General features: G+C 45.5%; 109 protein-coding genes and 4 pseudogenes. 40 read left to right on the forward strand and 73 right to left on the reverse strand.

Annotated features, from left to right (window positions below):
- Positions 1-177: 177 nt before the first annotated feature.
- The 11 genes and pseudogenes from Q0307_RS15440 to fabD all read right to left on the reverse strand — a co-directional run bounded on the left by Q0307_RS15440 (position 178) and on the right by fabD (position 8,975).
- Entirely contained in the window at positions 178-423 is a 246-nt protein-coding gene (locus Q0307_RS15440; protein ID WP_298661730.1) for a hypothetical protein, read from the reverse strand.
- Positions 424-1,234: 811 nt separating this feature from the next.
- Positions 1,235-1,809: pseudogene (locus Q0307_RS19095) on the reverse strand (replication endonuclease).
- A gap of 91 nt (positions 1,810-1,900) precedes the next feature.
- Complete coding sequence (locus Q0307_RS15450) at positions 1,901-2,236, reverse strand: hypothetical protein (RefSeq protein ID WP_298661732.1); 336 nt, start codon at positions 2,234-2,236, stop codon at positions 1,901-1,903.
- 184 nt (positions 2,237-2,420) lie between these two features.
- The gene (locus Q0307_RS15455) at positions 2,421-2,756 is read right to left on the reverse strand and encodes a PilZ domain-containing protein (protein ID WP_298661734.1); all 336 of its coding nucleotides are present in this window, start codon (positions 2,754-2,756) and stop codon (positions 2,421-2,423) included.
- Between the two features lie 39 nt (positions 2,757-2,795).
- Positions 2,796-3,758 carry a DNA polymerase III subunit delta' gene (gene holB / locus Q0307_RS15460; protein WP_298661735.1) on the reverse strand — a complete coding sequence of 321 codons (963 nt, stop codon included), beginning with the start codon at positions 3,756-3,758 and terminating at the stop codon, positions 2,796-2,798.
- Positions 3,755-4,411, reverse strand: a complete 657-nt coding sequence (gene tmk, locus Q0307_RS15465) for a dTMP kinase (RefSeq protein WP_298661736.1) — start codon at positions 4,409-4,411, stop codon at positions 3,755-3,757. Before tmk ends, holB begins: the two co-directional genes overlap by 4 nt.
- Positions 4,408-5,472 (reverse strand): endolytic transglycosylase MltG, encoded by a 1,065-nt coding sequence (mltG, locus tag Q0307_RS15470; protein WP_298661737.1) that lies wholly within the window; start codon positions 5,470-5,472, stop codon positions 4,408-4,410. The genes tmk and mltG overlap by 4 nt, the downstream gene beginning before the upstream one ends.
- A gap of 134 nt (positions 5,473-5,606) precedes the next feature.
- Positions 5,607-6,851 (reverse strand): beta-ketoacyl-ACP synthase II, encoded by a 1,245-nt coding sequence (gene fabF, locus Q0307_RS15475; RefSeq protein ID WP_298661739.1) that lies wholly within the window; start codon positions 6,849-6,851, stop codon positions 5,607-5,609.
- Positions 6,852-6,947: 96 nt separating this feature from the next.
- Positions 6,948-7,187 (reverse strand): acyl carrier protein, encoded by a 240-nt coding sequence (gene acpP, locus Q0307_RS15480; protein ID WP_298661740.1) that lies wholly within the window; start codon positions 7,185-7,187, stop codon positions 6,948-6,950.
- Positions 7,188-7,280: 93 nt separating this feature from the next.
- A complete protein-coding gene (gene fabG / locus Q0307_RS15485; protein ID WP_298661741.1) occupies positions 7,281-8,036 on the reverse strand; it encodes a 3-oxoacyl-ACP reductase FabG in 756 nt (251 codons plus the stop codon).
- The gene (fabD, locus tag Q0307_RS15490; protein ID WP_298661742.1) at positions 8,037-8,975 is read right to left on the reverse strand and encodes an ACP S-malonyltransferase; all 939 of its coding nucleotides are present in this window, start codon (positions 8,973-8,975) and stop codon (positions 8,037-8,039) included. It abuts the gene before it with no gap.
- A gap of 179 nt (positions 8,976-9,154) precedes the next feature.
- Between fabD and infA the strand changes: the two genes are divergently transcribed.
- Complete coding sequence (gene infA, locus Q0307_RS15495) at positions 9,155-9,373, forward strand: translation initiation factor IF-1 (protein WP_298661748.1); 219 nt, start codon at positions 9,155-9,157, stop codon at positions 9,371-9,373.
- Positions 9,374-9,406: 33 nt separating this feature from the next.
- Here infA and clpA read toward each other — a convergent pair whose 3' ends face one another.
- The 3 genes from clpA to icd all read right to left on the reverse strand — a co-directional run bounded on the left by clpA (position 9,407) and on the right by icd (position 13,520).
- The gene (gene clpA, locus Q0307_RS15500) at positions 9,407-11,701 is read right to left on the reverse strand and encodes an ATP-dependent Clp protease ATP-binding subunit ClpA (RefSeq protein ID WP_298661751.1); all 2,295 of its coding nucleotides are present in this window, start codon (positions 11,699-11,701) and stop codon (positions 9,407-9,409) included.
- Between the two features lie 12 nt (positions 11,702-11,713).
- Complete coding sequence (gene clpS / locus Q0307_RS15505; protein WP_298661752.1) at positions 11,714-12,043, reverse strand: ATP-dependent Clp protease adapter ClpS; 330 nt, start codon at positions 12,041-12,043, stop codon at positions 11,714-11,716.
- Positions 12,044-12,266: 223 nt separating this feature from the next.
- Positions 12,267-13,520 carry an NADP-dependent isocitrate dehydrogenase gene (icd, locus tag Q0307_RS15510; RefSeq protein ID WP_298661757.1) on the reverse strand — a complete coding sequence of 418 codons (1,254 nt, stop codon included), beginning with the start codon at positions 13,518-13,520 and terminating at the stop codon, positions 12,267-12,269.
- 149 nt (positions 13,521-13,669) lie between these two features.
- Between icd and Q0307_RS15515 the strand changes: the two genes are divergently transcribed.
- The 3 genes from Q0307_RS15515 (at position 13,670) to hflD (ending at position 15,928) form a co-directional block, all read left to right on the forward strand.
- Complete coding sequence (locus tag Q0307_RS15515; RefSeq protein WP_298661760.1) at positions 13,670-14,119, forward strand: NUDIX hydrolase; 450 nt, start codon at positions 13,670-13,672, stop codon at positions 14,117-14,119.
- On the forward strand, positions 14,116-15,213 hold the full coding sequence (mnmA, locus tag Q0307_RS15520) for a tRNA 2-thiouridine(34) synthase MnmA (protein WP_298661764.1): 1,098 nt from the start codon (positions 14,116-14,118) through the stop codon (positions 15,211-15,213). Before Q0307_RS15515 ends, mnmA begins: the two co-directional genes overlap by 4 nt.
- A gap of 67 nt (positions 15,214-15,280) precedes the next feature.
- Entirely contained in the window at positions 15,281-15,928 is a 648-nt protein-coding gene (gene hflD, locus Q0307_RS15525) for a high frequency lysogenization protein HflD (RefSeq protein WP_298661766.1), read from the forward strand.
- A gap of 119 nt (positions 15,929-16,047) precedes the next feature.
- Here the strand turns inward: hflD and pyrF are convergent, their stop codons facing one another.
- The 10 genes from pyrF to Q0307_RS15575 all read right to left on the reverse strand — a co-directional run bounded on the left by pyrF (position 16,048) and on the right by Q0307_RS15575 (position 25,920).
- Positions 16,048-16,737: an orotidine-5'-phosphate decarboxylase gene (gene pyrF / locus Q0307_RS15530; protein WP_298661768.1), complete on the reverse strand. Its 690-nt coding sequence runs from the start codon at positions 16,735-16,737 to the stop codon at positions 16,048-16,050.
- A 21-nt stretch (positions 16,738-16,758) separates the two neighbouring features.
- The gene (locus Q0307_RS15535; RefSeq protein ID WP_298661909.1) at positions 16,759-17,898 is read right to left on the reverse strand and encodes a hypothetical protein; all 1,140 of its coding nucleotides are present in this window, start codon (positions 17,896-17,898) and stop codon (positions 16,759-16,761) included.
- A gap of 68 nt (positions 17,899-17,966) precedes the next feature.
- Positions 17,967-18,272 carry an integration host factor subunit beta gene (locus tag Q0307_RS15540; RefSeq protein WP_298661770.1) on the reverse strand — a complete coding sequence of 102 codons (306 nt, stop codon included), beginning with the start codon at positions 18,270-18,272 and terminating at the stop codon, positions 17,967-17,969.
- Positions 18,273-18,448: 176 nt separating this feature from the next.
- A complete protein-coding gene (gene rpsA / locus Q0307_RS15545; RefSeq protein WP_298661773.1) occupies positions 18,449-20,110 on the reverse strand; it encodes a 30S ribosomal protein S1 in 1,662 nt (553 codons plus the stop codon).
- 115 nt (positions 20,111-20,225) lie between these two features.
- Complete coding sequence (cmk, locus tag Q0307_RS15550) at positions 20,226-20,879, reverse strand: (d)CMP kinase (RefSeq protein ID WP_298661775.1); 654 nt, start codon at positions 20,877-20,879, stop codon at positions 20,226-20,228.
- The gene (gene aroA, locus Q0307_RS15555) at positions 20,869-22,191 is read right to left on the reverse strand and encodes a 3-phosphoshikimate 1-carboxyvinyltransferase (RefSeq protein WP_298661777.1); all 1,323 of its coding nucleotides are present in this window, start codon (positions 22,189-22,191) and stop codon (positions 20,869-20,871) included. Before aroA ends, cmk begins: the two co-directional genes overlap by 11 nt.
- Before the next feature lies 1 nt (position 22,192).
- On the reverse strand, positions 22,193-23,083 hold the full coding sequence (locus tag Q0307_RS15560) for a prephenate dehydrogenase/arogenate dehydrogenase family protein (protein WP_298661779.1): 891 nt from the start codon (positions 23,081-23,083) through the stop codon (positions 22,193-22,195).
- Positions 23,080-24,210 (reverse strand): histidinol-phosphate transaminase, encoded by a 1,131-nt coding sequence (gene hisC, locus Q0307_RS15565; RefSeq protein WP_298661781.1) that lies wholly within the window; start codon positions 24,208-24,210, stop codon positions 23,080-23,082. Before hisC ends, Q0307_RS15560 begins: the two co-directional genes overlap by 4 nt.
- Positions 24,211-24,309: 99 nt before the next feature.
- The gene (gene purU / locus Q0307_RS15570) at positions 24,310-25,194 is read right to left on the reverse strand and encodes a formyltetrahydrofolate deformylase (RefSeq protein ID WP_298661783.1); all 885 of its coding nucleotides are present in this window, start codon (positions 25,192-25,194) and stop codon (positions 24,310-24,312) included.
- A gap of 141 nt (positions 25,195-25,335) precedes the next feature.
- Entirely contained in the window at positions 25,336-25,920 is a 585-nt protein-coding gene (locus Q0307_RS15575; protein WP_298661784.1) for a hypothetical protein, read from the reverse strand.
- 171 nt (positions 25,921-26,091) lie between these two features.
- Between Q0307_RS15575 and Q0307_RS15580 the strand changes: the two genes are divergently transcribed.
- The gene (locus Q0307_RS15580; protein ID WP_298661785.1) at positions 26,092-27,036 is read left to right on the forward strand and encodes a sigma 54-interacting transcriptional regulator; all 945 of its coding nucleotides are present in this window, start codon (positions 26,092-26,094) and stop codon (positions 27,034-27,036) included.
- On the opposite strand, the gene Q0307_RS15585 is transcribed toward Q0307_RS15580, so the two are convergent.
- The 4 genes from Q0307_RS15585 to Q0307_RS15600 all read right to left on the reverse strand — a co-directional run bounded on the left by Q0307_RS15585 (position 27,037) and on the right by Q0307_RS15600 (position 30,677).
- Positions 27,037-27,306: a DUF2282 domain-containing protein gene (locus tag Q0307_RS15585; protein ID WP_298661786.1), complete on the reverse strand. Its 270-nt coding sequence runs from the start codon at positions 27,304-27,306 to the stop codon at positions 27,037-27,039.
- Between the two features lie 80 nt (positions 27,307-27,386).
- A complete protein-coding gene (locus Q0307_RS15590) occupies positions 27,387-28,580 on the reverse strand; it encodes a hypothetical protein (RefSeq protein ID WP_298661787.1) in 1,194 nt (397 codons plus the stop codon).
- Positions 28,581-28,587: 7 nt separating this feature from the next.
- Complete coding sequence (locus Q0307_RS15595; RefSeq protein ID WP_298661788.1) at positions 28,588-29,757, reverse strand: methanobactin export MATE transporter MbnM; 1,170 nt, start codon at positions 29,755-29,757, stop codon at positions 28,588-28,590.
- Between the two features lie 11 nt (positions 29,758-29,768).
- Entirely contained in the window at positions 29,769-30,677 is a 909-nt protein-coding gene (locus Q0307_RS15600) for an MbnP family copper-binding protein (RefSeq protein ID WP_298661791.1), read from the reverse strand.
- A 324-nt stretch (positions 30,678-31,001) separates the two neighbouring features.
- On the opposite strand from Q0307_RS15600, the gene Q0307_RS15605 reads away from it, so the two are divergent.
- From Q0307_RS15605 to Q0307_RS15620, 4 genes are read left to right on the forward strand one after another with little or no spacing between them, the layout of a single operon-like run.
- The gene (locus tag Q0307_RS15605; protein ID WP_298661793.1) at positions 31,002-31,712 is read left to right on the forward strand and encodes a 4-carboxy-4-hydroxy-2-oxoadipate aldolase/oxaloacetate decarboxylase; all 711 of its coding nucleotides are present in this window, start codon (positions 31,002-31,004) and stop codon (positions 31,710-31,712) included.
- Positions 31,709-32,755 carry an amidohydrolase family protein gene (locus Q0307_RS15610; protein WP_298661795.1) on the forward strand — a complete coding sequence of 349 codons (1,047 nt, stop codon included), beginning with the start codon at positions 31,709-31,711 and terminating at the stop codon, positions 32,753-32,755. The genes Q0307_RS15605 and Q0307_RS15610 overlap by 4 nt, the downstream gene beginning before the upstream one ends.
- On the forward strand, positions 32,752-33,150 hold the full coding sequence (gene ligA, locus Q0307_RS15615) for a protocatechuate 4,5-dioxygenase subunit alpha (protein ID WP_298661797.1): 399 nt from the start codon (positions 32,752-32,754) through the stop codon (positions 33,148-33,150). Before Q0307_RS15610 ends, ligA begins: the two co-directional genes overlap by 4 nt.
- Positions 33,143-33,988, forward strand: coding sequence for a class III extradiol dioxygenase subunit beta (locus Q0307_RS15620; RefSeq protein WP_298661798.1), 846 nt, complete (start codon positions 33,143-33,145; stop codon positions 33,986-33,988). Before ligA ends, Q0307_RS15620 begins: the two co-directional genes overlap by 8 nt.
- A 56-nt stretch (positions 33,989-34,044) precedes the next feature.
- Here the strand turns inward: Q0307_RS15620 and Q0307_RS15625 are convergent, their stop codons facing one another.
- On the reverse strand, positions 34,045-34,629 hold the full coding sequence (locus Q0307_RS15625; RefSeq protein WP_298661801.1) for a hypothetical protein: 585 nt from the start codon (positions 34,627-34,629) through the stop codon (positions 34,045-34,047).
- A gap of 218 nt (positions 34,630-34,847) precedes the next feature.
- Here Q0307_RS15625 and Q0307_RS15630 point away from each other — a divergent pair, with 218 nt between their 5' ends.
- Positions 34,848-35,792, forward strand: a complete 945-nt coding sequence (locus Q0307_RS15630) for a Gfo/Idh/MocA family oxidoreductase (RefSeq protein ID WP_298661802.1) — start codon at positions 34,848-34,850, stop codon at positions 35,790-35,792.
- Positions 35,793-35,863: 71 nt separating this feature from the next.
- Here the strand turns inward: Q0307_RS15630 and Q0307_RS15635 are convergent, their stop codons facing one another.
- Positions 35,864-36,979, reverse strand: coding sequence for a DUF1176 domain-containing protein (locus Q0307_RS15635; protein ID WP_298661804.1), 1,116 nt, complete (start codon positions 36,977-36,979; stop codon positions 35,864-35,866).
- A gap of 111 nt (positions 36,980-37,090) precedes the next feature.
- Positions 37,091-37,207, reverse strand: a pseudogene (locus Q0307_RS15640) (IS1 family transposase); the annotation flags it as partial.
- A 639-nt stretch (positions 37,208-37,846) separates the two neighbouring features.
- Between Q0307_RS15640 and Q0307_RS15645 the strand changes: the two are divergent.
- The gene (locus Q0307_RS15645) at positions 37,847-38,935 is read left to right on the forward strand and encodes an ionic transporter y4hA (protein WP_298661806.1); all 1,089 of its coding nucleotides are present in this window, start codon (positions 37,847-37,849) and stop codon (positions 38,933-38,935) included.
- 55 nt (positions 38,936-38,990) lie between these two features.
- Here Q0307_RS15645 and Q0307_RS15650 read toward each other — a convergent pair whose 3' ends face one another.
- Positions 38,991-39,269 carry a hypothetical protein gene (locus tag Q0307_RS15650; protein ID WP_298661808.1) on the reverse strand — a complete coding sequence of 93 codons (279 nt, stop codon included), beginning with the start codon at positions 39,267-39,269 and terminating at the stop codon, positions 38,991-38,993.
- 142 nt (positions 39,270-39,411) lie between these two features.
- Complete coding sequence (locus Q0307_RS15655) at positions 39,412-39,807, reverse strand: hypothetical protein (RefSeq protein ID WP_298661810.1); 396 nt, start codon at positions 39,805-39,807, stop codon at positions 39,412-39,414.
- A 159-nt stretch (positions 39,808-39,966) separates the two neighbouring features.
- Between Q0307_RS15655 and Q0307_RS15660 the strand changes: the two genes are divergently transcribed.
- Entirely contained in the window at positions 39,967-41,025 is a 1,059-nt protein-coding gene (locus tag Q0307_RS15660) for a 4-oxalomesaconate tautomerase (RefSeq protein WP_298661812.1), read from the forward strand.
- Positions 41,026-41,052: 27 nt separating this feature from the next.
- Complete coding sequence (locus tag Q0307_RS15665; protein WP_298661814.1) at positions 41,053-41,925, forward strand: amidohydrolase family protein; 873 nt, start codon at positions 41,053-41,055, stop codon at positions 41,923-41,925.
- Between the two features lie 79 nt (positions 41,926-42,004).
- Here Q0307_RS15665 and Q0307_RS15670 read toward each other — a convergent pair whose 3' ends face one another.
- The 6 genes from Q0307_RS15670 to Q0307_RS15695 form a co-directional block, all read right to left on the reverse strand.
- The gene (locus tag Q0307_RS15670) at positions 42,005-42,448 is read right to left on the reverse strand and encodes a hypothetical protein (RefSeq protein WP_298661911.1); all 444 of its coding nucleotides are present in this window, start codon (positions 42,446-42,448) and stop codon (positions 42,005-42,007) included.
- A gap of 226 nt (positions 42,449-42,674) precedes the next feature.
- A complete protein-coding gene (gene cysM, locus Q0307_RS15675) occupies positions 42,675-43,571 on the reverse strand; it encodes a cysteine synthase CysM (protein ID WP_298661815.1) in 897 nt (298 codons plus the stop codon).
- 5 nt (positions 43,572-43,576) lie between these two features.
- Positions 43,577-43,957, reverse strand: a complete 381-nt coding sequence (gene acpS / locus Q0307_RS15680; RefSeq protein ID WP_298661816.1) for a holo-ACP synthase — start codon at positions 43,955-43,957, stop codon at positions 43,577-43,579.
- Positions 43,957-44,649, reverse strand: coding sequence for a DNA repair protein RecO (gene recO / locus Q0307_RS15685; protein WP_298661817.1), 693 nt, complete (start codon positions 44,647-44,649; stop codon positions 43,957-43,959). Before recO ends, acpS begins: the two co-directional genes overlap by 1 nt.
- Positions 44,646-45,215 (reverse strand): TMEM165/GDT1 family protein, encoded by a 570-nt coding sequence (locus Q0307_RS15690; protein WP_298661818.1) that lies wholly within the window; start codon positions 45,213-45,215, stop codon positions 44,646-44,648. The genes recO and Q0307_RS15690 overlap by 4 nt, the downstream gene beginning before the upstream one ends.
- A gap of 88 nt (positions 45,216-45,303) precedes the next feature.
- Positions 45,304-48,444, reverse strand: coding sequence for an efflux RND transporter permease subunit (locus tag Q0307_RS15695; protein WP_298661820.1), 3,141 nt, complete (start codon positions 48,442-48,444; stop codon positions 45,304-45,306).
- A 215-nt stretch (positions 48,445-48,659) separates the two neighbouring features.
- Here Q0307_RS15695 and Q0307_RS15700 point away from each other — a divergent pair, with 215 nt between their 5' ends.
- Entirely contained in the window at positions 48,660-49,934 is a 1,275-nt protein-coding gene (locus Q0307_RS15700) for an MFS transporter (protein ID WP_298661822.1), read from the forward strand.
- Positions 49,935-49,957: 23 nt separating this feature from the next.
- Here the strand turns inward: Q0307_RS15700 and Q0307_RS15705 are convergent, their stop codons facing one another.
- The 3 genes from Q0307_RS15705 to Q0307_RS15715 are packed head-to-tail and all read right to left on the reverse strand — an operon-like array spanning position 49,958 to position 56,616.
- Entirely contained in the window at positions 49,958-51,256 is a 1,299-nt protein-coding gene (locus tag Q0307_RS15705; RefSeq protein WP_298661823.1) for an NAD(P)/FAD-dependent oxidoreductase, read from the reverse strand.
- Between the two features lie 12 nt (positions 51,257-51,268).
- Positions 51,269-52,534, reverse strand: a complete 1,266-nt coding sequence (locus tag Q0307_RS15710) for a DUF1552 domain-containing protein (protein WP_298661825.1) — start codon at positions 52,532-52,534, stop codon at positions 51,269-51,271.
- Between the two features lie 11 nt (positions 52,535-52,545).
- Complete coding sequence (locus Q0307_RS15715) at positions 52,546-56,616, reverse strand: cellulose binding domain-containing protein (protein WP_298661828.1); 4,071 nt, start codon at positions 56,614-56,616, stop codon at positions 52,546-52,548.
- A 250-nt stretch (positions 56,617-56,866) separates the two neighbouring features.
- On the opposite strand from Q0307_RS15715, the gene nhaA reads away from it, so the two are divergent.
- Positions 56,867-58,036 carry a Na+/H+ antiporter NhaA gene (gene nhaA / locus Q0307_RS15720; RefSeq protein WP_298661831.1) on the forward strand — a complete coding sequence of 390 codons (1,170 nt, stop codon included), beginning with the start codon at positions 56,867-56,869 and terminating at the stop codon, positions 58,034-58,036.
- A gap of 60 nt (positions 58,037-58,096) precedes the next feature.
- On the opposite strand, the gene Q0307_RS15725 is transcribed toward nhaA, so the two are convergent.
- The gene (locus Q0307_RS15725) at positions 58,097-58,765 is read right to left on the reverse strand and encodes a hypothetical protein (protein WP_298661833.1); all 669 of its coding nucleotides are present in this window, start codon (positions 58,763-58,765) and stop codon (positions 58,097-58,099) included.
- A gap of 126 nt (positions 58,766-58,891) precedes the next feature.
- Here Q0307_RS15725 and Q0307_RS15730 point away from each other — a divergent pair, with 126 nt between their 5' ends.
- Entirely contained in the window at positions 58,892-59,416 is a 525-nt protein-coding gene (locus Q0307_RS15730) for a lipocalin family protein (protein WP_298661834.1), read from the forward strand.
- 50 nt (positions 59,417-59,466) lie between these two features.
- Here the strand turns inward: Q0307_RS15730 and Q0307_RS15735 are convergent, their stop codons facing one another.
- Together Q0307_RS15735 and Q0307_RS15740 are read right to left on the reverse strand one after the other, a co-directional pair.
- Positions 59,467-59,808, reverse strand: coding sequence for a TusE/DsrC/DsvC family sulfur relay protein (locus Q0307_RS15735; protein ID WP_298661835.1), 342 nt, complete (start codon positions 59,806-59,808; stop codon positions 59,467-59,469).
- A gap of 79 nt (positions 59,809-59,887) precedes the next feature.
- Positions 59,888-60,784 (reverse strand): hypothetical protein, encoded by an 897-nt coding sequence (locus Q0307_RS15740; RefSeq protein WP_298661836.1) that lies wholly within the window; start codon positions 60,782-60,784, stop codon positions 59,888-59,890.
- A gap of 93 nt (positions 60,785-60,877) precedes the next feature.
- On the opposite strand from Q0307_RS15740, the pseudogene Q0307_RS15745 reads away from it, so the two are divergent.
- Positions 60,878-61,854: pseudogene (locus Q0307_RS15745) on the forward strand (IS3 family transposase); the annotation flags it as partial.
- Positions 61,855-61,940: 86 nt separating this feature from the next.
- Here Q0307_RS15745 and Q0307_RS15750 read toward each other — a convergent pair.
- The gene (locus Q0307_RS15750; RefSeq protein ID WP_298661837.1) at positions 61,941-62,357 is read right to left on the reverse strand and encodes an Lrp/AsnC family transcriptional regulator; all 417 of its coding nucleotides are present in this window, start codon (positions 62,355-62,357) and stop codon (positions 61,941-61,943) included.
- A 136-nt stretch (positions 62,358-62,493) separates the two neighbouring features.
- Here Q0307_RS15750 and yjeH point away from each other — a divergent pair, with 136 nt between their 5' ends.
- The 3 genes from yjeH (at position 62,494) to Q0307_RS15765 (ending at position 65,205) form a co-directional block, all read left to right on the forward strand.
- Positions 62,494-63,747 (forward strand): L-methionine/branched-chain amino acid transporter, encoded by a 1,254-nt coding sequence (gene yjeH, locus Q0307_RS15755; RefSeq protein ID WP_298661838.1) that lies wholly within the window; start codon positions 62,494-62,496, stop codon positions 63,745-63,747.
- 60 nt (positions 63,748-63,807) lie between these two features.
- A complete protein-coding gene (gene gstA, locus Q0307_RS15760) occupies positions 63,808-64,413 on the forward strand; it encodes a glutathione transferase GstA (protein WP_298661839.1) in 606 nt (201 codons plus the stop codon).
- A gap of 153 nt (positions 64,414-64,566) precedes the next feature.
- Complete coding sequence (locus Q0307_RS15765; RefSeq protein WP_298661840.1) at positions 64,567-65,205, forward strand: 7-cyano-7-deazaguanine/7-aminomethyl-7-deazaguanine transporter; 639 nt, start codon at positions 64,567-64,569, stop codon at positions 65,203-65,205.
- A gap of 32 nt (positions 65,206-65,237) precedes the next feature.
- Here the strand turns inward: Q0307_RS15765 and Q0307_RS15770 are convergent, their stop codons facing one another.
- The gene (locus Q0307_RS15770; RefSeq protein WP_298661841.1) at positions 65,238-65,723 is read right to left on the reverse strand and encodes a GNAT family N-acetyltransferase; all 486 of its coding nucleotides are present in this window, start codon (positions 65,721-65,723) and stop codon (positions 65,238-65,240) included.
- Positions 65,724-65,734: 11 nt separating this feature from the next.
- Positions 65,735-66,595, reverse strand: a complete 861-nt coding sequence (locus tag Q0307_RS15775) for a DMT family transporter (RefSeq protein WP_298661842.1) — start codon at positions 66,593-66,595, stop codon at positions 65,735-65,737.
- 226 nt (positions 66,596-66,821) lie between these two features.
- On the opposite strand from Q0307_RS15775, the gene Q0307_RS15780 reads away from it, so the two are divergent.
- The 8 genes from Q0307_RS15780 to Q0307_RS15815 all read left to right on the forward strand — a co-directional run bounded on the left by Q0307_RS15780 (position 66,822) and on the right by Q0307_RS15815 (position 73,674).
- Positions 66,822-67,079 (forward strand): DUF1127 domain-containing protein, encoded by a 258-nt coding sequence (locus tag Q0307_RS15780; RefSeq protein ID WP_298661843.1) that lies wholly within the window; start codon positions 66,822-66,824, stop codon positions 67,077-67,079.
- Between the two features lie 69 nt (positions 67,080-67,148).
- Complete coding sequence (locus tag Q0307_RS15785; protein ID WP_298661845.1) at positions 67,149-67,778, forward strand: trimeric intracellular cation channel family protein; 630 nt, start codon at positions 67,149-67,151, stop codon at positions 67,776-67,778.
- A 2-nt stretch (positions 67,779-67,780) separates the two neighbouring features.
- A complete protein-coding gene (locus Q0307_RS15790) occupies positions 67,781-68,719 on the forward strand; it encodes a D-2-hydroxyacid dehydrogenase (RefSeq protein ID WP_298661848.1) in 939 nt (312 codons plus the stop codon).
- Between the two features lie 12 nt (positions 68,720-68,731).
- On the forward strand, positions 68,732-70,489 hold the full coding sequence (locus Q0307_RS15795) for an NADH-ubiquinone oxidoreductase-F iron-sulfur binding region domain-containing protein (protein ID WP_298661849.1): 1,758 nt from the start codon (positions 68,732-68,734) through the stop codon (positions 70,487-70,489).
- Entirely contained in the window at positions 70,486-71,217 is a 732-nt protein-coding gene (locus tag Q0307_RS15800; RefSeq protein ID WP_298661850.1) for a 2Fe-2S iron-sulfur cluster-binding protein, read from the forward strand. Before Q0307_RS15795 ends, Q0307_RS15800 begins: the two co-directional genes overlap by 4 nt.
- Positions 71,210-71,746: an NADP oxidoreductase gene (locus Q0307_RS15805; protein ID WP_298661851.1), complete on the forward strand. Its 537-nt coding sequence runs from the start codon at positions 71,210-71,212 to the stop codon at positions 71,744-71,746. The genes Q0307_RS15800 and Q0307_RS15805 overlap by 8 nt, the downstream gene beginning before the upstream one ends.
- A 10-nt stretch (positions 71,747-71,756) precedes the next feature.
- On the forward strand, positions 71,757-73,232 hold the full coding sequence (locus tag Q0307_RS15810; protein ID WP_298661852.1) for a Ni/Fe hydrogenase subunit alpha: 1,476 nt from the start codon (positions 71,757-71,759) through the stop codon (positions 73,230-73,232).
- Positions 73,219-73,674, forward strand: a complete 456-nt coding sequence (locus Q0307_RS15815; protein ID WP_298661853.1) for a hydrogenase maturation protease — start codon at positions 73,219-73,221, stop codon at positions 73,672-73,674. The genes Q0307_RS15810 and Q0307_RS15815 overlap by 14 nt, the downstream gene beginning before the upstream one ends.
- Before the next feature lie 102 nt (positions 73,675-73,776).
- Here the strand turns inward: Q0307_RS15815 and Q0307_RS15820 are convergent, their stop codons facing one another.
- On the reverse strand, positions 73,777-74,325 hold the full coding sequence (locus Q0307_RS15820; RefSeq protein WP_298661854.1) for an SH3 domain-containing protein: 549 nt from the start codon (positions 74,323-74,325) through the stop codon (positions 73,777-73,779).
- A 92-nt stretch (positions 74,326-74,417) separates the two neighbouring features.
- On the reverse strand, positions 74,418-75,800 hold the full coding sequence (locus tag Q0307_RS15825; protein WP_298661855.1) for a polysaccharide deacetylase family protein: 1,383 nt from the start codon (positions 75,798-75,800) through the stop codon (positions 74,418-74,420).
- 127 nt (positions 75,801-75,927) lie between these two features.
- Here Q0307_RS15825 and Q0307_RS15830 point away from each other — a divergent pair, with 127 nt between their 5' ends.
- The gene (locus tag Q0307_RS15830; protein ID WP_298661856.1) at positions 75,928-76,587 is read left to right on the forward strand and encodes a toll/interleukin-1 receptor domain-containing protein; all 660 of its coding nucleotides are present in this window, start codon (positions 75,928-75,930) and stop codon (positions 76,585-76,587) included.
- A gap of 2 nt (positions 76,588-76,589) precedes the next feature.
- Here Q0307_RS15830 and Q0307_RS15835 read toward each other — a convergent pair whose 3' ends face one another.
- Genes Q0307_RS15835 through Q0307_RS15850 form a run of 4 tightly spaced genes read right to left on the reverse strand, consistent with a single transcriptional unit; the run spans position 76,590 to position 81,201 of the window.
- On the reverse strand, positions 76,590-77,564 hold the full coding sequence (locus tag Q0307_RS15835) for an ABC transporter permease (protein ID WP_298661857.1): 975 nt from the start codon (positions 77,562-77,564) through the stop codon (positions 76,590-76,592).
- A 2-nt stretch (positions 77,565-77,566) separates the two neighbouring features.
- Positions 77,567-78,667 carry an ABC transporter permease gene (locus tag Q0307_RS15840; protein ID WP_298661859.1) on the reverse strand — a complete coding sequence of 367 codons (1,101 nt, stop codon included), beginning with the start codon at positions 78,665-78,667 and terminating at the stop codon, positions 77,567-77,569.
- Positions 78,664-80,211: an ABC transporter ATP-binding protein gene (locus Q0307_RS15845; protein ID WP_298661860.1), complete on the reverse strand. Its 1,548-nt coding sequence runs from the start codon at positions 80,209-80,211 to the stop codon at positions 78,664-78,666. The genes Q0307_RS15840 and Q0307_RS15845 overlap by 4 nt, the downstream gene beginning before the upstream one ends.
- Before the next feature lie 3 nt (positions 80,212-80,214).
- A complete protein-coding gene (locus Q0307_RS15850; protein WP_298661861.1) occupies positions 80,215-81,201 on the reverse strand; it encodes a BMP family ABC transporter substrate-binding protein in 987 nt (328 codons plus the stop codon).
- 216 nt (positions 81,202-81,417) lie between these two features.
- Here Q0307_RS15850 and Q0307_RS15855 point away from each other — a divergent pair, with 216 nt between their 5' ends.
- On the forward strand, positions 81,418-81,822 hold the full coding sequence (locus Q0307_RS15855; RefSeq protein ID WP_298661863.1) for a DUF2892 domain-containing protein: 405 nt from the start codon (positions 81,418-81,420) through the stop codon (positions 81,820-81,822).
- Positions 81,823-81,883: 61 nt separating this feature from the next.
- Here the strand turns inward: Q0307_RS15855 and Q0307_RS15860 are convergent, their stop codons facing one another.
- The 3 genes from Q0307_RS15860 to xylB are packed head-to-tail and all read right to left on the reverse strand — an operon-like array spanning position 81,884 to position 85,008.
- Entirely contained in the window at positions 81,884-82,240 is a 357-nt protein-coding gene (locus Q0307_RS15860) for a CbiX/SirB N-terminal domain-containing protein (protein WP_298661864.1), read from the reverse strand.
- 3 nt (positions 82,241-82,243) lie between these two features.
- Entirely contained in the window at positions 82,244-83,554 is a 1,311-nt protein-coding gene (gene xylA, locus Q0307_RS15865; RefSeq protein WP_298661865.1) for a xylose isomerase, read from the reverse strand.
- Positions 83,551-85,008 carry a xylulokinase gene (xylB, locus tag Q0307_RS15870; RefSeq protein WP_298661866.1) on the reverse strand — a complete coding sequence of 486 codons (1,458 nt, stop codon included), beginning with the start codon at positions 85,006-85,008 and terminating at the stop codon, positions 83,551-83,553. Before xylB ends, xylA begins: the two co-directional genes overlap by 4 nt.
- A gap of 172 nt (positions 85,009-85,180) precedes the next feature.
- Between xylB and Q0307_RS15875 the strand changes: the two genes are divergently transcribed.
- From Q0307_RS15875 to Q0307_RS15915, 9 genes are all read left to right on the forward strand, one after another.
- A complete protein-coding gene (locus Q0307_RS15875) occupies positions 85,181-85,924 on the forward strand; it encodes an SH3 domain-containing protein (protein WP_298661868.1) in 744 nt (247 codons plus the stop codon).
- 8 nt (positions 85,925-85,932) lie between these two features.
- Positions 85,933-86,685 (forward strand): glycerophosphodiester phosphodiesterase family protein, encoded by a 753-nt coding sequence (locus Q0307_RS15880; RefSeq protein WP_298661869.1) that lies wholly within the window; start codon positions 85,933-85,935, stop codon positions 86,683-86,685.
- A 703-nt stretch (positions 86,686-87,388) separates the two neighbouring features.
- The gene (locus tag Q0307_RS15885; protein ID WP_298661873.1) at positions 87,389-87,922 is read left to right on the forward strand and encodes a hemerythrin domain-containing protein; all 534 of its coding nucleotides are present in this window, start codon (positions 87,389-87,391) and stop codon (positions 87,920-87,922) included.
- Between the two features lie 138 nt (positions 87,923-88,060).
- Positions 88,061-89,587 (forward strand): fumarate hydratase, encoded by a 1,527-nt coding sequence (locus Q0307_RS15890; RefSeq protein WP_298661874.1) that lies wholly within the window; start codon positions 88,061-88,063, stop codon positions 89,585-89,587.
- Between the two features lie 87 nt (positions 89,588-89,674).
- Positions 89,675-90,016, forward strand: a complete 342-nt coding sequence (locus Q0307_RS15895) for a DUF1820 family protein (protein ID WP_298661875.1) — start codon at positions 89,675-89,677, stop codon at positions 90,014-90,016.
- Between the two features lie 219 nt (positions 90,017-90,235).
- Positions 90,236-90,847 (forward strand): hypothetical protein, encoded by a 612-nt coding sequence (locus Q0307_RS15900; RefSeq protein WP_298661876.1) that lies wholly within the window; start codon positions 90,236-90,238, stop codon positions 90,845-90,847.
- A gap of 71 nt (positions 90,848-90,918) precedes the next feature.
- A complete protein-coding gene (gene leuS, locus Q0307_RS15905; protein WP_298661914.1) occupies positions 90,919-93,513 on the forward strand; it encodes a leucine--tRNA ligase in 2,595 nt (864 codons plus the stop codon).
- Between the two features lie 43 nt (positions 93,514-93,556).
- A complete protein-coding gene (gene lptE / locus Q0307_RS15910) occupies positions 93,557-94,027 on the forward strand; it encodes an LPS assembly lipoprotein LptE (RefSeq protein ID WP_298661877.1) in 471 nt (156 codons plus the stop codon).
- An 82-nt stretch (positions 94,028-94,109) separates the two neighbouring features.
- A complete protein-coding gene (locus tag Q0307_RS15915) occupies positions 94,110-95,435 on the forward strand; it encodes an acetyl-CoA hydrolase/transferase C-terminal domain-containing protein (RefSeq protein ID WP_298661879.1) in 1,326 nt (441 codons plus the stop codon).
- Here the strand turns inward: Q0307_RS15915 and recD are convergent.
- Complete coding sequence (gene recD / locus Q0307_RS15920) at positions 95,386-97,083, reverse strand: exodeoxyribonuclease V subunit alpha (RefSeq protein WP_298661880.1); 1,698 nt, start codon at positions 97,081-97,083, stop codon at positions 95,386-95,388. The genes Q0307_RS15915 and recD overlap by 50 nt on opposite strands.
- On the reverse strand, positions 97,084-98,211 hold the full coding sequence (locus tag Q0307_RS15925) for an FAD-dependent oxidoreductase (protein ID WP_298661881.1): 1,128 nt from the start codon (positions 98,209-98,211) through the stop codon (positions 97,084-97,086).
- 136 nt (positions 98,212-98,347) lie between these two features.
- Between Q0307_RS15925 and Q0307_RS15930 the strand changes: the two genes are divergently transcribed.
- On the forward strand, positions 98,348-99,721 hold the full coding sequence (locus Q0307_RS15930; RefSeq protein WP_298661883.1) for an L-serine ammonia-lyase: 1,374 nt from the start codon (positions 98,348-98,350) through the stop codon (positions 99,719-99,721).
- A gap of 109 nt (positions 99,722-99,830) precedes the next feature.
- On the opposite strand, the pseudogene Q0307_RS15935 reads toward Q0307_RS15930, so the two are convergent.
- The 14 genes and pseudogenes from Q0307_RS15935 to Q0307_RS16000 all read right to left on the reverse strand — a co-directional run.
- Positions 99,831-100,274 (reverse strand): annotated as a pseudogene (locus tag Q0307_RS15935) (IS1 family transposase).
- Between the two features lie 654 nt (positions 100,275-100,928).
- Complete coding sequence (locus Q0307_RS15940) at positions 100,929-101,936, reverse strand: head maturation protease, ClpP-related (protein ID WP_298661885.1); 1,008 nt, start codon at positions 101,934-101,936, stop codon at positions 100,929-100,931.
- 2 nt (positions 101,937-101,938) lie between these two features.
- Entirely contained in the window at positions 101,939-102,823 is an 885-nt protein-coding gene (gpM, locus tag Q0307_RS15945; RefSeq protein WP_298661886.1) for a phage terminase small subunit, read from the reverse strand.
- Between the two features lie 3 nt (positions 102,824-102,826).
- Positions 102,827-103,876: a phage major capsid protein, P2 family gene (locus Q0307_RS15950; protein ID WP_298661887.1), complete on the reverse strand. Its 1,050-nt coding sequence runs from the start codon at positions 103,874-103,876 to the stop codon at positions 102,827-102,829.
- Positions 103,877-104,441: 565 nt separating this feature from the next.
- On the reverse strand, positions 104,442-104,699 hold the full coding sequence (locus tag Q0307_RS15955; protein WP_298661889.1) for a BrnA antitoxin family protein: 258 nt from the start codon (positions 104,697-104,699) through the stop codon (positions 104,442-104,444).
- Positions 104,683-105,120, reverse strand: a complete 438-nt coding sequence (locus tag Q0307_RS15960; protein ID WP_298661891.1) for a BrnT family toxin — start codon at positions 105,118-105,120, stop codon at positions 104,683-104,685. Before Q0307_RS15960 ends, Q0307_RS15955 begins: the two co-directional genes overlap by 17 nt.
- Complete coding sequence (locus tag Q0307_RS15965; protein WP_298661893.1) at positions 105,017-105,550, reverse strand: ProQ/FINO family protein; 534 nt, start codon at positions 105,548-105,550, stop codon at positions 105,017-105,019. Before Q0307_RS15965 ends, Q0307_RS15960 begins: the two co-directional genes overlap by 104 nt.
- Before the next feature lie 340 nt (positions 105,551-105,890).
- Positions 105,891-107,174 (reverse strand): integrase arm-type DNA-binding domain-containing protein, encoded by a 1,284-nt coding sequence (locus tag Q0307_RS15970; RefSeq protein ID WP_298661895.1) that lies wholly within the window; start codon positions 107,172-107,174, stop codon positions 105,891-105,893.
- A 595-nt stretch (positions 107,175-107,769) separates the two neighbouring features.
- Positions 107,770-107,916 (reverse strand): hypothetical protein, encoded by a 147-nt coding sequence (locus Q0307_RS15975; protein WP_298661897.1) that lies wholly within the window; start codon positions 107,914-107,916, stop codon positions 107,770-107,772.
- A gap of 4 nt (positions 107,917-107,920) precedes the next feature.
- Positions 107,921-109,495, reverse strand: coding sequence for a YfjI family protein (locus Q0307_RS15980; RefSeq protein WP_298661899.1), 1,575 nt, complete (start codon positions 109,493-109,495; stop codon positions 107,921-107,923).
- On the reverse strand, positions 109,492-110,517 hold the full coding sequence (locus Q0307_RS15985; RefSeq protein ID WP_298661902.1) for a toprim domain-containing protein: 1,026 nt from the start codon (positions 110,515-110,517) through the stop codon (positions 109,492-109,494). Before Q0307_RS15985 ends, Q0307_RS15980 begins: the two co-directional genes overlap by 4 nt.
- On the reverse strand, positions 110,514-110,792 hold the full coding sequence (locus Q0307_RS15990; RefSeq protein ID WP_298661904.1) for a helix-turn-helix domain-containing protein: 279 nt from the start codon (positions 110,790-110,792) through the stop codon (positions 110,514-110,516). The genes Q0307_RS15985 and Q0307_RS15990 overlap by 4 nt, the downstream gene beginning before the upstream one ends.
- 56 nt (positions 110,793-110,848) lie before the next feature.
- The gene (locus Q0307_RS15995) at positions 110,849-111,043 is read right to left on the reverse strand and encodes a hypothetical protein (RefSeq protein ID WP_298661906.1); all 195 of its coding nucleotides are present in this window, start codon (positions 111,041-111,043) and stop codon (positions 110,849-110,851) included.
- The coding region (locus tag Q0307_RS16000) for a hypothetical protein (RefSeq protein WP_298661908.1) at positions 111,031-111,809 on the reverse strand (779 nt) is incomplete at its 5' end. The genes Q0307_RS15995 and Q0307_RS16000, both read right to left, overlap by 13 nt.

Consider the following 111,809-nt stretch of genomic DNA (forward strand, 5'->3'; position numbering starts at 1 on the left):
AGTTTAAATGAATCAGGAACGCGCCAAGGCTTAGCAAAAAAGGCAGACTGACGATAAACCACCAGTGAAAATTTAACAGATAAAGCAATCAAATAAGATGCAGTATCCACTACAAAATCATAAATACCTGTATAGAACCAATCTAATAGCAAATCTAACTGATCAAATATATCCATACTAACGCCTCAAAATAATCAAACCTGTCAATAAAAACCCTAAAGCAAAAAACCTAAAGCGGCAATAAAAACGCCAATTACTGCCAGCAGGAGTATTTGAATTAAAATTTAAAAAGGCTTGCATGTCAGCTCTAATTTCCGAAAATTTAGATTTTATATCAGTTTTTAATTTTGAAATTTCAGCGTCTAATTGAGCTTTTGCCGAATCATAACCTTTAGCTGTGCGGTTTTTAGAATCACCCGTCACAGCGCTTTTAATATCAAGCGTATATTAGCCTTAGCTTGAGTATTCAGCGATATAAGCAGCAGAGGCGTTTATAGCATCCGTATTGGCTTTAATTTGACCTAATTTACCCGCTATCTCAGCATCATAAGCCCCTGTACCATCGTACCATCACCCGTACCTGTCCACTACCGCTAGTAGTAATATAAAACTATTGGTATCAGGGCTATCACCCGTGTTATTGCCATTTGCATCAATTCGCGTTTTTGGGTATCTTCGCCTTTTAATACATCAGTTTTTATTTGTGCTTTCCAAGCCGCCTCGGTTACTTCTCTCGTTTTTTATTTACGTATTTCTGATTAAAATAAACACTATCTACAATGGCAATCATATAAGAACCGGGAATAAATGAATCAATCATGTTTTAAACCTTTCATTTCTAAAGACTGACAAATAGAAGTTAATTCAACACTCAAAAGATCAACAGCAATAGTATTTAATGATAAATTAGGGTAAATCTCTTTAAGTGCCAAAAGCCTTTGGTGATCATTTACTGGAAAAGGGAGTAGATTGTTAGAAATGAAACAAAAAATAAAAAAATAAAAAAATAAAGATAAAAACTTAAAGTGTGTTCAATTGATCTTTAGCACGCTCTTCAGCAGTTCTAAAATCTGGAATTGACATTTTTTCTTGAATGCGCCAAGTGTGAACCCGAGTTTTAATAGCGGGATTATCAAAGAGTTTTAAACCTTCCACTTTGTCGATAATTTAACCATAGCGATTACTGAGCACTTCACCCGTTTCCGCGCGTTAATGCGCTCGACGGTATAGACCCTTAATGGCTGATCTTTACGGGGAGTGGTAACGCCGCCTTGAGCTTGCAGATAGCTGCACCAGTCGCTAGCGTCAGCGGCAAGCCGTGCCTGTTCAACCAGCGGATTATCATTAGCACCGCCGATTTGTTGGAACTGGCGAATGCCCCAAAGGGAAGCCCAAGCACATACCCGTTTAGCAGCTTCAGTAGCCTTGGTATCTGGTGTAGCCTCGTGATCACAAAACCATTGATGTTTTTGCTTACATATTTAGCGATATAGCCCGTCGCACTACCCTTATTAGAGTCAATTTCAACCGTACCCCTTTCCTGTACATCTTCCCTTAAAGCATAAGAGCGAAGAGTTGAAGTCAATTCATTTTTTTGGTCAGGAGAAACGAATAGAAGTAAATGCCAGTGCGGGCAGCCGTCATGGTGAGGTTCAGCAATGCGGAAGCCATAAGGCTGTATTTCGCGACATTTAAGAATGGCACGAATGTGGTGAAACGATGAAACTTAGAGGGATATGTTAGGGTGTAGAACATGCCAACATGTCCGGCCTGTTTAGCAGCCTCTTCAAAACCGCGCATTCTGACCATGAGTTCAGCGCGTCTTGACTTACAGGAGTGTAAGCCACTTAGGGGATTCCACTCTCTCTATAATTTACTTATCAATAAATCAAAAAAAATTTTAATCCATCGGTACAACAATACGACTATCTGAAGTACGCAATTGAAAACTACGGGTACGTGTAATGGTTTTATCATTCTCTGTTAAAGTCGCAACTACTCGATAGTTACCTGCGGGTAAAGTCACATGAGTTGAGTGATATTTAGCTGAGGTCACTTTAGTATCAGTATCTGTACGATAAACAGTCCAAGCGATATCCTTCATGGCTGGTTGGTCATCAAAGGTTGCAACTAAATTTAAGCGCAATTCTTGAGCCCTTACTGGGGAGTAACTAAGTAAAATCACAGGAATCCATGCTACAGCAATGTAACGTAAAAGTTTGCCTCGAATGAACATATGGCCTCCTTGCAATATGAATTTAAACGAATGCTAATATTTAGATTGATAAATGATCATTCAGTTCCCATTCATTTTAGCGCAAACTAAAAAAAGATGCAGTCATTCGAGAAATACTTGAACAAAAAGTAACTAATAATGCTTTATTTTATTTATAGACTAATAGAAAAATTAGTTTTACATATTAATAGCAAGGTTTTGGTGGAGCTTGTAATAAGTTCTCACCTAAAAGACCTTCAAAGTATTGTTGAATACGTGATTGATGCTCACCAATGATTTGAATGCCTACACCTTGTGGTAAACTCCGCACTGCCCCGCCAGGCGTGATCCAAACTACACGCCCTGGTACTAAGGCTTTTTGTTTTTCACTCAGCAATTCGACCTGTACCTGTATCCTATCTCCAAAATTTAGATTTTCTCTAGTGGGTACAAATAAGCCACCTCCTTTGAGCATTGGTAAATAATGGTTATGCAGGGCTATGCGGTCATTTAAACTAAAAGAAATTTTAATGGGTTCCATTTTTATTTTTATTAAAACTCTAATCAAAAGGCTAAATAGCTATAGCCACAAACTTAGCATATGTTCGACGAACAAGCGTCCATTCAATGGATGAGTGGATAAGGCTTTTAACTCCAACAAACGTTCATAAAGCAACCAAAGTCCTTGAGGCTTTACCAAGCAGTCTACCAACTCACTAGCTTCACCTACCAATGCCCCCCCTACTTCCTGATTAATTAAGCTTTGAACCCATATTAATTGCCAATCCAATAGCTCTTGACGATTGTATTTTTCCCATTGACTCGCAACTTCAGTGATACTTAAATGTCCAGTTAAAACTGATTTAAGTTGATTTAAAAATAGTATCTTCTGTTGTAAACGCTCACCAACATCTTCAGCAATAGCGGCTAAGGGGCGCCCGCGTGCTAAGCCTAATAACTCACTAGCTGTCTGTCTAATAGCAATAGTCTGGCCTTCTATCCACGCTAAAGACTCTACTGGTGTGGGTAGTGGCAAACGGAATTGCTGGCAACGGCTTCGAATCGTCGGCATTAGCGCTGCTACTCTATCGGTGAACAGTAAAATATAGGAGTTATCAGCTGGTTCTTCCAAAGACTTTAACAAGCTATTAGCAGCATGAATATTCATCGCATCTGCATTTAGAATCAGTGCGACCCGATTTGGACTGTAGCTACGGCTTAGCTCTAAAAAACGCTCCAAACTACGCACCTGCTCTACGCTAATCGCTTGCTTATCCTCTGCAAGCGACAAAAGCATAAAATCTGGGTGTGAGTGTGCAGTAAATACCTTACAACTTCGACAACTACCACACGCATAGCCATTTTCACTAGGCTCTAAACATAACAAGCTTTGAGCCAAAGCATACACCATTGCCTCATGGCCACAGCCCGTTGAACCGGTAAATAATAAAGCATGCGGTAAATGTTGCTGCTGGCGAGCGCGCTGGAGTTGTTGCCAAATAGTCTGATGCCAAGGATAACTGGCTGCGCTAAGCGGGATCATTCAGTAACTGCCTTAGCTAAGATAGCGGCTAATACGTGCTGTAATTGCTGTTGTACTTCATCAATAGATTGAGAGGCTTCGATAACTCTATATTGCTTAGGGTACAATTTAGCACGCTCTAAATAGCCCTCTCGAACGCGCTCAAAGAATTCCAGCGTCTCCTGCTCAAAACGATCAGTGCTCATCGCTAATTGTTCAGCGCGCGCCCGTACACGCTGCATACCAGTTTGCACATTGATATCGAATAATAAGGTGTAATTAGGGCGCAAATTGCCTTGTACCCAAAATTCTAAAGCAGCAATCCTTGCGTGATCTAAACCGCGCCCATAGCCTTGATAGGCGTAAGTGGCATCCGTAAAGCGATCACAGATCACCCACTGCCCTAATGCTAACGCTGGCAAGATTTTCTTCTGCAAATGCTCATTACGGGCTGCAAACATCAACAGTAGTTCGGTATCAGCATGTATAGCGGGCAGAGCACTATTGAGTAGTACATGGCGAATAGCCTCGCTCACCTCCGTACCACCTGGCTCACGCGTTTCTAAAACTTGAATGCCCTGTTGCTTTAAAAACTCGCTGATATAAGCTCGACTCGTGGTTTTACCAGCACCCTCTCCCCCTTCTAAAGTAATGAATACGCCTCTTTTGCTCATTGGGTAGCTATTCCTTGTTGGCGTTTTTTATCATTCGCTAAGTATTGGCTCACCGCTTTACGATGTGCTTCATAAGTCTCAGAAAAGAAATGACGTCCATCACCCGTGCCAGTCGCCACAAAATACAAATAATTGGTCTTAGCTGGATGCATAACAGCATCAATAGCAGCTTTACTCGGCGTTGCGATAGGTGTAGGTGGCAAACCAGTGCGTGTGTAGGTATTCCAAGGTGTATCGGTTTCTAGATCCTTTTTACGAATATTGCCGTCATAAGTATCACCCATTCCGTAGATAACGGCTGGGTCAGTTTGTAACAACATATTCTTTTCTAAACGTGTCAAGAATACGCGCGCTATCATGGGTCTCTCATCCGGCATACCTGTTTCTTTTTCGACCAAAGACGCTAAAATCAAAGCTTGGTAAGGAGTTTTAATCAAAGGATGGGGTTCACGTTGCTCCCATGCCTTCAGTAAATAGTCATGCATCGCTTGATAACTACGTTTTAAGACTTCCAGATCCGTCGATCCACGTGGGAAGTTATAGGTATCTGGATAAAACCAACCCTCAGCAGATTCACCATTAGCCCCCCCAAGCCTAGGCATTAAATGCTTATAATCTTCAGTACTTAGGGTTTGTTTAATATATGGATGAGTTTGCACGGCTCTAACTAGCTCGTTAAAGGTATGCCCTTCAATAATCCCTAGTTGATATTGTAAGGTTTTACCTGACGCTAAACGTGTTAATAAATCCCCAGTGGTCATGCTTGGCTCTAAAGCATATTCGCCAGCCTTTAATTTTGAGGCTTGCTCGGTAAAACGGGCTTGCGCTAGAAATAGATAGTCTGCGGGAATCACACTAGTTTTAGGCAAGATATCTGCTGCAATTAATTGTTGGGTGACTTGGCGGATAGTCGCCCCTGATTTGACTTCAAAGGTCGCCGGCTGGTCAGGAGCAAGCTGAATGTGCTTTTGAGTAAAGGCTTGATACTGTTGATAAACAAGACTAGCCGCTATTCCAGCCAAAATTACTAAGAATAGAACGAGCTTTAAAACAAACCGCATGAACGACTCTCGAAAGGATTAGGCAGGATTAACATAGAGCAAAGCCTATGAATTGCCAAGAAAAGCTTATGTAAGCTAGTTCTTTTGAAGCAAAGAAGCAAGCCGTACTTTGCTTGCCTCTTAATCGAATACGCTTAAATTTTCTTAAAAATCAAAGTACCGTTAGTACCACCAAAGCCAAAGGAATTGCTCATGGCTATATTAACAGTCGTTTCGCGGGCGACATTGGGTACGTAATCAAGATCACATTCGGGATCTTGTTGATGCAAATTGATCGTTGGCGGTAGGACTTGCTCATAGATAGCCAGCGCACTAAATACTGCTTCAATGCCACCTGCAGCTCCTAATAAATGACCTGTCATTGACTTAGTGGAACTAACTGTCGTTTTATAGGCATGCTCCCCTAAAGCTAATTTAACGGCGAAGGTCTCTGCTTTATCACCTGCAGGCGTAGAAGTTCCATGGGCATTGATATAGTCGATTTGATCTGGATTTAAGCCAGCATCCCGCAGTGCATTACGCATACAACGAGCAGCCCCCTCACCACCTTCTGAGGGCGAAGTCATATGGTAAGCATCACTGCTCATGCCATAGCCGACTAATTCACAATAAATTCTCGCGCCCCTAGCCTTAGCGTGTTCATATTCTTCTAAGACTAACACACCAGCACCATCACCTAGTACAAAGCCGTCCCGCTCCACATCCCAAGGACGACTTGCAGCTTCGGGATCATCATTACGAGTTGATAAAGCCCGTGCAGCAGCAAAGCCACCGATACCTAAGGGGGTGGAACCCATTTCAGCACCACCCGCGACCATCACATCAGCGTCACCGTAAACAATCATCCGTGCTGCATCACCAATACTATGAGTCGCGGTCGCACAAGCAGACACGATCGACATATTGGGGCCTTTCAAGCCATACATAATTGATAGATTGCCAGCTACCATATTAATGATACTCGCGGGAACAAAAAATGGAGAGATTTTCCGCGCGCCCCCATTCAGAAAAGCGTTGTAGTTACGCTCGATCGTTTGTAAGCCACCAATTCCGGAACCCATCAAGACCCCAATACGCTCAGCATTTGCTTCTGTGACCTCTATCCCTGAGTCACGAATAGCATCGACTCCAGCACCAATGCCATAGTGGATAAAGGTATCCATCTTTTTTTGGTCTTTAGGTTTAATGTAATTATCGACATTAAAGCCTTTGACATTTCCCGCAATCCGCACGCTAAACTCGCTAGCATCGAATAACTCAGGACTGATAGTATTGATACCGCTTTTACCCGCCTTAATATTGCCCCATGCACTTGCTAAGGTAGAACCTACCGGAGAGACAATACCTAAACCCGTTACTACTACACGCCTTTTAGACAAACTTATATACCTTCATGAAATAGAGATATTTCTGACTCCAAACCGTAACCCTAACTAAGCAGGGCTACGTGTGTTAGGTAGCTAATCCTTACAAGATTAAGCTGAAGGCAGGCAGGCATTGATATAATCAATGGCTGCTTGCACAGTAGTGATCTTTTCAGCTTCTTCATCAGGGATTTCTGTACCGAACTCTTCTTCCAGTGCCATCACCAGCTCAACGGTATCTAATGAATCAGCTCCTAAATCTTCAATAAAAGAAGATGCATTAGTGACTTCAGACTCGTCTACTCCCAACTGCTCGACCACGATAGCTTTGACGCGAGCTTCAATACTCATGTTTTTAGTTCCTCTAGATTAAAATGCTTGGCATCGAAGGCTTATTGTATTGAAAACATTCGATGCTTGCCAGTTGTGCAAAGGTAGAAATACCTATGCCATATACATTCCACCATTCACATGAATGGTCTCGCCCGTGACATACGCTCCCACAGGAGAGGCTAAATACAGCACTGCACCTGCAATTTCTTCAGGTTGTCCTAAACGTCCTAAGGGAATATTTTGGAAGATTGCTGCACGTTGATCTTCTGATAACTCACGCGTCATATCGGTATCAATGAAGCCGGGTGCAACTACATTCACAGTGATATTTCTTGAGCCTAGTTCACGTGCTAACGACTTAGAAAAACCGACTAGGCCTGCTTTCGCTGCGGCATAATTGGTTTGTCCTGGATTACCACTAGCGCCAACTACCGAAGAGATCGAGATAATCCGGCCTTTTTTAGCCTTCATCATCGACCGAATACAAGCCTTGCTCATGCGAAAGATTGAGCTGAGATTAGTGTTAATAATCGAATCCCACTCCTCATCCTTCATCCGCATCAATAGATTATCACGCGTAATACCCGCATTATTGACCAGTATGCTAATACCACCATACTCTTTGCTTAAAGCAGCAACGAGAGTATCAATAGATTCACTTTTAGCCACATCTAATACTTTACCTAAACCTTGAATACCTGCTGCGGCTAAATAGTCTGTAATCGCTTGAGCACCGTTTTCACTAGTTGCAGTTCCAATCACGGTCGCTCCTTGCTGACCTAAAGTTTCAGCAATCGCGCGTCCGATCCCACGGCTAGCACCTGTGACCAAGGCTACTTCGCCCTTTAAACTAAATAAATCTGACACTTAAGCCCCCTGACAAAATTTTAAGGCAGCTTCAAGGCTCGCATTATCACTAATACAAACTGCATCCATCCGGCGTTCAATGCGCCGATTCAAGCCAGTCAATACCTTTCCTGGCCCAAACTCAATCATCACCTTGGCTCCTTGTACTTGCAGATTACGAATCGTACTCACCCAACGTACTGGGCGATACAGTTGTTCCGCTAAAGCACTACGCATACTAGTAAGATCCTCACGTGCTAAACCATCTACATTTTGTAGCACCGGCAACTTGCCTGTTCGGAACTGAACTTGATTTAGGGCTTGCTCTAATTTAGCCGCTGCAGGTTTCATTAAACTACAATGTGAGGGTACACTAACTGTTAATTTAACAGTTTTTTTCGCGCCCAACTCATTAGCAGTCGCAATAGCACGTTCAACTGCAGACGCATTTCCTGCAATGACCACTTGCTCAGGTGAGTTAAAATTGACGGCCTCAACAATCTCACCTTGGGCTGCTTGCTCACAAGCGGCTATCACTTGTTCATCAGCCAAGCCCAGAATTGCAGCCATCGCCCCCGTACCTTCAGGAACGGCTGCTTGCATTAGTTGGGCGCGCTTAGAGACTAAAGCTACCGCTTCATTAAAATCTAAAACCTCAGCAGCTACCAAGGCAGAGTATTCACCTAAACTGTGACCGGCTACTGCTATTGGCAAGCAGCCCCCTTGAGTTTGCCAAACCCGCCAAACTGCAACACCTGCAGCAAGCATCAAAGGCTGCGTTGTTTCAGTACTATTTAAGGCGGTCTCGTCACTCCCTTGAGCTAATTGCCATAAACCACGCCCTAAAACAGAAGATGCTTGTTCAAAGGTTTGGGTAACAATGGGAAAAGAGGCTGCTAATTCAGCAAGCATACCCAATGACTGAGACCCTTGCCCAGGGAATAGCCCTGCTATTGCCATGACTGACTCCAGAATTAAAAACAGAAATAGTTGTCCAACACATAAATTCGCGCCTATGCTAATAGAATTTGTTAAGCAAATCACGCTGCTTGACAAAAAGAACTTGTCATCTGCCAGAATGGCAGGATAATACGCGCTTCATTAGAATTTTTGCAGATTAACCCTGTAGCAAAGGAATTATGGCGAGAGAAGATTATATCGAGATGGAAGGCACGGTAATTGACACTTTACCGAATACTACTTTCCGTGTGAAGTTAGATAACGAACATATTGTAATGGCTCATATCTCCGGGCGGATGCGTAAGAACTATATTCGTATTTTAACAGGCGACCGAGTAACTGTGCAGTTAACCCCTTATGACTTGACTAAAGGTCGAATTAGTTACCGCAGCAAATAAGGCTAGGAGTTAATACTCCCAGCCTCACCTAATTTAGACGGCTGCTGCTTCAGCACCCTCGTAGTTCAAAGCTAAGGTATCATTCTCAACCGATACCTCGACCCGCCCACCATTTGCCAATTCGCCGAACAATAAAGCATCTGCTAGTGGACGTTTGATATGCTCTTGAATCACCCTCTCCATGGGTCGCGCGCCCATGAGTGGATCATAGCCTTTCTTCGCTAACCAATCGCGGGCGTCTTCATCAACGATCAGAGTTACACCTTTTTGTTGTAGTTGCACTTCAAGTTTGATTACAAACTTATCAACCACTGAGCGAATCACCGTATCAGTTAAGGCATTGAACTGAATAATGCCATCTAAACGGTTGCGGAACTCTGGGGTAAAGATACGCTTTACCGCCTCCATCGAATCACTGGTATGATTTTGCTTCGTGAAACCTAAAGACTTACGGCTAATATCTTCCGCGCCTGCATTACTAGTCATCACTAAAATGACATTTCGGAAATCAATCTTCCGCCCATTGGTATCTGTCAAAGCTCCATGATCCATTACTTGCAACAGCAAGTTGAACACATCGGGATGCGCTTTCTCGATTTCATCCAACAACAAGACAGCATGCGGGTGCTTATTTACAGCATCCGTCAGCAAACCACCTTCATCATAGCCCACGTAGCCCGGAGGTGCACCAATTAAGCGCGAAACCGTATGGCGTTCCATATACTCAGACATATCAAAGCGCAACATTTCTACACCCATGCGTAGGGCTAATTGCTTAGTGACTTCGGTTTTACCAACCCCAGTAGGGCCTGCAAACAAGAAAGAACCAATAGGTTTAGTTTCATCACGTAAGCCAGAACGTGCCATTTTGATGGCTGAAGTCAGTTGCTCAATTGCCGCATCTTGACCAAAGATCACCATTTTTAGATCTCGCTCTAAATTCTTCAGCATATCCATATCCGAATTAGAGACCGTCTTTGGTGGAATCCGTGCAATTTTAGCGACGATTTCTTCAATATCACCTACTGAAATTGTCTTTTTGCGAGTTGCCGAAGGCTTCAAACGCCGATTCGCACCGGCTTCATCAATAACATCAATTGCCTTGTCCGGTAAATGCCGATCATTGATATAGCGTGCTGCCAATTCAGCGGCTGCTTTCAACGCTGACAGGGTGTACTTCACTTGGTGATGATCCTCAAAACGCGAACGCAAACCCTTTAAAATTTCATAGGTTTCTTCCACACTCGGCTCATTCACATCTATTTTTTGGAAGCGCCGCGCAAGGGCGCGGTCTTTCTCAAAAACACTGTGATATTCTTGGAAAGTTGTCGAACCAATGCATTTCAGCTCACCCGATGACAACACGGGCTTGATTAAATTAGACGCGTCCATTGTGCCACCTGAAGTGGCACCAGCTCCAATAATGGTATGAATTTCATCAATAAAAAGTACCGCATTTTGCTCATCTTTGATTTGCTGAATTACTGCTTTTAAGCGCTTTTCAAAATCACCACGGTATTTAGTGCCTGCCAACAATGAACCCATATCCAAGGAATAAATCACTGCATCTGCTAAAATTTCAGGCACTTCCCCATCGACAATCCGTTTAGCCAAACCTTCAGCAATAGCAGTTTTACCAACGCCTGCTTCACCCACAAGGAGCGGATTATTCTTACGTCGGCGACACAAGACTTGAACAGTGCGCTCAATCTCATTGTCACGCCCAATTAACGGATCAATACGACCCTCTAGCGCTAACTGGTTGAGGTTGCTGGCAAATTGATCTAAAGGCTTTTGTTTACCGTCGCCTAAGTCAGTATCTTGTTGCTCACCATTATTACCCGAGGAATCCATATTGCTACCCCCATCATTGTCGTGCCGACCACTGATATGCTCATCTTTGCGAATCCCATGCGATAGGAAATTCACAATATCGAGACGTGCTACATCGCGCTGCGATAAGAAAAACACCGCATGCGATTCAGGTTCACCAAAGATCGCAACTAAGATAGCATCACCAGTGACCTCACCCTTACGTGAAGACTGAGCACTATAGACGGCACGATGAATGACCCGCTGAAAACCTAAAGTCGGTTGAACATCACGTTGATCACTGGCTGGGAGCACAGGCGTATTGTCATCAATGAAGGTTTCAAGCTCTCGCTTTAAACCAGGAATATCGACACCACAGGCACGCAGTGCAATCGAGGCACTTGGGTTATCCAGCATAGCCAATAGTAAGTGCTCAACCGTCACAAATTCGTGGTGGCGCTCCCGAGCATTACGGAATAGCGTGTTGATTGATTCTTCCACTTCAGCGCTTAACATAATTTTTGTCCCTTATGCCTCTTCCATCGTACAGAGTAGCGGATGCTGATTGTCACGTGAGTAGCGATTCACTTGTGCGACCTTAGTCTCAGCGATATCACGTGTGTACACTCCACACACTCCCTTGCCCCGGGTATGAACATGCAACATCACACGCGTTGCGGTTTCATGATCTAAGCGGAAAAAAATCTGCAACACGTCTATTACAAAGTCCATCGGTGTGAAGTCATCGTTTAAAAGTATAACTTTAAAACGTGCCGGTTCCTTCACCTTCGGACGGCTGTCCTGTACCGCTACACCAGAATCATGATCACTAGAGCCTTGTTTATCTTTGCCTGCCATTAAAAATGCAACTCCAACTTAAGTTAGTCGATAGCTAACTTAACTAGTTAACTGAATCTATCAGCCCTTGTCACTATTCCTGACTTGGACTTGGGTATTTCTTCATTATTGGGATGAAACTAAGAAAGTAAAGTGGAGTGGGGTAAATAGCGCGTCAACTACTAAAACTATAGCTGAATTGAAGTGAACAGTGCTAAAGACAAGCACTGTTCTATAGACAAACTTACATATGCTCGATGATATTATCACCAAATTCTGAACAACTGACTTCCTCAGCCGTATCAATCAAGCGTGCAAAATCAAAGGTAACGCGACCTGAAGCAATCGCACCTTCCACCCCTTTAACAACTAGATCTGCTGCATCAACCCAACCCATATGGCGGAGCATCATTTCTGCAGACAAAATAATAGAGCTAGGATTCACTTTATCTTGACCAGCAAAGGTAGGAGCGGTGCCGTGAGTTGCTTCAAACATCGCAATGGTATCTGACATATTCGCACCGGGCGCGATCCCAATTCCCCCCACCTGAGCCGCTAACGCATCAGAAATATAGTCACCATTTAAGTTCAAAGTAGCCACTACTGAATAATCTTCAGGGCGTAGTAGAATCTGTTGCAGGAAGTTGTCCGCAATGACGTCTTTAATGATGATTTCGTTGCCCGTTTTGGGGTTTTTAAAGGAGCACCAAGGGCCACCTTTAATCTCTACTGCACCAAACTCTTGTTTAGCCAGTTCATAAGCCCAAGTTTTAAATCCACCCTCAGTAAATTTCATGATATTACCTTTATGCACAATCGTCATTGAGGGCAAATCATTATCGATGGTGTATTGAATCGCTTTACGGACTAAACGCTTGGTTCCTTCGGAAGAGACAGGCTTAACTCCAATCCCTGAAGTTTCTGGGAAACGAATTTTAGTCACACCCATTTCTTTGATTAAGAAATTGATCACTTTTTTCGCTTCGGCAGAATCCGCGCTCCACTCAATCCCCGCATAGATATCTTCGGCATTTTCACGGAAGATCACCATGTTGGTTTTTTGTGGCTCACGTACAGGGCTAGGTGTACCTTCGTAATAGCGAACCGGGCGTAAGCACACATAAAGATCTAAATCTTGACGCAGTTTCACATTCAGGGAGCGGATACCGCCTCCGACTGGAGTGGTCAACGGTCCTTTAATAGACACGACGAAATCTTTAACCGCGTGGACGGTTTCTTCAGGCAACCAGACATCTTCGCCATAAACAGTATTGGCTTTTTCACCCGCGTAAATTTCCATCCATTGAATTTGGCGCTTGCCACCGTAAGCACGCTCAACCGCTGTATCGATGACCTTGATCATCACAGGGGTAATATCCATTCCAATACCATCCCCTTCAACGAAAGGAATGATCGGTTTGTCGGGAACATTGAGCGAAAAGTCGGGATTAGTAGTAATTTTTTGACCGCTAGTTGGCACCTTAACGTGTTTATACATTGGCTTAAAGTTCTCCTGAATTTATTTGATTTCTCAAGCGCGCGAATATTATAGAACAATCTCTGCGTGAAGGTGCAGCATTTCGCTGTGCCTTCACGGCTGAAAGCAGCTAGAATAAACCTATTCAGAAGATTGAGGAACCTAAAGCGATGGTTTGGAAACCACGAGTCGTTGTTGCGAGTGTTATTGAACAAGCAGGTCGATTTTTATTGGTCGAGGAGATCATTAATGGCGTGCAAGTCATCAACCAACCGGCCGGACACTTGGAGTATGGTGAAAGCTTAATTGAAGCTGTCAAGCGCGAAACGCTCGAAGAAACAGGCTATCGTTTTGAGCCAACTGCTTTACTAGGCATTTTGATGCTAAACTCGGAAGATCCTGAACGTGTCTATTTGCGTTTTACCTTCACAGGAGATTTATTGGAAAAGGTGTCTGATTATCAGACCGACCCGGATATTATTGCAACGCATTGGCTGAACCCTGCAGAAATTCAGTCGCACCCACGTTTGAGTCCACGTAGTGATCTAGTTTTCCAAGCAATTAATTTGTATCAAAGTGGTCAACGCTTGCCTTTAGACAGTTTAGTGTTCACTCGATGAAACAGCGCGTTATTGTTGGCTTGTCAGGGGGCGTTGACTCCTCAGTAGCAGCTTTATTGCTTTTGGAACAAGGCTATCAAGTGGAAGGCTTGTTCATGAAAAACTGGGAAGAGGACGATACTGATGAATACTGCTCAGCCACAGTTGATTTAGCGGATGCGCAATCAGTTGCTGACCAACTAGGAATTCGCCTTCATACGGTCAGTTTTGCTAGCGAGTATTGGGATTATGTATTCACCTATTTTTTACATGAATACCAAGCAGGGCGTACCCCGAATCCTGACATTATGTGCAATAAGGAAATTAAGTTTAAAGCGTTTCTCGATTTTGCCTTGAGTATGGGTGCAGACTTCATTGCTACAGGACATTATGCACGTATTCATCACTTGAAAGATGGGTCAACTCAAATGCTCAAAGGTGTGGATGACAATAAGGATCAAACTTACTTTCTTTATACTCTGCAACAAGTCCAACTGACGCATAGTTTATTTCCGATTGGGCATTTGCCTAAAAGCCGAGTACGGGAGCTTGCTGGGGAACAGGGTTTTAGCACGGCTCGCAAGAAAGACAGTACGGGTATTTGCTTCATTGGTGAACGGAAATTTAGGGATTTTCTCCAGCGTTTTCTTCCAGCTCAACCGGGCGCGATTGTGAGCGTTGATGGTACGGTTTTGGGTGAACATCATGGTCTGATGTATTACACCTTGGGGCAGCGTCAAGGTTTAGGTATTGGTGGACGCAAAGCCACCCCTGAAGCACCTTGGTTTGTGATCGCGAAAAATTTAGAGCAAAATGAATTAGTAGTTGCCCAAGGCAATAAAAATAACTTTTTGTTGAAATCTTTTTTAGTGACTTCACAACTACATTGGGTAGCAGGTTCAGCACCGGATCAAAGCTTTGAGTGCACGGCTAGAATCCGACATCGTCAACCTGTGCAGAAATGTTTAGTAGAGCTTAGTTCCTACGGCATTGCTAAAGTTTGCTTTGAACAAGCACAACGTGCAATCACTCCAGGACAATCCATTGTGTTTTATCAAGGTGAGGTTTGTCTCGGTGGTGGGATAATTGATGATATACAAACGCATTGTGCTTAGGTTTACTTGATCTTTTTCAAATTTAATTATATCTATCTTTTTTCATAGCAAACTCCAGATAAAAACTGTGCAAGCCAATAACAGAAATCGAACTTTCGCTCTCGCTGCTTTGTTTCAAAATGTTGAGGGTGTTAATCAAATTGCCACAACAGGCCAAGTGAATAATGAATTGTTAACCCAAGCTATTAATAGCTTATTGATAGAAAGCGCTAATGAGATCGAGGATCTTTATGGCGGGGTCACAGGTTTAAAAACTGGCCTAGAAGTCTTATTGCACCAATTAGGTGCAGGACGACTCACATCTGATGGCAAGCCCAAAAATCTTGAGGCTACACGTTATGCAGTCAATTTGCTGTATTTGGAAAAAAAATTAAGTAATAATCAGACTACCTTCCGGACTGTGTTGCAGGGCATTGAATCAGCCCAACAACAATTAGAGTTCTTCTCTCTTATCCACCCTAATATGATCGCACGTTTGGCTGAACTATATACTCAAACCATCAGCAAGATAGGCCCGCGTATTATCATTAAAGGTGAACAACAGCATTTATCTAATCCAGACAATGCAGCCAAAATTCGTGTTTTACTGTTTGCAGGTATTCGTGCCGCCTTATTGTGGAGGCAAGCAGGTGGAGATCGCTGGAAGCTATTATTCTCACGTGGCAAATTGCAGGCAGAAGCTCAACAGTTGTTAAAAACAGCTAAGTCTTGGTAATTTTTTGGACTTTTTTTGGTTATAAAGAATTTTTATTATTAAAATTTTACATAACATAAAATATAAGAATTAAATAAAACAAGGAACTAAGAGGTTGAAAAATGCTATTTTGATGATAACTAGGTCAAATCTTGGTTAATAGCCGCAATAATTGCCAACGGATCTTTGGCTCGTGTGATTGGCCTACCAACTACTACATAGTCGATGCCTAACTGGCGAGCTGCTAACGGTGTGACTACACGGCTTTGATCATCCTGCTGACTACCCAGTGGACGAATGCCTGGAGTGACCAACAAAAAATCAGAACCACAAGCTTGCTTTAGAATCGGTGCTTCTTGAGCAGAGCATACTATACCATCTAAACCACATTGTTTGGTTAGCACGGCCAAATGACTGACTTGCTCAACTGGTGACTGGATAATATTAATCTTTTCTAATTGCGCTTTGTCCATTGAAGTTAGTACGGTTACAGCAATCAATTTGGGTGGCTGTTGAAAACCTGCTAAAGCATCACGAGCCGCCAGCATCATTTGATCACCACCCGCAGCGTGTACATTGACCATCCAAACCCCAAGATCAGCAGCAGACTTACAAGCAGCAGCCACTGTATTAGGGATATCGTGAAATTTTAAATCCAGAAAAACATCAAAACCTTGAGTCACTAGCTGGCGCACAAAGTTAGGTCCTGCTGCTACAAATAATTCAAAGCCTACTTTCAATTTACAATCGTTTGGAGATAACTGCTTGACTAAACTGATTGCTGGCTCAGCAGCAGGAAAATCTAAAGCAATAATTAATCGATTAGTCACAACAGACTCCCTAATTTAAATTTATTGACTCTGTACCGAGTCCCAATGATGGCAGGCTGGACAACGCCAAACATATTCATGGAGCTTATAGCCACAATTAGCACACTGAAAACGTGGTAATGTGTTCGCTAAGCGACCTAAAGCTAGACTTAATTCGCTTAAGGCAGCTTTAGTATCAGATTCAGAGCTTAGATAACGTGCAGAACAGGCGAGTGTCTGTACATTACCTAACTCATGTTGTAAATGCTGATGTATCACAGGTAATAAACTACTACCCTGCCCCACTTCTTGCGCGATTGCCGTTAACGCAGGCAGCATTTTTACATCTGGATTACGGCGGTATTCGCTATTAATCACTTCATACAACTGTTGTAACTCAATAGGCTGGGTGAATACTGTTAGTAAACGCTTAACCAACGAGCTTAATAAACGCTGGTCATACATTAAAGCTTGGCGAAAATACTTTAAAGCCGCTGAACGTTCACCACGTGCTAAAGCTAACTCAGCGAATAAAGTTTGTACCCGCACTGATTGTGGATAAATACTTAGAGCTTTTTTTAGTTTTTCGTCCACTTGGAATAATTGATTCTTGGCTAGTAATTCTTCTACCTGCTCACAAAGATAGTGAGCCATTAAACGGATGCGCTCAGTTTTATCAATGACTGAGCATTCGGTTAAAATAAAAGCTTTTTCCCACTCACGAAGCTGCTCATAAATTCGCCGGAGTGGTATACAAGCTGCAGTATTTTTTGGATAGGTTTTAATCAATTCATTAAAAACACTTTCAGCGCGATCTAATAAACCGGCTGCAAAAAAATCCTCACCCAAAGCTAGCATTGCTACTTGACGTTGATTATTAGTTAAATCAGGACGAGCTACTAAATGCTGATGTAAACGTAGCGCACGATTCACTTCACCACGATTACGAAACATTTTCCCTAAAACTAGAAAGGTCTCTGCAGTTTGAGCATCTAAACTAGGTGCTTCTAGAAAAACATCTAAAGCCTTGTCAGGCTCTTCATTCAATAGAAAATTGATACCTTGAACCAAGCGCGTAGAAACTTCAGTAGTTGCAGTTTGGTTGGAGCGATTCTTTTTATAAGCGGTACGCCAACCAGAATAGAACGCTAAGGGCAGTAAAAGAAATAAGATCTCTAGCATATTAGGCAAGAAAGGAGGCTAAAAAGCCTCCTAGGGAGTAAAGAAAATTAAAACTTACTAAAAAAAAATCAATCTTGAATAACATAGTATTGCCGTGAGCTATTCACACGCTCACGTAATTCCTTACCCGGCTTAAAATGTGGCACAAACTTTGGTGGTAAACTAACTTGATCACCTGTTTTTGGATTACGCCCTTTACGGGCAGTCCGATGATGCAATGAGAAACTACCAAACCCACGAATTTCAATTCGCCCACCTGATGATAAAGTTTCACTCATCGACTCTAATAATAACTTAATCGATAGCTCAACATCCTTACTACTCAGATGACTTTGTTTACGGGTTAGAATATCAATGATTTCAGACTTGGTCATCCGTTACGCTCCTGAAGCTTATTTATCTGAATTTGAGTTTTGTGATTCTAGCGGGGAACGGAGGTAATTGCACTGGTATTAAAGTCAATTTAACAATTACCTCTCATCTGGAATAAAGGCCATCCTTGGCCAAAGTGATTTTATTCCATTTTAAGGAGCAGAAAGATTAATTATTATTAATCACTCATTTGCTCTTTAAAGATATCGCCCAATGAAGTGGAAGCAGAACCCTTGGTGTACTCCTTCATGGTACGAGCTTCCTCTTCATTCTCTCTTGCTTTAATGGACAGGTTAATCGCACGAGTTTTGCGATCAACACCCATAAATTTAGCTTCGATTTCATCGCCTTCATTTAATAAAGTACGCGCATCTTCTACACGATCACGTGATAATTCAGAAGCCCGTAAAATACCTTCGATGCCATCGCCTAAATCAATGCGTGCTGATTTAGCAGTCACCTCGACCACTTTACCTTTAACAAAGCTACCTTTGGCATGAGCAGCAACAAAATTAGAGAATGGATCTTGCTCCATTTGTTTGATGCCCAGAGAAATACGCTCACGTTCTGGATCAACTGCTAGAACAACCGCTTCTACTTCGTCACCTTTCTTATAGTTGCGTACTGCTTCTTCGCCCGGAGCATTCCAAGAAATGTCAGACAGATGCACTAAACCATCAATACCACCATCTAAACCGATGAAGATACCGAAGTCAGTGATTGACTTGATCTTGCCAGATACTTTGTCGCCTTTATTGTGTGAAGTCGCAAATTCATCCCAAGGATTAGCTTGGCACTGCTTCATACCTAAAGAAATACGCCGACGATCAGCATCGATGTCAAGAATCATTACTTCAACTTCGTCACCCAAGGTTACTACTTTAGCTGGGTTAACGTTTTTGTTTGTCCAATCCATTTCAGAGACGTGGACTAAGCCTTCAACGCCATCTTCAATCTCAACGAAACAGCCGTAATCAGTTAAGTTGCTAACTTTACCGAACAGACGAGTTTCGCGTGGATAACGACGCACTAAATCTTGCCATGGATCTTCGCCTAATTGCTTCAGACCCAAAGAAACACGGTTTTTGTCTTTGTCGAACTTAAGAACCTTAACTTCGATCTCATCACCAATATTAACCACTTCAGAAGGATGCTTAACACGCTTCCAAGCCATATCCGTAATGTGTAACAGACCATCAATACCACCCAAGTCAAGGAAGGCACCATAGTCAGTGAGGTTTTTAACCACGCCTTTAACTGCTTGACCTTCTTGGAGATTATCCAATAAGGCTTCACGTTCTGCACTGTACTCCTCTTCAACTACAGCACGGCGAGAAACGACCACATTATTGCGTTTCTGATCCAATTTGATTAGTTTGAATTCCAACTCTTTGCCTTCTAAATAGGCTGTATCACGTACTGGACGCACATCGACTAAAGAGCCTGGTAAGAATGCACGGATATCGCTTAACTCAACCGTGAAGCCACCTTTAACTTTGCCAGTGATGATACCTGTAACGATTTCATCATTTTTGAAGGCTTCGTCAAGGATTTCCCAAGCACGCATGCGACGCGCTTTTTCGCGAGATAAACGCGTCTCACCAAAACCATCTTCAACTGTGTCTAGGGCAACCTCAACTAAGTCACCTACTTGAACAGTAATTTCACCACGTTCGTTTTTGAACTGCTCAGCCGGAATAACCCCTTCCGACTTTAGGCCAGCGCTGACAATAATGAAATCAGGGCGTACATCAATAACCGTCGCGTTAACCAAGGAGCCGGGTTTCATCTGGGTGTAAGATAGGCTCTCTTCAAACAGTTCTGCAAAACTTTCAGTCATGAATCAATTTACCTGTAGATTTAAAATGTTCACCATAACATCCTGTTACGATGGGCAAAAATAAAAAGCCCGGACAATCCTTGTCTGGGCCTCTGCATAATTTTCCAGCGCTTGTCTATTGATTCTGCAAAATCAAGTGCAACACTTGTTTTGGACTTAGCTGACTGCTGTCAATCAGTAATGCATCAGCGGCTGGACGCAAGGGTGCTATGGAGCGATTACTATCGCGTTCATCACGCTCTTTAATCTCTTCAATAAGGGCGGCAATACTAGCATAAATTCCTTGTTCGCTCAACTGCTTAAGCCGCCTTTCAGCACGGATCTCCGGGCTTGCTGTTAAAAAAACCTTAAGTTTGGCGTCAGGAAAAACGACTGTTCCCATATCGCGCCCATCCGCCACTAAACCAGGTAATTGCCGAAATGCTCGCTGACGATCCATTAAAGCAGCACGCACGGCTGGCAAGGTTGAAATACGCGAAGTCGCGTCAGCGGCTTCAGGGGTACGAATCGCTAAACTCACATCCTGCCCATTGCGCCAGACTTTGCCCTTTTCAAAACGCATTTCTAAATTTTGAATCAAGGTAACTAGAGAATCTGCATCATCAAGAGCAAGTTTCGCCTCTAAGGCCGCCTGCGCCGCGACTCGATAAATAGCACCACTATCTAATAACTGCCAGCCCAAGTGTTGTGCCAGCATGGTCGCAATCGTACCCTTACCAGAACCTGCGGGGCCATCAATCGTAATAACAGGTGCTTGCTTATTCTCCATCTGTACTGATTCCTAAACCGGCGCCATAAGCTAATTGCACAAAGCCCGGAAATGATGTATTCACCGTTGCACAATCATTAATCAGCATAGAGCTACTAGCACGCAAACCTGCGATTGAAAATGACATCGCAATCCGATGATCATTATGGCTAGTAATTGTGCCCCCAGTCAGCTTGCCACCTTGAATAATAATCCCATCAGCAGTAGGTCGAGCATCAATCCCACAAGCGACTAAACCATCCGCCATCACCTGAATACGATCACTTTCTTTTACCCGTAACTCTTCAGCACCAGTTAATACGGTCTCGCCTTCAGCACAGGATGCAGCCACAAATAGCACTGGAAACTCATCAATCGCGAGCGGCACTAACGCTTCAGGAATACGAATTCCTTTTAGCTTAGCTGAACGTACCCGAATATCTGCAACTGGCTCACCACCCACTTCACGCGGATTCAGTAGCTCTAAATTCGCGCCCATTAAACGCAAAATATCAATCACACCGGTACGTGTTGGGTTCATACCCACATGCTCAATGATTAAATCTGAGCCTTCAGCAATACTCGCCCCCACCATGAAAAAGGCTGCTGAGGAAATATCTGAAGGCACATCAATCGCCATCGCAGTGAGCTTGCCGCCGCCTGTTAGGCTAATATGATTGCCTTCGGTTTTAACGGTATAGCCAAACCCACGTAGCATGCGCTCTGTGTGATCACGCGTCGGTGCAGGCTCAGTCACAGAAGTTTCACCTTCTGCATATAAACCCGCTAATAACAGCGCTGATTTAACCTGTGCACTCGCCATCGGCATCTCATAGTGAATCCCTGTTAACTGGCTACTCCCATGCACTACTAACGGTGGAGTGCCTTGTTCGGTGGCATCAATACGTGCGCCCATTTGCGCTAAAGGCACAGTCACACGCTTCATTGGACGCTTCGATAAGGAGCTATCCCCTGTCATTCGCACATCAAAAGCTTGACCACTCATCAGACCGGACATTAAGCGCATGGAAGTCCCTGAATTCCCCATATCTAAGTCAGTATTAGGTGCTTTTAAACCATGTAAACCCACGCCGTGAATGGTCACTTTGCCCTCCTCACTCGGCCCTTCAATCTGCACCCCCATATTGCGAAAAGCTTGTAAGGTACAAAGACAATCCTCGCCTTGTAGGAAACCGCTGACCTGAGTTATTCCCTCCGCTAAAGAGCCTAGCATAATCGAGCGATGTGAAATCGATTTATCTCCAGGCACACGAATTCGTCCAATAAGCTTGCCACCGGGTTGCACAATAAAACGAAGATTTTGCTGACTCACGTTAATGTTGTCCTGCTGATTTAGGGGGTTCAAAACGAGCTATATAGTTATCACGGGCTTGTTTAGCCTTGGTCATACGCTGATGTAGGGCATCGCCATTCTGTTCACGAATTAATGCAGCGAACTCGCCAAGATTCGTTTGTAAAGCTTGAATCATATCGAGAATAGCGTGGTCGTTATACAGACAGATATCCCGCCACATGACAGGATCACTGGAAGCAATACGGGTGAAATCACGGAAACCGCCCGCTGCATAACGCAAAATATCTTCCTGCTGCGGCATATTGAGCAGAGTATCGACCAAAGAAAAGGCTAACACATGCGGTAAATGACTTGTAGCCGCTAATACTTGATCATGCAGCACGACTGGCATTTGCTCCACCAATGCGCCAGTTACCTCCCACATGCCTGCAACGATGGCTAAAGCTTGGCGATCAGTTTGTTCAGTAGGCGTTAAAATCACCCGGCGCCCTTGGTAGAGATCAGCTACTGCTGCCTCTACACCACTTTTCTCCCGACCTGCGACCGGATGACCGGGTATAAATTGTTGGTAATCAGCCCCCATGATAGCCGTCACTTGATCAACAATCGAAGCTTTCGTACTCCCCGCATCAGTGAGAATACAAGTCGGTGGCAAAGCCTCTTTAATTTGCTCCAACACTGCAGGCATCGCGCCCATCGGCACTGCTAACAGAACAATATCTGCATCCCGCACAGCGGCTTTAGCATCTAAGCTAAAACTATCAATGGCACCTAAATCAACGGCTTTTTGCAATTGTTCAGCATTACGCCCACAACCGACAATTTGCTGGCAGTAATTGGCTTGGCGCAAAGCTAAACCTAACGAACCACCAATCAACCCTACCCCAAAAATCACTAATTTATTAATCACGCCACCAGCACCTTTTTCAATGCAGTGATACAGCGTTGATTTTGTGCTTCAGTGCCAATCGTAATGCGCAGATGCTGCGGCAAACCATAACCAGCAATCGGGCGAACAATCACACCTTCCCGCAATAAAGCCTCATAAATCGCTACTGCCGGACGCTTTAAATGTAGCGTGATGAAATTACCGACTGTTGGAATATAATCCCAGTTTTCTTCAGCACAAGCGGCAAACCATTGTTGTAAACCGGCACTATTCACCGCTTTACTTTGCTCTAAAAATGCATCATCGTTTAAAGCAGCCGTTGCAGCGGCTAAAGCTAAAGAGTTGACATTAAACGGCTGGCGCACGCGATTTAAAATATCCGCAATTTCCGCGCTAGAAGCAGCGAAACCGACACGCAATCCCGCTAAACCATAAATTTTGGAAAAGGTACGAGTGACAATTAAATTGGGGAATTGCTCCAACCATGCCAAAGCATCGGGAAACTCAGGATCTTCCACATACTCTGTATAAGCTTCATCAATCACCACAATCACTTGCTGTGGCACTTGCTGTAAGAAATTGAGTAATTCCTCCTTACCTAACCACGTACCAGTCGGATTATTCGGATTCGCAATAAACACCAACTGCGTCGTAGCAGAGATTTTTTCTAATAGGTTCTGCAGATTATGTCCATAGGGCATGTCGGCATGTTCGGGGGGATTCGCTTTAGCAATATATAATTCCGCGCCGGCGGCTTGTGTCACAATCGGATAAACCGCAAAAGCAAATTCCGACATCACTGCCGAACGTCCTTGCGCTAGAAAAGCTCGCGCAATCAACTCCAAAACATCATTGGAGCCATTACCCAAAGTAATTTGCTTAGCCTGTAAACCCAGCTTATTGGCAATCGCTTCTTTTAACAGATAACCACTACCATCCGGATACAATTCCAAAGCTTTTAAAGGACGCGTTAAAGCGGCCAAAGCTTTAGGACTTGTACCTAGAGGATTTTCATTCGATGCCAATTTCAGAATATTGGTGATACCTAATTCACGTTCTAATTCTTCGATAGGTTTGCCGGGCTGATAAGGCGATAAAGCCTGCACACCTGCTAAAGCAAGGCTTTGATAATTAACTGTTGATGGCATGATGCTCGCGCTCTGCATTGATTAGGCCAGCATTCAATCATATTAAAAGCGACTTTGCCAGACTCAAACCCTACTGGCAAAGCGCTAAGAAGAAGGATTTTATTTAAAAACGACCGTTTTATTCCCATCTAAGAACACACGATGCTCTACATGTAATTTGACCGCTTTAGACAATGCAATTGTTTCAGTATCGCGCCCAACAGCGACCAAAGCATCCGGCGAATAAGAATGATCAACGACTTGCACAGCTTGTTCAATGATCGGGCCTTCATCCAAATCAGCGGTGACGTAGTGCGCCGTTGCGCCAATCAGCTTGACCCCACGCTCATAGGCTTGGTGATAAGGCTTCGCACCCTTGAAACCGGGCAAGAAAGAATGGTGAATATTGATGGCACGTCCCCGCAATTGGCTACACAAACTATCTGAAAGAATTTGCATGTAGCGTGCTAAGACCACTAACTCCGTGCCTGTTTCTTCAACAATTTCCATTAAGCGGAGTTCTTGCTCACGCTTATTTTCTTTAGTCACCGGTAAATAGATAAAGCGTAACCCCTCACGCTCTGCCATCGGGCGTAAATCCCGATGATTAGAGATCACGGCTGTAATCTCCATCGGCAATTCACCTTTATGATGACGATAGAGTAGATCATCAAAACAATGGTCAAATTTACTCACCATGATTAGAACTTTAACAGGGGTATCAGCATTATGAATCGACCACTCAATGCCGAAGCGTTCAGCCACTGGAATTAAGGCTTCACGAATATCATCAAGGGTACTCGTACCGACTTGCACTTGAGCATGAGCACGCATAAAGAACCGACCACTTTCGCGATCATCAAACTGTGACATCTCATTCAAATAACAGCCCTTCTCAAATAGAACTGAAGTCACTGCCGCGACAATACCGCGAGCAGCTACGCAACTCGCACGAAAAATAAAGGAAGTCCCGGCGGTGTCTGGCTGTTTTTTATCAATACTCATGCTCTGATAACTCTGCTGTTGTGCTGTGATTCAACTTAGTTTTACTAACATTGACTGACTAGTCAATCAATATTTATAGCTTCTGCCCATCCTGTAGCAGCCTAGCTAGTTCTCAATCTAGCGCAAACTAAACTTAAGGCTTCACTGCATTTTTTTAAAATCAATGCCTTCAGCATAAGCTTTCATATCCTCAACACTCACTTGCTCACCTTTTACCGTCACCATGTATTTATTCGCCACCGCAAACTGATAATCACCCGATTTTGTTGCTGCATCATAAGTGGAAATCACTTTTTGCCCAGCAATTTTCTCTAACTTTCCGCCTGAAGAGCTAGCAAACATGGGATTACTAAATAAAGTCATTAAGCCTTGCAACATCGGTGAATCGGTGACGATTTGCACACTGACTGAACTTTTATCCTTGGTATAGCGCTTTTCCACCGTAATCCCACCGCCAAACATCGCCGCACCCACTGCAGTTGACTCTGCTTTTTCAGCCATCCAACCCGATAACGGCTGTGGCAGCAAACTCTCTAAGCCTTGCGCTTTGGCTTGTTGCATCAGTTGCACCGCATAATTAAGACTTTCTAAGGCTTTAGCCGTATCACCTTTAGCATAGGCATCGCTGGCCTCTTGGATAGAATCTGTCACATCATCGGCTTGCACAGAAATAATAGCAGTCGCCAAACTCAAGACAACCACGGCTATTAATTGGCTTTTTAACATAGTAAGCTCCTCGCATAGCTTATTGATTCTTAATGAACGCTGATGAATTTACTGGTATCTCTAAGCATAATCTGTCAGTTTCAGACTTGCTTCAACTAATTCCAGACTAAGCCAATTTATGCTATAAGCCATTACACTTAATCCACATAGACCTTAAGGCTTTATTGCACTATGTATTTCGATGCCATTCTGACCCGTTCCGCCACCATGCAAGCCACCTTGTGTGCTGCACGCTTAGTGTCTAGTACTCAAGTCACTGTATTAATTACTGGTGAATCCGGCACAGGTAAAGAATTAGTCGCTCAAGCCATTCACTACAGCAGCTCCCATAAAACTCAACCCTTCATTACCGTGAATTGTGCCGCTTTACCTGAAACCCTCGCCGAATCTTTATTGTTTGGCCATCGTAAAGGTAGCTTCACAGGTGCTGAGCAAGCACAAATTGGACTGATTGCCGCTGCTGAAGGCGGGACTTTATTTTTAGACGAAATCGGTGAGTTACCGCTCACGCTACAAGCCAAGTTATTACGCTTTCTTGAATCGGGTGAAATTCTACCCTTAGGTGAAGTACGCGCCCGTAAAGTAGCTGTACGTGTTATAGCAGCTACTCATCGCAATCTTGAGCAAGCAAGCCGTGAAGGCAAGTTTCGCGGCGACTTATTCTATCGCTTGAACGTGATGCCGATTGAGCTACTACCTTTACGTGAGCGACCTGAAGATATTGAAGTTTTAAGTCAGCATTTTTTACGGCATTTTGCTGAGCTGCATCGTTTAGCTAAAACCAATTTAGCACGCGATGCGTTAAAAACTTTGCAGCGTTATCTTTGGCCGGGCAATGTACGTGAGTTGAAAAATACTTGTGAACGTTTAAGCATTTTGCTCGCTGGACAAGTTGTTAATTCAGCCAATTTGCCTGCACAATTTCAAGCTAATACACCAAGCAACTTAAGCTCGTTTGTGCTGCCCGCTGAAGGTGTGAATCTAGAAGCACTGGAACGTGACTTACTCCAACAGGCCTTGGATAAGGCTCAGCACAATAAAACTCAAGCAGCCCGGCTGTTAGGGATTAGCCGTGATGCTTTAAATTATCGCTTAAAGAAATATTGGCCAGTTTGATCATTCGTTATCTTTAAGTACGCGCCCGCCCACGATTTTCTCGCAAGTACCTTTAGGTACATTGATCCATTCCTCAGGGTCATTATCCACTTTTGCCTTGCCACCACAGGCATGCTCGTGCGCACTGCAATCATTCATCCCTGCTTTCACAATCCCTGCACAACGCTCAGTTTCAGTATCATAAGTTTCTTTGTGCGCACTCGCTCCACCTGCTGTCAGCAATAAGGCACTCGTTACAGCGGCTGCCATCCAATAATGCTTGTCTTTCATTAAATTCATCTCTAAACATTAAAAAAGGCGGCTAACTCAGGTTTTGGTTTCGGTTGAGGTAAGTTAACCGCCTAGAAAACTTAGTATTCATGTAAAAGCTGCTGCCACACCAAGCCCACACTAAAACGTTCATCAGCTTGAGCTAGGGTGTCGTCTTGGGTATAAGCAGCTCGCCAGAGCAGATTTTTATTAGCTTGCCACGCTAATTGCAAAGTTTGCCGCTGAGGTTGCGCAGTATTCAGTAGATTGGCATCCTGTGCTAGCACTGCTGCACCCGCGCCAATTAATCGATTATCCAGTGATAATTTTTCAAAGCGATAGCTTAGATTCCAAGCGCCATATTGCAAATTAGGTGTGAGCGTATAACCTAAATGCTTGGCTTGATATGCTGCCTGATAATTAGTTTCGCTTAACTCACCCTCCGCTTTCGCTTGCACCGCCTCATAATCAAAACCAGCTTGGAGAGTTTCACTTAAAGGCAAGGAGCTTGTGAGCCATAATCCCATTAATGCACTCTTACCAGTGAACCGCACATCTGGCGGAGTAAAGCTACTACTGCTATGGGAGTGACCCGTCTGATAACGCTCATCACCTCGTTGTACGGCTTGAGCCTGCAAACCCCAAATACCTGCTTTTAGCTTCAACTCTTGTAACTGCTGTTCGGTTTGTGCAAATAAAACCTGTGCACCTTCACCCTTGGATGCTGGAAAGAAATCGCCATCATGCAATTCCACCCCAAACTTAAGCTGTGGGTGCGCCTGCCAATCCAAACGCAAACCTAGATCATGAATACTGCCCCCCCAAAAAGCCTCAGCTAATAAACTAGTTTCTACAAACTGGCGTTCTGAAGGATGACTTGACGCATTAGGCGAAAACCTAGCGTCCATTAAACCAGCCGCTAAGTTCAGCTTTTCAAACTTTGCTGGCTGATAATCTAAATATAAATTTTCGAGACTAAGTTCTGTATGACCTGCATGTGTCCCCACAGCTGCATACACCGCACTATTCGGCTGCCACTGATAACGCGCCCATAAATGGGCGTCGTCTACTTGTGCACCTTTTGCATTCGGTAAAGCTTCCCCACCCATTAATAAACCGGGAATACGCCATAAACCATGCACATCGGTCGCTTGTGCAGAATAGGCTGTTGCACTAAACATGGCTCCAATCTGCAATTGAGCAGTTGGCTCTAACTCAAGATTATCATGAGTTTCGCCTGAATGAGCCAGTAAACCAGCCGGCCAAAGTAAACTGCTTAAGATTAATCGACGCATAATAAGGTCACTCTGCCCAAGGATTCGCAAAGCGCGGATTATTAATAAAGCTGTCATCAGTTAAGCTTTCTAAAAACTCGCGTAAATCAGCAATTTCTTGCTCGCTTAGGTCAAATGGGCGCACAAAGCCACTTTTATAAGGATTAGCACGACCATCACCTGCATTCACAGCAGTAGTAATATGACGCCCACCACGCATATAGTGGCGAATGACTGCATCCAAACTCTCAATACTGCCGTCATGCATATAAGGCGCGGTTAAAGCGATATTGCGCAAAGTGGGGGGGCGAAAACGCCCCATATCCTCAGGCTTGCCGGTAATTTCAAAAATTCCTTCACCTCCATCCGGATACTTACCCTTCCCATCAAGGTTATACAGGCCATTATTGAAAAACTCAGTATCCGCAAAGCTTTGACTACGATCAAAAGAAGATAGAGTAAAATTCATCCCACCATGACAATGAAAGCACTCAGTTTTCTCATTAAAAAACAAATTCATCCCGCGCTTCGCTGCCTGCGTAATCGCAAACTGATTTCCAGCCTCATATTGATCAAATGGACTATTGAAACTATTTAAACCGCGCTCAAAACTAGCTAGAGCCTTGGCGATATTCGCAAAATGTATCGGCTGAGTCTCATTCGGAAAAGCAGCTTTAAACATACGTTGATAGCGTGGCTCAGCTTGTAAACGGGCTAAAACTTGTGCCTGATTACTATCATTCACGCCCATTTCTACTGGAAATTCATTAAATAAAGGAATAGGAGCTTGTTGCTCCAAGGTAACGGTGGTGGGATTGCCCCAATTAACACTCGCGTTATAGGCAATATTTACCAACGCTTGGGCACTGCGTGGATGCTTTTGCCCCGTTGCACCGATGGCTTGGGCTAAACCATCGGTGAACGCAAGCTCTTGACGATGACAGGAGGCACAGGAGAAGTTGGCTGGTCCTGATAAACGTTGGTCATAAAACAGGTGACGTCCTAACTGAAATTTTTCCTCAGAGATTGGATTATCCGCATGCACAACTGGCAAAGGATAATTCGCTGGAATATTCCAGTTGAAACTGCGGTCATTATCTAAGCCACCGGTATTTATCAGGGTTTGGCTATCTTGCTCGACACAAGCACTCGTCATTATCGTAATAATCCCTATAGCCAACCAGCCTCTGCTATTCATTATTCTGCCTCTTAGTTCGCTACACTAAATACTTTTTGCAAACCAGTCGCAGTATGTGCACCATGATTCATACCTAAATTATCAAAAATATTCATACACTCAATATCGGTTCCACCAGACATACATCCCGGAGGCATTACTGCATCCGTATTAAGATTGTTGCTAGCCATTAACTTCGCATAATCAAGCACAATCTTACTGGTGGTTAAATTAGTAACTTTAAAATCAGTTGAAAGCGTAATAGTGGGACGATTCGGGGCGGCACAACTGACCACAGCACCGGTAGTGGGATCGCCTGTACAGTTGGTAGAACCTAAATGGAAGTAATATGAGTTGGAGACATTAGCCCCGCCCAAAGCATAGTCTAATTGCACCTTATTGCTAGGATTTACATCCAAGCGCATAAATTTATGCCCAGACTGCCATGACCAAGCCATACCTGAACGATTATAAGGTGCTATTGCAATACTAGCATTATGATGATTCACGGCTGCAGGTACGCCCACTTTGAATTCAATTCCTACAATATCCGCCGAACTCACATTATTCACACTGGCATAAACGACTTTATTGGTAGGTTTAGCAGCACCATTACAAGAATCGGTTTTATCTTGGAAGTCTAAAAGGGCTACACCATACTCAGAATCTTGGAAATCATTTTTTTCCAAACTTGCGCTAACGATTTTGCCGCTGGTAGTTTTAAATTTAATATCATGAATATAGAAAGCAAAATCAGCAATTGTGCCTTTGTCGGCACTCAGGCCTAAATTAGTCAACTGTTTACCGCAAGCAATCTCGGTAGCGCCCGACTTAGCTTGGAAAGGAATCGTCAGATTCGTAACTTGATTGTCATCCCCGCCCCCACAAGCGGCTAACATCAGGGCACAAACTAAAGGGCTGAAAGCATAGATTTTTTGCATGAGCCGATACTCTTAACTTAAAAACAGCAGAGTATTAGCAAGTCACATGCCAATTATTCTTTTGAATTATTTCAATTATTTATATATAAACAGTCTTAAAAATATAAGTGATTTCACCTAGCAACTGTGTGAAATCACACAGTTTATGCTATCGATTTCTACAAACTGCTAATGCCATCCTCTCGTCGCCCTAAAGTATTCGCCCCAGAGTTAGACTTAGCAAGATACTCAAAAAATACAAAAACACCCTCGTTTTATCCATGCCTTTCTGCTGAAAAAGTACCTACACTAGTCGACATATAATGAGTTCTCTTAGGAGGAGACATGATCACTCACACCGTTCAAGGCGTTGCGGTTAAACATATTGACCGTGCTGACTCTACTATTATCGAGGGTCTTGCTAAACTCGGCGCTGCGACCGTGCACGAAGCCCAAGGCCGAATCGGTAATCTCAATCCGAACCTTCGCCCGATTTACTCTGGTGCGAGCATTGCGGGTAGTGCGGTGACCGTACTCGCGCAGCCCGGCGATAACTGGATGATTCACGTCGCGATTGAGCTATGCCAACCCGGTGATATTTTAGTCGTGGGTACAACCACCCCCTGCACCGATGGTTATTTTGGTGATCTGCTTGCCACTTCGGCACAAGCGCGTGGCGTGCGTGGATTGATTATTGATGCGGGTGTGCGTGATGTGCGTGATTTGACTGCAATGAATTTTCCGGTCTGGTCAAAAGCCATTTCGATTAAAGGCACAGTGAAAAACACCTTAGGTTCAGTGAATGTACCGATTCTCTGTGGTGGTCAGCATATTATGCCCGGTGATGTGATCGTCGCAGATGATGATGGTGTTTGTGTCGTACCACGTTTGACAGCTACCAAAACCTTAGCCTCTGCGCAAAAACGCGCAGCTTTTGAAGGCGAAAAACGCGCTAAACTCGCCTCCGGTATTTTAGGTTTGGATATGTATAACATGCGCCCTGGCTTAGAGGCAGCAGGGTTTAAATATGTGGAGCGCTTGGAGGATTTAGCATGAGTAAACCTTTAATCATTGACTGCCACGGTCACTATACGACCGCACCGGATGAGTTAGGCGATTATCGAGAGCAGCAGAAAAAAGATGTGAAAACCGACCCGCTGTTTGAGCATGTCAAAGGAGTCATCCATATTAGCGACGATCAGATTCGTGATAGCCTCGAAGGTGCACAGCTTAAATTGCAACGTGAACGGGGAACTGATGCCGCGATTTTCTCGCCACGCGCTAGTTGGATGGGGCATCACATTGGCAATCAATCCACGAGTCAATATTGGACGGAGCATTGCAATGATCTGATTTATCGCATTACCCAGCTCTATCCACAAAACTTTATTGGTGCGGCACAGCTCCCACAATCCCCCAAGGCAGATATGAAAGCCAGTGCACAAGAATTAGAGCGCTGTGTGACAGAACTGGGTTTTGTGGGTTGTAATTTAAGCCCTGATCCTTCCGGTGGACATTGGACAGCACCCCGTTTAGACGATCCTTATTGGTATCCGATTTACGAGAAAATGTGTGAATTGGATGTGCCTGCAATGATTCATGTGAGTGCCTCTTGTCACCAGTGCTTTGATACCACGGGTTCGCATTATTTGGGTGCAGACACGACCGCTTTCCAACATTACATGATGGCGAAAACCCTATTTAAAGACTTCCCGAATCTGAAACTAATTATTCCGCATGGCGGCGGTGCAGTCCCTTATCACTGGGGGCGTTTCCGGGGCTTGGCCGATATGATGAAACTACCACCTTTGCATGAGATTATTAAAGATCACATTTATTTTGATACCTGCGTTTATCATCAAGAAGGCATTGATTTACTGCTTGAAGTCGTACCCACCGACAATATTCTATTTGCCTCCGAAATGATTGGTGCAGTACGCGGGATTGACCCACAAACCGGACATTATTTCGATGACACCAAACGCTATATCGACAGCAGTAAATTAAGTGAAGCAGACAAACTTAAAGTGTTTGAGTTAAATACGCGCCACGTATTCCCACGCTTAGATGCACGTTTAAAAGAGGTCGGTTTACTATGACACGCCTAGCGAAACCCTATGATGATATTCCGGGAACTACTATTTTTGATCCTGAGATGGCGTTTAAAGGCTATTACCTGAATCAGTTTGCCATTTCCTTGATGAAGGCAGAAAACCGCGAAAAATTCAAAGCAAACGAACGCGCCTACTTAGATGAGTGGGACATGACCGAAGAACAAAAACAGGCGGTATTAGCACGTGATTACAATTGGATGATGCGCCTCGGTGGTAATGTTTATTTCCTCGCCAAAATCTTCTCCACGGATGGTTTAAGTTTCCAAGTGGCAGCCGCTTCTATGACAGGTATGACGCAGGAAGACTACGCACAAATGATGCTCGATGGTGGGCGCAAACCCGAAGGTAATCGGTATAAACAGGAGCAAGATAATGGCTAGAATTACTGCGGGTGTGGCAAGCTCTCATGTGCCAGCGATTGGTGCGGCGATTGATTTAGGCAAAACCGACCAGCCTTATTGGCAACCGGTGTTTAAGGATTATGAGTTCGTTAAAGAATGGATTAAAAATGAAAAGCCAGACGTGATTTTTCTGGTGTATAACGATCACGCTAGCGCGTTTGATATGAACTTTATCCCGACGTTTGCAATTGGTTGTGCACCGGAATTTAAACCCGCCGATGAAGGTTGGGGAGCGCGTCCCGTACCAACGGTGAAAGGTCATCCACAACTGGCCGCCCACATTACCCAGAGTCTGATTCAAGATAATTTTGACCTGACCGTCATCCACAAAATGGACGTGGATCATGGTTTGACCGTGCCGCTGTCTTTGGTGTTTGGGCAAGTGGAGGAATGGCCATGCTTAATTATTCCGTTTGCGGTAAATGTAGTGCTCTACCCGCCTCCGTCTGGGCAACGCTGTTACGATTTAGGCAAAGCTTTGCGCAAAGCGGTTGAAAGCTTTCCGGAAGATTTGAATGTGCAAGTCTGGGGCACGGGTGGTATGAGCCATCAACTACAAGGCCCCCGCGCAGGGTTAATCAATCAAGCATTCGACAATGACTTCTTAGATCGGATTGTGGATAAGGCTGACGAATTAGCCACAATCCCACATATTGATTATGTGCGTGAAGCCGGTTCGGAAGGCATTGAATTGGTCATGTGGCTGATTATGCGCGGTGCTTTGAATGATAAAGTGGAGTTGAAACACCGTTTTTACCATGTACCCGCCTCGAATACAGCGGTGGGGCATTTAGTGTTGGAGAATAAGAGCATTTAGCTTTTCTTCCACAGAACTAGAGGTTTCTAACAAAGCAGAGACCTCTAATCAATTATTTACTCAATAATGATAGCCTTAAACCAGCGGGCGTCAGGCTCCATCTCTCCACGGTTTTCCTTGCCAAACGGAGGGGTAGAGAGGTCACTGGGGGGTGCTGCAATTTCGTTTAAATCCACCGCTTTTGGCAGCCCCACCAGTGCGTTGTCCTGTACTTGCAGCTCATAGTAGACCCCATTCCACAGTTTTGCCCCGTATTCAGAGGGGGTTTTGTAAAGGAAAAGGAGGTTATGCTCCAACCATGTAAGATCATCAGGCTTTATTTTGGTAGGGTACTGATACGGATACGGCACATAACAACTAATTTCTTTGGCAGCAGGCAGACATTTAAACTCGCGCATAGAAAGAAAGTGATCCGTGAACACTTGGGTTGTCAGGGCAAGTTTAAAAGCCACACCTTCTGCTTCTGGCCTGAACTCAACCGTTCCAATCGGTGTTTTTGTATCGTCAGCACCGACCACCACAATCGACTTGACACCATTAAACTCAAAAGCAACCACCTGACTCGGCAGACACACCATTGCAGTAAAACTCAGTGCTGCAACTAGGTAGCGGACTTTAAGCGAAGCAAGCAAGTGACGCATAGATAAAGACCTGATGAGTAAAGAACTTAACAACTGAGTGAAGCTTTCTGTATAGCACAGTAGGCAAATGCTAAGCAAACAACTGCATCCTCTTCCGCTTTTGTACTTTTTCCACAAAAAACTACCCAATTTCCTCATTCCCATGCTGCCCCCTAGCTTCTAGCTATCTGACTAGTACAATCAAGCAGCATAGAAGGATGCAAGTCTTAGGAGTGAGTATGAAACTAGTAATGATTGGCGAAGGGGCGTTTGGGCATAAACATTTGGACGCACTGAAAAATATACCCGATGTGGAGGTCGCAGCACTTGTCGGGGGTGTAGCAGAAAGTACTCAAGCCACTGCGGAAAAATATGCAATCCCCTTCTGGACTTTGAATCTGGACGAAGCGCTGAGTCAACCCGAGATTGCAGCCGCGATTATCACCTCCCCCACGCCCATTCATGCTAAACAAGCGCTGCAAGTAATGAACACAGGCAAGCATGTCATGATTGAAATTCCGATGGCGGATACGCTCGCGGATGCGGAGGCGATTTGCGCTAAACAACAAGAAACCGGCTTAGTCGCCATGGCAGGCCATACCCGCCGCTTTAATCCGAGCCATCAATGGATTCACCAAAAAATCAGCGTGGGTGAACTGAAAATCCAGCAAATGGATGTGCAAACTTATTTCTTCCGCCGCCAAAATCTCAATGCTTTAGGCCAGCCCCGCTCATGGACGGATCATCTCTTATGGCATCATGCTTGCCATACCGTCGATCTATTCGCCTACCAAACCGGCGAGAAAATCGTCCAAGTACAAGCCCTGCAAGGCCCGAAACATCCTGAGTTGGGGATTGCGATGGATATGAGTATTGGCCTGAAGTCCGAATCTGGGGCGATTTGTACTTTATCGCTATCCTTCAATAATAATGGCCCACTCGGCTCGTTTTTCCGCTATATCTGTGATAAAGGTACTTATATCGCCCGTTATGATGATTTAGTGGATGGCTATGAAAACCCCATTGATGTGAGCCATGTCGATGTATCCATGAATGGCATTGAACTGCAAGATCGTGAGTTTATTGCCGCGATTCGGGAAAAACGCGAGCCGAACGCAAGTGTGCAACAGGCTTTAGCCGCGATGCAGATCTTGCATCTGTTGGAAGAGCAATTGGAAAACTAATGACTGCTTGGCTCTTAAGCCGCTTTTTCTAGAGGCGGCTTAGCGTATGACGAGTCAATCCTGAGCTTCTATTAGTTTTCAGGTTGCTTCACATTTAACTGCCAAACATTCATTGAATTGAGGCTTCCTCGGCATTCTGGCATGCTGTAATAGCTGCTTAGTACAAAGCTTTTACCATTCCAGACCCATTCTGCAGTACTACCACAATCACCCATTTCACTTTTACTATAATAATTAAGCAGTATACCTTCACTAGCACTATAGCCATTAAATTCACCTGTAATGATTGAGTCATCGGCGCCTTGGTCGAATTTCGCTAATTCTGCTTGCTCAGGATTAGTTTTAGGGGCTACCAACACTAGAGTTTGCCGATTTAGCTCATCTATGACACAGGTAATCCCAAAGATATAATGATCTTTATCCAGAATCTCAATCACATCCTCAGCCGCTTGTTCTGGATGAGTTTTAGCTAAACAGTCTTTCGCTAGAGGCAATTGGCGAACTTGATCTTGTAGCTTAGCACGCTCATCATCAGCAATAACTTCATCATCATTCGAGATTACCGGTGTAAGGCTTTCAACTTGCGGTGGGGTAGCCGTGAAAGCTTGCTGCCCTTTCTTCACTAAAGCCGTGGAGGTATCAACCCGTTGTTGTTGCTCATCAAAATACTGCAAACCTGCGTTCATACCTTGCAAATTGATCGCTAGCGTTTCCTCACCTACTTTCAGTTCGGCTTGCGTCGCTTTCTGTAAGGCCGCCAAAAGCTCTGGTATGGTCTTACTGTCTATTTCAAATGAAGAATTTTCAGCAACCTCAGCGCTCACCTTACCTAGCTCAAACGTTTGTTGATCAATCTTCAAGCTAAGACTCTGCCCTTGCTCTAAGCTACCCTCTTCCTCAGCCCAGTCATTTATGGTTAAGACCACCGGACTATCAGCGGATGCTTTACGGCTAAAACCTAAATACAAGGACTGAACATCTGCGACTTCTTCTGCATTGTCTGTGCTAGCTGCTGCTGGCTGTTCTGACTTGGGCGGCAGAGAATCCATAAAACATTCACGCTGATTATTACAAGCCACTGACCAATCATTAAAATACTTAACTTGTTGATCTAGTTTTGAAAAATCAGCGAAACTCAATTGACTTAAAACTACTAGGACACTGACATATAAATATTTAATTTTCATTCTTACTGATCCAACTGATTACTAAAAAATTGCTTAGACGCTTCTTAGTAGTTTAGCTTGTGAATTTATTAGTGAGTGTTGTATACGCTTTTAATTACTGGCTATAGACGATCATGCATTAGAAGAGTTGCAGAATATGCGCTTAATAAATTCACCGCTCACCTTATATTGAGTCTCAATAGACTTCGAAAAACACAAGGTTTTGCGGGCTAAGCGTTTAAGATGGGTAAAAAATTCCGTGACCCCAGCTCATAAGCTAACACCGTTTTCAAATTAGGTTGCCATGCATACCACAACCAACGAGGTTGCTTTTAAAGTCTAGACAGCACCGGTTTGAAGCAAAACCCTGTACTTAAAAGTGTATGACGCAGCGGACAGGTTAGTAATGACTATGATTTTATACAAAAAATTGCTAAGCAAATTCCACCTCCACCACCAGAAGCTATTTTTTATAAACAAACACCTGTCTTGTATAAAACAGGCGTTGCCAATCCAAAATTTGAAGCGCAAAAACCTTTTACTATTTAACTTGTGCTAATGGGTAGATTTTTTCTTTGATGTAAAGCACATGAAAATTTTATTTAGTCAATCTACAACAATAAAAACCCCAATCTAAGTCAGCGGAGGAGAATACCGGCTTAGATCAGGGCTACATGAACTAGCTTGTCGAACACTAAGATAATGTTTGAAATGGCCACTTAGGAATCTAAATGCAATATCAGTGCCAAAAGTTCGGAACTCAAGCTATCCAAAAACAAATGCATACCTTGACATTTTTAGTACAAACTTTTTAAGGCAAACTGTGCAGAAGCACGCTTTTAAGCTACATTCAAACACTTAATTATTTTTCAAGCGCAAAACTTGCCTATGACGCAAATCAATCTACGCTCCCCCCTTTGGACATTACTGGCTCCTGCTTTCACTTTATGTTTACTCGCGTTGCAATTCACCAGCTTTGAATTGACCGGTTGGTATAGCGTAGCGCTCGCCATTGGCTTAATCGCCAGCGTATTAGCCGCAGTCCACCATGCCGAAGTGATTGCCTATGGAATTGGAGAACCCTTTGGAACTTTAGTGTTGGCCTTAGCAGTCACGGTGATTGAAGTCTCCTTAATCGTGTCAATCATGATGAGTGCGGAATCGGGGGCGACAGTATTAGCACGGGATACAGTCTTTGCCACAGTCATGATTATTTTAAATTTAATCATAGGTCTGAGTTTTTTAATTGGCGGCATTCGTTTTGGCGAACAACGTTTTATTTTAACCGGTAGCTACACCGCCCTGACTACCTTAGCCGCGATTGTGGTGCTGACTCTAATCTTACCTAATTACACCATCAGCATGTCAGGGCCGCGCTATACCGATAGCCAACTCGCTTTTGTTGCAGTGGTTGCCTTAGTTCTCTATATGTTGTTTGTTTTTGTACAAGCGGTACGCCATCGCGATTACTTTCTCAGCAGCCCCATGCGCGAAGAGACCGAACAACAAGCTAAACTATCGATTAAAACTCTGATTATGAGTGGGGTTTTCTTATTACTCAGCTTAGCTGGCGTAGTGCTAGCCGCGAAACTCCTATCGCCCGATGTCAAAACCTTAGTGCACGCGATTGGTGCACCGGAAGTATTAGTTGGAGTAATTATCGCCACGATTGTGCTCCTACCCGAAGGATTTGCGGCTTTGCGTGCCGCTGCGAATAATCAATTACAAACTAGTCTCAATCTCGCCTTTGGCTCTGCCCTCGCTACGATTGGTTTAACCATTCCCGTAGTAGCAGTAGTCGCAATTGCAATGGATATGACTTTGGTTTTGGGATTGGATAGCAAATCGATTGTGTTGCTGGTGTTGTCCTTGTTTGTGACTTCGCTGTCAATGAGCACGGGACGCGTAACAGTGATGCAGGGGGCTGTGCATCTGGTGATTTTTGCAACCTATTTGTTTATGACGATTGTGCCTTGACTGTCTTCGTCAACATCAAATAAAAAGACACTGCTGAGCAGTGTCTTTTTATGGATTAAACCTGTTGAAGCTTACGCCATTCCTGTTGAACTATTTCGCTGAACGCTACCAGCATAGCAAATAATATCACCAAACTAGCCACCAGCTCCGCATGGAAAAAGCTAGCAGTTTGGGCAACTTCACTGATTAAAGCAGAGTCAGCTAAGACATGAGTAACTGCTTTCATCAATAAAAATGTACCTAAAGTGACACTCAGCATCACAAAAGCAGCTACTTGTGCTTTCCAAGAGTGCGTTAAAACAACCCATAAACGCTCGATAAAACTGTAACCCATGACAGCCCCCTAAATGAATAAATTAAGATACCCACTCAGTGCCTTAAGCTAACAAAAAAGTTCAGGTAAATTTTCACAAAATAGCTTAAATCAATGATTTAACATAAAAAATTCATAATTTTAACATCAATAGAATGCCTGACTATTTACTGATATTAAAACTAGCTTTTGCAGCCGCATAAGTAACCGTAAAGCCTGCAGCGACATTAATAAACGCCATTAAAGTCAAGAGCATGAAATAGCTATTCGCTGCCCAAGGTTTAGTCAGCCAAATAATCAAATAGACGATTAAGACAAGGGTAGAAATGATCCGCTCAAGAATCGAGAGATCGTTAATACGGGTTGCTTTGAAGATTTCAAAATGCAAAGCAATCAAACCTGCAACGACCAACCAATCACCGTAAGTTGGGCGCATCACTCCATAGGACGGCATAGGAATAGCCAGAGGAATCGCATCTAAACCTGCAGGAAAAAATCCAAGCCAATGTAATAGTAAATAGAACACCAAGACTAGAGCGAATAAAGGAGTAATCGACATACTTGAACTTCCTAAAACAGACGTGATCGGTAAACAAAAAATACCAGAGCACAAATATTTTTTACATGTTCAAACTCGCTACTTGACAATAAACTGCTAACGAGCTAACTCATTGTGACTCGCGCCTCACTCCCTTTATTAGGCTAGCTAGGAGAAATCATGCAACGTGCTATTCCCTTTATGCAATTTCGGGGTGGCAGCTCGAAAGGCTTGTACTTTTTAGCGAGTGATTTGCCATCTGAGCCGGTCGAGCGTGATCAAATCCTTCTCTCTGCTGTCGGACGTGAAGCACGGCAAATTGATGGCTTAGGTGGTGCACACCCTTTAACTAGTAAAGTGGCGGTAGTAAGTCGCTCAATCCGTCCTGATGCGGATGTAGATTTCCTATTTGTGCAAGTCGTGGTGGGGGAAAATCGAGTTGATACTACACCCAATTGTGGCAATATCTTAGCAGGCGTTGGCCCATTTGCGCTTGAGGCGGGTTTGATTCCAGTGCAAGGCGATACGACTACGGTGCGTGTCTATATGCTAAATAGTGAAAATCTCTGCGAACTCACTATTCAAACCCCAAATGGTCAAGTCACTTACGAAGGCAATGCTAAAATCGACGGCGCGCCTGGCACGTCTGCTCCAGTTATTTGTAATTATCTCGATGTAGCTGGCTCGATTTGTGGAGCACTGCTCCCCACCGGTAATACTAAAGATCTTATCAACGGCATTCCCGTCACTTGCATTGATAATGGTATGCCAGTCGTGGTGATCAATGCTCAAGATTTAGGAAAAACGGGCTACGAAAGCTGTGCGGAACTTACGAACGATAGCGAATTTCGCGCTAAGCTCGAAGCCTTACGCCTAAAAATCGGCCCATTGATGAATTTAGGTGATGTGACGAAAAAAGTCGTACCAAAAATGACCTTAATCGCTCCTCCGCAAAACGGTGGTCATGTGAGCACACGTACTTTTATCCCACATACTTGTCACGATGCGATTGGCGTGTTGGGAGCTGTGTCAGTGGCAACTGCTTGCATTTTGCCGAATTCAGTGGCTGAAGGTATTGCAGTTATTCCTGAAGGCAACCCAAAAAATCTATCGGTTGAGCACCCTTCCGGCGAGTTTTCTGTCGAACTGCAGCAGGATGCCAACGGTAATGTGAGCAAAGCTGGACTCTTGCGTACCGCACGGCTCTTGAGTCGTGGCGAAGTGTATGTGACTGTCTAAACTATTTATTTTATTGGAGGAGAGCGTATGAGCAAACTCAGTTGCATGCCACCAGATAATAATACCCGCACCCCGTTGTATAAAGCGCCCCCGAAAGCTTGCGATGCGCATTGTCATGTGTTTGGTCCGCATGCGATTTTTCCCTATGCCGATAAAGCCTCCTACTGGCCACCCGATGCGGATAAACAGGCACTGAAACGCTTACACGATAAGCTTGGCATTGAACGAGCGGTATTAGTACAAGCGAGCTGCCACGGTGTGGATAATCGCGGCATGTTAGATGCGATCAAATCCAGCAATGGTGCGTATCGTGGCGTGTGTATCGCGAATGACAGTTTCAGCGAAAACGATTTTCAAGACTTACATGATGGCGGTGTACGTGGGGTACGCTTTAACTTCGTCAAACATCTAGGTGGCGCCCCCAATCTCGCTAGCATGAAAACTGTGCTAGAGCGCGTCAAGCCGTTGGGTTGGCATTTAGTTATTCATGTGAATGCGGAAGATGTCATCACCTATGCCGAATTTTTCGATGCGATTAACATGGATATTATCGTCGATCACATGGGGCGCGTGCCAACCACCGAAGGCGTCGGCCAGCAAGCTTATAAAATCTTACTCGAGCGCATGCACCGTGATAATTGGTGGATGAAAGTTTGTGGCTCTGAACGTATTTCGATGGGACCACCTTTCTATGATGCCGTACCTTTTGCACAAGGATTTATTGAGATCGCCCCCGATCGGATTTTGTGGGGTACCGATTACCCGCATCCGAATATTAAAAAGCATATGCCGAATGATGCCGATTTATTAGATTTAGTGCCCTTGATTGCACGCGATGAAAGTGTGCAGAAGAAGATATTGGTGGATAATCCGGCACGGCTGTATGGGTTTCCGGATTAATCAAAGCTAACTGCTATTCGTATGAACAAGCCCTACATCACACTATATGATGAGGGCTTCAACACTCAACAGCTAAACTTTACCTCTTATTCACCTTAGGCTCACGCTCCCAGAAGCGTAATTTACCACAAGCTTTAATAAAGGCTTTCGCATCTTCAGCTTTCGCCAATTTAATGCACCCACCATCTAAATCACCATCAATACTGACTGCTTTAAACAGTGGCATAGCGTCCTCGTTATAAGCGATGAATTTGCAGTGGGCAAAGGCATCTGCCACAAAGTCTTTACTTGCGCCATCGGCTTTCAGTAACTCAGCGCCTGCTTTCGAGGGAATCACCGCCACCGCATCGAATACCACTGCTGGACCAGCGCCGATTTTTTCATCCACTGGATACATTTTATCATCGCTCAATTTCACACCAGAGATCTTGGGCGCAATAATCGCACAGGCTGCTCCTTCAGTTTTGGCTGCTTCCTGCAAACCCTTGACCAAAGCCGCATCCGAACCTTCAGTGGAGAAAATACCGAGCTTACACGATCAAAACGGGCGAGTTTAGGGTCGGGCTTTTAGCATCTGCTTGCTGATGGATTTCACCACCTTTGCCGACTTGAGTTTTTGGCTTATAGGTATCTTGCATGTTTGAATCCTTAGTCATAAGACTACCAAAGAACTTGATCTGATCCTGAGCATAGGCTGCTTACTGAGAGAATGCCAGATTGGCTGGAAGTAGCAGGGTTATACAATCCATTTAAGCCGGAAACACACCCGTCGAAATATACCGATCCCCACGGTCACAAATAATGGTCACAATCGTAGCCTTCTCTAAGGCTTGCGATAAACGCAAAGCGGCCGCCAACGCACCACCAGAAGAAACACCACAAAAAATTCCCTCTTCTGCAGCTAAGCGCCGCATCATCGTTTCAGCTTCTAACTGCGTCACGTCCACTTCCAGATCAACATGTTGAGCCTCAAAAATTTCTGGCAAATACTCAGGTGACCAACGCCGAATCCCCGGAATTGCATCTTGCTGCGTAGCCGGGCGCACTCCAACAATTTGAATACTCGGATTTTGCGATTTTAAATACCTACTAGTACCCATAATCGTTCCTGTCGTACCCATCGCGCTCACAAAATGCGTAATCTGGCCTTGGGTATCCTGCCAAATTTCCGGCCCAGTACTTAGAATATGCGCTGCTGGATTGTCAGCATTTGCGAACTGATTGAGAACCTTACCCTTACCCTCACGCTCTAATTGCAAAGCCAAATCCCGCGCCCCCTCCATTCCACCTTGTTCTTTACTCACTAAGAGTAGCTCAGCACCATAAGCTTTCATCGACGCACGCCGTTCCATACTTAAATTATCCGGCATGATCAGGATCATTTTATAACCCTTAATCGCCGCTACCATCGCCAGTGCAATCCCCGTATTACCGCTAGTTGCTTCAATCAGTGTATCACCGACTTGAATTTCACCGCGCAATTCAGCTTGACGGATCATGTTTAAAGCAGGCCGATCTTTGACCGAACCGGCAGGATTATTGCCCTCTAATTTAGCCAAGATAGTATTGCTGGTATTGCCGGGTAAGCGCTGTAAGCGCACGAGCGGTGTTTTGCCAATAAAGTCTTCAATCGTTGGGTAATACATGCTGGTTATCCTATTAAAATCACGAAAGCGACCGCATATTCGCGCTCATCCGCTAGCGACATTTGGATCTCTGTTACCCCTAAGCGCTCCGCATTCGCTAAAGCAGTACCATGCAAATGCACGTGTGGCTTACCTAAATCACTATGGCTAGTTTCGATTTCAAAGAAACTGGCATCCTTACCAATCCCTGTACCTAAGGCTTTTGCCACTGCTTCTTTAGTGGCAAAGCGTTTAGCTAACCAAGCGGCTGGGTTGCTACTGGTTTTCAATGCGCTCATTTCATGCGGGTGCAAAATACGCTCAACAAAGCGCTCCGAATTCCGCTCTAATAAGCGTTTAATTCGCGCGATTTCGACAATATCGGTACCGACTCCAACAATTCGCATTAGCTGAAGCCAGCGATAAGTTGGCGAGCATATAAAGTCTTACCTTTGAGATGTACTCGCCAGAGTCGATCTAAAACCACCCTAAGTTCACGCCAAGCGCTCAGGGTCATCTGTTCAGGCGCACGTAAAGCTAATAATAAGTTACCAGAAATCAAGGTATCGTTCGGCTCAGCTAAGACCTGATCTACCATCGCTAAGCCCACTTCGGGGCGAAACCGATAGCTTAGCGCCTCACGCAACTCAAACCCTGCATGATCATCGTGCCAAAGATTAAGGCTATAACCACAAGCTTCTAATAACTCTAACTCTAAGAGCATGACAGCCGGCAAATTTTCACCGGATTGGAGAAGATACAAGACTTCTCGATAGCGTTGGAATAGCTCAGGAATTGGTTCATGGGCTTGAAAAGCTCGCAAGAACAATTCATTTAAATAAAAACCCTGTACTAAAGCACCTTGCTGTAAACGATACCGGCCTTTTTCTTCGGTTTGCGTCAGAGTAAACACCTCACCACGTCCGACCCAAGCTGCATCCAATAAGCGAAATGGCTCTAACATCCCTTTAATGCGCGCTGCCTGCTTTTTAGAATAACGCGCCACTGCACTGATGCGCCCTTCGTCTTGCGTGAGCAAATCCAACAATAAACTATGATCGCGGAAATTATTCCGCCGCAAGACAAAGGCGGGCTTCACATGCCGACTCCTATTAAGGCGAGCCCCCCTAAAAGCGCAAAAATAGCCGCCGCAATCGCGTGAATCAGCTTGAGGGGCAATTTGTGCGCTAACTTATCACCGATAAAAACCGCAGGTACATTCGCCAACATCATCCCTAAAGTCGTCCCCGCTACGACTGCGACTAAAGCCTGATATTGCGCCGCTAAAGCTACAGTAGCTACCTGAGTTTTGTCACCCATCTCCGCAAAAAAGAAAGCAATCAAGGTGGTCACAAACACACCAAAGCGCGAGACTTTGACATTCGCATCTTCTTCATCCAATTTATCCGGAATCAGCATCCAGACAGCCATAGCTAAGAAGCCAATACCCAAAATCCAGCGTAAAGCATTCGGGCCTAAAACTGAGGTCAACCAAGTACCTACTGCACCAGCCAGAGCATGATTGAGCAAAGTAGCAACTAAAATGCCTAAAATAATCGGCAAAGGCTTGCGAAACTTAGCTGCCAAGACTAACGATAAAAGCTGGGTTTTATCACCCATTTCGGCTAGCGCAACGATCCCAGTTGAAATTAAAAAAGCTTCCAAAACTGCTACTCCTATTCAATCAGCGCAGCAGTGTACTGAGTAGCAAGTCGAATGCCAATGCTGTTTTACTACGGAGCCTTGCATGAGTTTAGACACTCACTTCGGTTTGAGTTACTGTTTGTAATGTTTCTTCTTTAATTTTTTCAGGGAAAATTTTCTTTACTACCAAAAAGAATAACGGTGCAAAAAAGATCCCTAAAATCGTAGCTGCAATCATCCCTCCCAAAACGCCCGTACCAACAGCATGTCGACTGCCAGCACCCGCTCCCGTACTTAACACCAAAGGCAGTACCCCTAAAATAAAAGCAAACGAAGTCATGAGAATGGGACGCAAGCGAATCCGTACCGCTTCTAAAGTAGCGGGAATCAAAGCATAACCTTGAGTCAATAGATTACGCGCAAACTCCACGATCATAATCGCATTTTTAGCTGCCAAACCTATCGTCGTGAGTAAACCGACTTGGAAATACACATCATTGTTTAAACCACGAAGATCGGTGGCTAACACTGCGCCTAAGACCCCAAGTGGAACCACTAAAATGACCGCAAAAGGAATCGACCAGCTTTCGTATAAAGCTGCGAGTGCTAAAAACACCACTAATACGGATAAAGCATAAAGTAGAGGAGCCTGTGCGCCCGATTTAGCCTCCTGATAGGATAAGCCAGTCCACTCATAGCCAATGCCTTCTGGCAATTTATCCACTAAATCTGCGACAATCTGCATCGCCATACCGGAACTTACACCCTCTGCTGGTGCGCCCGTCACTTCCACTGCACTAATCCCATTAAAGCGCTCTAACAAAGGTGGCCCTTTAGTCCAACTACCTGTCGAGAAACTTGAAAACGGTACCATATCGCCCGCAGCGTTTCGCACGAACCAGCGATCTAAATCTTCTGGCATCATTCGGCTCGTAGCTTCACCTTGCAGATAAACCTTTTTGACCCGCCCGCGGTCAATGAAGTTGCTCACATACGCGCCACCCCAAGCCGTGGAGAGCGTATCGTTAATCGTGCTAATAGAAATGCCCCTTGCGCTCGCTTGGAGTACATCAATATCCACTTGATATTGGCTGCTGTCATCCATGCCATTCGCCCGCACTGCCGTTAAACGCGGATCTTGCGAAGCTGCTTTGATAAAATCATCGCGTGCTTTCATTAGAGCTTCGTGGCCTAAACCAGCCCGATCTTGAATCTCTACCGAGAAACCTGCGGAATTCCCTAAACCACGCACGGCGGGGGGCGCATTCACCACCACACGTGCTTCTTGAATGCTGCGCAATTTGCCAGAAGCACGTTTAGCAATGGCTTGTGCAGTCTGATCGGGACGTTTACGCTGATCCCAATCGACTAAACGCACGAATAAGCGCGCTACATTTTGCGCATTCCCAGCCGTGCCAACCCCACCCACTGCCATCACCGCTTTGAGAACCTCTTTTTCATTCTCTAAGAAATATTTCTCGACCTTACTTACCACTTTTAAAGTGCTTTCTTGAGTCGCTCCGGGTGGTAAGCGCACTTGAACGAATAAAGTACCTTGATCTTCATCGGGTAGAAAAGAAGTTGGTAAACGTACAAATAGATAGCTCATTAACCCAATAATTAAAAAATAAATCAGTACATAACTCATGGGTTTATTGAGCATCCCACCGACCATCACTTGATAACGTTTGCTGGAGCGATTAAAGCTACGGTTAAACCAACCTGCCCAGCCCTTTTTATCTTTGGCATCACTGGCTTTTAAAAGGCTGGCACATAAAGCGGGCGTCAAAATCAACGCAACCCCCACCGACAGCGTAATTGCTGAAACCAAGGTAATCGAGAACTGTCGATAGATCACCCCGGTTGAACCACCAAAGAAAGCCATGGGCACAAACACGGCTGCTAGTACTAAGGCAATGCCAATCAAAGCACCAGTAATTTGCCGCATAGATTTACGTGTAGCTTCCCTTGGAGATAAGCCTTCGTCATGCATGAGGCGCTCGACGTTCTCCACCACTACAATCGCATCGTCCACCAACAAGCCAATCGCTAAGACCATTGCAAACATGGTGAGGGTATTAATCGAATAGCCGAACACATTCAAAATAGCCAACGTACCCAATAAAACAATCGGTACGGTAATCGCTGGAATTAACGTGGCGCGGAAACTTTGTAAAAACACGAACATGACGATAAAAACTAAGAGCATCGCCTCAGCTAAAGTCATCAGCACGCCTTCAATCGAGATTTTAATAAAGGGTGAAGCATCATAGGTAATAATCGCAGTGAGACCTTTAGGGAAATAAGCCTCTAACTCTTTGAGCTTGTCCTTAACCGCCTCAGCAGTCGTCAGAGCATTCGCACCACTAGCCAAGGTGACGGATAAACCGCCTGAAGGCTTGCCACCAATCCGTGATACCACATCATAGCTTTCGCTTCCTAGCTCCACCCGCGCAATATCCGCTAGGCGCACTACCCCCCCTGTAGCATTTGCCTTCACCGTAATGGCATTAAATTGCTCAGGTGTTTGTAAGACAGACTGCGCAGTCACAGTCACATTCATCGGTTGATTTGGTACTGCTGGTGTACCGCCTAGTTGTCCCGCTGAGACTTGAGTATTTTGTGCCTGAATAGCACTTTTCACCTCAGTCGTGGTGATTTTATACATGCTCATTTTTAGCGGGTCGAGCCAAATTCGCATCGCATAAGGCGAACCAAAGATTTGCGTACTGCCGACCCCATCCACTCGACTAATTGGGTCTTGAATAGTAGTAGCGATATAGTCAGCAATATCCGTTTGGCTCATGCTGCCGTCTTCAGAGATAAAACCAATAATCTGTAAGAAACCGCTCGAACTTTTACTGACTCTTGTACCCTGTTGTTGTACCGCAGCCGGTAACTGTGGGAGTGCTAGCTGGAGCTTATTTTGTACTTCAACTTGAGCCAGATCAGGGTCGGTATCGGCAGAAAAACTCAAATCTACCCGCGCGCTACCTGAGGAGCTACTAGTGGAGGCGATATATTGCAAACCATCTAAGCCTGTCATTTTCTGCTCAATAATTTGTGTGACTGAATCTTCGACCGTCTTTGCAGACGCACCGGGGTAAGATGCAGACACAGAAATCGTGGGGGGAGCGATATCAGGATATTGCGCAATAGGCAGATTCGGTATGGAGAGCAGACCTGCTAACATCACTATAATGGCGATAACCCAAGCAAATATGGGTCGGTCAATGAAAAATAAGGACATGCTAACCATCCACGCAAAACCTTGATAATGCATGGTAGTTTAAAGCTTTAGGCTAGTGCGAACAAACCTTAGCTATTTTCCTAAGGTCTAAAGTGCTGTGCTAATAAAAAAAATTAGAGGCATCATTCGTATTTATGTTTATCAGGCTTAGATTGCCCTAGGCAGCTTTTGTGCATAAGATCAAGTCCAGTCTTTACTCAAACAGGATAAGCATAATGACAAGCAGCACACCCAGCCTGCGCGAGCGCTGGTCTTGGGCCTTTTACGACTGGGCGAATTCAGCGTTTGTAACCACTGTGGTCGTGGCTTTTTTCCCGATTTTTTTCCGCAGCTACTGGGCTAAAGAACTGCCCTCTGAAGAAGTCACCTTGCATTTAGGCACAGCGAATGCTTTAGCCAGTTTATCCGTGATGTTATTAGCACCGTTCCTAGGTGCAGTGGCGGATCGCGGTGGCCTAAAAAAACCGCTACTTGCTACCTTTGTCGCGATTGGTGTGAGTACCACCTTATTATTGACGGTGATTGGCGTGAATCAATGGCAAATGGCCATGTTCGCTTTTGTACTAGCGGTTGTGGGTTTCCTAGGAGCCAACATTTTTTATGACTCCTTACTCGTTGATGTCGCTGAAGAGCAAGATTTTAATCGTGTCTCCGCTTTGGGTTATGGCATGGGCTATCTGGGAGGAGGCTTACTCTTTTTATTATGTGTACTGATGACGCTGCACCCTGAATGGTTTAATTTAGGGACAGATAAACTTCTTGCTGTCCGTTGGGCATTTGGGATTACGGCTCTATGGTGGGCTTTATTCTCGATTCCCATGTGGTTATTTGTGCGTCAACGTCGTACTAGCATGGCTAAACGCCCACCGTTGCTGACTTTGATGGCTGAAGGCGGGCGGGATTTACTAGATACTTTCCGGCATATTCGTCAATTAAAATCGGTTGGTTTATTTTTATTAGCCTATTGGTTTTACATTGATGGTGTTGACACAGTAATCGTAATGGCTGTTGATTACGGACAAACCTTAGGCTTCCCCCAAGATAGTTTGATTACTGCGCTGTTAATCACCCAATTCGTAGCCTTCCCAGCCGCTTTAGCCTTTGGATATTTAGGGAATCAATTGGGAGCTAAGAAAGGCATTTTAATTGGTCTAGCAGCTTATATTGCGATCACGATTTTTGCCTCGCAAATGCAATCTGTGCAAGGCTTCTATGCACTAGCGATTTGTGTTGGCCTAGTTCAAGGCGGGGTACAAGCTTTAAGTCGTTCCTTGTATGCGAGTTTAATTCCTGCCGATCAAGCGGCTAAATTCTTTGGTTTTTATAATATGCTGGGTAAGTTTGCCGCTGTCCTCGGGCCTTTGTTAGTCGGCTGGTTTGGCTTACTTACTGGTTCGTCACGCCTAGGCTTATTAGCCATACTTATTCTGTTTGTCATAGGTGGATTCTTATTATGGCGGGTTCCCACCACTAATGCCTCGCAACACTAGTCGGTGACTTAAGCAAGGATGTGTTACTTAAACACATCCTGCGTAAAATTGTTATACCAACTATAAGCATAACTCGCATCGAACAAACGATCTTGTGCAGTCCCAGTGGCAGAGGAGACGCCGCCACTCCCCGGAATGCTTTCAATCACTTTGCCATTATCCGACAGCCGATAAACACCCACGACTGAAATCGCGTAATTCTTACCAACCACACTATAGCAACCATTCGAGAAGGCTGGACTTGCCAACTCCAGACCATTCAACAATGCATGAATAGCAGCAGCACAAACTTTAGCTTCCGTATTAGCGGCAAAACCTGATTTAGGCAAGGAGTCTGCCATACAGGCATCACCAATCACATGCATATAAGGATGACGCGTGGATTCAAAACTTTGCTTATTGACCGGACACCAGCCCGTGCTATCCACCAAATCAGCATCAAAGGCTAACTTACCGGCTTTTTGCGGCGGAATCACATTGAGTACTGCCCCTTGAACCCGATCACCAAATTCCGTAATCACCGTTTTTGAACTAACATCGACCTCCACCACTCCGGCAGCCTGATCACTGGATCGCCACTCAATCAGCGAGTCAGTGGTTTTATAGCCATAGAGTTCTTTCCATGCCTGCTCGAATAAAGCTTGCTTAGTAAAGCTTGGCTTAGGATCAAGAATAATCAGTTTAGAATTCGGTTTGTGCTGTTTTAAATAATAGGCAATTTGACTAGCACGCTCATAAGGGGCGGGCGGACAACGATAAGGATTCGGGGGAGCAGCAATCACCACAAGACCCCCATTTGGCATCGCATGGAGTTGATCACGTAATAACAGGGTTTGCGCACCCGCCTTCCAAGCATGGGGCACAGTCTCGATAGCTGCTTCGCTATAACCTGCAATCGCCTCATACTTAAAATCAATCCCCGGCGACACCACACAACGATCATAGGGATAGCTCACACCCCCTTTGGTTAAAATCAGTTTGGCGTCATAATCAATGCCTGTGACTTCATCAATCACCACCTTGACCCCATGTGCCTTCAGTCCATCGTAATTAAACTGCAAGGACTCCAAGCTACGCTCGCCACTCAAGACCTCATTACTCATGTAACAAGTTGTATAAATGGCATTCTTTTCAATCAAGGTGACATCAAGGGTATTATCCAAGCGGCGTAAGTATTTCGCTACCGTTGCACCCCCTGTCCCACCACCAACGACCACCACCCGTTGGCCTGCAGCGCCGACAATCGCAGGGAACCCTAGGCTACTCACTGCTGCTCCAGCAACCAATGTTTTTAGAAATGTTCTACGACGAGTATCCAGCATACTTTGCCTCTCCTAAGCGATCAAACCGGGCAAAGGCCCTGGATTAGTATCTTGAGTACCAAACTGATTCAGATTCAACCCCATAAATTGAGCCATCGACACCAAGATTTTATTATGTGGTGTCCCATTGAACCTTAAGCTACGTCCCCCGCTAATCCCCGCACTATTCCCACCTGCGAGAATAAAGGGCATATCGGTATGGTTATGCCAACCACCATTCGCTAGATCACTGCCTACAAAAATCAAGGTATTATCTAAAAGTGTCCCACTGCCTTCTGGCACACTGGCAAGCTGTTCAATGAGTTTTGCTAATTGCTCGGTGTACCAAGCTTTTACTTTAATAAAGTCCTCGCCACCGCCATGCGAAGCCTGATGACAAGTCTGACCACTACCTGACTCGGCAATCACCGCCTCATTCACTGCATGCCCCCAAGTTAAGGTCACTACCCGCGTTAAATCACAGGCTAAAGCATGTACGGCAATATCCATTTGCAAGCTACTAATCAAGCCCATTTTGCTCGCATCCCGATACTCGGGATTACTCCAGAAACCCGTGCGTGTGACTTTAAAGCCTGTAGGGTTGAAATTCCACGCCGCACAAACACCCGCATTAGCATTCAGCTTTTGCTCTAACTCCCGCAAAGACTCAAGGTGCGTATCTAACTTGGCCTGTTCGACTGAGCCTAAATTATTACGTAAAGCATTCAGTTCATTCAAGGAAGCACTCATGACACTTAAACGCCGCTGCACTAAGAAATTATCAGCCGCATTCGCCCCAAATAAAGACTCAAATGCGGCTAAAGGATTAGGCTCAGGGGCAACTCGCAAACCATTTGCATCAAATGTCACACCCGCACTATCCCAAACGGGAACAATATTCAAGTTCAGATGGGGTCTCACCGTTTGGGTCTTAAAGGATTGTGCAAGGTAATAATCTAAACTGACGGCTTTATCACTCGCGCGCCCATCTGCACCGGTGAGTAATTTTAAGACTCCACCTTCATGGGTAGAGCCGGAACCTTTCATGTCGATCCCACCTAAAAACACGCAGTGCTGACGCACCCGCTCTAAAGGAGCCGTCATCCGTGGTAGAACGAAATTAGTACCAGTCGTTGATGGATGCCAATGCTCAGGACGCATTCCATCTGGGAAATACACAAAAATCACTCGTCGAGGTGGGTCAGCCGCAAAGGCCATATTGCCATAGGGCAACATAGCTGCACCAAAACCGGCCGCCACCCATTTCAGAAACTTACGGCGCTCATTCACTTGGCTCATGCTCATATCCCCTATTGCGCCCGACGCAAGGTAAAGTTAGGCGCATTCACAATGCTCAGCAACATCGTTTGTAGGTTGTAATTATTATCTTTATAAGTTTGGAGGTAATCCTCCAAAGCACAGCTATCCGCCGAAAACTCTCTACGCCCCGTGGTATAACGATAATACTGGCGCGCTAAACATTGAGCAGCCGTGGGACTATCTGCGAGCAATTGGCTGAGATAACCAAGATCGGTTACGCTCAGCTCTTCAGTTGGCGAATAAGTTTCCATACCCCGCAAGATGCCGCTCGCATCAATCAGACTACCGTTTTCCAATTGCCGGAATTGACCCGCACCATCATATTTTTCAAAATTGAATCCAGGACCATCCAAGTATTGATGACAACTGTAACAACTCGTCCCCGAATTACTATGGAAAGCAAAACGCTCACGGGTGGTCATATTCGGATCAGGATCCGGTGCCTCAACGATCCCCATATTGGCTGGCTCTGGTAAATCATGGCAAAGCACTCGCTCAAAGAAAAAGCGCCCACGTTTGAAGGGATGGGATTCATTACTATTCGCGTAGCGGGCTAAAACTGCACCTAAGGTCAAAATACCATGCCGTGTGCCATCCGCCACCGGCGTTTTCTCAAAGCTATTACTGCTTGGCCCGGTCAATTGATAGAAATTTGCTAAAGTCTGATTCGCCAACACATAATCCGCCTCATATAACTCACGGAAACTTTGCGTCGAATCAAAAGTTACATAGTTAAAGAAATTAATCAATTCTTGCGACATAGCTAGGCGTACTGCATCAGTGTAGGCAGGATAGACACTACTATCTTTAGCGGGCAAGAAATACGGATTGGTTTTGAGTAGCCATTGCCCAACAAAATTACCCACTTGCTGACGACTTCGACTTGCTGCCAATAAACGTGAAGCTTGGGTGATACGTTGTTGCGCAGTATCCAGCGCATTCTGATCAGCCGCTGTCATTAATTCCGCATCAGGCATACTGCCCCAGAACAAGTAAGAAAGACTGCTAGCAACCTCATAGGATGTGAGCTTATAGGTACCGTCGGTTTGCAACTCTCCCAGCTCAGAACGGTAGAGGAAATGAGGTGACATCAGCATCCCCATGACGGTTTTTTCTACCGCATCTTTGAAAGCTATACCACTAAAATTCAGCGCAAAACTATCCACTTCAGTCGTTGTTAAAGGTCGCCGGAAAGCACGCTTGCCAAAACTTTGAATAAATTGCCGTCCACAAGCAGCATCTTGTTGACCACAGGGCACTAAATGATTCCAACTTTGCAAGACCGCCTGCGATGCTAATTGCTCAGCTTGGGTCAGGAAAGCCTCCATTCTCAAACTGGTAATCTGATTCTGCGCCACATTATTATCAAAGCCATCGACCCGATTTTCTTCAGGTAATTTATGCAAGAGATCCAGTTGCAAACCCAGTAAATCATTGACCGTGTTTTGATATTCTTGGCGAGTTAGCAATCTCAAACTACGGGCACTGGCAGGGGGTGAGCCTAGGCAAGCTTGAGTATCATCATCTCCCCCACCATTAGCATTCGGAACTAAAACTTCGGTGATATAACTAGCAATAGCCGAAGCACATCCCCCTGTACAGGCTCCGGGATTACCAGGCGGCATGGTATCGTGAATAACTTTGGTTAAATTCGCTAAATCAGCAGAGGTGTATTTAGTTAAAGCCACTTTGGTAAAACCACCCTTGCCATCCGCACCATGACAACTCGCACAACCTTGACGTTGATATTGGCTTTGACCATATTGTAAGGCTGTTTGTAAACTCACCGTTGCTATCGTGCTTGCGGTGCTGCCTTTGGTATTAAACGCTGATACCCGATAGTCATATCCCAAGCCCATTGCAACCGTCGTATCGGTATAGGCTTGGGTATTACTGGCTAAATCGATCAGACTAACCCAATCATTATCAGTCGCTCCCATAGCACGTCGTTCAACCCGGAAACCTAGCTCGGTAGCGCTAGTATCTTTCCAAGCTAAATTGACTTTACTATTATCCACTGCAGTGGCAATAAACACAGTAGGTGCAGTCGGCACGGTATCCGTTGAGTTCCCCCCATCATCCCCGCCCCCGTTATCCCCACCATTGTTTCCTCCGGCTTTCGCAGTAGCATCCGCCGCATAATATTGAGCCAGTGCGACTAACACATCCTCACCAAACAATAACTTTAAGTTAGTCATTTGATGTGCCATTTCGGTCGGAATATTGCTGCTACGTCCTAGGTAGTAATCCTCAAGCGTAGCATGCAAATAACCAGCCCACTGCCCATCAAGACGGGTACCTGTCAAGCTCATATCATTGCCCGTGCCCACATGGCAAAAAACACAGTTACTTTCATGGACTGCCTTACCACGATTAACAAGAGTTTGATCAGTAATTTGTGGGGCTGCTTTAAACGGCAGAGCGGCCAAATAATCAGCCATACGCTCAATTTGAGTATCGGTATAGCCCTTGGCAATCCGATTCATGACACTCGAAGCCCGTTCACCCGTACGATAAGCTTTCATCGTACGAACTAGGTAGCTTTTACTTAGACCGGCAATTGAGGGAGTTCCCGGCCCCGAACTATAGCCGTCAGTACCGTGGCAGGCAGCACAATTATTCACCAACATCGCTGCCCGAATATCGGTTCGATCTTGGCGCTTAGCTAATACAATATCGGTATAAGTTGACGAGCCTGAAACATTCACTGCCTTTAAACGATATTCATACGTGATGCCAACCGCTAAGGTTTTATCTTGATAGCTGAGCGTATTCGCCGCTAAAGTTACTAAGGCCACCCAGTTTCCGCCAGTTTGGAGACGCTCTAGGACGAAAGAGTCTTCATTATCACTGGTATCTTGCCAATTCAGATCAGCATAATTATTTTCGATCAGGCTCACTTTTAATTGTGTAGGCGCTTTGGGTGGTAACTGCAGTGTATCAGCCTGACCACTGCAGCGCGTGCCATTCACTGCTAGATCAATCGGGGCAATATTTAAGCCCGTGTGCGAAGCATTAAAGCCAAAGGAAAGACTCTTATTTTGGCGGACAATCTTATTACTTTCTATATGCCCAACCGTGACCTTATCCGCTGCTTGATTAAATTGTCCATTCCAGCCCTCAGTTAACTTTTGCCCCGTTGGCATGGTCCAAGTGGCTTGCCAGCCACTCCAAGGAGCACCGGTATTTTTAATATCGACTGTTCCTGTAAAACCAGTCTCCCATTGGGTTTGGATTTGATATTTCACTTCACAGGAGGGAGGGGGAGGTGCGGGTGGATCTACCTGTCCGGTACATTTAACTCCATTGACACTGATATTACCGGGAATACGATTAAGCCCACTGTGATTAGCATTAAAGCCAAATTGCAGCGTACCCCCTGCAGCGATTAGTTGGTTCCAACCGGCATGCGTTACATCAATATGGCTGCTAGTCTGTTTATAAACCCCATTCCACATACCCGTGAGCTGCTGAGCATCAGGCATATCCCAAGCGACCGTCCAATTACTTAGAGCATCACCCGTATTCTTAATAGCTACATCACCGGTATAGCCCGTATCCCATTCAGTGACAATAGCATATTTGACATCGCACGCCACGACAGCAGGTTTAGGAGGTAGTGGATTTCCTTCACAGAGCACACCATTAACAGCGATATTGCTAGGCTTTTGATTGGTTCCCGTATGTGAGCCATTAAAGCCAAATTGCACTGTTGTGCTATTGTTAACCTTGCCATTCCAACTTGCATTTTTAACTGTGACGGCCGCACCGGTTTGGGTGTAGCTGCCATTCCATAAGCCGGTAATTTTCTGCCCGTTGGGCATATCCCAAGCAACCGTCCAACTAGACCACGCATCACCGGTATTGGTGAGGGTTACATTGGCAGAAAAACCATTGCCCCATTGATTAGGGATGTTGTAGTCGACTTTACAAGTTGTTCCTGCCCACGCAAGCGAACTGAAAAACCACAAGACTAAACCAAGTAGCCAATAACTCATCAAGCTAGACCTGCGTCCAAGCTTAAAGCCCATGCGCTCCGGCATGAGTTGTTGATTTTTCATTATGGTCTCCTCGCAAGACGACTAATTAAGGAAAAAATCAACTTATAAGGCTAGACTATCAAAACAATCTATTCAAGCAGAAACTGACTAGGCTATGAACAAAAAACACACAAATACTGATAAAAATATTTAATTACTGTGGTATAGGAGAGATCAAACCTAAAACCTTGGTATCCGACTAAGTTTAATCCTCTATCTTATCTTAGGATGTTACGATGTCTGTTAATAACAGAATAAAAGAACCACTTTGATGAAACAAACCATTCAACGCTTTTTAGCTTTAGAGTCAGCCAGTGGAATTTTGCTAGTGATTGCAGCCATGCTAGCGATGCTCGCTGTGAACTCCCCTTTACAAGATTGGTATCAAGCCTTATTGAATACGCCTGTGAGCGTTCAGGTAGGTGCCTTAGAAATCGCTAAACCTTTGCTACTATGGGTCAATGACGGTTTGATGGCGTTATTTTTCCTCACCGTTGGCTTGGAAATTAAGCGCGAAGTTTTACAAGGTGAATTAGCTGATCTGTCTAAAGCCGCACTCCCAGTGATCGCCGCTATAGGGGGTATGGTGGCTCCGGCTTTAGTCTATAGCCTAATCAATTATGATAATCCGTATGCGATGCGTGGCTGGGCGATTCCTACTGCTACGGATATAGCCTTTGCTTTGGGTGTGTTATCGTTATTAGGCAAGCGCGTACCCACCAGCTTAAAGTTGTTCCTCCTAACTTTAGCCATTGTCGACGACTTAGGTGCGATTGTTATCATCGCGATTTTCTACACGGTTAAACTATCAGCGGTTTCTCTAAGTATTGCAGGGGCTGCTTTAGTGATTTTGTTTATCTTTAATCGACGGGGTGTCTTGTCCCTGTCCCCTTATCTGCTAATCGGCTTTGTCATGTGGGTTGCAGTCTTAAAATCGGGTGTGCATGCTACTTTAGCCGGTGTGTTACTTGCCTTTTTCATTCCCCTGCGCGCACCTGAAGGCAAGCATCAGACTTTAGCTGAAGGGCTGGAACACGATTTACATACCTCCGTTGCTTATGTGATTTTGCCGCTATTTGCGTTTATGAACACGGGCGTATCTTTGAATGGCTTATCCATCAACTCTATTATAGAGCCGATTCCTTTAGGTATTGCTTTAGGTTTATTTTTAGGTAAACAACTGGGGATCTTTGGTGCCTGCTGGTTGGCGATTCAATTAAGAATTGCGCAATTACCCTCAGGCATTGGTTGGTGGGAGTTATATGGGGTAGCTTTGCTCGGCGGGATTGGCTTTACCATGAGCTTATTTATTAGTTCACTGGCTTTTGAGGGTACAACGTTAGTCACTAATGATCGCTTAGGCATTCTGGTCGGCTCGATTGCTTCAGCACTACTAGGTTATCTGCTCTTGAAATGGCGACTTTCTAAAACCACTGCCTAATACTATTTAATGAGATCAACAACGCAGCCTATACAAAGTGACTGCGTTTTTTAAAGACCTTTAGGCTTGATTAAAGGCACGCACTAAAGACTGAAATTCTTGTTCGGCACGTGAATTATACTCTTGGAATTGACGATACTTCTTATAAGCCCCATTCAAATTTTCCAAAGCAGTTAAACGCAGTGCTTGTAAGATTACTGAATCTAACTCACTGCGCATGGCTCTCAATACTTCCGGCACATGTTGGCGATCACTCTCAACCGCTATCTGCATTTGATTCAATTTGGTAAGTAAAGACTCATGATGCGTATCTTTGATAAGCTCTTTTAACTGGGTAAACTCTTCGGTTATTTCTGCTTCATTAGCCGGCACAGCGCTGGGATTGGCTTGTTGCTCCGCTAACTGCCATAAGATTTGCTGCAGTTCTTGTTGGCGTTCTTCAATAACGGTCTTATAAATAGCCAATTTACCGCGTAAATCTTGTTGCGCTTGCTTAGCTTTGACAATCGAAGAAGCTAAGACTTGGTAGGAGTAGCCTAAACGCTTTAAGAGTTGTAAGTCGTCTTCAGCAATAGGGGCTTCAGTCGTAACTGCTACCTCTGGTTCAAAACCTTGATTCATTGGCATCTGTGCATGAGCCGTGTTTTCGATCACGGGAACTAGCGGTACTTCGGTTATATTATTAACCCAGCCCGGATTCACTTCTGGATGAGGTTGAAATGGAGTCATTTGCTAGCCCTTTATATAATAATTATGAAATGACATTTTATAAGTTTTTCTAATACTAGTTGTTTTTGCAGCAAGGCGCAATTCTTGCCGTTAAAATCGCCGTAACCCCTGTATAAGAGTATTGTAATGAAAAAATTTTATTTAACTTGGGTACTCGCTCTACCTTTATTTTTGCTGAACGCTTGTACCTCAATCCCCGAAGGGATTAAGCCCATTGATAATTTTCAGCTAGAGCACTACTTAGGTCAATGGTATGAAATCGCCCGTCTCGACCACAGCTTCGAGCGTGGTTTAGAACAAGTCACCGCAACCTATAGCTTGAATCAAGATGGTTCAGTACGTGTACTTAATCGTGGTTTCAACGCCATTAAACAGCAGTGGCAAGAAGCCGAAGGGCGCGCTCAGTTTGTAGAGTCACCACAAGTGAGCCGCTTGAAAGTTTCTTTCTTTGGCCCGTTTTACGGCGGCTATAATATCGTTGAGCTAGATAAAAACTATCAATACGCCCTGATTATCGGCAATAATCGTAGTTATCTGTGGATACTCTCACGCACACCCCGCCTAGACCCCACAACTCAAGAGCAGTTAATCCAACGCGCCCAAGCGCTCGGCTTTGCTACTGAGCAACTTATTTTAGTTAAGCAGCCTTAGACTTGAATCATTTCAGCAGCATGGCTAAAAAAGTAGGGATTGGAAATACACTATAAATCCAGCATTAATTTCAAAGGCTTGCGCATACCGGCTACTTTACAGGCCTGTTGCGCATAGCCTCTAGGGAAGAGTTTATATAAATATTTACGGGTAGCTTTCTCCGCGCCCCATTGCTCTTTCATAAACTTCAAGACTTTGCGCGCTTCCGGCACACTCGCATACTGCTCAAAATATTCACGCACGAACCACACTACTTCGCGTTGCTCGCCGACTAATTCAAACCCTAGTTCTAGCGCCAAAGCTTCCGCTAGTTCTTCAGACCAATCTTCAGGATTGAGTAGATAGCCTTCATTGTCACGAGAAATTGTATTTTGTGTAATGCTTGGCTGCATAATCAACTCCTACCACACTCACTTGCTTCCAGCATACTGATCAATGGCTATAAGCTATATGCTCCTAAAGAGATAGAGTTCAAGTAGCACTATTTACTGACTCAGCAGTCTGTTTACGCTTCAACAGCACTAAATGCTGATGCAACATCTCGGTCGCCAAGCCATGCAACACTAAACGAAAGCCTGCTTTCAGCGTTGAATGCGGTACTAAAGGATGGCGATTATTCAATAGTAATACTGGCAACGGATCCTGCAAAATTTTGCTGACATACAGCGCTATCGTCTCATCTAATTGCAAAGAATTGACTGAGCGCCAGAAATCATTATCGCTTAGAAAAAACTGAAAAATCGGCGTATACAGCTCAATCGCGGTTTGAATATCAATTTTATTAAGCTTCCCCCTTGGTAGGTCGTGAATAGGAAAATCGCCATCGGTGATCGCAGCAAAATTCAATTGCTCAGGGGCTACAATCTCACGCCCTTGTGCTTTTAAAGCCAAATTCAGACTGGTTATAAAATTGAAGAGATTCAAATCATGCTTTAAGAAGGCATCGTCTCTTAACTCTTCCAAGGTCTGAAAGCGCATAAAATGCAGAGACTGAATTTCAATACCCGGTAAATTATCCAGAATAAACCGCTGAATCTCACTGCCTAAGGTGAAATGGCGCAGGATAAACCGATTCGCTTCGGGGCTAACAAAGTGTTTTAAGCCCCAGACAATGGTGTTATGCAAAGCGGCTGGATGCCGCCAATGGGGTAACAGGCTTTTAAGCAATTGATTGAAAATAATCGTAGCACGAGCTAAGGGACGAACCATCGGCAGTAGATATTGGCGACTTTTACGACTGCTATCTGTTAGCCAAGCCTGTTTCACCTCAGAGGATAAAGGCGTGACACTATCCACATAAAGTGTGTACCAAGGGTTGGGGTCATCGGGGTTATGCTGCCAGTTTGACCAATCCGCGGGCGTGTTCACAGAATATGCTCCATTTATAACTGATCCCCTCCGCGAATAGTGGACAGAAGGAAAAGGGAGTATCTTTGCGATGAACTGAAAAGGTACTGCAGGATAAGTAAGACAAAATCCCCCAGTCCGAAAAGCACGACGTATACGCATCACAGCCACGAGTACAAACAAGAAGCGTTGAAACTCGCCAAGCAGATTGGCGTTGGCAAAGCGGCGTTACAGTTGGGTGTGCACGAATCCCAGCTTTATCAATGGCGCAAGGCGTTTGAGCACGCACAAACGGTGAGTGAGCGTGAAACGAGTCTCGCCGTGGAAAATGCGCGTTTAAAGCGTGAGTTAGCGGAAGTGCAGGAGGAACTCGCCATTGCAAAAAAGGCGGCCACCTACTTCGCGAAACAACTGAAGTGAAGTACGGTTTCATGAAACAACATCAGTCGACGTTTGGGGTAGCTGCGCAATGCCGTTACTTTGGCGTATCACGTAGTGGGTTTTATGCGTGGTTAAACCGCAAACCCAGTGCCCGTTTGCAGTGGAAACAGTTTTTAGATCAAGAGGTTAAGCAGTGTTTTGAACAACACAAGCAACGTTATGGCGCACAACGCATTCAACGTGAACTGCAACGCCAGAACCAGCCGTATGACATCAAAACCATTGCTGCCAGTTTGCGTCGTCAGGGGTTGGTAGCGAAAGCGGCACGCACCTTCAAAGCCACGACCCATAGTCGGCACACGTTACCTGTGTTTAAAAACCTTTTGAATCAATACTTTACCGCCTCGCAGCCGAATCAAAAATGGGTGAGTGACATCACCTATTTAGCCACGGCGGAAGGCTGGGTTTACCTCGCAGTGGTGATTGATCTCTATTCACGGCGCGTCATTGGCTGGTCAATGGCAGAACGCATGACCACCGAGTTGGTGTGTGCGGCCTTGCGCATGGCGATTTTCCAACGCAAACGCCCGATAAATGTCATGGTTCATTCGGATCGGGGCAGCCAATATTGTTCTCATATCTACCGTGAATTACTGGAAAAACATCAGTTTATCGGCAGTATGAGTGCTAAAGGTAACTGCTACGACAATGACTACCAAAGTCTGGTAGCGTTTGAAAGAGCGATTAAACGAAACCTCGCTTCTTAAACTGTCCACTTTAGACAGTGGGGATCAAATTAAATTTTCCACTCCCGCAATACGATATGCGTAACCACTTGCTTCACCGCCGGAAGTGCATCAATTTTTTCGCGTAGTTGCTCAACCTTTGCTAAAGACCCTACTTCAGCTTTAATCAACATATCTAAGTCGCCACTGATCCCATAGCATTCGCGTACCCCCGCCAGTGCCATCACCTGCTCCACGATCCCCACACAGAACCCCGTATGGCGCACTTCAAACCAAACATGAATTTGCTGCTGTGCAGATTGACGCAAGATGACTTGATAGCCCTGAATCTCCCCAGTTTCCTCTAAACGCTTAATGCGCTCTGAAACGGCAGAACGTGACAGATTTACTTGGGTAGCAATCCTAGAAACACTCTGGCGTGCATTTTGTTGCAAGACTTGCAAAATTTTCTGATCAAAATCATCCATACAGACACACTTTAAAGATTAATCAACAAGCAATTGGGCGTATTTAAACCTTAAAAAAGCCCAGAATCACGGCCAGAGACGACAGTCTGCAAATTAGAACTCACTTAAACTAAGTTTTTTCTAAAGAACTATCAGCATGACAAGCTTAAATCCGACGATTACACGCTGGCAAGGAATCGGCTTAGTGAGCACCACTTTGTTAGGCACAGGCGTCTTTATTTTACCGCAACTGACTTTGAATCTAGCAGGTAGCTGGGCAACTGGGGCGTGGTTACTCTTGACGCTTGCGATTTTACCCTTGGCTTTAGTCTTTGCAGAATTAGGCAAGCATTTTCCCAATGCCGCCGGCCCTGCATTTTTTGTCCAGCAAGCATTTGGCAAAGCCTATGGGCAAATGATCGGTCTGTTATTTTTATGCATCATACCGGTGGGTGCACCCGCAGCTTTAATGATTACTTTTGAATTTTTAAAACCACTCATTACCCTCACGCCTTTCCAAGCCTTAGTCGGGCAACTGTTGGCTTTTGTTTTATTATTTGCCTTAAATTGGCGCGGTATGCAGTTATCAGGGCGGCTTCAATTAGGTTTAACCTTGGCGATTGTCACCGTATTAACCAGCCTAATCCTTGCCTTTATTTGGCAAACACCCTTAGCTAAAACCGAATTGCCCACAGGTACGCGTAGTGGTGTTTTGCAGGCGATGAGCTTAGCTTTATGGAGCTTTTTAGGGATTGAAGCCGTGACACATTTATCGGCTGAATTTAAACAGCCCAAGAAAGACTTTGTGCCAGCGGTTTTGGGCGGTACGGTACTGGTAGGCTGTATTTATCTGAGCTGTACTTTAATGAGTAGTCTCGATGCCAATGCCCCTTTAGCTATGGTTGGCGCTTATGAAACCTTATTGCATAGTGACAGTGGGCGCTGGGTGATTGGGATTTTGGGGTTAGCCAGTGGTTTAGCGACGGTGAATGTCTATATGGCGAGCTTTGCGCGCTTGGCTTGGTCTTTATCTTTAAGCCAAGACGCTGTTTTACCGACCGCTTTGCAGGCTTTGAATAAGCATCGTGTACCTAAGCGTGCTTTAGCACTTGTTTTAGTCGTGGCAAGCCTAGGCTTAATCCTCAGTTATAGCTTAGGTGAAAGCTTTGAAGCTTTAATTCTCTGGGCAAATGGAATATTTATCTTAGTGTATATTGCTTCAATGCTAGCCGCTTGGCGTTTAGTCGAGCACAAATATCGACCTGCAATTCTGCTTGCCTTAGGCATTTGTGCGGGCTTTGCGTGGAGTTTGGGTGCAGCTTTACTGTATGCCTTGGGCTTCGCTACTATCTTAGCTTTATGGGTCTTGTTCAATACCAACCAGAGTGCTGCCTTCAACAAAGATAATTAGCAATCTGTCTGTACTTGACTTATGGTTTACTCCTCACATTTTTCATTATAGGAGGTCGCTTTGAAACTTTTTATCTCCCCTGGCGCCTGTTCTTTATCTCCCCATATCGCTCTACAAGAGTCAGGCTTAGCCTTTGAAGTTGAGAAAGTAAATTTAAAAACTAAACTGACCGAATCAGGTGTGAGCTTTCCTGAGATCAATCCTAAAGGCTATGTACCCGCTTTATTATTAGATTCTGGCGAGCTACTGACTGAAGGCCCCGCGATTGTGCAATACATTGCGGATCAAGTACCGGAGAAAAACCTAGTACCCGCGCATGGCACTATGGCACGTTACGAGTTACAGGCTTGGTTGACTTATATCGGTACTGAATTGCACAAGTCCTTTGTGCCTTTTTTCCATCATGGCAGTGCAGACTGGCAAGCGGTCGCTAAAGCGAATTTAGAAGCGCGCTATGCCTATGTGAATCAGCATTTAGCCGATAAAAATTACCTGCTTGGTGAGGACTTTTCAGTAGCAGACGGCTATTTATTCACAGTGACGCGTTGGTTAAGGGTGAGTAAATTAGATTTAGCCGCTTGGCCACATTTAACAGCTTTCCAAAAACGCATGGCTGAACGCCCTGGGGTACATGCCGCTTTAAAAGCAGAAGGTTTAGCTTCTTAAGCACAAAATCTTAGCCATGAGCTGCCTAACTGCGCAGCTCCGACTTTCAGGCAATTTTATTGAGTTCCTTGAAAAACTAGGCGTATAATCGCGCCGCTTTTGCATTTGATTAACTTGGGTTCCCTCACCCCCAACGACAAAAAGGTCAAAATTATGAGTTTATTCCCTCCGGCTCCCTTACGAGTCACTTGGTTAGTGCTAGTTTCTTTTCATTTATTTATCATTGCGCTCAGCAATTACCTTGTACAAATCCCGGTTGAAATCTTTGGCGTTCACACCACTTGGGGTGCAATCACTTTTCCCTTTATTTTTCTAGCAACGGATTTAACAGTACGGATTTTTGGTTCCAGTTTAGCGCGCAAAATCATCTATACCGCCATGCTACCCGCACTACTGATTTCCTATCTGTTTTCAGTCTTGCAAACGGGAGGCTCAGCAGCTTTAAGCCAATTTGATAGCTTTGTAGCCCGAATTGCCTTTGCGAGCTTCTTAGCTTATACGCTCGGACAGTTGTTAGATGTGTATGTATTTAATCGTTTACGTAGCTTGCCACAATGGTGGATTGCACCGACTGCTTCGAATGTGATTGGCGGTTTTTTAGATACTACGGTTTTTTTCAGTATTGCTTTCTATCAGAGTAGTGATGCCTTCATGGCAGCCAATTGGCCAGAAATAGCTGCGGTCGATTATGCCATCAAAGTAGTGGTGAACTTATTACTTTTTATCCCATTCTATGGTGTTGTGATGGCGAATTTTGCACGACGTATCACCATCAAACCAACAACCGTTTAAGCACGCGCTTAAAAACCGCAAGCTGAGCAGGCTTAACTAGCCTGCTCTTTTAAGTAACGAATCCCTGCCTGCATTTCCTCATAAAGGAGATAATCCGTGATTTGCATGCCTAATTCCCGATAAGTCTGTTGTGCCTGCTGATTATCCTTTTCGACATATAAACGGAAACCACACACATTGCCCTGCTCAGTCGCTAAAGCTTTAACGGCAGCATAAAGCTTGCGATAAATTCCTTGGCGGCGCGACTTAGGCTGCACATAGACACTCTGTACCCACCAAAACACACCATTCCGCCAATCGCTCCATTCGGTAGTAATCATTAAAGAGCCGACAACTTGCTCTTCGTGCTCAGCCACTAAATAAAAACCATAGGCTGGATTAGTCAGTAAACTGTGCACACCTGCTAAAACGAGTTCTGGAATCAGCTCTTTGTGTTCGGTTTCTAAAGCCATCTGTTGATTAAACGCAGTAATAACTACTGCATCTGCCAAGACGGCTTTACGAATAATCACCTGCATTTTTTGCTCCTTTAAGCTTTTAAACGGCGCTGATAATAGATGATAAATAAGCCACTGCCGACGACTAAGCAGACCCCTAAGAGCTGATTGAAGGAGACCACCTCCCCAAACACTAAAAAGCCAAATAGTAAAACCCAAGGTAAAACAAAATAGTTGAAGGGCTGCAACACAACAGCAGGCGTATATTTTAAAGCGTGAATCATCGAATAATGGCTTAAAATACCAAGTAGACAAAGCGCTGCGACTATTAAACCTTCACTCAGCGTCATCGGTTCCCAAAAGAAAGGTAAAAAAGGCGCAGTCACTGCAGCAGCCATCAAACCAGTATAAAACAAAGAGGAATCGGCACTGTCGGTGCTCGCCACATAGCGGGTTAATAAACTATAGATGGCAAATAGCACTGCACACCCCACTGCTACCCAGCTATAAACTGAAAAAGATACTGAACCGGGTGCAATAATCACTAGCGTACCAAGGAAGCCTACCAAAATACCCAACCAGCGGATCAAGCCTACTTTTTCCCCTAAGAATAAAGGTGATAGCGCTGTGACCATCAGTGGAAAACAGGCAAAAATACTATGCATTTGCCCCACACCAATATGGGTAAGCGCCCAAGCAAATAATAAGCTTTCTAAACCCAGAAGCACGCCACGCAATAATTGTACAGGCACATTTTTGACTTTGACCACTGCACGCAGAGGGCGCTTGCGAGTCGTCCACCAAACGGCAAAACCAAAGAAGACTAAATAGCGAATCCCCAGAAACTGCAACACTGGCATACTATTACCAAGCAGTTTAGTCGTGGTGTCTTGAATAGCAAAAATAAAGGTAGTGAAAATCATTAAGGCAATGCCCTTATTATAATCTTGCATGCCAACTATCCTTGCATTAAACACAGTAGCATAAGCCCTCTAGCAGCTTTAACCAATTACTGAGTCGCACTTTTTAAATCAATAATTAACCCTTCAGGTCAACATTCCTAAGCCTGCAGATGAAAAAAATTAGCTTGTTGCATCGCAGCATTATTTCTAGAATTTATCTGCATAAATTAATGATTAACACCATAAACACATTACACACCTCACCTAGAGAAATAAAATGAAAGCCTTAGCCATGATCTACGCTAGTATGATCGAAAACTTCCAGAAAAATCGCACCTTACGTAATTTGAGCAAGCTGAACGATAGCCAATTAGATGATATTGGTGTTTCACGCGAGTTATTAGCTCAAGGCACGCGAGCCTATCCTTGGCTTATCCTCGAAACCGGTTTGCAACAGCCCACGACCGGTGCTGTCTTATTCCAGTTTAAGCAAAAAGCTGCGAATGATAATGATCAGTTGCCACGTGCTGCTTAAGTTTTAGCATCGATCTCACTGCTCACTTCACTCTGCAGCTTAGCTAGATTTTCGCGTAGAATACCGCACATGAATCTAGAGTTTTTTCAGCAAATTTTAACAATCGTTGCGACGGTTACCTTAGCCTTCAGTGGAGTGCTGCAAGCAGCACGTTATCAGATGGATTTCTTTGGCGCTCTCGTCCTAGCCTTTGTGAGTGCAGTGGGTGGGGGTACTTTACGTGACTTATTGATTGGGGCTACGCCTGTATTTTGGGCCGTTGATCCTAGCTACATTCAGATCATCATTCCGACCACTGTTCTGTCGATTCTTGCCCTGCGTTTTTATACCCCCCCCCCTAAACTCTATCTGGTCGATGTTGCAGATGCTGCTGGCTTAGCTCTCTTTGCTATTTTAGGCGCGCAAAAGGCATTGAGTTATCAATTAATTGAGCCAGTAGCAGTGATTATGGGCGTGATCACAGGCATAGCAGGCGGGATGATTCGCGATGTACTCACACCGACGACACCCTTCGTGATGCGTAGTGAAATGTATGCCCTAGCAGCTATTATTGGGGTAGTCGTCTATACTTTAGTTCGTAGCTATATTCCTGAAACAGCAGCGATGATAACTGGTATGTTGGCCATTTTTAGCTTGAGAGTAGCGGCTATTTATTGGCAAATCCAAGTGCCCATTATTAAATTCAAAGATAAGACTTAAACATGAATCATCTACTCATTTTAAGTCCAGAAGCTGCAACCTATAAGCGACTACTTGCGTCTTATGCACTCCCTGATTTGTACATGCATCTCGCCACTAGCCTTGAAGTTTTACCTGATAACTTAAGCGAGATTAATCTAGTCATAGCGGATCCGCCGCTACTAGCTCCGCTACTCGAACGCTTACCTAAACTTGTTTGGGTACAATCGACTTTTGCAGGGGTGAATGCTTTATGCCAGCCTGAATTGCGCAGTGACTATTGGCTCACCAATGTCAAAGGCGTATTTGGCTCTTTAATAAGTGAATATGTATTCGGTTATATTTTGGCTTTGGAGCGGGGTTTACTGCGTGCTTATCGACAACAAACGCAACAACTTTGGCAGCCCTTCTCTTATCGAAGTTTAGCTGGCTTAAGCATCGGGATCGCCGGTTTAGGTGCTATTGGTCAGCACCTTGCCAGCACTGCCAAACATTTTTCAATGTATGTGAAAGGATTAAAACTGAGTCCTGCAGCTGTACCAAATGTAGATGAGCTTTACATTCTGCCAGAACTAACGTCCTTTTTGCAGGATTTAGATTATTTAGTCATTACTCTGCCTGCTACAGATCGTACCCATCACTTATTCAATGCTGCTGCTTTAGCGCAATTAAAATCTGAAACGGTTTTAATTAATGTTGGACGCGGTACTGTTGTCGATCAAGCAGCCTTGACGGAAAGTTTACAAACTAAGCAATTGCGTGCTGCCGTTTTGGATGTCTTTGAGGAGGAACCCTTACCAGCAAATGACCCCTTGTGGTCTTTGGATAATGTGTATATCACCCCGCATCAGGCTGCAGTTTCCTTTCCAATGGATGTGGTAAAAATCTTTGTGCAGAATTATCAGCACTTTCACCAAGGTCAAACCTTAGACTACTTGATTGATTTCCAAAAAGGTTATTAATTGTAATACATTATGCACTTAGCCCCACTACCCTCTCTAGCAAAACAGCCATCTGCTGATCATTTGCTACATCGTCTGCACCAGTTGCAGGAGCATCACCGCTACATTCCTGCTGAAACGCTTGCACCCTTGGCGGCTGAACTAGGTTTGCCCATCAGCCAAATCGAAGCTGTCATTGATTTTTACAATTTTTTCCACCGTACTCCGCGTGGGTGTTTCGACATTTTATTTAGTAATTGTACCAGTTGTGGCGATCTGGCGTTGATGCAGCAATTGTGCGAGTTGCTGGATGTGCAACCTGGTGTGACCCGCGCCGATGGCAAGGTCAGTATTGACCAGACTTCGTGCGTGGGCATGTGTGATCAGGGCGCGGCAGCCTTGGTCAACGGGCGTACCCTGACCAAACTGACGACGGAACAGTTGCCACAGCTTACTGCACTGGTAAATACTGCCACCCCGCTGGACGCATGGCCTGTCGGCTGGTTTTCAGTGCAGGACAATATCCGTCATGCCGGTTTGCTGATCAACGATGCATTGCCCGCAGGTGCGGGATTACGCGCCGTCCTGCAAACAGATGCAGATCAGTTGCTAGCCGAAATCAAGCAATCCGGTTTGCGCGGACGCGGCGGAGCGGGTTTCAATACCGCGCTGAAATGGCAATTGTGCCGCGCTGCCGACGCGCCGGAACATTACGTGGTGTGCAACGCCGACGAAGGCGAACCCGGCACGTTCAAAGATCGCGTGTTACTCACTAGCTTTGCGCAACAAGTGTTTGAAGGCATGGCGTTATGCGCCTATGTGATCAATGCACGGCACGGTTTCCTGTATCTGCGCGGCGAATACCGCTACTTGTTACCGTCACTAGAAGCCACCCTCGCAGAAATGCACGCCACCAATTTGCTAGGGGAAAACATCCTCAAGCAACCTGGTTTCGACTTCGACATTAGCATTGTGCTGGGTGCGGGCGCGTATATCTGCGGCGAAGAATCTTCCTTGCTCGAATCGCTGGAACAAAAACGCGGTGTGGCGCGAGTGCGCCCCCCATTCCCCGTGACTCACGGCTATCGCGGGCAATCTACCGTGGTGGATAACGTGGAAACTTTGCTGGCAGCCACCCACATTGCGGTGCATGGCGGGCAATGGTTCCGTGACCACGGTACAGCGCAATCCGCAGGCACAAAAATCCTCAGTGTGAGTGGCGATTGCACCGCCCCCGGTATTTACGAATTCCCATTCGGCATTAGCTTGCAAACCTTGTTGGAAACTTGTGGCGGATTGGATGCACAAGCCGTACAAGTTGGGGGGCCGTCTGGCACATTGGTGAGTCGCGAAGAATTCGGGCGCAAGCTGGCGTTTGAAGACCTCGCAACGGGCGGCTCGATCATGGTGTATGGCGCACAGCGCGATTTGCTGGCAGTGGTGCGCAATTTCACCCATTTCTTTGCCCACGAAAGCTGCGGATTTTGCACGCCTTGCCGCGTCGGAACACCGTTGTTGCGCAAGTACATCGATAAAATTGCCGCCGGACATGGTACGGCTTATGACCGCGAAGAAATGGTACGGCTGGGCAAGCTGGTGAAACGCCGTTCGCATTGTGGGCTGGGGCAAACCGCTGCCAATCCGCTGCTGGATTTGCTGGAAAAATTCCCGCAAGTTTGCAGCGAACGCTTACTGCATCAGGATTACGAACCGTTCTTTAATCTGGATGCCGCACTTGCCACGACCCGCGATTTAACCCACCGCGACGATGCAGAGGCGCATTTATCATGAGTCATACCTTATTTATTGACGGGCTGGAAATCCCTTTCGCGCCCGGACAAACCATTATGGATGCGGCCTTAGCAGCGGGCATTTACATTCCGCACCTGTGCCACAAACCGGGGCTAACCCCGCACGGCAGTTGCAAACTGTGTACCGTGGATGTGGATGGGCGCAGTGCTGCGGCGTGTACCTTACCCGCTACCGCTGGCATGAAAGTCGATAACCATACCCCCGCTTTGCAAGAAGTGCGCAAAACGCTGGTGCAAATGCTGTTCGTGGAAGGCAACCACTTATGCCCGACCTGTAGCAAAACGGGCGATTGTACCTTGCAAGCCCTCGGCTACCATTTCGGCATGTTGGATGGGCATTTCCCACCGTTTTACCCATTGCGTGAAATCGATGCTTCCCACCCTGACATTGTGTTGGATCGTGACCGCTGCGTATTGTGTGAATTGTGCGTGCGAGCCAGCCGCGAACAGGATGGCAAAAACGTGTTCGCGATTGGCGGACGCGGAGCAGCTTCGCACCTAATCGTCAATTCCCCCAGCGGCAAACTCGGCGATAGCGATTTAACGTTGGACGATGCCGCCGCACACATTTGTCCGGTGGGCGCGATTCTGCCGAAAAATCATGGGCATGAAATCCCGATTGGGCGGCGTACTTTCGACCTGCATTCGGTTACTGAAGCCGATGTCGCGCACGTCGGCTTACAAAAAACGGAGCATCACGATGAGTAAGATTCGGATTGCCACCACCTCACTCGCAGGCTGTTTCGGTTGCCACATGTCGTTTCTAGACATGGATGAGCGACTGGTCGACTTGCTGGAACACGTCGAGTTTGACCGTTCCCCCCTCACTGACATTAAACATTGCCAGCCCTGCGACATTGGTTTGGTGGAAGGCGGACTGTGTAATGCCGAAAACGTGCACGTCCTGCGCGAATTCCGTCAGCAATGCAAAATCCTGATTGCGGTCGGGGCGTGCGCCATTAACGGCGGCGTGCCAGCGATGCGCAACCATTACACGGTGCAGGAATGTTTGGAAGAAGCCTATTTAAACGGCGTGGGCGTGGATAACCCCATGATTCCGTCTGACCCTGAATTGCCGTTGTTGTTATCCAAGGTTCACCCCCTGCACGAAGTGGTGCGCGTGGATTACTACCTGCCGGGTTGCCCGCCACCGGGCGATGCATTTTTCTCCATTTTGAGCGACTTATTGGCGGGAAAAGAACCTTCCCTGCCGAAAGCCATGCTGCATTACGATTGAGGGTCTGGACATGGAATACCATCAAACCGACGGATCACGCCGCATTGCCATTGACCCCATTTCGCGGGTGGAAGGGCACGGCAAAATTACCCTGCTGCTGGATGCCGACAACCACGTACATGAAGCACGCTTACACATTGTCGAATTTCGCGGCTTTGAGAAATTCATCCAAGGTCGCCCCTACACCGAAGTGCCGTATTTTGTACAACGCTTGTGCGGTATTTGCCCCGTTTCCCACCATTTAGCGGCGGCGAAAGCGGTTGACCAACTGGTTGGCGTGGATGAATTAACCCCGACCGCGACTAAATTGCGCCGCTTGCTGCATTTCGGACAAGTATTGCAATCGCACGCGCTGCACTTTTTCCACCTGTCTTCGCCCGACTTTTTGTTTGGTTTTGGCTCGGATATGGCACACCGTAATATCGTCGGCGTGCTGGAAGATTACCCCGACATTGGTTTGAAAGGCATAAAACTGCGCAAGTACGGGCAGCAAGTCATCGCTGCAATTGCGGGTAAGCGCATTCACGGCGCGGCAACCGTTCCCGGCGGCATGAACAAAACCTTAAGTAATGACGAACGTAAAGCCTTACTGGTGGATGTTGCCGACATTATTACGTGGTCACAGGATGCGGTAACGCTGAATGAAACCATTCACTTACAACACCCCGAAAACCATGCTTTCGCCACCATGCCCACCAATTATGTGGGTATGGTCGGTACGCAAGGCGAAATGGAGCTGTACCACGGCGGCTTACGTGCCAGACGTGCCGATGGCAGTGACATTTTCGACCAGTTTGATTACACCCAATACAACGCGGCGATTCGTGAGGAAGTGCGCAACTGGTCGTACATGAAATTCCCTTACCTCACCACGCTTGGCAAGGAAAACGGCTGGTATCGCGTTGGGCCGTTAGCACGGGTCAATCTGTGCGACAGCATTCCCACTCCGTTGGCAGAAGCGGCGCGGGTACGTTTCCGTGCTTTTGCGAATGGTGCGTATGTACACGACACGCTGGCGTTCCATTGGGCGCGAATGATCGAAATGTTGTACTGCGCCGAAGCGATTCAAGCATTGCTGCATGACCCTGAGATTATGGGCACGGATTTGGTGGTAACGGGTGAAAAACGCCGTGAAGGCATCGGCGTGATCGAAGCTCCACGCGGTACACTGTTCCACCATTACCAAGTGGATGAACAAGGGCTGGTGGAAAAAGCCAACCTGATTGTTTCCACCACCAGTAATAACCATGCGATGAATGAATCGGTGCGTTCGGTTGCCAATCACTACCTTGACGGGCAGGAAATCACCGAAGGCTTGCTCAATCATCTGGAAGTCGCGGTGCGTGCGTATGACCCGTGCTTGTCTTGCGCCACTCATGCTTTGGGCAAAATGCCATTACAAGTGGAATTGGTGAGTCATGACGGGCAATTGCTCAGCCGCGTCAGTAAAAATATCGATGGCAGTATTGGGTGTGAACTTGACTAAAATTGCTCCCATTCTGCTGTTTGGCTACGGTAATCTGGGGCGCGGCGATGATGCACTGGGCGTATTGTTGCAGGAAGCCATTGCTGCCCTGCAACTGCCCCGTGTCGAATGCTTAACCGATATGCAATTACAGGTCGAACATATTACCGATCTGGTCGGGCGGGAACGCATTCTGTTCGTGGATGCCGACGTGAGTTGCGCCGCGCCGTATCTATTGGAAAAACTAACCGCACAACAGGATGACAGTTACACCAGCCACGCGCTAACGCCTGCCGCTTTGCTTCATGCTTTCCGTCAAGTGTATGGCATGGATGCGCCCCCCACGCAGGTATTGCACATTCGCGGCTATGTCTTTGAATTAGGCGATGATTTGAGCCTAAAGGCTCGGGAGAACTTAGCGCAAGCTCTATCGCTTATTAAGCAATCTTGGCCTTTTTTCTAACTACGCCTCCAGTAGAAAGCAGCCTATTGGTCTACTTCGCTTATATTAGCTGATAGTATCACCGGCAAGGCTGCTTTTTTGCTAACCTGAACTCAGATTAGTTTAGTACTGTAATGGCACATCCATTTGCTGGTATTTCGGTGCAAACTTTGGTTTAACACCACTGATATTAGCTCCGGGCTGACAGGAATAATGGTGATTATGCATGACCCCACCATTAGGATGGCTATGCGTAACAGAGCGTGTACACTCATTGGCCGGATGCGTATGGCTGACACTAGCATTCCGAGTATTCGGACGTATTTGGCGTGTAGGACGCTGCTGACGAGTTTGGCGGTTAACACGATTCGAAGAAGTTTGCTGCGTTACTGGCTGTAAGAACCGCTGATTTACCCAACCACTCTGCCCCGCCCAACTCACCTCAATCCAATTACCTTGTTTGTTGCCAGTAGCTACCACCGTTTGGCCATTATGGGGAATGCTGCCGATAACATCACTATTCGAATCAGGACCAGCACGCATATTTAAGGCATCGTTGCTGCTGACGTTTACCACTTGCATGAATTGAGTAGCTGCCTGAGCCGATACTACCCCTGCTAAAGCCAGCGCTGATGCTAAAGCAAGCGTGCGTAGTGTTTGACGTAGTTTCATTCAGAATCCTTCCTTATCTCGTTAGATTAGACACTCAGCGGCCAAGCCGCCCCTTCCACAAGTTTAGCACTCAAAGACTCTTTGGTGCTTTTTCAATAAGTCACAGTCACCAAACCGCGATCAGGTACTACTTCAAATAAAGCATAAGTTTTACCTTGATTAACCACCGTGCGTCCAGCACGACTGACTGAATTTTGTTTCACACTCAAGCTGCCATTCCAAGCATCGGGTAAGCGCATTTTGAGCGTCAGTGGCTGGTCAAACCAAGTATCATTCATTTGATCCTTGAGTTGGAAACTCACACTATTCGCGGTACGCTGCACACTGGTCAACTGAGCCGTAGCATATTCCTGACCATACTGAGCAACCTGAGTAAAAGGTGCTATCCAAACCTTATCTTCTACTTCCTGCAGATGCGCTAAGACTTGGCGTACCTCATTCTTCGCCGTATCATTGGGAATATTATGATAATGCACCACATACCAAGTCCGATAATTTGCGCTGGTGGGATTAAACACTGAATCAAAATAAGCCCAAGGTGCTTGCGGATTTAAAAAATTACGTGCTGAACTCACTGAAGGTACTTTTAAATAATCAATTTTAGCTGGATTACTCAAAGCACCATACACATCACGCACTGCCAAGAAATACTTAGCCGCTTCAGCACGACTGTTTTTAGTACGGTCACTGGTTAAAGGTTCACAGGGCGAACCACGCTTATCAGTATTGATACCAAAGGGATAAGCTAGAGCACGCACCTTTACATTAGCTAGACTTCGCTCAATTTCCACTTGGGATTGGCGATATTCACGGAAAGTGTTGAAGAGCGCATCGCATAAATGCGTCTGCCCATGTGATTGCACATCATGGCCTTTATCTACAGCTTTTTGCCAATGCCCCCAATGATCTGCCGAACTCCAACCAATTTGATTAGCAATCAAAAACCAAGTCCATTTCCAGCCATACTGTGCAGACATGTCATACCAAAAAGCATGATCTTGCACATGATTATCATCAATCGTCAGGCTAAAGGCAGCTATTTTATCTTTAGCCCACATAGAAATACTTAAGTCACCTACATTTGCAGGCCATTGCAAGCCGTTGACTGTAAAACGCGGAGTTGTACCGGGATCAGGTAAATTCAAGAGCTGCCCTGCCTTACTTAAAGGGGGAATAGGTGGCTCGGTAAAGCTGTAATCTCCTGGTTCGCGTTTAAATTGTGGAGTGGTTTGGATTAAGCTTTCTGGCTTTTTTTCACCCTCTGCTAGCCGCTTGGCACGTTCATTCTCCAAATACCACAAACTATCCGCTTGATCATAGAACGCAGCTTGACGATCCTCCTCTTGCAAAGTTTGCGATAAAGGTTTCACTTGCCCAGTTTGAGTTGCTTGAGTCGTTTGGTCATTACAAGCACTTAGACTGAGGGCTAACGCCATCAATGAAACCTGTAAACCGCTTTTTTTTAGATTGATCATAAAACATGCTCCCTTTTTGATAATGACCCTATCAACACTCAGTGAGTTCCTCAGAAACTTAAGAAACTATGGGTTCAATAGTAAAAACGCTATAATTATAAAGATCCTTTTTTTAAGGAAGATAGCCATGCCCAACCATACACGTGTATTCATTAGTTATAGCCATGATTCCGAGCATCATCTGCAATTTGTGCTCGAACTTGCCGAACGCCTTATAGAAGATGGGTTTAATTGTGTCTTAGATTTTTATTTAGACGAATCGCCTGATGAGGGTTGGCGCGCTTGGCTAGAAACAGAACTTGCCGCAGCCGATTTCGCTCTAGTGATTTGCACACCGGATTATTTAGAGCGCTATCGAGTGAATGAACTGGTTGCGCCTGACACTGAAAACTTTAGTGGTTTAGTGATTACTGAAGCCATTTATAATGGCTATGCGACGCGGACTAAGTTTGTACCAGTTTTACCGGAAGGGGGCAAACTACAAGATATTATTCCTCCCTTACAGGGTCAGAATACTTTTGAGTTAATGCTTGATTATTTGGGGCTACATCAGCTTTTGAAGAATCGGCCTATTCGACTCACGCAGACTACGCCGCAAGCGATGGGTTGGAGCGAACCAAGCGCAACAAACTCTAAATTAGAGCAGCTCACACAACCCCAACCAACGCTGATTACACCCCTAAAAGTTTCAGCCAACTCAGATAAAAAGAATAAGTTATTTTTTTATTTAGCGATCCTAAGTGGAGCTTTAATTTTAGGCACTTTAATAGCCCTGTTAGGGTTTTAGGCCTAACGCTCTTTCACATACGGCAAACCAACCGCTTTCGGCGGATTGGCCCTCCCAATAAATCCAGCCAATAAAATTACGGTAAGCAAATAAGGTAAAGCCTCAATTAATTGCACCGGAACCAGACCAATACCCGGCAAACTCACACCCTGTAAACGTACAGCTACTGCATCTAAGAAGCCAAATAGCAGGCAGGCAAATAAAATCGGCCAAGGACGCCATTTCGCAAAAATCAAGGCTGCTAAGGCCATAAAGCCCTGACCGGCTGTCATATCACGAATAAATTGCGCATTTTGCGCATTCGCTAAATAAGCCCCAGCAAAGCCACACAGCACACCTGCAATCATTACGGCACGATAACGCAAGCCAGCTACTGAAATACCCGCCGTATCCACAGCTTTAGGATTCTCACCCACAGCGCGTAAGCGCAAACCAAAGCGAGTGCGATATAACACCCACCAACTTAAAGGCACTAAAGCAAAAGCAAGATAAACTAAAATATTATGCCCAGACAATAATTCGCTATACAACAAACCAAGACCCGGTATATCAGCTACCTGCTGAGCAAAAGGTAAATTAATTGCCGTGAACCGCTGATCATTACTTAGTGCAGGCGTCGAGCCACCCTGATGAAACCAAGCTAACCCCAGAACTACGGTTAAGCCTGAAGCTAAGATATTAATCGCGACTCCACTCACAACTTGATTACCTCGATGCGTAATACAAGCAAAACCATGCAATAGAGCAAAACCCACTGAAGCTACAATTGCCATCAATAAACCGAGCCACACGGAACCACTCACAGAAGCGACTGTCGCAGCCGCAAAAGCTCCAACCAACATCTTACCTTCTAAACCAATATCGACAATCCCTGAACGCTCTGAGAATAAACCCGCTAAGGCAGCAAAAATCAAAGGGGTTGAAACCCGCAAGGTAGCATCTAGACTTAAAATTAACCAAACCCAAGCATCCTGCATGATTAAACCTCCCTCGCAAAACTTAATAACCAGCGCTGCAAAGGCGCTCGATACATAAACTCTAAAGCACCTGAGAACAGAATAATTAAGCCTTGAATGACAACAACTACATCACGCGTGACACTAGGAATTTCAAAAGCCAACTCAGCGCCCCCTTGATACAGTGCGCCAAATAATAAAGCCGCGAGCATCACCCCAAGCGGATGGTTCCTTCCCATCAAAGCCACGGCAATCCCAGCAAAACCATAGCCGGTATTGAATCCTAAGACTAAACGATGCTGCACACCTAACAGCTCATTCACAGACACGAATCCCGCTAAAGCACCCGAGATTAACATAGCCAAGATAATGACCCGCTTAGGATTAATCCCTGCGTAAATAGCAGCCTCTGGATTAGCACCGACTGTGCGTAACTCATAACCCCAGCGAGTTTTCCATAAAAACACCCAAACCGCAGCGCAACATATTAGAGCCAGAATTAGCGATACATTGAGGGGTGAGGCGGCAAACTCGACACCCCACTTAGCCATGAAAGTTTGCCAAGTCCAAAGGCTCGCACTTTCTGGAAAAGCTCGGCTTGCAGGCATCCCTTGACCCGCCTCAGAGAAAATATTGACCAGCAAATACACCATCAACGAAGCTGCGAGGAAATTAAACATAATCGTAGTAATAACGATATGGCTACCTCGGTAGGCTTGCAAGTAAGCGGGAATTGCCGCCCAAGCCGCACCAAAAGCTGCTGCCGCTAGAATGGCTAAAGGCAGCAACAATAAGGGGGGCAAGAACGAACCTAAGCCTAAAGCAATTAAACTCACACCTAAGCCTCCGATATACGCCTGCCCTTCGCCCCCAATATTAAATAGCCCTGCATGGAAAGCGATGGCTACTGCTAAGCCGGTGAAAATAAAATTGGTGGTGTAATACAGGGTATAGCCAATACCTTCTTCATAACCGAAAGCACCTTGCACTAGAATTTTGGCCGCTTCCCAAGGATCAATACCAATCACTAAAAAAAGTAAAGTAGTAAAAATAAATGCCGTGAGAATATTCAACACAGGCAATAGGAAAATCGATAAAAACTTGTTTAAGGTCGCTGCTTTCATGCAGAGTGTCCTTGTTGGTCGTTAGTGTCTAAAGCATTGGCCATTAATAGGCCGAGGATTTGTTCATTCGCTTGTTCACGACTGACTTCACCCGTGATCACGCCACCACACATGACAAGTATCCGATCTGAGAGCGTCATAATTTCATCCAGCTCCACCGACACCAGCAAAACACCCTTCCCCTCATTGCGCATGTCCATAAGGTGCTGATGAATAAACTCAATCGCACCAATGTCGACCCCACGTGTTGGCTGCCCGACTAGGAGTAACTGGGGGTCAGCACCTATTTCACGCGCTAAGACAATCTTTTGCTGATTCCCACCAGAGAAATTATTCGAGCCGAGGAAAGGATCACGCGGGCGAATATCGAATTGCTCGGCGCGCCCAGTATATTCAGTGCGAATCGCTGGATCATTAAGGGTTAAACCGTGGTTATATTTTTCCACACGCTGATAACCCAAAATGGAAGACTGATAAGCCGCAAAAGGGAGGACTAAACCCATTCGATGTCGATCTTCTGGAACATGCGCGATCCCTAATTTCCGCATCTGCGCCGCATTTACTGGCTGCTTAGGTGTAATGCTTTGCCCAGCAAAACTGATTTCACCCTCACTGAAAGGAAGGATACCAGCTAGAGCCTGCAATAACTCGGTTTGCCCATTCCCCGACACCCCTGCAATCCCAACAATTTCACCAGCAGCGATTTTTAGGCTGACCTGATTAACGCGTGCAATACCTTGTTTATCACGCACGGTTAAGTTACGCACTTCCATCAGCACTCGACCTGTAGGCTGTGCGTAGCGGTCTACCGATTGACGAACTTTGCGCCCCACCATCAATTCAGCGAGTTCAGGCATACTGGTTACAGTCGTTGCACGATGAGCCACCATTTGGCCTTGACGCATCACGGAAACTTGATCGGTAATCGCCATAATTTCACGCAACTTGTGTGTAATCAGCAAAATGGTCACGCCATCTGCTTTGAGAGTCCGCAAAATTTTGAATAAATCATCAGCCTCTTGTGGGGTGAGCACACCCGTTGGCTCATCAAGAATCAGAATACGGGCTTCACGATAGAGGGTTTTGAGAATTTCAATCCGCTGCTGTACACCGACTGCTAACTGGTTCACTGGAATATCTAAAGGCACTTCTAAGCCATAAAGGCGGCTTAACTCAGATAAACGTGTACGTACTCGCTGTTCACCTTCATGTAGTAAAGCACCACCTTCTGCGCCTAACATGATGTTTTCTAAAGCCGTGAACTCATCCACCAACATGAAATGTTGATGCACCATCCCAATGCCAAGCGCAATCGCCTGTTTAGAGTCATGGACGGTAACAGGTTGACCTTGAATACGGATTTCACCACTATCCGCTTGGTAAAATCCGTAGATAATGCTCATTAAGGTTGATTTGCCTGCGCCATTTTCGCCGATGATGCCATGAATAGTTCCAACAGGAACGCACAGGGAGATATCTTGATTCGCTTTGACTAAGCCAAAGCGTTTACTGATTCCAATCAGCTCTAAGGCGCAGGCACTCAAGGCTTAATACTCACATTGGTTGTTGGTCATATAGTCATGGACTTTAATGCTGCCATCGACAATTCCTTTTTCGATTTCAGCCATTTTTTCCATATAAGGTTTGACTAAGGCTTCGTTGTGCTCATCGACTGCCCAACCTACGCCTTTCTCTGCAAGCCCCAAAGAAACAACACCTGCCTTCCAACTGCTATCCATTTTTGCCTTAAAGGTATCATATGCAGCATTATCGACCCGCTTGATCATGGAAGTGAGCATCGTGCCCGGTTGCAAGTGGTTTTGGTTGGAATCGACGCCAATCGCATATTTGCCATTGTCTTTCGCCGCTTGATAGACACCAATGCCCGTACCACCCGCTGCCGCGAAAATCACATCTGCCCCACGGTCAAACTGAGATTTTGCTAACTCGCCACCTTTACTCGGGTTATTCCAAGCTGCACCCGTCGAACCCGTCATATTTTGGAAGACTTCAATGTCCTTTTTAATATATTTCGCGCCCTGCTCATAGCCACACGCAAACTTACGAATCAAAGCAATATCTTGACCACCGACAAAACCGACTTTGCCGGTTTTAGATACCATTGCGGCTAAAGCACCCACTAAGAACGAGCCTTGCTCTTCTTTGAAAGTCACTGAACGCACATTCGGTTGTTCTACCACGCTGTCGATAATTGTGAAGCTGATTTTAGGGAATTCTTTAGCCACAGCAGTTAGAGCATTTGCTTGACTAAAACCAACAGAAATAATCGGATCAGAACCACGGCTTGCCATCTTGCGAATAGCTTGCTCGATTTGTGAATCATTGGCAGGCTCAAACTCACGAACTTCTACCTTAGTCTCTTCAGTGAAGCGCTTTGCCCCGTTGGAGACCCCCTCATTGAACGATTTGTCGAACTTAGTACCGAGGTCATAGACAATCGCAGGCTGCAAATCAGCAGCAACCGCTAAAGTTGAAACACTAGAAACCAATAAGGCCAGCAGACACTTCTTCATGGAAATTCCTCAACTAGTTAAACTGTGGAACGGGTATACCCCGACAAGCATATAATAATTCTTGATACGTCTGAAACAGGGAGTACCTGAGTTCTGTGTTTTTAATTGCAAGTGCAGTGCACAAACTTTATCCTGCCTCTTGTTCTAAGTAGAAATACCCCCAAATTACTTTTAAATCGAAAGAAAATTTTACCAGCTTAACCAGAGGAGTTTTCCATGGAACTTGAACGTAATGTAGGCCGTACTGACAAAAATATCCGCATTGGTATTGGTATTTTATTGATTGCCATCGGTATTTTTAAAAGCTTTGGTCTAGTTATTCTAGGTATTGTTATCCTAGCAACCGGTTTATTGAGTTTCTGCGGCTTATACAAAGTTCTTGGCCTTAATACAGCGTCTAAATCCGAGCGGCAATCAGCTAAAACGGATCTAACGGATCGAGCCTCTGAAAACTTTAATGATTTTAAACAAGAAGCGGTTGAAACTGCGCAGGACTTAAAAGAGAAAGCAGTCGATGTCGCTAAAGAGGTAAAAGAAGAAGCGACTGCTAAAACTCAAGAATGGAAAGCGAACGCTCAGGAAGCGGCTGCAGAACAAGCTAGACAAAAAACTGATAAATAAATCCTTACTAGACAAGCTAGGGATGCTAAAAAGTATCCCTAGTTTTTTGTATTTTTGTACTCTAGTCTACTAGTGCCATTAATAAAGCCGGTAAGCTTTCTGCAGCGCCTAAATAAGACTTCAATTCAATATTTAGCTCAGGATATTGCGCCTGTTTAGGTTGCACTAAGGCTGGAATGTCCTCGACCACATGCCGCCCCGCTGAGAGAAAGTACGGCAAGATCACAATGTCTTTAGCGCCTTGTTGCACACAAGCTTCAATTCCATTTGGAATGGAAGGTTCAGCCAGCTCCAAAAAGGCACAAGTCACTGAATCAAAACGGTGTGACATGCTAGCAAGCTTAGCCGCTAAGGCGCGTACCTCTTCATTTGAAGTCTCACGGCGACTGCCATGAGCGATTAAAATTAAGCTTCTCATAGATTAAACATAACGATTGACGATATTTTCTAGCAGCTCTTGTTTGCCAGAACGAGCTTGAGGATGTAAGTTCTGCTCAGTGACATAAGCAGCAATCTCCTCTAAAGAACGCTCGCCCTTCAACATGGCTTGCGCTTCTGTCTCATTCCAGCCCGCATAACGTTTCTCCAAAACTTGCGATAAAGCTTTATCTTCCAGCATTTTAGCCGCTGATTTTAAAGCTCTTGCACAGGTATCCATCCCCCCGATATGACCGATTAATAAATCTTCAGGATCAAGGGATTGTCGGCGTAATTTTGAATCAAAATTGGTGCCACCATTCTTAAAACCGCCGCCTTGCAGGATGTAATAATAGGCTAAAGCCATTTCAGGGACATTATTGGGGAATTGATCGGTATCCCAGCCTGATTGATAGTCGTTGCGGTTAGCATCAATCGAGCCAAAAATATCTAAAGCGTTGGCTAACGCGACTTCATGCTCGAAGGTATGCCCTGCTAAGACGGCATGCCCCACTTCAATATTAACCTTAACCTCATTTTCTAAACCATAGCGCTTTAAAAAACCATACACCGTCGCTACATCGAAATCATATTGATGCTTACTCGGTTCTTGCGGTTTAGGCTCAATTAGAATCGTGCCAGTAAAACCTAATTTGTGTTTATGCTCGACTACTAGATTCAGGAAACGCCCATATTGATCTAATTCACGGCGTAAATCGGTATTCAGTAAAGTTTCATAGCCTTCGCGCCCACCCCAAAGCACATAATTCGCGCCCTTAAGTTGATGCGTGACATCCATACAATGCTTCACGGTAGCAGCGGCATAGGCAAATACATTCGGATCAGGATTGGTCGAAGCTCCCGCCATAAAACGGCGTTGAGAGAATAGATTCGCCGTACCCCATAACAAACCAACGCCGGTTTCTTCCATTTTTTGCTGGAAATAATCCGCCATCGCATGCAAGCGATAAGCACTTTCCGCGAAGGTTTCTCCTTCTGGACGTATATCCAAATCATGGAAAGAGAAATAAGGCACACCCAGTAAGCTAAACATTTCAAAGGCTACATCCGCCTTCATTTTCGCCATACTCATCCCATCACCAAACCAAGGACGCTCAAAGGTCGCACCACCAAAGGGATCATTCCCTTGCCAGCAGAAGGTATGCCAATAACAGACAGCGACCCGCAAATGCTCCTCCATACGCTTACCCATCACTAATTCATCAGGATTATAAAAGCGATAGGCTAAAGGATTGCGACTCTCAGAACCCTCATAAGGAATAGGGGCAAGATTGCCAAAGAAACCTGTACTCATAGTGATGCTCCCTTAATAGCGGGGTATAATTGTTGATAACGCTGATAAGCCTCGCTAAAGGCTTGAATATAATCGGTCTCTGGTTCAATAGTTTGCGCAACTTTAGGCATGGTTAAAATTTCCAAGGGATGGACTTGGGTCGTGGCAATTAATGCTAAACGCGCTGCTCCAAATGCTGCTCCAAAATCACCCTCTGCGGGCAAATCAATCGGTAGATTTAACGTGGTGGCTAAGATTTTCAGCCAATAATGCGAACGTGAACCACCACCTACAGCCGTAACACGCTCTAATTCCGTGCCAGCGGCTTTTAGTGCGCTTAGATTATCGCGAATCGCAAAACCTACACCCTCCAATACCGCTTGGGTTAAATCTTGTTGCTGATCCGCATGGCTCAAACCAATAAACGCACCACGTACCTTAGCATCATTGTGTGGTGTGCGTTCACCCGATAAATAAGGTAAAAAACATACTTTGCTAGGCGCTTTTAAGTGCTCGCCTAAAGCTTGAGTCAATGCTGCAGGCGTTTGATTAGCAATCTGCGCATACCAATTTAATGAGTCGGTAGCAGATAAAATAACACCCATTTGATGCCAAGTATTCGGGATGGCATGACAGAAGGTATGCACGGCACTCGCCGGATTGGGTAGATAGCTTGCGGTCGCTGCAAAGAGCACCCCAGAAGTACCTAAGGAGACAAAAGCCCTGCCCGCCGCCACCGTGCCCATCCCACAAGCAGCCGCAGCATTATCACCAGCGCCACCTGCAACTACCACACGCTGTTTAATCCCCCAACGCTCAGCTAAGTGTGGATGCAAATAACCACTGACCTCAGTACCTTCAATTGCTTGTGGCATCTGCTCAAGATGCATACTACTTGCAGCTAATAATTCTGGCGACCATGCACGCTTAGCGACATCGAGCCACGCAGTACCCGCTGCATCTGACATATCAGAGACATATTCGCCCGTTAACCACCAACGCACATAATCTTTAGGTAACAGCACTTTATGGACTTGAGCAAAAATAGCTGGCTCATGTTTTTGTACCCAAACTAACTTAGATGCAGTAAACCCCGGGAAAACGATATTGCCAGACAAGTCTCGGAAAATAGGCTTAGCATCTAACTCAGCCGCCTCAAGATAACTACGAGTATCATTCCAAAGAATACAGGGGCGCAAGACTTGATTCTGAGCATTGATCAAGGTTGCACCATGCATATGCCCTGATAAAGCTAAACCCTGTACATCCGCCATTGCCTGTGGATGGGCTTGCTGTAAAGCTTGTAAGGCTTGGTCAATAGTGCCTAGCCAATCCGCAGGGTCTTGCTCAGACCAACCTGAATACGGACGGAATACTTCTAGTGCTTGACTGCTTGAGCCGAGTATCTGTTGTTGCTCATTCATTAAGACCGCTTTGATACTGGATGTCCCTAAATCGATCCCCAGCAAATGCATGGTGGTTACTCCCCTTATCCTCAAAAGCTGCTAACAGTAGAAATCGGATTGTGGCTCAGTTGAACTAGATTGAGCAACAGTCTGTCATAAACTCAGCAAACCGCGCTAAACTAGAGGTTATTTAGCCTTGAACCTATCACTTTTACCATCTTTTATCGAGGAGAGCCTTGTGATGAAACGGACTTTAGTGCTAGCTGTTGCTGGCTTAATCAGCATGACTGCTAACAGTAGCTATGCGGCCAATACCACCGTTACTGCGAATGCAGCTCCGACAGCGACTGCGCCTATTAATTTGAGTACCAATACAGCAGCAGCGCCTGCTACCACAAGTCTAAGTCGCGTGTATGCAGTATCCAAAGTTGCGCCTGATGATGGTTTAAATATGCGTACCCAACCCGGCACAGGTGGCAGTGTGGTAGCCGTATTACCCGCGAATGCAAAAGGTTTAATCGGCCTAGGTCAGGAACAGAAATCGGGTAATTCAATCTGGGTTAAAGTCGCGTGGGCAGGCCAGCAAGGTTGGGTGAATAAATATTATTTGCGCGAAGATGTGGACACTGTGGACTACAATCCAGCCAAACCTAAACCTGTGGTCAAACCTGAAGTGGTGATGCAGTGCGGTGGAACTGAACCCTTCTGGAGTATGAGTGTGAGTGAGCGTGAAATGAAGGTAAATATTATGGGTGGCGCGCAATTTACTGTGCCTGTGAATATGCGTCAACAATCTGCTAATAGCACTACTATTGCGGTGGTGGCAGGTGCGCGGGGCAATGCGTCAACCACGGCTTTTTTAGAGAAAGTTGAAGATTGCAGCGATGGTATGTCTGATAAAAACTATCCTTACACCGTAACTGCTGTATTAAATGGTCAGAAAGTCATGTCTGGCTGTTGCTCTTTGGTGACCCTTTCCAAATAAGACTTTACATGTTTAAGCAAAATAACCGACCTAGTTTGTTATGTATTGCCCATCGCGGTGCGATGGGGCATGCGCCTGAAAATACGATTGCTTCCATTCGTAAAGCCCTAGAACTGGGCGCACCTTGCATTGAAATCGATGTGTATTGTGTGAATGGCAATTTGCTAGTGATTCACGATGAACGCTTAGAACGTACTACCAATGGTAAAGGCAAGCTAAACGAGCATGATTTTGGCTATTTACGTTCCCTTGATGCAGGTCAAGGCGAGCGGATTCCGACCCTTGCTGAGGTTTGCGGAGAAATAGATGGTAAAGCTTGCCTGAATATTGAATTAAAAGGCCATAATGTCGCAGCGGATGTGGTGTATTTCATTCAAACTATGCTCCATCCTGAGATTAGTAGCTGGCGGCGCGAGCAACTCCTGATTTCCTCCTTTGATCATCGCGCTTTGCAACAAGTGCGACGTTTAGACCCTAGCTTAAATATTGCTGCCTTGGGTTATTCCATTCCTGTCGGTCATGCCCAGTTTGCAGAAGATTTAGGTGCGATTGCCGTGAATCCTTCGTTAGAACTGATTGATCAAGCCTATGTAGACGATGCGCATGCACGGGGTTTAAAAGTGTATGTCTATACCGTTAATGAACTAGAAGACCTTCAAGCAATGGTTGAACTAGGGGTGGATGGAGTGTTTACTAACTATCCTGAACGGGTGCTAGAGCAGTATGCTCAGCCAGAGATGAGCAAAGGCTGGGCGAGTTAATTCGCCCTAGCAAAGGCTAAAATCTCAAGCTAAGCAATTCATTTAGCTGGATTTTCTTGATTTAGGCAATCTAATCAGCGAGTAATGAGACGATCTTAAATAACCTGGGTTTACCATAAGCAAGTCACAGCCTTTTGTAGAATACTTCAGGGGATAATCATGTCCTAAAAACCTCTACGCAAGGCTACTACTGTTATGTTAACACGACTTTTCAGCGAGATAGGCGCTTGTTTTTTTGCCAACGCTTTTTACCCCACTGTCAAACCCGAGCAAAGCGTGTGGTTTAAGTTTGCATGAGGTCATGACAATTGGGGGCGTATTATCATCAGTCGGATTGTCACATCTTCGAGTAGTACTACCTGCAGCAGGTTCAAGTCTATTTGAAGGCAGCTTTTCCTCAATTACCCAGCTACCAACGGTTTATTGAGCCATGAATCCTTAAAACAGCTACTGGGATTACTTCAGAGTTTCACCTTCCACTTGCACTGCACTGATAAGTGGGTAACTTATGAGCGTGTACTACTCCAAGACCAATAAGGGCATGATAAGGTCATTAGCGAATATGTCGCTAGATCCCCTTTCACTCATTAAATACTTGCCCTTTTTTGCTAGGGCCAAGTTAAGGCTTGACCCAAATCAACAGCTTCCTGTTGACTCCGATTTATGATGTTCGATTATTATTAAGTTTTTAGGAGCTGCTACCGTGAGCACCACGACAAGTCCACTGGAGAATTTTTCCGGTTGCCATGATGGAATTCTCAAACATATACAACAATTAGATCAACTGGCTAGCTTAGTCGAGCAAGATAGTTCCAATTCGCAGGTAAAAGTCCTAGCTACTGAGCTAGAAGATTTCTATCATAAAGTGATCATTAATCATCACCAAGAAGAGGAGCAGGAGCTATTTACTGCAGTGCGCACTGCTTTGCATCCCGATCCCATCGATTTAGCGGATGCGAAATTACATATTGAGCGCTTAACCAAAGAACACCGCCAAATTGAAGCGTGGTGGCAAGACATTAAGCCTACCCTTAAAAAGCTGGCTAAAGGTAAAGCAGCGAATTTAGACAAAGTCATTGTTGAGCAAATTGTCACTCACTATGCAGCCCATGCTTTGTTTGAAGAAGCTGTCTTTTTGCCGTTAAGCGCCCGTTTATTAGATAAAAATGGCCTGTCTGCCTTGGGTTTGTCTTTACATATTCGTCATCAAGAACATTTGATACCAGCTTATATTTAAGCCGGTTAATGCTGTCGTTTAGGCTTGGGATTCAGCCTTAAAGCTGGATTCCCTCCGTCAAATAGCATAACCTTGTGCACCACACAAATACAGTCACTGCACCCAGTAAGCCAGACTGATTATCCGACGGAGGACACTATGACTATCATCAAGCAAGCTGACGTAATTGCCAGTGTAGCCGATGCGCTGCAATATATTTCTTACTATCACCCGAAAGATTTTGTCGATGCCATGTATGCTGCTTGGCAACGTGAAGAGTCTCCTGCCGCGAAAGATGCGATTACCCAGATTTTGGTGAATTCCCGCATGTGTGCTGAAGGTAAACGCCCGATTTGCCAAGATACTGGCATTGTCACGGTGTTTGTGAAAGTCGGGATGAAGGTACAATGGGAAGGTGATATGAGTGTCACCGATATGATTAACGAAGGCGTGCGCCAAGCCTATCTCTGGCCAGATAATGTGCTGCGCGCTTCGATTCTCTCCGATCCTGCTGGTGCGCGTAAGAATACCAAAGACAATACTCCAGCCGTGATTCACTATGAAATCGTCCCCGGCGATACGGTGTCGATTGATGTGGCTGCTAAAGGCGGTGGCTCTGAAAATAAATCGAAAATGGTGATGCTGAATCCTTCAGATAGCATTGTTGATTGGGTCTTAAAAACAGTGCCAACTATGGGTGCAGGTTGGTGTCCACCTGGTATGCTTGGGATTGGAATCGGCGGTACCGCTGAAAAAGCTGCTTTGATGGCGAAAGAAGTGCTAATGGAGCCTATCGATATTCAAGAGCTGATTGCTCGTGGCCCGAAAAATCGGGTTGAGGAATTACGCATTGAGTTATATCACAAAGTGAATGAACTAGGTTTGGGTGCACAAGGCTTAGGTGGTTTAACGACGGTGTTGGATGTGAAAATTATGGATTATCCAACCCATGCCGCTTCTTTGCCAGTTTGTATGATTCCAAACTGTGCCGCCACTCGCCATGCCCATTTCACCTTAGATGGTTCAGGCCCTGCTTTCCAAACTCCACCGAGTTTAGAGGATTGGCCAGAAATGACTTATGTCGCGGGGGAAAGTTCCCGCCGGGTGAATTTAGATACGGTTACCCCAGACGCGGTGAAAACTTGGAAGCCGGGCGAAGTTTTATTACTTTCCGGCAAAATGTTGACGGGTCGTGATGCCGCGCATAAGCGTATGGTTGATATGCTGAATAAGGGTGAAAAGCTGCCAGTTGATCTGAAAGGGCGCTTTATTTACTACGTAGGCCCTGTTGATCCAGTGCGTGATGAAGTGGTCGGGCCTGCCGGTCCAACAACGGCTACGCGCATGGATAAGTTCACGCGGCAGATTCTGCAGGAAACGGGCTTATTGGGCATGATCGGTAAATCTGAGCGTGGTCCCGTCGCGATTGATGCCATTAAAGAGTTTAGTGCGGTGTATTTAATGGCCGTAGGTGGTGCTGCTTATTTAGTTTCCAAGGCAATTACAGGGTCAAAAACACTCGCTTTCCCTGAATTGGGTATGGAAGCGATTTATGAGTTTGAAGTCAAAGATATGCCCGTCACTGTAGCGGTAGATAGCCAAGGTGAGTCGGTACACACTACAGGCCCTGCTAAATGGCATCATATTATTGAGCAGAAAATCGCCGCCCATACGTTAAAAAGCTGAACATTGCTAGAAAATTTGATAGGCTAAGTCCATGTTTCATCCCTTGCTCCTTTCAGTTGGGTGGGGGATATTTTTTGAGGAAAAGCCTTGAGCAGTTCACGTATCTACCGTATTTCTTTTGCTAACCATAATAAGATTTACGAAGTTTTCGCTAAGCAAGTCTATGAATCTGATTTATATGGTTTTATTGCTATTGAAGAACTGGTTTTTGGTTCACAAAGCGAATTAGTTATTGATCCCGCCGAAGAGCGCCTCAAATCTGAATTCGCATCGGTGAATCGTACCTTCATTCCGTTGCACGCGATTATTCGCATTGATGAGGTTGAAAAACCTGGGGTAAGTAAAATCCATGCTTTAGATGGAGGAAAAACCAGTAATGTTAGTCCATTTGCGCGCCCACGTACTTCGGGAGATAAAACTAGCGACTAGCCCCTAGCCTTAGTTGTTATTCGATTCTAGATAAAGCCTTGCTACTCGGTTATCAAGGCTTTTTCGTTTTTGCAGAGCTGATTTAACGTATTAACGGTTTTATTCTGCCTATCAAACTAAGTTTGCTTGTACTTCGTCTAGAGAACTTCATACTGGTTGTTAAGTTCTAAGCAGTGTGTTCAGACACTATCTAAATCGTTATAGGGGAGCAAGCCACTGATGTTTCGCTATTTTCTACTCTTATTAATACTAGGTTTATCTGGCTGTGTCAGCCCGCAATACCAAACTAATTATCGTTTAACTCCACCACCTGCGGGCGCAGGCAAAGTTTGCTTAACGCGTTGTGATGCTGCTTTAGGGAAATGTAAGCAGCAATGTGCTGCTAAAACCAGTCAGTGTCTAGCCAAGGCTCGAATGCAAGCACAACAGGAGTTGCCTATTCTACTGGGTGCTTGGGAGCGTGATATGCAGGTTTGGGAAAAAGCGATGGAACGCTATGAAACCGATTTACGTTTCTGGGAAATGGAAATGCGCCAGCGGCGTTTAATGCGTGACTTACAGCGCGATTTGCAGCGCTGTCGTCCGAGTGAGCGCAATTGTACACGTATCCCACGGCATTATGGAGGCCTAGCTTATCCTGATGATTGGGATCGCCCCGATGCACCGGTGCCAGCTCCTAAGCGCCCTACTTTAGAATCAGAAACAACACGGATTCAAGCCGAAACTTGTCCTAAAGATTGTGGCTGTGATCAAACTTATCGGCAGTGCTATGGAAGTTGCGGTGGAAATGTTCAGCCTTATCAAGTTTGTGTGAAGAATTGCACTGGGTAGCTGGTAATCAGTGGGTAAGCTTTGTATCCTTCGCGTTTTAGAATAGCTGGTTAGTAGAATTCATGAGCAGCATGCAGGAACAATATACGCCTAAAGCGCTAGAAGCCGAGGTACAGGCTTTTTGGGACGCAGCCAAATCTTTCGAGGTTAAGGAAGACCCCGATAAGCCAAAATACTATTGCTTATCCATGTTCCCTTATCCTAGTGGCGTGCTGCACATGGGGCATGTGCGCAATTACACCATCGGCGATGTAATTGCGCGCTTCCAACGCATGCAGGGTAAAAATGTCTTACAACCGATGGGTTGGGATGCCTTTGGTTTACCTGCTGAAAACGCAGCGATTCAAAACAAAACAGCCCCTGCCCAATGGACTCATCGTAATATTGATTATATGCGCAGTCAGCTCAAATCGATGGGTTTGGCGATTGATTGGACGCGCGAATTAGCCACGTGTAAGCCAGAGTATTATCGTTGGGAACAATGGTTTTTCACTCAACTCTATGAAAAAGGCTTGGTCTATCGCAAAAAATCCACTGTAAATTGGGATCCCGTCGATCAAACTGTATTAGCTAATGAGCAAGTGGTGGATGGCCGTGGCTGGCGTTCTGGTGCTCTAGTCGAACAGCGGGAGATTGATCAGTGGTTCTTAAAAATCACCGCTTATGCGGATGAGTTATTGGATGAGCTGAGTAAATTACCCGGTTGGCCGTCACAAGTGCGTATCATGCAGGAAAACTGGATTGGTCGCTCAGAAGGGGTAGAGCTGCAATTTGGTTTGGAACATAGTAAAGAGCAGTTAACTGTGTTCACAACGCGTCCTGATACTTTAATGGGTGTGACTTATGTAGCGGTTGCCGCGCAGCATCCATTGGCCTTGAAAGCGGCCGAGAAAAATCCAGCATTAGCAGCGTTCATCGAAGAGTGTAAGCTCGCCAAAGTCGCTGAAGCCGATATGGCAACTATGGAAAAGAAAGGCATGGATACCGGCTTGAAAGCCATTCATCCTTTAACTAAGGAAGAAGTACCGATTTGGATGGCAAATTTTGTGCTGATGTCTTATGGCTCAGGTGCAGTGATGGCGGTGCCGGGGCATGATCAGCGTGATTGGGAGTTTGCGACTAAATATCAGTTACCCATCCAGCAAGTGATAGCACCAACGGATGGGCGTGAGACCGATATGGCGGTGGCTGCGTTTACAGAGAAAGGTATTTTAGTTAATTCGGGGCGCTATAACGGTTTAAGCTCTAGCGATGCTTTCGCTACCATTGCTGATGAATTAGCTGAGCAGGGTTTAGGACGTCGACAAATCAATTACCGCTTGCGTGATTGGGGGGTTTCGCGCCAACGTTATTGGGGTTGTCCGATCCCGATGATTTATTGCGATAGTTGCGGGGTATTGCCGGTGCCTGCTGAAGACTTGCCTGTGCTGTTGCCAGAGGAGGTCGAATTCGACGAAACAGGTGGTTCGCCGATTAAGAAAATGCCAGCGTTCTATGACTGTACTTGTCCTACTTGCCAAGGCTCAGCCCGACGTGAAACCGATACGTTTGATACTTTCTTTGAGTCTTCTTGGTATTTTGCGCGTTATGCTTGTGTTGATAATAATCAGGCGATGTTGGATGAGCGTGCTAACTACTGGTTGCCGGTTGACCAGTATATCGGCGGGATTGAGCATGCGATTCTACATTTATTGTATGCGCGCTTCTTCCATAAACTCATGCGTGATCATGGCATGTTGGAGTCCGATGAGCCTTTCACTAATCTGCTCACGCAAGGCATGGTCTTAGCCGATACGTTCTATCGCGAACGTGAAGGCGGTGGTCAGGAGTGGATTCCACCGAGTGACGTGGATGTGACGCGCGATGAAAAAGGCCGAATTATTAGCGCTATCCTAACGAGTGATGGTCTGCCCGTGATTCCTTCAGGCATGAGTAAAATGTCTAAGTCGAAGAAAAATGGTGTAGACCCGCAAGTAATGATTGAGAAATATGGTGCGGATACTTTGCGCTTATTCTCCATGTTTGCCGCACCACCTGATCAGAGTATGGAGTGGTCAGATTTCGGGGTGGAGGGGGCACAGCGCTTCTTACGTCGCTTGTGGAAACAGGTTTATGATCATGTCTGTGCTGGGGTAGTAGATAGCGGTACACCTTATAGCAAGCTTAGCTCTGAACAGCAGGATTTACGGCGTAAATTGCATCAAAGCTTGCAAAAAGTCGCAGACGACATGGGACGGCGCTATACCTTCAATACCGCTATCGCTGCCAATATGGAATTGATGAATGAAATTACGCGCTCTAACGATGAGTCAGAGAATGGTCGGAAGCTGCGCCAAGAGATTTTAGAAACCATCGTGTTAATGCTGGCGCCAGTTACACCACATATTTGTCATGCTCTGTGGCAGGCTTTAGGGCGTGAAGGTGCTTTGATTGATGCGCCTTGGCCTGAAGTTGATGAAGCGGCTTTAGTCCAACATACGCTCGAATTGATTGTGCAGGTGAATGGTAAAGTACGCGGTAAAGTGAAAGTTAATGCGTCTGCAAGTGAAGCAGAGATTCAAGAAAATGCTTTGAGCAATGAAAATGTCAAGCGTTTCTTGGAGGGCAGTACGATAGATAAAGTGATCGTGGTCAAGGGGCGCTTAGTAAATATCGTGGTCAAATAAGGTGTGGTTAAACGTATTAAAAAAGCTACTTAGCCTGCTGCTTGTGCTAAGTCTAGCAGCCTGTGCCGGTTTTCAGTTAAGAGGGGCTGATTCCGCTTTATTGACTCCGCTTAAAGGCCAACAAGTTTTGATACAAGGGCTAGATTCTAAAATTAGTTTTGGCAGTAAGTTGAGCAGTGCTTTAGAACAAGCGGGTGCGGGTGTGGCTACCGACTCACCCGCTACTGTGCAATTGACTATTACCTATTTAAAAGAAGATAAAATTGCTACGGCCTATTCAGCAGCGCGCCAAGTGCGGGAGTTTAATCATTTTTTAGATTTGCGTTTTAGCGCTGAGGCTAAGGCTAATCCCCAGCTAAAGCCATTAGAGTCTTCAATTCGTGTCGAGCGTAACCAAATCTATGATAGTCGTTATGTTTTGGGTGTGAGTGAGGAAGAACGCAGCATTCAAGCTGAATTAGAGACTGAAGCCGCACGTCTACTAACCTTACGCTTGGCAGCACTTATGCCATAAACTAGCAATTTCCATTCAACAGTTTGTCATCTTTGCTTTTTACAATCTTAATTCAATAATTAATTTAAGAGCCTGATTGTTCATGACGATTTTATGTTCTACTCCTGAGGAAGCTTTCGCTTGTCTGCGTTCTGGTGACCGCATTTGGTGTCATTCAATGGCAGCCACACCTTATAGCTTATTTAAAGCTTTAGCTCGACAAGTGCAACACTTGAATAATATTGAGCTGCTGCAATTACATTTAGAAAATGCTGAAGCCATCTGTATACCTGAAGTAGATGGATATTTGCGTCATCGTTGCTATTTTGTCAGTAGTAGTACACGCCAATTAGTGAATCAAGGTAAAGCAGATTATGTGCCGATGTTTCTTTCCGAAATTCCCAAGTTATTTCGGCGTGGTGAGCAAGTCATTGATGTAGCTTTAATTCAAGTTTCGCCCCCTGATCAGCATGGTAATTGTTCTTTAGGGGTGTCAGTGGAGGCAACTTTAGCCGCCTGTCGAGCTGCAAAAACAGTGATTGCACAAATTAACCCACAGATGCCGCGTACTCATGGTGATAGCGTCATTCCATTCAAAGCAATTGATTATGCACTAGAACTAAGTAGTCCTTTGCCTAGCCATACGCCACCTGTTATCAGCGAGGTTTATCAGCAGATTGGTTTACAGGTGGCTGAGTTGGTAAGAGATGGCGATTGTCTGCAAATGGGTATCGGTGCTATCCCTGATGCAGTTTTAACTTGCTTAGGTGGGCATCAAAATTTAGGGATTCATACCGAGATGTTTTCTGATGGAGTCTTGCCTCTAGTGGACAAGGGGGTAATTAATAATAGTCGCAAAGCCATTTACGTCGGGCGGATTGTTACAGGATTTGTACTAGGATCACGCGCTTTATATGATTTTGTGGATGATAATCCGAATGTAGCATTCTTAGATATTGAGTATGTGAATAATCCATCGGTGATTCGGAAAAATCCACAAGTATTATCGATCAATAGTGCGATTCAAATTGATCTCAGCGGTCAAGTTTGTGCCGATTCGATTGGTAAGCAGGTTTATTCAGGCTTTGGTGGACAAGTCGATTTTGTGACGGGTGCACAACTTTCCAAAGGGGGGCGTTCGATTATTGCTTTACCTTCCACTGCATTACAAGGTAAGCAGTCGCGTATTGTACCGATGTTAAATCAGGGCGCGGGGGTCGTAACTTCACGTGCACAGGTCGATCATATTGTCACTGAATATGGGATTGCTTCTTTACGTGGCTGTAGTCTACGCGAGCGTGCGCAGAAACTAATTAATATTGCTCATCCGAAGTTTCGAGAAGAACTAGCTGCGCAAGTATTCAAACTTAATTCAAGGGTCATAAGGCCGAGTATTCCGCAATCCGCCAGCCTAAGCACGAGCTGCTAGGCAGAGAACGGCGCACTGCGGCTAAAATTACGGCTTGTTTGCCCATTAAATCAATCTGACTGCGGGCGCGAGTAATGCCAGTGTACAAGAGTTCACGGCCTAAAATCTGTGCTTCAGCGTCTTCAGGTAAAACTAATAAAACCCGCTCAAATTCGGAGCCTTGGCTTTTGTGAATCGTCATGGCCCAAGCAGTTTCATGCGCGGGTAAGCGTACTGGAGCAAAAGCGCGGAAACTGCCATTCGGTTCTGCAAACCAAACCCGCAATTGCCCATTCGCATCCGCTAGACTTAGGCCGATATCACCATTAAACAACTGCTGCCGATAATCATTTTCGGTGATCATCACAGGGCGACCTGCAAACCAAGCGCCTTGAAAGCGATTCGGTAAAACACGTCGTAATAAGCCACTGATTCGTTGATTGAGCTGCTCAGTGCCTAAATTGCCTTTGCGTAAGGGTGTGAGCAAGCGAAATTGATTAAACGCGGCAAATAGAGCAGGCAGTTGAGTCAAATCTTGCTGCCAAGCTTTGACCTGTTTTAAATAAGCTTGCCACACATAGTGTAAATACTGCTCGCTGATTTGCGGACTTGGATCCCAAGTCACGCCGCTGGGAGCCAAATGTAAAATATCCAAGAGGCTTTGTTCTTGCCGATCACGCACGGCTTTTGCTAATTCGCCAATGCCACCACTAGCATCAAAGCGCCAGCTTTTCTCCAGTACCACCATGTGTTGGTTTAAGGGATGTGCGTGGGGGGCGACTGAGCATAAATCCCTGAAAATGGAACCGGTTTCGACGGAGGCTAATTGATCACGATCCCCCAGCAGAATTAAACGCGCATCAGGGCGTACTGCTGCGAATAGATGGCTCATCAAAGAAATATCAATCATCGATGCTTCATCAACAATCACCACATCAGCCGGTAAGGGATAATGGGCATGATGGCGGAAGCCTACTTTGCCGGGCATATAACCTAATAAGCGATGTAAGGTACTACCTTGTTCGGGAATGAGTTGAGCCAGTTCGGCAGGAAGTTGTAAAGTGGTTTTAGCTTGGCGAATCGCTTCTTGCATGCGCATGGCGGCTTTGCCAGTAGGCGCCGCTAATTTGATGTGTTGCGGATTGATCTTGAAATGTTCAATCAGCAGGCATAATAAACGCGTCACCGAGGTGGTTTTTCCAGTACCGGGGCCACCGGAGATAATCAGAAAGGGCAGGGTTGCAGCACGCTCCACCGCTTGTCTTTGCAGATCCTGAGAATCAGTTGGGAACCAATGATCCAAAGTAGCCTGTAAAGCAGCTCGATCAGTAGTCAACTTTAACTTTAAGCGTTGCGCAATATTGATCGCTAATTGTTGCTCATACTGCCAATAGCGATTGAGCCAGATGTGCCCATGCTCAACAATCAGTGGCGTATAAGCATGAGCTTGCCCAATCACAGGAGAGGCTAGTAAAGCCTCAAGCTCACTAACACGAATAGAGCTGGGTAACGGTGCTGCAATAATACCTTGGCGAGTAGCGGCGCTAGTATAGCAGGCTAGCAATTTCAAGTTTTCTTGTTGACTGGTACTGAGGGTGTAACCACACTCAGCACATAAACGTACTAATAAAGCAGCCAGTTGTTGATCAAGAAAAGAATATTGATCCAATTACCGATACTGCCTTAAATACCACCACTCGAACCCACGCTTCGCCCAGTGCATCGCTTTATTAGCCGGCAAAACTGTATTTTTATTTTCAGTGCGGCTAACAAATAAACCTTTATCACAAGAGTCCACAATACACATTAATTCAATTTTGAAGGTAGCCTCCGCAGTTTTACCGGTGAGTTCAGCAATTAAGTTTTTGGCGGCACATTCGGCTTGTAAATCAGCCATATGGGCTTGTTTAGGCATCCAATCAGGGCCGGGATAACTACCAGAATCACCGGCTACATAGACCGCAGGCAGGCCTTCAACTTTGCAGTGTTGATTGGCTTTGACTAAGCCACCTGCCGAGCGAGGCAATTCACTATTATCAAACCATAAATTACCCGTCATACCGGGCATGAAAAGAATCAGATCGGCAGCGAATTCACCCCCTTCGGTTTTAACTTTATTCGCTTCAAAGCCCAGCATTTTATGGCCTAAATGCGTACTAATATCGCGTTTAGCCATTTCATCCATTAAACCTTTCACCGCATTTTCACCAAGACGAATGCCGGGTTTAGGGGCTGGGCTAAAGAAAGTTATTTTAAATTGCTCACGGCGGCCTTGCTGGCGTAGGAGGGTATCCGTACCAAAGAGAAATTCAAACATCGGGCCGCCACGCATCGCACTCGGCTCATTGGGATTGCCCGCAAAGCCCATCGCAATCGTGCCACCTTGCATTGCGGCTAAACGGTCACGAATTTTTTCAGCGGCATCAATACCTTCACAAGGGGTAATAGCATGCTCAATACCGGGTAGCTTTTTAATAAACCGACCACCGGAAGCGATAATTAGACCCTCATTTGTTACAGAGCCTTGATCGGTTTCGACAGTACGGCCTTGGTCTTTTAAACCCGTGACGCTGGCTGGTACGAAGTTAACATCCATACGTTTAAAGAAATTGGCTAGCGGAATAATAATATCTTCACGTTTGCGTAAGCCTGAGGGCACCCAAATGAGGCTGGGTAGGTATTGCAATTCAGGGCGTGGAGCGATTAGGGTAATTTCTACATCTTGCTCAAGCTTACGTAATTGGCGCACGGCAGTGAGGCCAGCAAAACCAGCGCCAATAATAGTAATTTTTTTCATCTATATTCCTCTCGATTTAGGTCATAGTGCTATTGACTGACTAGTCAATTAATGTGATAAATCTACCCTAGCGCCCTTAGCTTAACTGATTTGGCGCAGCTTTTAAAAAATCGTCACGCATCACAGGTTAAGCGTTATGGCAGTTAGTGTCTTTGATATTTTCAAAATAGGAATCGGCCCGTCTAGTTCGCATACCGTGGGCCCGATGCGTGCCGCGAATTACTTCTTACAGCGCTTACGTGAGCGTGGGTTATTTGCACAAGTTACGCGTATTCAAGCCGAACTTTATGGCTCCTTAGGTGCCACTGGAAAAGGTCATGGCTCAGATAAAGCCGTGCTACTGGGTTTAGAGGGTAGCGAACCAGAAACAGTGGACACACAAAAAATTCCGCCACGCATGCAAGGCATTATTGATCAACAAGTGCTGAGTTTGGGGGGGGAGCGCATGATTAGTTTTAACTATGCGACTGATTTAATTTTCCATCGTCGCAAATCTTTACCTTTTCACCCGAATGGGATGATTTTCTACGCCTTTGATGCTGATGGACAGTGTTTACAGTCGAATACTTACTACTCGGTAGGTGGTGGTTTTGTAGTGAATCCAGATAGTGCCGAAGAGCCGATTGTAGCTGATAAAACGCCTCAACCTTATCCTTTTAAAACTGGTAGACAGTTGCTGGCTCTGTGTAAAGAGCACGGTTACTCTATTAGTCAGTTAATGCTTTTCAATGAGCAAGCTTGGCGCAGTGAGGCAGAAATTCGGGCGGGTTTATTGCATATCTGGAAAGTCATGCAGGATTGTGTCGAGCAGGGTTGTCGCACCGAAGGTATCTTACCCGGTGGTTTAAAAGTCAAGCGTCGTGCTGCTCCACTCTGTCGTAAATTGCAACATGATAACCTCCTCAATACCGCACCCTTAGGTACGATGGATTGGGTTAATCTATTCGCGTTGGCGGTGAATGAAGAGAATGCAGCGGGTGGGCGCGTGGTCACCGCACCGACCAATGGTGCAGCAGGGGTTATTCCTGCGGTGATGCATTATTACTGGCGGTTTGTGCAAGGTGCGAATGAAGATGGAATTGTACGTTTCCTGCTCACTGCGGGTGCGATTGCGATTCTGTATAAAGAAAATGCGTCTATTTCAGGGGCAGAGGTCGGTTGTCAAGGTGAGGTTGGTTCGGCTTGTTCAATGGCGGCAGGGGCTTTAACTGAAGTCCTAGGGGGAACGCCCGAACAGGTTGAAAATGCCGCAGAAATTGGGATGGAGCATAATCTGGGTCTCACTTGTGATCCGATTGGCGGCTTAGTGCAAGTGCCATGTATTGAGCGCAACGCAATGGGTGCGGTGAAAGCGATTAATGCTTCGCGGATGGCTTTGCGGGGTGATGGTTCGCATTATGTATCCTTAGATAAAGTCATTAAAACTATGCGTGAAACGGGTTTAGACATGAAAACTAAATATAAAGAAACAGCGCGTGGTGGCTTAGCGGTGAATATTATTGAGTGTTAGAGACTTCATAGCTTTTATCTATCTCCCTTAGTTTTAAAAGCTATAAGTCTTGATTTATAAGGTAGCAGCTACTAGGTTTCTAATGGGGATAAAAAATAACAGTCATGTACTAAACCAGTTGAAAGGAGTGTCTAGCGATATATTCACCGACGACCTTATCATGTACCTCGACGGACTTAGAAAAACAAATCGTCTTCCGCGCTAAACGCTTTAGATGAGTTCTCTCGTTCAAACTCTGTCGCTCAATGTTCTGAGTGTAGCGCTTGGTAATCAGATGTTGATCCTCTGGCAATAAACGCTCATAAGCGCCCCAATCATCGGTGCAATACAAGCGGAATGTGAATCGCTCTAGTAAGCCAAGGAGTCCCTTCAAACACTCATCCCCCTGTCGTCCGAAGGTCTATGCAAAGACGCGTTTGAAGTGCAGTGACCACGCAGACCATAACCAGCGGGGTTCCGATTTCCTTCCCACAAACGACCACTGTTTATCGAGTTCACACACAAGCTCTAAGCCATGTTCCAAAGCAAGGGCTTCTAGCGGGAAGGGGGTCACCGACGCGGGGCTGAGCTTTTTAAATGGCGCACTACGGTCGTTCCACTGAAAACAGGGATGACACCCTCGGCAGCGATAACGCCCCTCTCCACTTGACGCCTTACCGTGTCAATACACCGCACTGGAACACTTCGGACATAACACCTCCATCGTTGCCATCATTCCGTTCTCTAGGGGCGGAATCTCATTAGACTCTACTCTATTCAACTTTTTGGATATATAGCCCTTTGAAAGAATCCTTTTAATAAACAATTATTTAGGATTCGATAGCTTGATCTTGCTTAATTAAATTTAAAATCATTCAGGAATTATTCAGTTTAATGATTGCAATGCTTATGACTTTGTTACACATTTGTCTGCATGTAGATATTTATAACACCGCTAACAAATATACTAAAAACCATCAAATTTATTTAACGCCACTTTCAAAAATAAACTATTTCTCATTATTCCGTCAACTGGTTTCAAATTTTATCTTTTACTATTTAAAACCTTTTTAAAAAAGGCAGCCCAAATGGAATTAGAAAGGCTGCCTTGACAGGTGGCGGCGTGGCTAAGCACACCTAAACTGAGCAAAAAACCACTTAAAAAGGGGCAACCCTGACATGACCGAAGAGCCACCCAAACCAAGTTTCAATGTGTTTGAACTATCAACTAAAACCAACGTGGGTCAGTTAGACCAGAACTAGCGGGGCCGGTCGACAACGGAGGCACTGTGCCGGGCAATTCAATGGCAGAGAGCTTTGCATGCAATTCATCTTTCTGTTCTACTAAGACATTAAATTTATTCTGCAAAGAGTTATGCTCACCCTTCATCTGATCGTATCTAGCATTTAGGTCTTTAAAATCTGCCTCTAAACGTTGATATTCACGTAAGCTCACCGCTTCACTTTCTGGTTCACTGGGTTTTAAAGCGCCTACGACGGCGGTAACAATGGCTTGAATATCTTCTGGTTTCACAATCTCATCCTCGTCTAAATTCATCAATTGCTTGCGTAAGGCTTGTGGAATATTGCGGTAATGCTCCGCCGCATAATTCCACGCCTCGGCTTCGAGTTTTGCCGCTTCAGTATCGGCCTCTACCACACCGGTAATCACATCCACTAAACCGGCTTGTTTAGCTTCAGCAGCGGTGTACCATGTTTCCGCTGCAAGTAAGGCTTGCACCGCTTGCATGGATTGCCCCATCCGCCGCATGTATTCGGGCAAAATAGCCTGCTCATGCTTGAGCAATACGGTGGCCGCCTGTGCCATGTCATCCGCATCACCCCATGCCATGCCTTGCGCCCGATGAATCATAATCAGGCTATTTTCGGCGGCCTCGACCGTATCACCGGCTAACATGATCACGCTGCCCATGCTCAAGGCGTAGCCCATCACTTTGACGGTCACTGATGCCTTGTGCTGTTTCAGGGTGTTGTAAATCGGCAAACCATCGTAAAAACTACCGCCGATGGTGTTTAAATAAACAGTAATATGCTCCACATCCCTCGCCGCCTGTAGATCGGCTAAGAATTGCTGCACATTGGCGTAATAGCCACCAATCACCCCATACAGATAGATTTCAGCGTGTTTTGTAGCTGCATTGCTGTTGATGTTGTACCAGCGCTTAGCGCCAACATGGGGTTCTGGCACGCGACCAGCCCCATTAAGATTGAACATGGTTAGCATCCTTTGAAATAGCCACGTGGTGCTGTTTTAAATAAGCCCGAACGTGCAGGGGAGCGGTACAGCGTGCGCGTCCCCACGGGAATAGCGATATAAGGCAATTTTTCAGGCCATTTTTTCGCATGGCGAAGGAAGGCGGGGGCAGTCATGTTAGCTAGTTGCGCTGCCGCTCTTGCCGATAAGCTATAAGCCTGAATATCCACGGGTGCTTTCCGCGCTTTATGCGTGGTATCCAAGGCTTTTAAGTAGCGTTTAACGCCAATCCCTGCATCTAAACTTAAAGCTTGCAGAAAGTAAGTTTTAGCTTCATCGGGTTGGCTGGTGAGTTTGGCTAACCCATAAACCTTATACAGCTTGGCCGTAATCGGGTCGGTCATGTCCTGCCCTGCGACCAGTGTCATTAAATCGGTAATAATATCCACATAATCAGCGGGTTCAGTCGCTTTCAAAATACCGCCTGCTATTTCCTCGCAAACGGTTTCCACCAGCGTTCGACTAAAGTCTTTAGGCGCAAAGAATCCTTGTGCAAGGGCAAACTGCGCCAATACCAAACCCCGCCGCCAGTCGTTAATATCCAGATGCCACAACAGTAACCAGACAAACATACCCGCTTGCGTACCGGTCGAATGGTTCGGCTGTTGCATAAAGGTATTCAGCCAGCCTTGATAACGTGATAAAGCAAGGCGCTTGGCCTCCGTCCGTCGCGTCCGGCTCTTAATCTGTTTAATGCGGTAAAAGTCAGCTTTAAATTGCCCGATAAACACGGGTTCATGGGTAGCACTGTAATCGTCTGTCACCGGCTCCACACTCAGCGGTTTGGAGGCCAATTCTGGCGACTCAGCACTGACTTTTAAACGGTGCTGGGCAGCAGGGGATAACATGGATTAAGCCCAGCCGCCTGCACCATCGGGTAATAACAACGCACCATTGCGTACCCCTGCTATTTTGCCGTAATCCTCGACCACATAGGCCAAGTTTTCAGAGCGGTATTCCTCCACTTGATCACGCTTGGCATTGTCGAAAATAAAGCGGCGCATAGTTCCCAATTGATGATAGACCGATAGATTAGAATAGCTGGTGACCCAAACCCCTCGATTAGGGAAGAACGGGGGCATAACACAAGGCAGACCGGCCACCGTTTGCGCTGCAAACCAGCTTTGTAAAGCAGCACGTTCAGTCGGTAGATTACTAGAGCCTAGCAAGATCATGCCGTGGCTCAACCACACATCACGCCCCACTAGCACCATCAGATCATCAGCCCCTTGATGCCAAACATCCAATAGATTCGTGATCAAGTCGAAAACCAACGCATCAAAGCTGCGATACTGACCACCCTCGCCTAATTTCCATGTGTCAGTTGTCGCTAAACCGGTGGAATCATGCCCCATGATGCGCTTAGGTTCGACTTGACGGGTTTTCTCTAACCAGCCGACATTCACATCTTGCAATAGGGGATTCGTGGCAAAGTCGGAGGTTTTGGCCGCGTGTGTTCCATTGAATCCGATCATCAACTGATCACGGGCAATTTGTAGGTTTAAATGATCACCATACGATTGGTGAAATAGATTTAAGTGCGCCCATGCGTCCAACACTGAATACTTAGTGTGGGTGTCGTAATTGGTTTGCGTGGCGTCATATTCATCGCCCGTTACATTGCCTACATAGCGGGTTTTGCGGTCTTCCACATCGGTATCTGTTCGAGACGCAATCGGCGTATTAATGCCCATCCCCACATGACCGCCACGCTGTGCATTGACAGGCACATGATTGACCTTTTTCAGAAAGTCAGCTTTTTCTGCGACGGTAGTATAAGAGGATTGTTGACGTTCAGGTGGGTAGAAAACTTTTTCGTTTTTAATATCACGGTTATAGCCTAACCAACTGCCTAAACCACGGGTGTAACTGTCAAAAGCTTGAGGTGTCTTTGGCTGCATTAAAGCGGCCTCCTTCGTTGGGAATGTTTAAGCCGTCATCACGACGGGTACACAGCTTAAAAGCTGTTCAACTACAGAATATAGCTTTTTTCTGGCTTGTCAAATCCTGTTTTTCATCAATTATTTAGAACATTTTTAGAGCCTGTCACAGTGTGACGCTTTGTGACACAGTGTGACATGGGCAAGCGGTTCAAACCCGCTAGAACCGGTGTTTTTCCTAGATTCTTGGGCTTATTGGTGAAAAAAATTGCAAAAACTCGGCAGGTGAGGAGGAGTCCGGGCGATGGGGGGCAATCAACAGGCACAAAAAAGCCGGATCGTGTCCGGCTTGAGGTGATTGTTTGTGGAGTCTGGACACTCCATTAAAAAGTTTGTGGAGTGTAAAACAGCTTTTACGCTCTACTAATTTTCAGACCATTAGTAGTTCTTGCTGAATCAATCATTTAACCCGTAAAACCCAGTGAATTAGCTTGGGCTATCCTAATTTTCTGGGATAGCCTCGTTTGTACGTGAATACTTTTGCACGGGTGAGGGCAATTACCCAAAGCATGCAACTACACGAGGGTTAAGCCGCTACTTTTCCCGCTTGCATTTCCTCACGAATGACACGCCGCAATAGGGTTTCATCCATTATGGGTTGCGGTGACAAACTGGCTCTTAACGTTTGATTCACCAGCGTTTGATAGCCAATCCCCTCGACTTCTGCACGTTGGCGAAATAACTCTAAAACATCATCATCTAACCAAATGGTGATCCGTGTCTTACCATTATTAGCAATGACAGCACCGCGTTGGCCTTGGCTTAAATCATATTCCTCTTTCATAGTCACTTTTCTCTCGGTGAGTCGCTTTACGAGCTGAAATAATGCGGATCACATCGCCGCGCCATGTATACACAACAGCCAAAACTCGCCCAAACATATCCGCACCAAAGGTGATGTGACGTACCTCACCATCAGAGGTTTTATCCTCAATTGTCACCCCGAATGGGTCATAGAAAACAGAATCGACCTCTGAAAAACGAATACCATGTTTGAGTTCATTGACTTTGGCTTTGTCTTGATCCCACTCAATGCGCATACTATCGCCTTGTATGTATTCAATATGCACATATAGCGCCTCCGTACAAAGCTTGTCAACCTCATGGGTAGTTAGTTTGCCGTGTCTTAATCTTTTCCGCCGCCCATTGCCGTTCTGGCTCACTGATTGCCCCATTGACCACGCCATCCAACTGATAGCGCTCATTCCCTTGCACCAATGCCGCTAAATAGCGCCCGTGATGGGTGTGCATTCTTAAAACCTTCTGCACTACTTTCTTACTAGCACCGGGGAAGTGTTCATCATTCACCAGCCGGAACACGTCTTTATCTATTCCAAGTGCTAAGGGCTGGAAGTTCAACCAAACAGGAAAGGCATTCAAACGGTCGTTAAGCTCCTTAGCCTTCAGGTCACTAGGAGCAATGGTCGGCTTCTTAGTGGGTTTCCGCGCTGGCTTTTTCTTATTAGTCGGTTTGCTGGTGGGTTTACCTTTTGGATTCGCGGGTTTAGCCGGTGCAGGGTTCAAATCTTCGCGTCGGATGATGCGTTTACCGGTACGGCTAATCGTTCCGGTGGTTGTGGTGGTGCTAGCAGGCTTTTTATTGAGGGTTAGCGTTTTTTTGGGGGTGTCGGTCATGGTCTCTCTGTACCAGTTTGCTATATCACTAGGAATTTTATCATAACGTGGCAAAACCCTGTGTAAGGGACTGTAAAACAGCAAAAGGTGTAACTTTTACTGTACTTAGTCAATTCAATTCCACACTTTACCATTATAACTCATTGATTTTAAACTGGTTACACCGGTTACACCTTGGTTATACAGTGGTGTAACCATACTATTTATATTAAGTATATGATATATAAGTATATATTTAATTGGTTACACCGGTTACACCAGTTACACCTAAAAATACATTCTCCCGTTTTTTATTTATTGCACTGCAAGAAAAACCGGAACATGTCCGGCTCTGAGTGAGTCATTTTGTCGGGAATGCCTGTAGTTTTCCCTTATTGGTTTTCAATGCGTCAAGATAATCAGCCCACGCTTGCAGCATTTCCCGCCGTTGGCTCATGGCCTCTGGACTATCAGAACGATTATAAGCGGCTCGGATTTCATCACTTCCCTTGTGTGCAAGTTGCCATTCAATTAAATCAGCATCCCATAAGCGTTGGTTATCCTTGCCACGCATACGATTCAACAATGTAGAAGCCATGCCCCTAAATCCATGTGCCGTCATGGTTTCATTGTCATACCCCATTGTACGCAAAGCGACTCTAACCGCGTTTTCACTCATACAGCGACTTGCTCCCCTAGCACTAGGAAAAACAAAGCTAAAACGGCCTGTAAGTGGCTTTAACTCTCTTAAAATCGCTACTGCTTGCCTTGATAAAGGAACAATATGCACACTTTGATTCGCTTGCTTGATATGGGTTGGTGCTTTCATGCGCTTAATAGGAATCGTCCATGTGGCACTATCTAAGTCGATCTCCTGCCATTCTGCACCACGTAGCTCACCCGGTCTGAGCATGACTAAAGCCGATAATTGCAAGGCGCACCGCACCACTAAACCACCTTGATAACCTTCTATGTCCCGTAATAACTGCCCTACCTTCACAGGATCAGTAATAGCAGCAAACCGCCGCTTAACTCTTGGCCTCAAAACGGTTTTTGTTTCAATATCAGCCACAGGGTTATAACTAGCGAGTCCTAACGCTTTAGCGTATTTAAACACCTGATTGATAGGCGTTTTGACGCGCCGCGCCATATCACCTGAATCTCTATCTTCTACTCGCTGCATGATTTTAATGATTTCACTGCCTGTGATCTGATCAAAACTGAGCTTTCCAAGCCACGGGAAAATATCTTGTTCAAGCTGTCTCTTGGTTCGTTTGGCATGCCCTTCTGACCATCCCTCTTTCGATCTTAAAAACCATTCCCTAGCGATAGCTTCAAAACTATGTTGGCTGGCTTCACTCTGTGTGGCTTTTAGGTGTTGTTTATATTCTGAAGGGTCAATGTTTCTTGCTAACAAAGCTCTAGCTTCTAGGTGCTGCTCTCTAGCTTGGTGAATACTGACTTCGGGATAACTGCCAATTGTGAGGGTTTTTCTTTTATTGCTGTAACGATAGTTATAACGCCAATAGCTACCAGTCGGCTTTATCTGAATAAATAAGCCACCACCGTCTGATAAGTTGGTAGATCTACCATCTGCTTTTGGTTTGGTTTTGCTGATGAGCTTATCGGTTAAATTGCGCTTCATTTGCTGTACTCCTCAAATCAAAGTTGGAAGTACAGTAAATAACACAGCCATTTTTAGGTAACAGGTTGAAACGACTTGATACGACTTTTAACAGCAGATGCTTGAAGAATAAGAAGTTTTAAGAGAATTTTAAACGGATTGAAACAACTTGAAACAGAGAAATGGTAGGCATAATTGCAACCAAAAAACCTCTATAACTACTTGTTTCATAAAAATTTTACCCCATTTAAAAAGCCATCATATACACAAAGATATACACAATTAAAAATCTACCCCATGCTATTGGGCAGAATCTTCACCTTCATAGTGTAAGTATCAAGTGTTAGTTGGATTAAGAATTTTTCGACAAGTACACACTCCCCCTTTCGTCATTTTGCACGGTTGCGACTGCGACAGTTGCGACAGTTGCGACACTTCCCGACTAGCCTTGGCTAAGTGATTGTTTTTATTGAGCTGTGATCAGTCAGAGGTTTATTCAATTTGGAGCGGTTGCGACTGCGACAGTTGCGACAGTTGCGACACTTCCTTAAAACTGAGGTGCTATAAAAGAAAAAGCCGGGTTATCCCGGCCTTTTCAGGGTTGCTTAATTGCCTATTATGATTTTATAGGCTGCATGGGTTTAGGGTCTTTGGGTAGGCTAACCGGTTTAATTAACCAAGCGTCTAACGGTCTAGCCTTCGGTGCTAGAACTGGCTTAGTGGGTACAGGTGTTTCCCAATGTAAGAGATCACGTAAGCGCATAAGACTAGCCTCCTAATAAAGCCGGGTTGATTTGAATATGTACTTTTCGCCCTTCGCTTATTTGACGAATACGGTTAGCTGCTTCCAGTTCATACAAGGCTTTATCTAAATCACTGCCATTGCGTACCCGATTAGGCGCAAAGCGTTGAATATCACGCCGCCCTAAACGGCTGGTGTGATTAGTTTTGCAATAGTCTAAGAGCCATGCATCTAAGCGAATCGCGTTTGATAAGTCAGTCGGTACAGCAATTTCCCCAAAGAAGCGCCGCGCTTCGTATAAGTGCCAAGCGGCTAAGGTAATCGCTGCCTCCATAATGTCAGGGTGAATGGTGTCGTAAACGCTGCACCCTTCAAACAAATGAAACAGGCCTGCTAAACGTGCTGCATTGTCGGCTGATTTGCTAGCTATATCCTTGTAGTCCTGCATATCGCCGCCGGTGCGTAGTTCATACTCAACACTATTAAAATATTCGCGCCATAACTCTAAGGCAAGTGCAGAAAGTTGCAGTGTGGGCAACTCCTTCAATGTCCCTAGTTGGCCGCGCTGATATTGCTGCTCTAAAACCTCATGCAAACGCCCATAGAAACAGTGTAAAGCATTAGTAGGTGTGTCACTGGTTAGCTCTTCATGGCTTAGATAACGTGTACCTTGGGTTGAAGTCGGCCAAGCTAGCAGAAAACGCGCTGCAAAGCCTGAACCCCGCGCAAGCTCACCATTCTTTTCATAAAAATCGTGAATCACGGCGGGTTGCACTGCTAAGCCCATTGATAAGCGTACATCTCTTAAGTCATAACTGCCGCCCTCACCTCTGCGAGCAATAGGAATGCTGCCCCCTTCCCAAGCAACATTCAAAAACGCAAGGTTGCGGGTGATATTGTCGGCTTTCATGCCATAGCCACCAAAGACAATTCCGGCCTCACCTGAGAGTATTCCCGCCGACGGCCAACGATGTGCTAAATCATGGCCAATTGCTTCAGGGGTTGCATCGGCGAAAATCATTTTAGGGGTATATACCATAGACGGCTTGGACTGCTCGGCAATGATTAATTTTTCAGTTAAGAGGTGAATATCCTCACCTTTACGCCCTGCCTGTTTGATAGCATCCCGAATCCCTTCACACTCTTTTTCCCATGCGGAAATACGTGCGCGTGCTTTGATTAAGCCGGGTTTGAGTTCCTCTTGCTTGTTGAATGCCCATTGGTCTAGTACCTCCGAAAAATAGCGATCTGCTGTGGTTTTCCGTTCCCCTGACTCACCAATAGAAAGTAAATACAGGCTCAAAGGACTAGGTTTAAGCTTTTGATGCGCTTGAATATTGGCAACTCCCTGCCCTGCGGTGGCGAGTACCGATAAAGCAGCATTAGCAGCCAAGGCGGTGGGGCATTTCACGATGTTTACAACTTCGCGGATGGCCTCACCCACTAAGCCGGGCAAGGCTCTATCCGGGTAGCTAGCACTTTGACTTTGGCCGGTGAGACTGTCGGGAGTCTCCCAAGCGCCTGCAGTAGGTTGTTCAGTCCGTACATAATTATTTACAAGCGCTAGCGCGGGTTTTGCGCTCATTAATGTAGTGGTCATAGCGCAATACCTCCTAGGTTTGCGTTGCTTCTCAGCAAGGCAGCTAAATCATTAAAATCAGAGAGTTCAAGGGGTGCAGAAGGTGGAAACTCAGGCACAATTAAACCCACACCCGGCAAGGCTGCGACCGTTGCACGTGCTTTAGTTAATCCGGGGTTTTCGGGGTGTTTGCGGTCATTGTCTGCACAGATTGTCAAAGGAATATGGGGATACCTTGCCCGGTAAGCTTTAGCGACCGGTAGGAGATTTCCCGCATCGAAAGCCACCAGTACTGACAAGCCATAACATTCATAGAGGCTCGCACCGGTGGCGTAACCTTCACAGAGATAAATACCTGATAGATCAAACCAGCGTTCACCGATTAAGCAGCAATGTCCTTGCTTGGGTGTACCGGCTAAAAACTGCTTTTTACCTTCAGCATTGATAGTTTGTAGGCCGTACAAAGTGCCATCTAAATCACACACAGGGATTAAGAGTTGTGTCCCCTGCTGGCGTATACCATAAGCACCAACCGATTTACGCACTAAGTAAGGATGCTGTGAATCGGCTAGCCCCGCTGCTGTCCAGTATTTGACCGCTTGTTGTTGGGCTTGGTGAGCTTTGGCTGTACGCTCTGCAGCCTGCTGTTGGCGCTCTGTTGCAATGGCTTGCTGAATAGCCTGCCACTCTTCACGGCTTAAACGCTGTGAGCCGTTTGTGCTATGCCATGTTTGCCGAATGCCTAAGCGCCAACAACCAAACGCGCCGACCGCATACCCTTGGCCGTGCAAGTGCAGAACATACCAGCCGGATACATCCCCTTGCTTACCATTGCTAGAAAACCTCTCTAACTGGCCAGACGGCTTAATCAGCTTGGGTTCTATGCCAATACTTTCATGGATAGCTTGCCGGAAATTCCGCAAAATATCCGACAAAGTGAGTACATTTTTAGCGCTACTTGTTATATGATTAGTTGGTACTTTATTTGATTTGAGGCCTTGATTGTTTCCCGCAATCAGGGCTTTTTCTTTTGGGGTATTCATTTTCCCATTTCCTTTGGGGCATTGTGCCACCATTGTTCAATTGCTTGTTCTGACCATCTCACCGTGCGCCCTTTCCGTTGTGACAGGGGTAGTATGCCATTGTTTCGCCAGCGATAAACGGTGGTACGGTGTACTCCCAATTTATCGGCTACCTCCTGCGCATTTAAGAAACGATCTTGTAAGGGTAAATCGGCTTTTCTGTTACGCTGTTGGTTACGCCATTGCTGTATATCTAAAACTTTGAATGGTTCTAATACTCTGTTTGTTTGGCTCATGGTTGTTACCTCTTAGGTTGAAAAAAGGGGCAAGGCTTCCCTTGCCCCGTGGTTGGTTAGTGGCTCACCTCCAAGCGCTGTTTGACGGCTTGGTCAATATCAGCGGTTACAGGGAGTTCTAGGACTTGGTGCAAGCTACCGAAGGCATTAATACTATCCATCAGCTCGGCCTCTTCCTTGTCAGTCACCCAATAGCCATCTAACCAGTAGTAAATGTGTTGGGTGGTCGGTTGCTTGATTAGGCTATCCATAAGTATTTCTTGCCTCCGTTTTTGTAGTTCGGGTTTTCGATCATCAAGCCCTCTTTCATTGCACGAGCAAAGAAGGCTTTCTGCATGTTGCTGATACGGGTACGGTCATGGGTTCGACTACCGGTCTCTTTGTTGCTGATACGCTTTTGAATCCATGTCCAAGTGGGTTTAACGGAGGGTAAACAGTCACCTACTTTGACCGCCTGCACCCATTCCGAAAAAAGCCCATCAGGACGGTTAGCTAACGGTCTACTAACGGTATCTAGTGGCCTCTGAACCGGTTCATCGTCGACACCGTTAGCTAACGGTTCGCTAAGGGTTTCAGAATCGCTCAACGCAGGGCTAGCGAACACATCTCGACGGGCTTTAAACGCTCCAAAATCAGGCAAGGGTATCTGTTCTTCCTGTGTACCTAGCTTGGATACAGTTTGAGTTTGGGGGGCGCTAGTCGGAAAACTAAAGCCTATCGGTCGACGTGCTTTCGTTTCGTTGATTTCGTTTATTTCCTTGGCCTGCACTTGGTACTTAAACAAGGTCGGTTTAGATTCCAGTTGTGCGGTACGTGGTGCAGGGTTAGGGGAGGGAAAACCAAACCCAATAGGTTGCTTGACCGGTTCAGGTTCAAAGGGTTTTGACACTGAATAGCTGGCTTGCATCACCGGTTCAGGCTGTGCGCTGTACTTGGCAATGCTTAGCTCCAAGCCTTCAATGGCCTGCATCGAAGCGCCGTGAGTTTTACTCAGAAAGTGGTGGAGAATTTCAAAGC

It is taken from the genome of uncultured Thiothrix sp. (assembly GCF_937873765.1).
In the GTDB taxonomy this organism is placed as follows: domain Bacteria; phylum Pseudomonadota; class Gammaproteobacteria; order Thiotrichales; family Thiotrichaceae; genus Thiolinea.

Excerpts from the sequence above, each read along its gene's own strand:
- Q0307_RS15450 (WP_298661732.1), bottom strand. The coding sequence starts at position 2,236 with ATGTTCATTCGAGGCAAACTTTTACGTTACATTGCTGTAGCATGGATT.
- Q0307_RS15455 (WP_298661734.1), bottom strand. The coding sequence starts at position 2,756 with ATGGAACCCATTAAAATTTCTTTTAGTTTAAATGACCGCATAGCCCTG.
- holB (WP_298661735.1), bottom strand. The coding sequence starts at position 3,758 with ATGATCCCGCTTAGCGCAGCCAGTTATCCTTGGCATCAGACTATTTGG.
- tmk (WP_298661736.1), bottom strand. The coding sequence starts at position 4,411 with ATGAGCAAAAGAGGCGTATTCATTACTTTAGAAGGGGGAGAGGGTGCT.
- mltG (WP_298661737.1), bottom strand. The coding sequence starts at position 5,472 with ATGCGGTTTGTTTTAAAGCTCGTTCTATTCTTAGTAATTTTGGCTGGA.
- acpP (WP_298661740.1), bottom strand. The coding sequence starts at position 7,187 with ATGAGTATTGAAGCTCGCGTCAAAGCTATCGTGGTCGAGCAGTTGGGA.
- fabD (WP_298661742.1), bottom strand. The coding sequence starts at position 8,975 with ATGGCAATAGCAGGGCTATTCCCTGGGCAAGGGTCTCAGTCATTGGGT.
- infA (WP_298661748.1), top strand. The coding sequence starts at position 9,155 with ATGGCGAGAGAAGATTATATCGAGATGGAAGGCACGGTAATTGACACT.
- clpA (WP_298661751.1), bottom strand. The coding sequence starts at position 11,701 with ATGTTAAGCGCTGAAGTGGAAGAATCAATCAACACGCTATTCCGTAAT.
- clpS (WP_298661752.1), bottom strand. The coding sequence starts at position 12,043 with ATGGCAGGCAAAGATAAACAAGGCTCTAGTGATCATGATTCTGGTGTA.
- icd (WP_298661757.1), bottom strand. The coding sequence starts at position 13,520 with ATGTATAAACACGTTAAGGTGCCAACTAGCGGTCAAAAAATTACTACT.
- Q0307_RS15515 (WP_298661760.1), top strand. The coding sequence starts at position 13,670 with ATGGTTTGGAAACCACGAGTCGTTGTTGCGAGTGTTATTGAACAAGCA.
- mnmA (WP_298661764.1), top strand. The coding sequence starts at position 14,116 with ATGAAACAGCGCGTTATTGTTGGCTTGTCAGGGGGCGTTGACTCCTCA.
- Q0307_RS15535 (WP_298661909.1), bottom strand. The coding sequence starts at position 17,898 with ATGCTAGAGATCTTATTTCTTTTACTGCCCTTAGCGTTCTATTCTGGT.
- Q0307_RS15540 (WP_298661770.1), bottom strand. The coding sequence starts at position 18,272 with ATGACCAAGTCTGAAATCATTGATATTCTAACCCGTAAACAAAGTCAT.
- rpsA (WP_298661773.1), bottom strand. The coding sequence starts at position 20,110 with ATGACTGAAAGTTTTGCAGAACTGTTTGAAGAGAGCCTATCTTACACC.
- cmk (WP_298661775.1), bottom strand. The coding sequence starts at position 20,879 with ATGGAGAATAAGCAAGCACCTGTTATTACGATTGATGGCCCCGCAGGT.
- hisC (WP_298661781.1), bottom strand. The coding sequence starts at position 24,210 with ATGCCATCAACAGTTAATTATCAAAGCCTTGCTTTAGCAGGTGTGCAG.
- purU (WP_298661783.1), bottom strand. The coding sequence starts at position 25,194 with ATGAGTATTGATAAAAAACAGCCAGACACCGCCGGGACTTCCTTTATT.
- Q0307_RS15575 (WP_298661784.1), bottom strand. The coding sequence starts at position 25,920 with ATGTTAAAAAGCCAATTAATAGCCGTGGTTGTCTTGAGTTTGGCGACT.
- Q0307_RS15580 (WP_298661785.1), top strand. The coding sequence starts at position 26,092 with ATGTATTTCGATGCCATTCTGACCCGTTCCGCCACCATGCAAGCCACC.
- Q0307_RS15585 (WP_298661786.1), bottom strand. The coding sequence starts at position 27,306 with ATGAAAGACAAGCATTATTGGATGGCAGCCGCTGTAACGAGTGCCTTA.
- Q0307_RS15590 (WP_298661787.1), bottom strand. The coding sequence starts at position 28,580 with ATGCGTCGATTAATCTTAAGCAGTTTACTTTGGCCGGCTGGTTTACTG.
- Q0307_RS15595 (WP_298661788.1), bottom strand. The coding sequence starts at position 29,757 with ATGAATAGCAGAGGCTGGTTGGCTATAGGGATTATTACGATAATGACG.
- Q0307_RS15600 (WP_298661791.1), bottom strand. The coding sequence starts at position 30,677 with ATGCAAAAAATCTATGCTTTCAGCCCTTTAGTTTGTGCCCTGATGTTA.
- Q0307_RS15605 (WP_298661793.1), top strand. The coding sequence starts at position 31,002 with ATGATCACTCACACCGTTCAAGGCGTTGCGGTTAAACATATTGACCGT.
- Q0307_RS15610 (WP_298661795.1), top strand. The coding sequence starts at position 31,709 with ATGAGTAAACCTTTAATCATTGACTGCCACGGTCACTATACGACCGCA.
- ligA (WP_298661797.1), top strand. The coding sequence starts at position 32,752 with ATGACACGCCTAGCGAAACCCTATGATGATATTCCGGGAACTACTATT.
- Q0307_RS15620 (WP_298661798.1), top strand. The coding sequence starts at position 33,143 with ATGGCTAGAATTACTGCGGGTGTGGCAAGCTCTCATGTGCCAGCGATT.
- Q0307_RS15625 (WP_298661801.1), bottom strand. The coding sequence starts at position 34,629 with ATGCGTCACTTGCTTGCTTCGCTTAAAGTCCGCTACCTAGTTGCAGCA.
- Q0307_RS15630 (WP_298661802.1), top strand. The coding sequence starts at position 34,848 with ATGAAACTAGTAATGATTGGCGAAGGGGCGTTTGGGCATAAACATTTG.
- Q0307_RS15635 (WP_298661804.1), bottom strand. The coding sequence starts at position 36,979 with ATGAAAATTAAATATTTATATGTCAGTGTCCTAGTAGTTTTAAGTCAA.
- Q0307_RS15645 (WP_298661806.1), top strand. The coding sequence starts at position 37,847 with ATGACGCAAATCAATCTACGCTCCCCCCTTTGGACATTACTGGCTCCT.
- Q0307_RS15650 (WP_298661808.1), bottom strand. The coding sequence starts at position 39,269 with ATGGGTTACAGTTTTATCGAGCGTTTATGGGTTGTTTTAACGCACTCT.
- Q0307_RS15655 (WP_298661810.1), bottom strand. The coding sequence starts at position 39,807 with ATGTCGATTACTCCTTTATTCGCTCTAGTCTTGGTGTTCTATTTACTA.
- Q0307_RS15660 (WP_298661812.1), top strand. The coding sequence starts at position 39,967 with ATGCAACGTGCTATTCCCTTTATGCAATTTCGGGGTGGCAGCTCGAAA.
- Q0307_RS15665 (WP_298661814.1), top strand. The coding sequence starts at position 41,053 with ATGAGCAAACTCAGTTGCATGCCACCAGATAATAATACCCGCACCCCG.
- cysM (WP_298661815.1), bottom strand. The coding sequence starts at position 43,571 with ATGTATTACCCAACGATTGAAGACTTTATTGGCAAAACACCGCTCGTG.
- acpS (WP_298661816.1), bottom strand. The coding sequence starts at position 43,957 with ATGCGAATTGTTGGAGTCGGTACCGATATTGTCGAAATCGCGCGAATT.
- Q0307_RS15695 (WP_298661820.1), bottom strand. The coding sequence starts at position 48,444 with ATGTCCTTATTTTTCATTGACCGACCCATATTTGCTTGGGTTATCGCC.
- Q0307_RS15700 (WP_298661822.1), top strand. The coding sequence starts at position 48,660 with ATGACAAGCAGCACACCCAGCCTGCGCGAGCGCTGGTCTTGGGCCTTT.
- Q0307_RS15705 (WP_298661823.1), bottom strand. The coding sequence starts at position 51,256 with ATGCTGGATACTCGTCGTAGAACATTTCTAAAAACATTGGTTGCTGGA.
- Q0307_RS15710 (WP_298661825.1), bottom strand. The coding sequence starts at position 52,534 with ATGAGCCAAGTGAATGAGCGCCGTAAGTTTCTGAAATGGGTGGCGGCC.
- Q0307_RS15715 (WP_298661828.1), bottom strand. The coding sequence starts at position 56,616 with ATGAAAAATCAACAACTCATGCCGGAGCGCATGGGCTTTAAGCTTGGA.
- nhaA (WP_298661831.1), top strand. The coding sequence starts at position 56,867 with ATGAAACAAACCATTCAACGCTTTTTAGCTTTAGAGTCAGCCAGTGGA.
- Q0307_RS15725 (WP_298661833.1), bottom strand. The coding sequence starts at position 58,765 with ATGACTCCATTTCAACCTCATCCAGAAGTGAATCCGGGCTGGGTTAAT.
- Q0307_RS15730 (WP_298661834.1), top strand. The coding sequence starts at position 58,892 with ATGAAAAAATTTTATTTAACTTGGGTACTCGCTCTACCTTTATTTTTG.
- Q0307_RS15735 (WP_298661835.1), bottom strand. The coding sequence starts at position 59,808 with ATGCAGCCAAGCATTACACAAAATACAATTTCTCGTGACAATGAAGGC.
- Q0307_RS15750 (WP_298661837.1), bottom strand. The coding sequence starts at position 62,357 with ATGGATGATTTTGATCAGAAAATTTTGCAAGTCTTGCAACAAAATGCA.
- yjeH (WP_298661838.1), top strand. The coding sequence starts at position 62,494 with ATGACAAGCTTAAATCCGACGATTACACGCTGGCAAGGAATCGGCTTA.
- Q0307_RS15765 (WP_298661840.1), top strand. The coding sequence starts at position 64,567 with ATGAGTTTATTCCCTCCGGCTCCCTTACGAGTCACTTGGTTAGTGCTA.
- Q0307_RS15770 (WP_298661841.1), bottom strand. The coding sequence starts at position 65,723 with ATGCAGGTGATTATTCGTAAAGCCGTCTTGGCAGATGCAGTAGTTATT.
- Q0307_RS15775 (WP_298661842.1), bottom strand. The coding sequence starts at position 66,595 with ATGCAAGATTATAATAAGGGCATTGCCTTAATGATTTTCACTACCTTT.
- Q0307_RS15780 (WP_298661843.1), top strand. The coding sequence starts at position 66,822 with ATGAAAGCCTTAGCCATGATCTACGCTAGTATGATCGAAAACTTCCAG.
- Q0307_RS15785 (WP_298661845.1), top strand. The coding sequence starts at position 67,149 with ATGAATCTAGAGTTTTTTCAGCAAATTTTAACAATCGTTGCGACGGTT.
- Q0307_RS15790 (WP_298661848.1), top strand. The coding sequence starts at position 67,781 with ATGAATCATCTACTCATTTTAAGTCCAGAAGCTGCAACCTATAAGCGA.
- Q0307_RS15795 (WP_298661849.1), top strand. The coding sequence starts at position 68,732 with ATGCACTTAGCCCCACTACCCTCTCTAGCAAAACAGCCATCTGCTGAT.
- Q0307_RS15800 (WP_298661850.1), top strand. The coding sequence starts at position 70,486 with ATGAGTCATACCTTATTTATTGACGGGCTGGAAATCCCTTTCGCGCCC.
- Q0307_RS15805 (WP_298661851.1), top strand. The coding sequence starts at position 71,210 with ATGAGTAAGATTCGGATTGCCACCACCTCACTCGCAGGCTGTTTCGGT.
- Q0307_RS15810 (WP_298661852.1), top strand. The coding sequence starts at position 71,757 with ATGGAATACCATCAAACCGACGGATCACGCCGCATTGCCATTGACCCC.
- Q0307_RS15820 (WP_298661854.1), bottom strand. The coding sequence starts at position 74,325 with ATGAAACTACGTCAAACACTACGCACGCTTGCTTTAGCATCAGCGCTG.
- Q0307_RS15825 (WP_298661855.1), bottom strand. The coding sequence starts at position 75,800 with ATGATCAATCTAAAAAAAAGCGGTTTACAGGTTTCATTGATGGCGTTA.
- Q0307_RS15830 (WP_298661856.1), top strand. The coding sequence starts at position 75,928 with ATGCCCAACCATACACGTGTATTCATTAGTTATAGCCATGATTCCGAG.
- Q0307_RS15835 (WP_298661857.1), bottom strand. The coding sequence starts at position 77,564 with ATGCAGGATGCTTGGGTTTGGTTAATTTTAAGTCTAGATGCTACCTTG.
- Q0307_RS15840 (WP_298661859.1), bottom strand. The coding sequence starts at position 78,667 with ATGAAAGCAGCGACCTTAAACAAGTTTTTATCGATTTTCCTATTGCCT.
- Q0307_RS15850 (WP_298661861.1), bottom strand. The coding sequence starts at position 81,201 with ATGAAGAAGTGTCTGCTGGCCTTATTGGTTTCTAGTGTTTCAACTTTA.
- Q0307_RS15855 (WP_298661863.1), top strand. The coding sequence starts at position 81,418 with ATGGAACTTGAACGTAATGTAGGCCGTACTGACAAAAATATCCGCATT.
- Q0307_RS15860 (WP_298661864.1), bottom strand. The coding sequence starts at position 82,240 with ATGAGAAGCTTAATTTTAATCGCTCATGGCAGTCGCCGTGAGACTTCA.
- xylA (WP_298661865.1), bottom strand. The coding sequence starts at position 83,554 with ATGAGTACAGGTTTCTTTGGCAATCTTGCCCCTATTCCTTATGAGGGT.
- xylB (WP_298661866.1), bottom strand. The coding sequence starts at position 85,008 with ATGCATTTGCTGGGGATCGATTTAGGGACATCCAGTATCAAAGCGGTC.
- Q0307_RS15875 (WP_298661868.1), top strand. The coding sequence starts at position 85,181 with ATGAAACGGACTTTAGTGCTAGCTGTTGCTGGCTTAATCAGCATGACT.
- Q0307_RS15880 (WP_298661869.1), top strand. The coding sequence starts at position 85,933 with ATGTTTAAGCAAAATAACCGACCTAGTTTGTTATGTATTGCCCATCGC.
- Q0307_RS15890 (WP_298661874.1), top strand. The coding sequence starts at position 88,061 with ATGACTATCATCAAGCAAGCTGACGTAATTGCCAGTGTAGCCGATGCG.
- Q0307_RS15900 (WP_298661876.1), top strand. The coding sequence starts at position 90,236 with ATGTTTCGCTATTTTCTACTCTTATTAATACTAGGTTTATCTGGCTGT.
- leuS (WP_298661914.1), top strand. The coding sequence starts at position 90,919 with ATGCAGGAACAATATACGCCTAAAGCGCTAGAAGCCGAGGTACAGGCT.
- Q0307_RS15915 (WP_298661879.1), top strand. The coding sequence starts at position 94,110 with ATGACGATTTTATGTTCTACTCCTGAGGAAGCTTTCGCTTGTCTGCGT.
- Q0307_RS15925 (WP_298661881.1), bottom strand. The coding sequence starts at position 98,211 with ATGAAAAAAATTACTATTATTGGCGCTGGTTTTGCTGGCCTCACTGCC.
- Q0307_RS15930 (WP_298661883.1), top strand. The coding sequence starts at position 98,348 with ATGGCAGTTAGTGTCTTTGATATTTTCAAAATAGGAATCGGCCCGTCT.
- Q0307_RS15940 (WP_298661885.1), bottom strand. The coding sequence starts at position 101,936 with ATGTTCAATCTTAATGGGGCTGGTCGCGTGCCAGAACCCCATGTTGGC.
- gpM (WP_298661886.1), bottom strand. The coding sequence starts at position 102,823 with ATGTTATCCCCTGCTGCCCAGCACCGTTTAAAAGTCAGTGCTGAGTCG.
- Q0307_RS15950 (WP_298661887.1), bottom strand. The coding sequence starts at position 103,876 with ATGCAGCCAAAGACACCTCAAGCTTTTGACAGTTACACCCGTGGTTTA.
- Q0307_RS15955 (WP_298661889.1), bottom strand. The coding sequence starts at position 104,699 with ATGAAAGAGGAATATGATTTAAGCCAAGGCCAACGCGGTGCTGTCATT.
- Q0307_RS15960 (WP_298661891.1), bottom strand. The coding sequence starts at position 105,120 with ATGAGCGCTATCAGTTGGATGGCGTGGTCAATGGGGCAATCAGTGAGC.
- Q0307_RS15965 (WP_298661893.1), bottom strand. The coding sequence starts at position 105,550 with ATGACCGACACCCCCAAAAAAACGCTAACCCTCAATAAAAAGCCTGCT.
- Q0307_RS15970 (WP_298661895.1), bottom strand. The coding sequence starts at position 107,174 with ATGAAGCGCAATTTAACCGATAAGCTCATCAGCAAAACCAAACCAAAA.
- Q0307_RS15975 (WP_298661897.1), bottom strand. The coding sequence starts at position 107,916 with ATGCGCTTACGTGATCTCTTACATTGGGAAACACCTGTACCCACTAAG.
- Q0307_RS15980 (WP_298661899.1), bottom strand. The coding sequence starts at position 109,495 with ATGACCACTACATTAATGAGCGCAAAACCCGCGCTAGCGCTTGTAAAT.
- Q0307_RS15985 (WP_298661902.1), bottom strand. The coding sequence starts at position 110,517 with ATGAATACCCCAAAAGAAAAAGCCCTGATTGCGGGAAACAATCAAGGC.
- Q0307_RS15990 (WP_298661904.1), bottom strand. The coding sequence starts at position 110,792 with ATGAGCCAAACAAACAGAGTATTAGAACCATTCAAAGTTTTAGATATA.
- Q0307_RS15995 (WP_298661906.1), bottom strand. The coding sequence starts at position 111,043 with ATGGATAGCCTAATCAAGCAACCGACCACCCAACACATTTACTACTGG.